The 115,343-nt window shown below is 64.1% G+C and carries 99 protein-coding genes and 4 tRNA genes (1 of these 103 running past the window's edge); 42 read left to right on the top strand and 61 right to left on the bottom strand.

The features are described 5' to 3' along the window. From ABDW57_RS23555 to ABDW57_RS23540, 4 genes are all read left to right on the top strand, one after another. Positions 1-66, top strand: partial view of a chemotaxis protein CheD gene (locus ABDW57_RS23555; protein ID WP_343732576.1) — the end only. The gene continues 504 nt to the left of window position 1, outside the view; the window shows 66 of its 570 coding nt (coding positions 505-570); its start codon lies beyond the left edge, outside the window; the stop codon is at positions 64-66. Beyond that, the gene (locus tag ABDW57_RS23550) at positions 59-1,570 is read left to right on the top strand and encodes a chemotaxis protein CheW (RefSeq protein WP_343732575.1); all 1,512 of its coding nucleotides are present in this window, start codon (positions 59-61) and stop codon (positions 1,568-1,570) included. The genes ABDW57_RS23555 and ABDW57_RS23550 overlap by 8 nt, the downstream gene beginning before the upstream one ends. A gap of 46 nt (positions 1,571-1,616) precedes the next feature. After that, positions 1,617-2,309, top strand: a complete 693-nt coding sequence (locus tag ABDW57_RS23545) for a DUF4197 domain-containing protein (protein ID WP_343732574.1) — start codon at positions 1,617-1,619, stop codon at positions 2,307-2,309. A 186-nt stretch (positions 2,310-2,495) separates the two neighbouring features. Further along, positions 2,496-2,837, top strand: a complete 342-nt coding sequence (locus tag ABDW57_RS23540) for a MarR family winged helix-turn-helix transcriptional regulator (protein ID WP_343732573.1) — start codon at positions 2,496-2,498, stop codon at positions 2,835-2,837. Here ABDW57_RS23540 and ABDW57_RS23535 read toward each other — a convergent pair whose 3' ends face one another. Continuing rightward, complete coding sequence (locus tag ABDW57_RS23535; RefSeq protein WP_343732572.1) at positions 2,838-4,481, bottom strand: 3-(methylthio)propionyl-CoA ligase; 1,644 nt, start codon at positions 4,479-4,481, stop codon at positions 2,838-2,840. It lies immediately after the preceding gene. 144 nt (positions 4,482-4,625) lie between these two features. Here ABDW57_RS23535 and ABDW57_RS23530 point away from each other — a divergent pair, with 144 nt between their 5' ends. The 7 genes from ABDW57_RS23530 to ABDW57_RS23500 all read left to right on the top strand — a co-directional run bounded on the left by ABDW57_RS23530 (position 4,626) and on the right by ABDW57_RS23500 (position 9,885). Then, a complete protein-coding gene (locus tag ABDW57_RS23530; RefSeq protein WP_343732586.1) occupies positions 4,626-6,068 on the top strand; it encodes a YdiU family protein in 1,443 nt (480 codons plus the stop codon). 14 nt (positions 6,069-6,082) lie between these two features. Beyond that, the gene (gene msrB, locus ABDW57_RS23525; RefSeq protein ID WP_343732571.1) at positions 6,083-6,481 is read left to right on the top strand and encodes a peptide-methionine (R)-S-oxide reductase MsrB; all 399 of its coding nucleotides are present in this window, start codon (positions 6,083-6,085) and stop codon (positions 6,479-6,481) included. A gap of 9 nt (positions 6,482-6,490) precedes the next feature. Beyond that, positions 6,491-7,120 (top strand): septation protein A, encoded by a 630-nt coding sequence (locus ABDW57_RS23520; RefSeq protein WP_343732570.1) that lies wholly within the window; start codon positions 6,491-6,493, stop codon positions 7,118-7,120. Further along, positions 7,117-7,398, top strand: a complete 282-nt coding sequence (locus ABDW57_RS23515) for a BolA family protein (RefSeq protein ID WP_343732569.1) — start codon at positions 7,117-7,119, stop codon at positions 7,396-7,398. Before ABDW57_RS23520 ends, ABDW57_RS23515 begins: the two co-directional genes overlap by 4 nt. An 87-nt stretch (positions 7,399-7,485) precedes the next feature. Next, complete coding sequence (locus ABDW57_RS23510) at positions 7,486-8,262, top strand: peptidyl-prolyl cis-trans isomerase (RefSeq protein ID WP_343732568.1); 777 nt, start codon at positions 7,486-7,488, stop codon at positions 8,260-8,262. Between the two features lie 92 nt (positions 8,263-8,354). Beyond that, positions 8,355-9,134, top strand: a complete 780-nt coding sequence (locus ABDW57_RS23505) for a peptidylprolyl isomerase (RefSeq protein ID WP_343732567.1) — start codon at positions 8,355-8,357, stop codon at positions 9,132-9,134. Positions 9,135-9,228: 94 nt separating this feature from the next. Next, positions 9,229-9,885: a DNA alkylation repair protein gene (locus ABDW57_RS23500; RefSeq protein ID WP_343732566.1), complete on the top strand. Its 657-nt coding sequence runs from the start codon at positions 9,229-9,231 to the stop codon at positions 9,883-9,885. Here the strand turns inward: ABDW57_RS23500 and purL are convergent, their stop codons facing one another. After that, positions 9,886-13,935, bottom strand: coding sequence for a phosphoribosylformylglycinamidine synthase (gene purL, locus ABDW57_RS23495; RefSeq protein ID WP_343732565.1), 4,050 nt, complete (start codon positions 13,933-13,935; stop codon positions 9,886-9,888). It abuts the gene before it with no gap. A gap of 216 nt (positions 13,936-14,151) precedes the next feature. Between purL and ABDW57_RS23490 the strand changes: the two genes are divergently transcribed. Next, positions 14,152-15,807, top strand: a complete 1,656-nt coding sequence (locus ABDW57_RS23490) for a tetratricopeptide repeat protein (protein ID WP_343732564.1) — start codon at positions 14,152-14,154, stop codon at positions 15,805-15,807. Beyond that, positions 15,807-17,444 (top strand): response regulator, encoded by a 1,638-nt coding sequence (locus ABDW57_RS23485; protein ID WP_343732563.1) that lies wholly within the window; start codon positions 15,807-15,809, stop codon positions 17,442-17,444. Before ABDW57_RS23490 ends, ABDW57_RS23485 begins: the two co-directional genes overlap by 1 nt. Positions 17,445-17,447: 3 nt before the next feature. Here ABDW57_RS23485 and ABDW57_RS23480 read toward each other — a convergent pair whose 3' ends face one another. The 5 genes from ABDW57_RS23480 to ABDW57_RS23460 all read right to left on the bottom strand — a co-directional run bounded on the left by ABDW57_RS23480 (position 17,448) and on the right by ABDW57_RS23460 (position 23,210). Beyond that, a complete protein-coding gene (locus tag ABDW57_RS23480; RefSeq protein WP_343732562.1) occupies positions 17,448-18,437 on the bottom strand; it encodes a TraB/GumN family protein in 990 nt (329 codons plus the stop codon). A 3-nt stretch (positions 18,438-18,440) separates the two neighbouring features. Then, positions 18,441-18,581: a hypothetical protein gene (locus ABDW57_RS23475; protein WP_343732561.1), complete on the bottom strand. Its 141-nt coding sequence runs from the start codon at positions 18,579-18,581 to the stop codon at positions 18,441-18,443. 113 nt (positions 18,582-18,694) lie between these two features. Beyond that, complete coding sequence (locus tag ABDW57_RS23470) at positions 18,695-19,351, bottom strand: Clp protease N-terminal domain-containing protein (RefSeq protein WP_343732560.1); 657 nt, start codon at positions 19,349-19,351, stop codon at positions 18,695-18,697. Positions 19,352-19,364: 13 nt separating this feature from the next. Continuing rightward, complete coding sequence (locus ABDW57_RS23465; RefSeq protein ID WP_343732559.1) at positions 19,365-19,577, bottom strand: helix-turn-helix domain-containing protein; 213 nt, start codon at positions 19,575-19,577, stop codon at positions 19,365-19,367. A gap of 36 nt (positions 19,578-19,613) precedes the next feature. After that, positions 19,614-23,210, bottom strand: a complete 3,597-nt coding sequence (locus ABDW57_RS23460) for a hydantoinase B/oxoprolinase family protein (protein WP_343732558.1) — start codon at positions 23,208-23,210, stop codon at positions 19,614-19,616. A 95-nt stretch (positions 23,211-23,305) separates the two neighbouring features. On the opposite strand from ABDW57_RS23460, the gene ABDW57_RS23455 reads away from it, so the two are divergent. Beyond that, complete coding sequence (locus tag ABDW57_RS23455; RefSeq protein WP_343732557.1) at positions 23,306-24,811, top strand: NAD(P)H-hydrate dehydratase; 1,506 nt, start codon at positions 23,306-23,308, stop codon at positions 24,809-24,811. Between the two features lie 86 nt (positions 24,812-24,897). Here the strand turns inward: ABDW57_RS23455 and ABDW57_RS23450 are convergent, their stop codons facing one another. Then, a complete protein-coding gene (locus ABDW57_RS23450) occupies positions 24,898-25,614 on the bottom strand; it encodes an ABC transporter ATP-binding protein (protein WP_343732585.1) in 717 nt (238 codons plus the stop codon). A 31-nt stretch (positions 25,615-25,645) separates the two neighbouring features. On the opposite strand from ABDW57_RS23450, the gene ABDW57_RS23445 reads away from it, so the two are divergent. Both ABDW57_RS23445 and mnmH read left to right on the top strand, forming a co-directional pair. After that, positions 25,646-26,284: an arylesterase gene (locus tag ABDW57_RS23445; protein WP_343732556.1), complete on the top strand. Its 639-nt coding sequence runs from the start codon at positions 25,646-25,648 to the stop codon at positions 26,282-26,284. After that, positions 26,281-27,336, top strand: a complete 1,056-nt coding sequence (gene mnmH / locus ABDW57_RS23440) for a tRNA 2-selenouridine(34) synthase MnmH (protein ID WP_343732555.1) — start codon at positions 26,281-26,283, stop codon at positions 27,334-27,336. The genes ABDW57_RS23445 and mnmH overlap by 4 nt, the downstream gene beginning before the upstream one ends. Positions 27,337-27,427: 91 nt before the next feature. Here mnmH and ABDW57_RS23435 read toward each other — a convergent pair whose 3' ends face one another. From ABDW57_RS23435 to ABDW57_RS23375, 13 genes are all read right to left on the bottom strand, one after another. Beyond that, the gene (locus ABDW57_RS23435; RefSeq protein ID WP_343732554.1) at positions 27,428-29,338 is read right to left on the bottom strand and encodes a SurA N-terminal domain-containing protein; all 1,911 of its coding nucleotides are present in this window, start codon (positions 29,336-29,338) and stop codon (positions 27,428-27,430) included. Positions 29,339-29,475: 137 nt separating this feature from the next. Continuing rightward, positions 29,476-30,063 (bottom strand): PEP-CTERM sorting domain-containing protein, encoded by a 588-nt coding sequence (locus ABDW57_RS23430; protein ID WP_343732553.1) that lies wholly within the window; start codon positions 30,061-30,063, stop codon positions 29,476-29,478. Between the two features lie 192 nt (positions 30,064-30,255). Next, positions 30,256-30,332: transfer RNA gene (locus ABDW57_RS23425), tRNA-Asp, on the bottom strand. A 29-nt stretch (positions 30,333-30,361) separates the two neighbouring features. Continuing rightward, positions 30,362-30,438: transfer RNA gene (locus ABDW57_RS23420), tRNA-Asp, on the bottom strand. Between the two features lie 58 nt (positions 30,439-30,496). Further along, a tRNA-Val gene (locus ABDW57_RS23415) sits at positions 30,497-30,572 on the bottom strand. A 49-nt stretch (positions 30,573-30,621) separates the two neighbouring features. Then, positions 30,622-30,894 (bottom strand): HU family DNA-binding protein, encoded by a 273-nt coding sequence (locus tag ABDW57_RS23410; RefSeq protein WP_155461497.1) that lies wholly within the window; start codon positions 30,892-30,894, stop codon positions 30,622-30,624. A gap of 184 nt (positions 30,895-31,078) precedes the next feature. Beyond that, a complete protein-coding gene (gene lon / locus ABDW57_RS23405; protein ID WP_343732552.1) occupies positions 31,079-33,490 on the bottom strand; it encodes an endopeptidase La in 2,412 nt (803 codons plus the stop codon). Positions 33,491-33,765: 275 nt separating this feature from the next. Further along, on the bottom strand, positions 33,766-35,034 hold the full coding sequence (clpX, locus tag ABDW57_RS23400; protein WP_155461495.1) for an ATP-dependent Clp protease ATP-binding subunit ClpX: 1,269 nt from the start codon (positions 35,032-35,034) through the stop codon (positions 33,766-33,768). Positions 35,035-35,185: 151 nt separating this feature from the next. Further along, positions 35,186-35,812 (bottom strand): ATP-dependent Clp endopeptidase proteolytic subunit ClpP, encoded by a 627-nt coding sequence (gene clpP / locus ABDW57_RS23395; RefSeq protein WP_092270628.1) that lies wholly within the window; start codon positions 35,810-35,812, stop codon positions 35,186-35,188. 67 nt (positions 35,813-35,879) lie between these two features. Beyond that, a complete protein-coding gene (tig, locus tag ABDW57_RS23390; protein WP_343732551.1) occupies positions 35,880-37,220 on the bottom strand; it encodes a trigger factor in 1,341 nt (446 codons plus the stop codon). A gap of 34 nt (positions 37,221-37,254) precedes the next feature. Further along, positions 37,255-37,341 (bottom strand) — tRNA-Leu (locus ABDW57_RS23385). A 478-nt stretch (positions 37,342-37,819) separates the two neighbouring features. Next, the gene (locus ABDW57_RS23380; RefSeq protein ID WP_343732550.1) at positions 37,820-40,906 is read right to left on the bottom strand and encodes an efflux RND transporter permease subunit; all 3,087 of its coding nucleotides are present in this window, start codon (positions 40,904-40,906) and stop codon (positions 37,820-37,822) included. Further along, positions 40,903-41,991, bottom strand: a complete 1,089-nt coding sequence (locus tag ABDW57_RS23375; protein WP_343732549.1) for an efflux RND transporter periplasmic adaptor subunit — start codon at positions 41,989-41,991, stop codon at positions 40,903-40,905. Before ABDW57_RS23375 ends, ABDW57_RS23380 begins: the two co-directional genes overlap by 4 nt. A gap of 180 nt (positions 41,992-42,171) precedes the next feature. On the opposite strand from ABDW57_RS23375, the gene hpnC reads away from it, so the two are divergent. Together hpnC and ABDW57_RS23365 are read left to right on the top strand one after the other, a co-directional pair. Then, on the top strand, positions 42,172-43,014 hold the full coding sequence (hpnC, locus tag ABDW57_RS23370; RefSeq protein ID WP_343732548.1) for a squalene synthase HpnC: 843 nt from the start codon (positions 42,172-42,174) through the stop codon (positions 43,012-43,014). Positions 43,015-43,067: 53 nt separating this feature from the next. Further along, the gene (locus ABDW57_RS23365) at positions 43,068-43,523 is read left to right on the top strand and encodes a hypothetical protein (protein WP_343732547.1); all 456 of its coding nucleotides are present in this window, start codon (positions 43,068-43,070) and stop codon (positions 43,521-43,523) included. Here the strand turns inward: ABDW57_RS23365 and ABDW57_RS23360 are convergent. Both ABDW57_RS23360 and ABDW57_RS23355 read right to left on the bottom strand, forming a co-directional pair. Further along, positions 43,492-43,812, bottom strand: coding sequence for a hypothetical protein (locus tag ABDW57_RS23360; protein ID WP_343732546.1), 321 nt, complete (start codon positions 43,810-43,812; stop codon positions 43,492-43,494). The two genes, ABDW57_RS23365 and ABDW57_RS23360, sit on opposite strands and share 32 nt — an antisense overlap. Positions 43,813-43,939: 127 nt before the next feature. After that, complete coding sequence (locus ABDW57_RS23355; RefSeq protein ID WP_343732545.1) at positions 43,940-44,356, bottom strand: VOC family protein; 417 nt, start codon at positions 44,354-44,356, stop codon at positions 43,940-43,942. An 83-nt stretch (positions 44,357-44,439) separates the two neighbouring features. Between ABDW57_RS23355 and hpnD the strand changes: the two genes are divergently transcribed. From hpnD to ABDW57_RS23335, 4 genes are all read left to right on the top strand, one after another. Further along, a complete protein-coding gene (hpnD, locus tag ABDW57_RS23350) occupies positions 44,440-45,273 on the top strand; it encodes a presqualene diphosphate synthase HpnD (RefSeq protein ID WP_343732544.1) in 834 nt (277 codons plus the stop codon). 7 nt (positions 45,274-45,280) lie between these two features. Continuing rightward, positions 45,281-46,690, top strand: coding sequence for a hydroxysqualene dehydroxylase HpnE (hpnE, locus tag ABDW57_RS23345; protein ID WP_343732584.1), 1,410 nt, complete (start codon positions 45,281-45,283; stop codon positions 46,688-46,690). A gap of 124 nt (positions 46,691-46,814) precedes the next feature. Continuing rightward, the gene (locus ABDW57_RS23340) at positions 46,815-47,609 is read left to right on the top strand and encodes a DUF1700 domain-containing protein (protein WP_343732543.1); all 795 of its coding nucleotides are present in this window, start codon (positions 46,815-46,817) and stop codon (positions 47,607-47,609) included. Between the two features lie 7 nt (positions 47,610-47,616). Then, entirely contained in the window at positions 47,617-48,426 is an 810-nt protein-coding gene (locus ABDW57_RS23335) for a head GIN domain-containing protein (protein ID WP_343732542.1), read from the top strand. Here the strand turns inward: ABDW57_RS23335 and ABDW57_RS23330 are convergent. After that, on the bottom strand, positions 48,413-49,663 hold the full coding sequence (locus ABDW57_RS23330; protein ID WP_343732541.1) for a TIGR03862 family flavoprotein: 1,251 nt from the start codon (positions 49,661-49,663) through the stop codon (positions 48,413-48,415). The genes ABDW57_RS23335 and ABDW57_RS23330 overlap by 14 nt on opposite strands. Before the next feature lie 32 nt (positions 49,664-49,695). Here ABDW57_RS23330 and ABDW57_RS23325 point away from each other — a divergent pair, with 32 nt between their 5' ends. Further along, positions 49,696-49,941, top strand: coding sequence for a hypothetical protein (locus ABDW57_RS23325; RefSeq protein WP_343732540.1), 246 nt, complete (start codon positions 49,696-49,698; stop codon positions 49,939-49,941). On the opposite strand, the gene moaD is transcribed toward ABDW57_RS23325, so the two are convergent. The 9 genes from moaD to ABDW57_RS23280 form a co-directional block, all read right to left on the bottom strand. Next, complete coding sequence (gene moaD / locus ABDW57_RS23320) at positions 49,942-50,196, bottom strand: molybdopterin converting factor subunit 1 (protein ID WP_343732539.1); 255 nt, start codon at positions 50,194-50,196, stop codon at positions 49,942-49,944. Next, positions 50,196-51,413: a gephyrin-like molybdotransferase Glp gene (gene glp / locus ABDW57_RS23315; RefSeq protein WP_343732538.1), complete on the bottom strand. Its 1,218-nt coding sequence runs from the start codon at positions 51,411-51,413 to the stop codon at positions 50,196-50,198. The genes moaD and glp overlap by 1 nt, the downstream gene beginning before the upstream one ends. Beyond that, entirely contained in the window at positions 51,413-52,891 is a 1,479-nt protein-coding gene (gene thrC, locus ABDW57_RS23310; RefSeq protein ID WP_343732537.1) for a threonine synthase, read from the bottom strand. The genes glp and thrC overlap by 1 nt, the downstream gene beginning before the upstream one ends. A 125-nt stretch (positions 52,892-53,016) precedes the next feature. Next, on the bottom strand, positions 53,017-53,619 hold the full coding sequence (locus ABDW57_RS23305; RefSeq protein ID WP_343732536.1) for a hypothetical protein: 603 nt from the start codon (positions 53,617-53,619) through the stop codon (positions 53,017-53,019). A 69-nt stretch (positions 53,620-53,688) separates the two neighbouring features. Then, positions 53,689-54,849, bottom strand: coding sequence for a hypothetical protein (locus ABDW57_RS23300; protein WP_343732535.1), 1,161 nt, complete (start codon positions 54,847-54,849; stop codon positions 53,689-53,691). A gap of 207 nt (positions 54,850-55,056) precedes the next feature. After that, positions 55,057-55,500 (bottom strand): lytic transglycosylase domain-containing protein, encoded by a 444-nt coding sequence (locus tag ABDW57_RS23295; RefSeq protein WP_343732534.1) that lies wholly within the window; start codon positions 55,498-55,500, stop codon positions 55,057-55,059. Continuing rightward, on the bottom strand, positions 55,500-59,186 hold the full coding sequence (locus ABDW57_RS23290; protein WP_343732533.1) for a hypothetical protein: 3,687 nt from the start codon (positions 59,184-59,186) through the stop codon (positions 55,500-55,502). The genes ABDW57_RS23295 and ABDW57_RS23290 overlap by 1 nt, the downstream gene beginning before the upstream one ends. A gap of 141 nt (positions 59,187-59,327) precedes the next feature. Continuing rightward, positions 59,328-61,085: a type III secretion system outer membrane ring subunit SctC gene (sctC, locus tag ABDW57_RS23285; RefSeq protein WP_343732532.1), complete on the bottom strand. Its 1,758-nt coding sequence runs from the start codon at positions 61,083-61,085 to the stop codon at positions 59,328-59,330. A gap of 21 nt (positions 61,086-61,106) precedes the next feature. Further along, the gene (locus ABDW57_RS23280; RefSeq protein WP_343732531.1) at positions 61,107-62,537 is read right to left on the bottom strand and encodes a helix-turn-helix domain-containing protein; all 1,431 of its coding nucleotides are present in this window, start codon (positions 62,535-62,537) and stop codon (positions 61,107-61,109) included. A gap of 248 nt (positions 62,538-62,785) precedes the next feature. On the opposite strand from ABDW57_RS23280, the gene ABDW57_RS23275 reads away from it, so the two are divergent. Next, on the top strand, positions 62,786-63,493 hold the full coding sequence (locus ABDW57_RS23275; protein WP_343732530.1) for a response regulator transcription factor: 708 nt from the start codon (positions 62,786-62,788) through the stop codon (positions 63,491-63,493). Here the strand turns inward: ABDW57_RS23275 and ABDW57_RS23270 are convergent. The 9 genes from ABDW57_RS23270 to ABDW57_RS23230 are packed head-to-tail and all read right to left on the bottom strand — an operon-like array spanning position 63,490 to position 71,749. Continuing rightward, on the bottom strand, positions 63,490-65,988 hold the full coding sequence (locus ABDW57_RS23270) for an ATP-binding protein (RefSeq protein WP_343732529.1): 2,499 nt from the start codon (positions 65,986-65,988) through the stop codon (positions 63,490-63,492). The two genes, ABDW57_RS23275 and ABDW57_RS23270, sit on opposite strands and share 4 nt — an antisense overlap. After that, a complete protein-coding gene (sctT, locus tag ABDW57_RS23265; RefSeq protein ID WP_343732528.1) occupies positions 65,985-66,806 on the bottom strand; it encodes a type III secretion system export apparatus subunit SctT in 822 nt (273 codons plus the stop codon). The genes ABDW57_RS23270 and sctT overlap by 4 nt, the downstream gene beginning before the upstream one ends. Next, positions 66,803-67,318 (bottom strand): hypothetical protein, encoded by a 516-nt coding sequence (locus ABDW57_RS23260; RefSeq protein ID WP_343732527.1) that lies wholly within the window; start codon positions 67,316-67,318, stop codon positions 66,803-66,805. The genes sctT and ABDW57_RS23260 overlap by 4 nt, the downstream gene beginning before the upstream one ends. Continuing rightward, complete coding sequence (gene sctN / locus ABDW57_RS23255) at positions 67,315-68,685, bottom strand: type III secretion system ATPase SctN (protein ID WP_343732526.1); 1,371 nt, start codon at positions 68,683-68,685, stop codon at positions 67,315-67,317. The genes ABDW57_RS23260 and sctN overlap by 4 nt, the downstream gene beginning before the upstream one ends. Next, a complete protein-coding gene (gene sctL / locus ABDW57_RS23250; protein ID WP_343732525.1) occupies positions 68,682-69,422 on the bottom strand; it encodes a type III secretion system stator protein SctL in 741 nt (246 codons plus the stop codon). Before sctL ends, sctN begins: the two co-directional genes overlap by 4 nt. Continuing rightward, complete coding sequence (locus tag ABDW57_RS23245; RefSeq protein WP_343732524.1) at positions 69,407-70,063, bottom strand: type III secretion protein HrpB4; 657 nt, start codon at positions 70,061-70,063, stop codon at positions 69,407-69,409. The genes sctL and ABDW57_RS23245 overlap by 16 nt, the downstream gene beginning before the upstream one ends. Beyond that, entirely contained in the window at positions 70,063-70,821 is a 759-nt protein-coding gene (gene sctJ / locus ABDW57_RS23240; protein WP_343732583.1) for a type III secretion inner membrane ring lipoprotein SctJ, read from the bottom strand. Before sctJ ends, ABDW57_RS23245 begins: the two co-directional genes overlap by 1 nt. Positions 70,822-70,851: 30 nt before the next feature. Next, positions 70,852-71,265, bottom strand: coding sequence for a hypothetical protein (locus ABDW57_RS23235; RefSeq protein ID WP_343732523.1), 414 nt, complete (start codon positions 71,263-71,265; stop codon positions 70,852-70,854). A gap of 10 nt (positions 71,266-71,275) precedes the next feature. Then, complete coding sequence (locus ABDW57_RS23230; protein ID WP_343732522.1) at positions 71,276-71,749, bottom strand: HrpB1 family type III secretion system apparatus protein; 474 nt, start codon at positions 71,747-71,749, stop codon at positions 71,276-71,278. Between the two features lie 223 nt (positions 71,750-71,972). On the opposite strand from ABDW57_RS23230, the gene sctU reads away from it, so the two are divergent. Genes sctU through ABDW57_RS23195 form a run of 7 tightly spaced genes read left to right on the top strand, consistent with a single transcriptional unit; the run spans position 71,973 to position 78,630 of the window. Further along, complete coding sequence (gene sctU, locus ABDW57_RS23225) at positions 71,973-73,073, top strand: type III secretion system export apparatus subunit SctU (RefSeq protein ID WP_343732521.1); 1,101 nt, start codon at positions 71,973-71,975, stop codon at positions 73,071-73,073. Beyond that, positions 73,070-75,007, top strand: coding sequence for an FHIPEP family type III secretion protein (locus ABDW57_RS23220; RefSeq protein WP_343732520.1), 1,938 nt, complete (start codon positions 73,070-73,072; stop codon positions 75,005-75,007). Before sctU ends, ABDW57_RS23220 begins: the two co-directional genes overlap by 4 nt. 18 nt (positions 75,008-75,025) lie before the next feature. After that, positions 75,026-75,658 (top strand): type III secretion system protein SctP, encoded by a 633-nt coding sequence (gene sctP / locus ABDW57_RS23215; protein WP_343732519.1) that lies wholly within the window; start codon positions 75,026-75,028, stop codon positions 75,656-75,658. Between the two features lie 28 nt (positions 75,659-75,686). Then, a complete protein-coding gene (sctQ, locus tag ABDW57_RS23210; protein WP_343732518.1) occupies positions 75,687-76,904 on the top strand; it encodes a type III secretion system cytoplasmic ring protein SctQ in 1,218 nt (405 codons plus the stop codon). Beyond that, a complete protein-coding gene (gene sctR / locus ABDW57_RS23205) occupies positions 76,888-77,535 on the top strand; it encodes a type III secretion system export apparatus subunit SctR (protein ID WP_343732517.1) in 648 nt (215 codons plus the stop codon). The genes sctQ and sctR overlap by 17 nt, the downstream gene beginning before the upstream one ends. 4 nt (positions 77,536-77,539) lie before the next feature. Beyond that, positions 77,540-77,800, top strand: a complete 261-nt coding sequence (gene sctS / locus ABDW57_RS23200) for a type III secretion system export apparatus subunit SctS (protein ID WP_343732516.1) — start codon at positions 77,540-77,542, stop codon at positions 77,798-77,800. After that, on the top strand, positions 77,797-78,630 hold the full coding sequence (locus tag ABDW57_RS23195) for a hypothetical protein (RefSeq protein WP_343732515.1): 834 nt from the start codon (positions 77,797-77,799) through the stop codon (positions 78,628-78,630). The genes sctS and ABDW57_RS23195 overlap by 4 nt, the downstream gene beginning before the upstream one ends. A gap of 244 nt (positions 78,631-78,874) precedes the next feature. On the opposite strand, the gene ABDW57_RS23190 is transcribed toward ABDW57_RS23195, so the two are convergent. The 8 genes from ABDW57_RS23190 to kbl form a co-directional block, all read right to left on the bottom strand. Further along, positions 78,875-79,330 carry a CesT family type III secretion system chaperone gene (locus tag ABDW57_RS23190; RefSeq protein ID WP_343732514.1) on the bottom strand — a complete coding sequence of 152 codons (456 nt, stop codon included), beginning with the start codon at positions 79,328-79,330 and terminating at the stop codon, positions 78,875-78,877. 123 nt (positions 79,331-79,453) lie between these two features. Next, positions 79,454-79,666 (bottom strand): hypothetical protein, encoded by a 213-nt coding sequence (locus ABDW57_RS23185; RefSeq protein WP_343732513.1) that lies wholly within the window; start codon positions 79,664-79,666, stop codon positions 79,454-79,456. A 104-nt stretch (positions 79,667-79,770) separates the two neighbouring features. Then, on the bottom strand, positions 79,771-79,983 hold the full coding sequence (locus tag ABDW57_RS23180; protein ID WP_343732512.1) for a hypothetical protein: 213 nt from the start codon (positions 79,981-79,983) through the stop codon (positions 79,771-79,773). Positions 79,984-80,064: 81 nt separating this feature from the next. Beyond that, positions 80,065-80,307 (bottom strand): hypothetical protein, encoded by a 243-nt coding sequence (locus ABDW57_RS23175; protein WP_343732511.1) that lies wholly within the window; start codon positions 80,305-80,307, stop codon positions 80,065-80,067. 14 nt (positions 80,308-80,321) lie between these two features. Continuing rightward, positions 80,322-81,260 (bottom strand): hypothetical protein, encoded by a 939-nt coding sequence (locus ABDW57_RS23170; protein WP_343732510.1) that lies wholly within the window; start codon positions 81,258-81,260, stop codon positions 80,322-80,324. Between the two features lie 120 nt (positions 81,261-81,380). Next, the gene (locus ABDW57_RS23165) at positions 81,381-82,754 is read right to left on the bottom strand and encodes an L-serine ammonia-lyase (RefSeq protein WP_343732509.1); all 1,374 of its coding nucleotides are present in this window, start codon (positions 82,752-82,754) and stop codon (positions 81,381-81,383) included. Then, a complete protein-coding gene (locus ABDW57_RS23160; RefSeq protein ID WP_343732508.1) occupies positions 82,754-83,722 on the bottom strand; it encodes an NAD-dependent epimerase/dehydratase family protein in 969 nt (322 codons plus the stop codon). Before ABDW57_RS23160 ends, ABDW57_RS23165 begins: the two co-directional genes overlap by 1 nt. Before the next feature lie 22 nt (positions 83,723-83,744). Beyond that, entirely contained in the window at positions 83,745-84,944 is a 1,200-nt protein-coding gene (gene kbl, locus ABDW57_RS23155; RefSeq protein ID WP_343732507.1) for a glycine C-acetyltransferase, read from the bottom strand. 113 nt (positions 84,945-85,057) lie between these two features. On the opposite strand from kbl, the gene ABDW57_RS23150 reads away from it, so the two are divergent. Then, positions 85,058-85,633, top strand: a complete 576-nt coding sequence (locus ABDW57_RS23150; RefSeq protein WP_343732506.1) for an XRE family transcriptional regulator — start codon at positions 85,058-85,060, stop codon at positions 85,631-85,633. A gap of 45 nt (positions 85,634-85,678) precedes the next feature. Here the strand turns inward: ABDW57_RS23150 and ABDW57_RS23145 are convergent, their stop codons facing one another. From ABDW57_RS23145 to ABDW57_RS23120, 6 genes are all read right to left on the bottom strand, one after another. After that, positions 85,679-87,109, bottom strand: a complete 1,431-nt coding sequence (locus tag ABDW57_RS23145) for a PEP-CTERM sorting domain-containing protein (RefSeq protein ID WP_343732505.1) — start codon at positions 87,107-87,109, stop codon at positions 85,679-85,681. A gap of 143 nt (positions 87,110-87,252) precedes the next feature. Next, a complete protein-coding gene (locus ABDW57_RS23140; protein ID WP_343732504.1) occupies positions 87,253-88,455 on the bottom strand; it encodes an ammonium transporter in 1,203 nt (400 codons plus the stop codon). A gap of 157 nt (positions 88,456-88,612) precedes the next feature. Beyond that, entirely contained in the window at positions 88,613-91,081 is a 2,469-nt protein-coding gene (locus tag ABDW57_RS23135; protein ID WP_343732503.1) for a zinc-dependent metalloprotease, read from the bottom strand. Further along, complete coding sequence (locus ABDW57_RS23130; protein ID WP_343732502.1) at positions 91,078-93,246, bottom strand: prolyl oligopeptidase family serine peptidase; 2,169 nt, start codon at positions 93,244-93,246, stop codon at positions 91,078-91,080. Before ABDW57_RS23130 ends, ABDW57_RS23135 begins: the two co-directional genes overlap by 4 nt. Positions 93,247-93,341: 95 nt before the next feature. After that, the gene (locus ABDW57_RS23125; RefSeq protein WP_343732501.1) at positions 93,342-95,759 is read right to left on the bottom strand and encodes an EAL domain-containing protein; all 2,418 of its coding nucleotides are present in this window, start codon (positions 95,757-95,759) and stop codon (positions 93,342-93,344) included. 22 nt (positions 95,760-95,781) lie between these two features. Continuing rightward, positions 95,782-96,414, bottom strand: a complete 633-nt coding sequence (locus ABDW57_RS23120; protein ID WP_343732500.1) for a methylamine utilization protein — start codon at positions 96,412-96,414, stop codon at positions 95,782-95,784. A gap of 180 nt (positions 96,415-96,594) precedes the next feature. On the opposite strand from ABDW57_RS23120, the gene ABDW57_RS23115 reads away from it, so the two are divergent. Beyond that, on the top strand, positions 96,595-98,349 hold the full coding sequence (locus ABDW57_RS23115; RefSeq protein ID WP_343732582.1) for a GGDEF domain-containing protein: 1,755 nt from the start codon (positions 96,595-96,597) through the stop codon (positions 98,347-98,349). Here the strand turns inward: ABDW57_RS23115 and ABDW57_RS23110 are convergent, their stop codons facing one another. The 3 genes from ABDW57_RS23110 to ABDW57_RS23100 form a co-directional block, all read right to left on the bottom strand. Beyond that, the gene (locus tag ABDW57_RS23110) at positions 98,350-99,750 is read right to left on the bottom strand and encodes a tetratricopeptide repeat protein (RefSeq protein ID WP_343732499.1); all 1,401 of its coding nucleotides are present in this window, start codon (positions 99,748-99,750) and stop codon (positions 98,350-98,352) included. It abuts the gene before it with no gap. Between the two features lie 104 nt (positions 99,751-99,854). Further along, positions 99,855-100,475, bottom strand: a complete 621-nt coding sequence (locus ABDW57_RS23105) for a 3'-5' exonuclease (protein WP_343732498.1) — start codon at positions 100,473-100,475, stop codon at positions 99,855-99,857. An 8-nt stretch (positions 100,476-100,483) separates the two neighbouring features. Then, a complete protein-coding gene (locus tag ABDW57_RS23100) occupies positions 100,484-101,734 on the bottom strand; it encodes an Hsp70 family protein (RefSeq protein ID WP_343732497.1) in 1,251 nt (416 codons plus the stop codon). Between the two features lie 190 nt (positions 101,735-101,924). Between ABDW57_RS23100 and ABDW57_RS23095 the strand changes: the two genes are divergently transcribed. The 7 genes from ABDW57_RS23095 (at position 101,925) to ABDW57_RS23065 (ending at position 111,867) form a co-directional block, all read left to right on the top strand. Further along, on the top strand, positions 101,925-103,049 hold the full coding sequence (locus tag ABDW57_RS23095) for a LacI family DNA-binding transcriptional regulator (protein ID WP_343732496.1): 1,125 nt from the start codon (positions 101,925-101,927) through the stop codon (positions 103,047-103,049). A 3-nt stretch (positions 103,050-103,052) separates the two neighbouring features. Next, entirely contained in the window at positions 103,053-105,230 is a 2,178-nt protein-coding gene (locus ABDW57_RS23090) for an ATP-dependent helicase (RefSeq protein ID WP_343732495.1), read from the top strand. Between the two features lie 120 nt (positions 105,231-105,350). Beyond that, complete coding sequence (locus ABDW57_RS23085; protein WP_343732494.1) at positions 105,351-105,878, top strand: OmpA family protein; 528 nt, start codon at positions 105,351-105,353, stop codon at positions 105,876-105,878. 73 nt (positions 105,879-105,951) lie between these two features. Further along, the gene (locus ABDW57_RS23080; protein ID WP_343732493.1) at positions 105,952-107,280 is read left to right on the top strand and encodes a chloride channel protein; all 1,329 of its coding nucleotides are present in this window, start codon (positions 105,952-105,954) and stop codon (positions 107,278-107,280) included. A gap of 74 nt (positions 107,281-107,354) precedes the next feature. Continuing rightward, a complete protein-coding gene (locus ABDW57_RS23075) occupies positions 107,355-108,794 on the top strand; it encodes a catalase (RefSeq protein ID WP_343732492.1) in 1,440 nt (479 codons plus the stop codon). A 47-nt stretch (positions 108,795-108,841) separates the two neighbouring features. Next, positions 108,842-109,534, top strand: coding sequence for a hypothetical protein (locus ABDW57_RS23070; protein ID WP_343732491.1), 693 nt, complete (start codon positions 108,842-108,844; stop codon positions 109,532-109,534). Then, positions 109,531-111,867 (top strand): hypothetical protein, encoded by a 2,337-nt coding sequence (locus tag ABDW57_RS23065; RefSeq protein WP_343732490.1) that lies wholly within the window; start codon positions 109,531-109,533, stop codon positions 111,865-111,867. Before ABDW57_RS23070 ends, ABDW57_RS23065 begins: the two co-directional genes overlap by 4 nt. Positions 111,868-112,148: 281 nt before the next feature. On the opposite strand, the gene ABDW57_RS23060 is transcribed toward ABDW57_RS23065, so the two are convergent. Then, a complete protein-coding gene (locus ABDW57_RS23060) occupies positions 112,149-113,594 on the bottom strand; it encodes a SulP family inorganic anion transporter (protein WP_343732489.1) in 1,446 nt (481 codons plus the stop codon). 168 nt (positions 113,595-113,762) lie between these two features. Between ABDW57_RS23060 and ABDW57_RS23055 the strand changes: the two genes are divergently transcribed. Beyond that, on the top strand, positions 113,763-113,990 hold the full coding sequence (locus ABDW57_RS23055; RefSeq protein WP_343732488.1) for a hypothetical protein: 228 nt from the start codon (positions 113,763-113,765) through the stop codon (positions 113,988-113,990). A 4-nt stretch (positions 113,991-113,994) separates the two neighbouring features. Here the strand turns inward: ABDW57_RS23055 and ABDW57_RS23050 are convergent, their stop codons facing one another. Further along, entirely contained in the window at positions 113,995-114,750 is a 756-nt protein-coding gene (locus ABDW57_RS23050; RefSeq protein WP_343732487.1) for a Crp/Fnr family transcriptional regulator, read from the bottom strand. Positions 114,751-114,984: 234 nt separating this feature from the next. On the opposite strand from ABDW57_RS23050, the gene ABDW57_RS23045 reads away from it, so the two are divergent. Further along, positions 114,985-115,296: a transposase gene (locus ABDW57_RS23045; protein ID WP_343732486.1), complete on the top strand. Its 312-nt coding sequence runs from the start codon at positions 114,985-114,987 to the stop codon at positions 115,294-115,296. Positions 115,297-115,343: the final 47 nt, after the last annotated feature.

Raw genomic sequence — 115,343 nt, 5'->3', positions numbered from 1 at the left:
GCCACCTGTGAATATACCGTGCAGGAAATCTCCCCTTCCTCGCGTACTGGAGTTGCCCATGCCTGATGCGTCCGCCGTCTCGTGCACCGAGTTGTTTGGTTCCTTCGTGTTGGGCAGCGACGAGTTCGCCCTGCCCGCCAGCTGCTTCCGCGAGGTGGTGAATTATCCGGACAAGGTGTCGGCCCTGCCGCTGTCGCCGCGCTTCCTGGAAGGCGTGTTCACCTTGCGCGGCAGCGTGATCCCGGTGGTCAACCTGGGCCGGGTGTTCAATCCCGCGGCGCGCGCCGCGCAGCCAACCGACAAGATCGCCATCCTGGATTACCAGGGCGTGCTGGTCGGCATCCTGTTTGATGCCACCGGCGAGATCCTGCGCGTGCGCCCGGAACAGCGCAGCACGCTGACCTACGCCGATGGCGAAAAGCGCGGTGTCGTGGCCGGCACCATCCTGCTCGATCATGGCACGCGGCTGGTGCAGGTGCTGGATGCCGATGCGCTGGTGCGGATCGAAAACGTGCCGCAGGTGCTGGCGCTGCAAGCCCATGACCGGCGCGCGCGCCGCCAGCATGGCGAACGGCGCCAGTGCGTCAGCTTCCGCGTCGGCGCGTCCTCGTTTGCGTTCGAGATGGCGGCGATCCAGGAAATCATCCGCGTGCCGGAGTTGCAGCCTTCCATACTGAACAGCGCACTGTGCCTGGGCCGCATTAACTTCCGCGGCAGCCCGGTGGCGGTGGTGGATTTTGCCACCCTGCTCAACGCCGGTGGCGGCGAGCGCGTGGCAACACCCGACCAGCGCATCATCGTGGCCCGCATCGATGACGCCACCATCGGTTTCCTGGTTGATTCAGTCGATAACATCGTCAATTTTTACAGCGAAGAGATCATGCCGATTCCCATGCTGAGCAAGGCGCGCGCCGGCATGTTTGGCGGCTGCCTGTCCAAGCCTGAGCTGGGCGACATTTTCTTCCTCGACCACAGGCAGATTTTCTCCAGCAACGAAATCAGGGAAATGCGCAGCGGCCACGCCAACCTGTATCCCAAGGACCAGGCGCAAGTGGCAAAGAACGAGCAACGCGACGCCCGCCGCGGCCAGCGCAAGGTCTACATCACCTTCGCGCTGGAAAACAGCTACGCGGTGGAAATCAAGCAGGTGCGCGAGATCATCGACCTGAGCGTGGGCGAGATCACCCGTCCGCCCGGCCTGCCGGCCTTCATGCGCGGCATGCTCAACCTGCGCAAGCAGATGGTGACCGTGATCGACCTGCGCGGCCTGTACCAGATGCCGCCGCTGGCGGACAACTCGCAATCGAAGATCCTGGTGGTCGAGCGCGGCGAGGAATGCTACGGCCTGCTGGTGGACGCGGTGGAAAACATCATGACCATCAACGACAACCGCCGCTTTGCGGCGCCCAAGATGATGCGCAATCCGGACGCCCACGGCGATCCGCGCGCCGAGATGGACGAGGTGATCGACATCGAGGTCGACGGCGACGCCCACCGCACGCTCAGCGTCTTCCAGTGCGAACGCCTGCTGGAACGGCTGGCCAGGGAGATCCCGGCGCTGGCGGCATAGGCCGTGGTGGAGTACAGTATGGCATTACTCATCTGGAGGTTTATCCATGCCTGTCTCGCGCCGCGCCATCGCCCTGTTGATTCCCTTGAGCCTGTTTGCCGCCAGCGCCTATGCGCTATCGCTGGCCGACCTCAGTAACAAGGACGCGTCCGGCGGCCTGAAGGCGGCGCTGGAAACCGGCTCGAACGCGGCGGTGGCCAAGCTGGGCGCCGACGGCGGCTTCCTCAACAACGACAAGGTGCGCATTCCGCTGCCCAAGATCCTGGAGCAGGCGCGGCCGATCCTGAAGATGACCGGCAAGGGCCAGCAGCTGGACGATCTGGTGGTACAGATGAACCACGCGGCCGAAGCGGCGGTGCCGATGGCCAAGCCGCTGTTGCTGGACGCCGTCAAGTCCATGAGCATCACTGATGCCAAGAACATCCTCACCGGCGGCGATACCTCGGTCACCGATTTCTTCCGCGGCAAAACCCAGGACAAGCTGGCCGTGCAATTCCTGCCGGTGGTGAAGAAAGTCACCGACAAATCCGGTCTGGCCACCAAATACAACACCGCCATGAGCCTGGCGCCGCAACTGGGTGTGCTGACCAAGGACCAGGCCACGGTGGAAGGCTATGTTACTCAGCGCGCGCTGGATGGCCTGTACACCATGATCGCGGAAGAGGAAAAAGCCATCCGCGCCGACCCGATCGGCACCGGCAGCAAGCTGATCGGCAAGGTATTCGGCGCCATCAAATAGCGCTTGTCAGGCGAGCCACTGCGGCTTAAGATGGGCTGCACCACGTTTTCCGCCGCCTGCGGCGGGAAAGCGATGACGACGCATCCGGCCTGACCTTGCAGCAGAAGATGCTGCGCTCCACCATCAGCCTGCAACCGGGCATCGGCGTGGCCGAGCTGGCCCGGCAGGAAACTGCGCGGACCGACCATGAGCGGCCACATCAAGGCGCTGGAAGCGCTCGACCTGGTCAAGCGCGATGCCCCAGATCCCGACGACCGCCGCCGCAGCGGCCTGCTGCTGAGTGCGCATGGAGCGGCGGTGCTGGCGGACATCCGTGAACGCCGGCGCGACTGGCTGGCGCGCCGCCTGACCGGATCGGGCGCGATCCTGGCGCAGCAGGTGCACGGCCGCGCCGCCAACGCCATGCTGTACCGCCACGCCATCGGCAACATCTTCAGCGCCGGCACCGTGCTGGTCGGCTTCGGCCTGCTGATGCATTATTTCCGGCCCGAACAACCGCTGGCGGCCAGCAGCCCGTCAGCACGTTAATCACGCGGGAAGCTGGTAGTCCCGGTATTGTTCGCGCAGCTTGTTTTTCTGGATCTTGCCGGTGCCGCCGACCGGCAAGGCGTCGGCAAACACCACATCGTCCGGCAACCACCACCTGGCCACCTTGCCGTCGAAATGCGCCAGCAGTTCCTCGCGCGTGACCGCACTGCCGGGACGGCGCACCACCACCAGCAGCGGCCGCTCGTCCCATTTCGGATGGGGCACACCGATGCAGGCCGCCTGCATCACACCTGGATGCGACATGGCGATGTTTTCCAGGTCGATGGTGCCGATCCACTCGCCGCCGGACTTGATGACATCCTTGGCGCGATCGGTAATCTGCATGAAGCCGTCCGGGTCGATGGTGGCCACGTCGCCGGTCGGGAACCAGCCGTTTTCCAGCACATCGCCGCCCTCGTTCTTGAAATAACTGGAAATAATCCACGGCCCTTTGACCAGCAGGCTGCCGGAGGTCTTGCCATCCCACGCCAGCTCCGCGCCCAGCTCGTCGACGATTTTCATGTCCACGCCGTAGATGGCGTGGCCCTGCTTCTGCAGGATTTTGCGCTGTTCTTCCTTCGGCAACTCCATGTGCCTGGACAGCAGACCGCCAGTGGTGCCCAGCGGCGACATTTCCGTCATGCCCCAGCCGTGGATGACCTCGACGCCAAAGTCATCGATCAGAGTGTTCATCATGGCCGGCGGGCAGGCCGAACCGCCAATCACGGTGCGGCGGAAGGTCGAGAACTTCAGCTGGTTCTGCAGGCAGTAATTGATCAGGCCCAGCCAGACGGTCGGCACACCGGCCGAGAAGGTCACGCGCTCCTTCTCCATCAGTTCGTAGACCGACTTGCCATCCAGCGCGGCGCCGGGAAACACCATCTTGGCGCCGGACAGCGGCACCGAATACGGCAAGCCCCAGGCGTTGACGTGGAACATCGGCACCACCGGCATCACCGAATCGCGCGACGACACGTTCAGCACGTTGGGCAAGGCCGAGGCGTACGCGTGCAACACCGTCGAACGATGCGAGTACAGCGCGCCTTTCGGGTTGCCGGTGGTGCCGGATGTGTAACAGAGTGTAGCGGCGGCATTCTCGTCAAACACCGGCCAGGCATAGTCGGCCGGCTGCGCGGCCAGCAAATCTTCGTAGCACAACAGCTTCGGAATCCGGGTGTCAGCCGGCATGCGGTCGGCCGCGCCAAGCAGTATCCAGCCTTTGACCGTCTTGCAGTGCGGCGCAATGGCCTCAATTAAGGGCAGGAAGCAGAAATCGAACAGCAGATACTGGTCTTCCGCATGATTGCAGATATAGGCCAGCTGTTCCGGATGCAGGCGCGGATTGATGGTATGCAGCACCGCCCCGCTGCCGGACACGGCGTAATACGCTTCCAGATGACGATAGCCGTTCCATGCCAGCGTCGCCACGCGTTCGCCCATCTGCACGCCCAGCGTTTGCAGCGCATTGGCCAGTTGTCTGGCGCGTTGATGGCAGTCATGGAAGGTGTAGCGGTGCAGATCGCCTTCCACGCGCTGCGAGACGATTTCGCTGTTGGCATAATGGCGCGCCGCAAACGCCAGGATGCTGGAAATGAGCAGCGGCTGATTCATCATCTGGCCCATCAGGGGAACTGGGGATGGCATGGGTGTCTCCGGTTGTTTTATAGACAAAGTTTCCGGCCCGCGCCGGAGCAGCGTCAATGCTTTTCGATGCTGCACCGCCGCATCCACGCACTGCGGTAAAATCACCGCTTAGCTAACCTGGAGCACATCATTACTGCCGCTAAACTGCCGTTGGACAATTCCTTCGCGTCCCTGCCGCCCGCGTTCTACACCCGCCTGATGCCGACTCCGCTGCCTGCGCCCTACCTGGTTGCGACCAGCGCGCCGGCGGCGAAGCTGATCGGGCTGCCGCCGGATCTGTCGGACAGCCTTGATATCCTGATCGGCAACGCCGTGCCTGAGCGCGCGCAGCCGCTGGCCGCCGTGTATTCCGGCCACCAGTTCGGCGTCTGGGCCGGCCAGCTGGGCGACGGCCGCGCCATCCTGTTTGGCGACGTTGCCACCAGCGCAGGCCCGATGGAGCTGCAATGGAAAGGCGCCGGCCTGACGCCGTACTCGCGCATGGGCGACGGCCGCGCCGTGCTGCGCTCCTCGATCCGTGAATTCCTGTGCTCGGAAGCCATGCATGCGCTCGGCATCCCGACCTCACGCGCGTTGTCGGTGGCCGGTTCCGACCAGGGCGTGGTGCGCGAAACCATCGAAACCGCCGCCGTGGTGGTCCGCATGGCGCCCTCGTTCGTGCGCTTCGGCTCGTTCGAGCACTGGTATTACCGCAAGCATACCGACCAGCTGAAGCAACTGGCCGACTACGTCATCGACCGCTTTTATCCGGCCCTGCGTCAGGCGGAAAACCCGTACGCCGCGCTGCTGGAAGAGGTCACGCGCCGCACCGCGCACATGATCGCGCACTGGCAGGCGGTCGGCTTCATGCATGGTGTGATGAACACCGACAATATGTCCATCCTCGGCCTGACCCTGGATTATGGGCCCTACGGTTTCATGGAAGCCTTCGATGCCAGCCACATCTGCAACCACACTGACCAGCAAGGCCGCTATTCCTACGCCAACCAGCCGCAGATCGGCCACTGGAACTGCTACGCACTGGCGCAGGCGCTGCTGCCGCTGATCGGGGAAGTCGAGCCGACCCAGGCCGCCTTGGACGTCTACCAGCCCGAGTTTGCCGCCAAAATCGACGCACTGCTGCACGCCAAACTCGGTCTCAGCCTGCTGGAACAACACTTCGACACCGACCGCGCGCTGTTTGACGACCTGTTTGCCATCCTGCCGGGCGTGGATTTCACCCTGTTCTTCCGCCGCCTGAGCGGCGTGCGCGCGGCCGACGCCAGTGGCGACGAACCGCTGCGCGACCTGTTCATCGACCGGCCGGCCTTTGACGCCTGGGCCGAACGCTACCGTGCACGCCTGCGTGCCGAAGCCAGCGACGACGCGGCGCGCACGCTTGCGATGAATCAAATCAACCCCAAATATGTGCTGCGAAACTATCTGGCCCAAGTCGCCATTGAAAAGGCGCAAAGTAAGGACTTTTCCGAGTTGGAACGGCTGTTGGCAGTGTTGCAGCGTCCCTACGATGAACAGACCGAGCACGAGCAGTACGCCGCCTTGCCCCCTGACTGGGCATCCCATCTTGAAGTGAGTTGTTCTTCTTAAGCGAGAAATAAGCCATGAGCAATAAAGTTGTCAAATCTGACGCCGAATGGCGCGCCCAACTGGACCCGATGGAATACCAAGTCACCCGCCACGCTGCCACCGAACGCGCCTTCACCGGCAAGTTCTGGGACCACCACGAGGCCGGCGTCTATACTTGCGTGTGCTGCAACACGCCGCTGTTCCGCTCCGACACCAAATTCGACTCCGGCTGCGGCTGGCCGAGCTATTTCGAACCGATCGATCCGGCCAACGTGATCGAAAAAGTCGACCGTTCCCATGGTATGCTGCGCACGGAAACCATCTGCGCCGTGTGCGACGCGCACCTGGGCCATGTATTCCCGGACGGCCCGCCGCCGACCGGCCTGCGTTACTGCATCAACTCTGCGTCACTGCGCTTCGACCCACAAGACTAATAAGACACCATGAAATTCCTGTTCGACATGATCCCGGTGCTGCTGTTCTTCGCCTCCTACAAGGTGGCCGGCAGCAACGCCGAGGCATCCCAGCACTTCATCAACACCTACCTGAGCGGCATGATTTCCGGCGGCTCGGTCACGCCGGAGCAGTCGCCGATCGTGATCGCCACCCTGATCGGCATCCTGGCCACCATGGCGCAAATCGGCTGGATCAAGGCGCGCGGGCGCAAGGTGGATGGCGTGTTGTGGGTGTCGCTGGCCATGTTTGTGGTGTTTGGCGGCCTGACCATCTACCTGCACGACGAGGATTTCATCAAATGGAAGCTGAGCATCGTCTACTGGCTGTTTGCCGTGGTGCTGCTGCTCAGCGACCTGCTGTTCAAAAAGAACCTGATGCGCCAGTCGATGAAGGAAATCATCGACTTGCCGGAACAGACCTGGTCGCGCCTGAATATGGCCTGGATCGCCTTCTTTACCTTCATGGGCGCGCTGAACTGGTATCTGGCGTTTGTTCTGTTTAAAGGCAATACCGATGCCTGGGTCAACTTTAAAGCGTTTGGCGCCACCGCCATCATGTTTGTGTTTATTGTCGCGCAAACGATTTATTTGTCGCGTCATTTGAAAGACCAGGCATGAACCGGATTCAGGATACCCGCATCGAACGCATGCGCGCCGCCTTCGAAGCCAGGCTGGCGCCCGTCGAGCTCGTCATTGACGACGACTCGGCGGCCCATGCCGGCCATGCCGGCGCCGCCTCTGGTGGCGGCCACTACAACGTCAGAATTGTTTCGTTACAATTCGAAGGCCTTAAACTCGTCACAAGACATCGACTCGTGTATGATTCTGTGCACGATATGATGCATAAAGAAATTCATGCATTGGCCATTACTGCCTTGGCTCCGTCCGAACTGTGATGTCCTATCGGCTTTTAAAATAATTGAAGACAAACACCTAGCCGTCCAAGCTAATTCGCTATAACTTTCCCCTGACAGGAATTAATAATGACTTTCAAGCCAGCCAAGTTGCTGATTGCACTCCTCGTTGTTGCTGTACCAGCTTTCGCACAAAACGTTGCCGTGGTTAATGGTAAGGCTATCCCGACCTCGCGCGTTGACGCGGTCGTCAAGCAAGTCGTGGCCCAGGGCCAGCAGCCTGATTCGCCGCAACTGCGCGAACTGATCAAGAAAGACCTGATCGGCCGCGAAGTCATGATGCAGGAAGCTGAAAAGCAAGGTTTTGGCAAAAACGCCGACGTCAAGGCAGCGCTGGAAAATGCCCGCCAGGCCATCATCATCAACGCCCTGGTCGCGGACTACGTGAAGAAAAACCCGGTGTCGGACGCCGACATCAAGGCTGAGTACGACCGTTTCGTAGCCCAGGCCGGCGACAAGGAATACCACGTGCGCCACATCCTGCTGGGCACCGAAGCGGAAGCCAACGACGTGATCGCCAAGATCAAGGGCGGCGCCAAGTTCGAAGACCTGGCCAAGCAGTCGAAAGACACCGGCTCGGCAGCCAATGGCGGCGATCTGGACTGGGCCTCGCCGTCGTCCTTCCCGCCAGTGTTCGCACAGGCTTTCACCGCCCTGCAAAAAGGCCAGGTGACCGAGAAGCCAGTGCAAACCCCGAACGGTTTCCACGTGATCAAGGTCGACGACATCCGTCAGGCCAAGCTGCCTACCCTGGAAGAAGTGAAGCCACAAGTGGCCGAAGCCCTGACCCAGAAAAAACTGCAAGCCTACCAGGAAGAACTGGTAAAGAAAGCAAAAGTGCAGTAATGTTATGAAAGGCGGCGCCCTGCGGGGCGCCGTTTTTGATTCTGCGTTGGTATCATGCACCTTCAGAGTGTAATTTTTTAAGGATTTAAATAATGATGTTGAAGCCAGCCCGCCTGATGTTAGCCCTGATCGCTGTCGCGGCAGCACCAGCTTTCGCGCAGAACGTTGCGACCGTCAATGGCAAGGCCATTCCCGCCGCCAAGGTTGATCAAATGGTGAAACAAGTTGTGGCACAAGGCCAGCAGCCAGATTCGCCGCAATTGCGTGAAGCCGTTAAAAAAGAACTGATCGGCCGTGAAGTTCTGCTGCAGGAAGCGGATAAACAAGGCTACGGTAAAAAACCGGAAGTCAATGCCGCGATTGAAAATGCCCGTCAAAGCATTATCATCAACGCCATGCTGGCGGATTATGTGAAAAAGAATCCGGTAAAAGACGCCGAGATCCAAGCTGAATACGATAAATATAAAGCCGCTGTCGGCCCGACCGAATATCACTCGCGTCATATTCTGGTGGCCACCGAGCAGGAAGCCAAGGATATTATCGCCAAGCTGAAAGGCGGCGCCAAATTCGAAGATCTGGCCAAGGTATCGAAAGATCCAGGTTCGGGTGCGAATGGCGGCGATCTGGGCTGGATGACCCCAGGCAAACTGGTCAAACCATTCTCGGATGCGATGATCGCCCTGAAAAACGGTGAAATCACCCAGACCCCGGTGAAATCGGAATTCGGCTACCACGTCATCAAGCTGGAAGAATCCCGTCCAACCAAGTTCCCTTCGTTTGACGAGGTAAAAGGCCAGGTTGCTGAAGGCCTGCAACAGCGCAAGATCGTCGCCTACCGCGAAGAACTGCTGAAGAAAGCCAAGATCCAGTAAGCTGGTTCCCGCTCAGAGAGAAGCGCCTGCCTGCAGGCGCTTTTTTTACGCCCTCCTCAGACTTGAAATTGGCTTTTACGCGCCAAGAACTAGCATGAATCCTGACTTTCTGACCGATATCGCCATCGCCCTCGCCGCCGAAGCCGACGCCGGGCGCGCGCCGGCCATGCGCGCTTATATGCGCGACCAGTTCGACTTCATCGGCGTTGGCACGCCACAGCGCAGAGGCGCCTGCCGCGCATTGCTTAAAACCGTGCCAGCCGAATCACTGCTGGCATCCGCCCGCGCCTTGTGGCAGCTGCCGCAGCGCGAATATCAATATGTGGCGCTGGATATGCTGGCGATGCACTGGAAAACATTCAATACCGAAGATATTCCTGCCCTGCTGGAATTGGTGCAGAATAAATCCTGGTGGGATACGGTCGATGCGCTGGCCGGCATCATTGGTGATGTTTTACGCCATCGCCATGATTATATGGATGAGGCGCTACGCCATGATAATTTCTGGATGCGCCGCATCGCTTTATTGCACCAATTAGGCTGGCGGAATAAAACCGATGAGCGGCGCCTGTTTAATTACTGTCTGACGCTGGCCCATGAAAAAGAATTCTTTATTCAGAAAGCCATCGGCTGGGCATTAAGGGATTATGCCCGGCACGCACCGGAGGCCGTGCGCTTATTTACCTTAAAAGAAAAAGAGCGGCTTGCGCCGCTCTCCTTCCGTGAGGCGAATAAACACCTCTCCGATTAATTACCCGACGAATTTACGGGCATTACGGAACATACGCATCCACGGCGATTCCTCGCCCCACGATTCCGGCGCCCACGAATGCTGAACGGTACGGAATACGCGCTCGGCGTGCGGCATCATGACCGTGAAGCGGCCATCGGCCGTCGTTACCGAGGTCAGGCCTTGCGGCGAACCGTTCGGGTTGTACGGGTAGGCTTCGGTGGCCTCGCCACGGTTGTCGACAAAGCGCATGGCGGCCACGGCTTCGGTGATGTTGCCGGTCTGCGAGAAGTCGGCGTAGCCTTCGCCGTGGGCGATGGCGATCGGCGTCTGGGTGCCGGCCATGCCCTGGAAGAAGATCGACGGCGAATCCAGCACTTCCACCATGGCGAAGCGGGCTTCGAATTTCTCCGACTTGTTGGTCGTGAACTTCGGCCAGGCGTGCGCGCCCGGGATCAGCGGTTTCAGGTTGCTCATCATCTGGCAGCCGTTGCAGACGCCCAGGCCGAAAGTGTCCTTGCGGGCAAAGAACTTAGCAAACTGATCAGACAACGCATTGTTGAACAGAATGGTCTTGGCCCAGCCCTCGCCTGCGCCCAGCACGTCGCCGTAGGAGAAGCCGCCCACCGCGATGATGCCCTGGAAGTCGTCCAGCTTGGCGCGGCCCGAGATCAGGTCGCTCATGTGGACGTCAATGGCGGCAAAGCCGGCCTGGTGCATCACGTAAGCGGTCTCGATGTGCGAGTTGACGCCCTGCTCGCGCAGGATGGCAACGCGTGGACGCACGCCGGTGGCCAGGAATGGCGCGGCCACGTTCTCGCTCAGGTCAAACGTTACTTTCGGGGTGATGCCTGGGTCCTGCTCGTCCAGCAGACGATCATATTCCGCATCGGCGCAGGCCGGGTTGTCGCGCAGACGGGCGATGCGCCAGCTGGTTTCGCTCCACAGACGGTGCAGTTCGACACGCGGCTTGGCGTAGATGATCCTGGCGTCGCGGGTGAATTCGATCACGCCGCGGTCGTTCAGCTTACCGATGATGTGGCTGCAGGCGCCCAGGTTGAACGAACGCAGCACGTCCATCACCGCCGATTTCTCTTCGGCGCGCACCTGGATCACGGCGCCCAGCTCTTCCGAGAACAGCGCACGCAGGGTTTGCTCGTTGCGGCGCTCGGCCACCTGGGTGGCCCAGTTCTTGGCGTCGCCCTGGTCGGCGCCATGGCCCTCTTCCAGGGTCAGGATGTCGAGGTTGATCGACAGACCGGCGCGGCCGGCGAAGGCCATCTCGGTCAGCGTACCGTACAGGCCGCCGTCCGAACGGTCGTGGTAAGCCAGCAGCTTGCCGTCCGCATTCAGTTGCTGGATGGCGGCAAAGAAGGCTTTCACGTCTTCCGGATTGTCGACGTCCGGCACCGCGTTGCCCAGCTGCCCCATGACTTGCGCCAGCGCCGAGGCGCCCAGGCGATTCTTGCCGCGGCCCAGGTCGATCAGGATGATGGCGGTATCGCCCGCATCGGTGCGCAGTTGCGGCGTCAGCGATTTGCGCACGTCGTACACCGGCGCGAACGAGGACACGATCAGCGACACCGGCGAAATCACGGCCTTGGCCTGATCGCCATCTTTCCAGGTGGTGCGCATCGACAGCGAATCCTTGCCGACCGGGATGGAAATGCCCAGTGCCGGGCACAGTTCCATGCCGACTGCCTTGACGGTGTCGTACAGCGCGGCGTCCTGGCCTGGCTGGCCGCAAGCGGCCATCCAGTTGGCCGACAGCTTGATGTCTTCGATCGAACGGATCGGCGCGGCGGCAATGTTCAGCACCGCCTCGGCCACGGCCATGCGGCCGGAAGCGGCGGCGTCGATCACGGCCAGCGGCGTGCGTTCGCCCATGGCCATGGCTTCGCCCTGGTAGCCTTCAAAGCTCATGGCGGTCACGGCGCAGTCCGCTACCGGCACCTGCCATGGGCCGACCATCTGGTCGCGCACGGACATGCCGCCCACGGTACGGTCGCCAATGGTGATCAGGAACGACTTGTCGCCCACGGTCGGCAGCAGCAGCACGCGCTTGGCGGCCTCCTCCAGATCCATGCCGGTCAGGTCGATGGCTGGGAAATCGTTTTGCACGTGATGCACGTCGCGCTGCATTTTTGGCGGTTTGCCCAGCAGGACTTCCATCGGCATGTCGACCGGGTTGTTGCCCAGGTCCTGGTCGATCAGCTTCAGCTGACGCTCTTCGGTGGCGGTGCCCACCACGGCAAACGGGCTGCGCTCGCGCTCGCAGATGGCCTGGAAGACTGGCAGGTCGGCCGGCGCAATCGCCAGCACATAGCGTTCCTGCGATTCATTGGACCAGATTTCCTTCGGCGCCATGCCGCTCTCTTCCAGCGGGATCTTGCGCAGGTCAAAGATCGCGCCGCGCTTGGCGTCGTTGGTGATTTCCGGGAAGGCGTTCGACAGGCCGCCGGCACCGACGTCGTGGATCGAGATGATCGGGTTCTTCGGCCCCAGCTGCCAGCAGGAGTTAATCACTTCCTGCGCGCGGCGCTCCATTTCCGGGTTGCCGCGCTGGACCGAGTCGAAGTCCAGGTCGGCGGTGTTGGTGCCGGTTGCCATCGACGAGGCGGCCGAGCCGCCCATGCCGATGCGCATGCCAGGTCCGCCCAGCTGCACCAGCAGGCTGCCGACCGGAATATCGTTCTTGTGGGTGTGCTGCGACGAGATGTTGCCGATACCGCCGGCAATCATGATCGGCTTGTGGTAGCCGAACACGGTGTCATGCGCGCCGGCGAACTGCTTGCCGATGTTTTGTTCGTAGGTACGGAAGTAACCGCCCAGCACCGGACGGCCGAATTCGTTGCTGAAGGCGGCGCCGCCCAGCGGGCCGTCGATCATGATCTGCAGCGGCGAGGCGATGCGCTCCGGCTTGCCGTATGGCGTGCCGCTGTCGCGGTAATCGGCCACTGGCGCGGTGACGACCGCGTCGCTTTCCCACGGACGCACGGCGCCCGGCAGCAGCAGGTTGGACACGGTGAAGCCGGTCAGGCCGGCTTTCGGCTTGGCGCCGCGGCCGGTGGCGCCTTCGTCGCGGATTTCACCGCCGGCGCCGGTCGAGGCGCCCGGGAACGGCGAAATCGCGGTCGGGTGATTGTGCGTCTCCACTTTCATCAGCGTGTGGGTCAGCTCGGTGACCGGCGCGTATTCGTTGCTGCCGGTCTGCGGGAAGAAGCGCATCACTTCCGCGCCTTCCATGATCGACGAGTTGTCGCTGTAGGCCACCACCGTGCCTTTCGGCTGCAGCTGGTGGGTGTTCTTAATCATGCCAAACAGCGATTTCGGCTGCGCCACGCCATCGATGGTCCAGTCGGCGTTGAAGATCTTGTGGCGGCAATGTTCCGAGTTGGCCTGCGCGAACATCATCAGTTCCACGTCGGTCGGGTTGCGGCCGGCCTTGGTGAAGGCGGCGTCCAGGTACTCCACTTCATCTTCCGACATGGCCAGACCGAGGTCGGTGTTGGCCTTGTCCAGCGCGGCCTTGCCGCTGCCGATCACGTCCACGGTTTCCAGCGGACGCGCTTCCAGTTCGCGGAACAGGCCGGCCGCGTCGTCGGCCGAACGCAGCACCGATTCGGTCATGCGGTCGTGCAGCAGCGCCACCACGGCCTGCAATTCCTCGTCGCTCAGCTTCCTGGTTGCGCCCAGCGAGGTGCCCAGGATGCCGGTCTTCAGGTTGATGCGATACGCCACACCGCGCTCCACGCGCTTGATGTGCGCCATACCGCAGTTGTGGACGATGTCGGTGGCTTTGGAAGCCCATGGCGAAATCGTGCCGAAGCGCGGGATCACGAAGAATTCCTCGGCATGGCCTTCGGTATTGTCGGCGTGGGCCGGCTCGCCGTAGGTCAGCAGACCGGTCAGGCGGCTGGTGTCGTCGGCCGACAGCGGCGCGGCGGCGTCAACAAAGTGGACATAGCGCGCCTGGACGGCGGCAACGGACGGCAGCACAGCTTGCAATTGGTTCAACAGGCGTTGGCTACGGAATGCGGACAGGGCGTTGGAACCCGGAAGAATCAGCATGGTGGGAAGGGTAGTTGATGCAGCGAGGCTGCGGTTTAAAGGTTGCGCGCATTATACCCTTTCCGCTCCCTCTCTCGCCACCCTGGCTTGCGCGCCGGCAGGGAGAAAAACGTGCCACCGATGCAACATTTTCGGCCAAAAAAGTCAAAAAAACGGCTTTTCGGCTTGCCTTGGAGTATGCTCGTTCGAAAGTAGCCGGCCTCCAGAGAGCAAGCCATGCATGACTATCGCAACCTGTCGGTCCTGATCGTCGACCCGAACCAGAGCATGCGCGCCAGCGTGCACAATATGCTGACCCAGGTGAACATCACCAAGGTCGACCACGCGGTCAGCGCGGCCACCGCCATCCGCGCGCTGAGCAGCCGCGCCTACGACGTCATCCTGTGCGAATACGACCTCGGCACCAGCGGCGATGGCGCCGGCCAGGACGGCCAGCAACTGCTGGAAGACCTGCGCCACCACAAGGTGATCAGCCCGTGGGCCATTTTCGTGATGCTGACCTCGGAAGGCGTGTACGGCAAGGTGGTCAGCGCCGCCGAACTGCTGCCGACTGACTACATCCTCAAGCCGTTCACGGTGGATGTGCTGTCGCAGCGCATCGGCCGCGCGCTGGAACGGCGCGCCGTGTTCCAGCCGGTGTACCAGCTGATTGGCCAGGGCCGCGCACGCGAGGCCATCGATACCTGTGTCGCCAACCAGGCCACCCAGCCGCGCTACGCCACTGATTACGCCCGCCTGCGGGCCGAACTGCTGGCCAGCCTGGAGCGTCACGCCGAGGCCGAACAGGCTTATGCCGACATCCTCAGGATCAAGCCGCTGGGCTGGGCGCAACTGGGTCTGGCGCGCGCCCTCTACGGGCTGGGCAAGCTGGCCGACGCCGAGCAGCAGTTGCGCCAGCTGCTGGAAGACAATCCCAAATTCATGGCCGCCTACGACCTGCTGGCGCAATTGCTGCGCGAGCAGGACCAGGACGCCGACGCCCGCCAGGTACTGGAAGATGCGGTGGCCCTGTCGCCGCACATGGTGCGCCGCCTGCGCAACCTGGGCGACGTGGCGCTGGCCACCGGCGATGTCGCCGGCGCCGAAAAAGCCTACAAACAGGTGGTGGCCAAGGCCAAATACTCGGAATTCCGCGATCCGGCCGACCATGTCAACCTGGTGCGGGCGCTGGTCCACAAGGGTGACGCGGCGGGCGCGGCCAGCGTGGTGCGCGACCTCGAACGTTCGATGCGCAGCACGCCCAGCGTGGATGTGTGCCGCGGTTACGCTGCTTCCATGATCAAGCAGCTCAACGGCGATGCCGATGGCGCCGCCGCCGAGCTGGCCAAGGCCATGGACAAGCTGGCCGAAGCCACCGGCATGTCCAGCAACTTCAAGCTGGGCCTGGCGCACAGCTGCCTGACCAACCGCCTGGACGAACAGGCCGCCGCCCTGTTTGACCAGTTGATCGCCAGCCCGCACAGCGAGGTCGATGCCGCGCAGGTGATCTCGCTGTGCAAGCAGGCCGGCCGGCAGGACATCGTCAAACGCTACACCCTGAGCCAGGAACAGGCGGTGGACGCGGTGGTGCGCGAGGCGGCCGTGCTGGCCCGCACCGGCGATATCCGCGGCGCCGTGGCGGCCTTGCAGGATGCGTTGCAGCGCTACCCGGCCCACACCGGCCTGTGGTCAGTCAGCGTCACCACCATGCTGCGCCAGATTGCCGAACTGGGCTGGGACGCCGGACTGGCCGCCCAGTGCGCCGGCCTGATGCGCCACATGCGGGAGCACAATCCCCAGCACCCATTGCTGCCCGGTTTGCTGGCACAATACGCCTCGCTGCGCCAGAAGGCCGCCGCCAACCCAACGCCTACCTCGGCAGAAAGCTCCTGATGTCCGATTACGCCGCCCTCTCCGTCCTGCTGGTGGACCCGAACCAAAGCATGCGCGGCAACCTGCGCAATATGCTGGTCCAGGCCGGGATCACCAACATTGACGACGCCGTCAGCGCTGGCACCGCGATCCGCCAGATCAACAAGAAAAGCTACGACGTGGTGCTGTGCGAGTACGACCTGGGCAGCAGTGCCGGCGACAGCGGCCAGGACGGCCAGCAATTGCTGGAAGATCTGCGCCTCCATAAGCTGATCGCGCCGTGGACGATTTTCATCATGCTGACCTCGGAAGGCGTGTACAGCAAAGTGATCGGCGCCGCCGAGCTGACCCCGACCGATTACGTGCTCAAGCCCTTCACTGTCGATTCGCTGCTGCAGCGCATCCGCAAGGCGGTGGACCGGCGCCAGGTGTTCATGCCGGTGTATCAGCTGGTTGAACTGGGCAATCCGCGCAAGGCGATTGCCGAAGCCAAGGCCGCCGAGGAGAAAAACCAACGCTACGCCGTCGATTTCGCCCGTCTGCGCGCCGAATTGCTGGTATCGCTGGAAGAGCTGGCCGAGGCGGAAATGGTGTATCAGTGGATCCTGATGACCAAGCCGGTCGCCTGGGCCCATCTGGGACTGGCCCGCTGCCTGTTTGGACAGCAGAAGTATCTGGAAACCCAGGAGACGCTGGAGGCGCTGCTGGAGCAGAATCCGCGCTACATGGCGGCCTACGATCTGCTGGCGCGCACGCACGAGGCCATGGGGCAGCAGGAAGCGGCCAAGAAGATTCTGGAAGATGCGGTGTCGATCTCGCCGCACATGGTTGGCCGGCTGCGCCATCTGGGCGAGGTGGCGTTTGAAACCGGTGATGTCGGCGTGGCCGAAAAAGCCTTCAAGCAGGTGGTGGCCAAGGCCAAGTATTCGGAATTCCGCGATCCGGAGGATCACGTCAAGCTGGTGAAAACGCTGGTCAAGAAAGGCGATGCCAACCAGGCCAGCGGCGTGCTGCGCGACATGGAACGCTCGCTGCGCAGCGGCCCCAACGTCGACGTCTGCCGCGCGATTGCGGCCGGGCTGGTGCAGGAAATGGCCGGCAACCTGAGCGGCGCCGCCGCCGAGCTGACCAATGCGGTGAACGCGGTGGCCGGCAGCCGCGGCCTGTCGACCGGCTTGAAGATCGGGCTGGTGCACAGCTGCCTCAACATCAAGCTGGACCAGCAGGCGTCCGATCTGATGCTGAACCTGATGAACGATACCGAAAGCGGCGTCTCCATGGACGACGCGGTGCAGGTGTTCGAGAAAGCCGGGCGCCACGATCTGGCGCAAGGCATGGGCGAGCAGATCAAGATTCAGGTGGACGAGCTGATCGCGCACGCCAGCGAGCAGCGCGCGCACGGCGATCTGCGGGCGGCGGTCGATACCTTGAATGCGGGCTTGCGCAAGGCGCCTGGCAATCTGGCGCTGCTGCCGGCCGCGGCCTCGGCCATGCTCAAGCAGCTGGACGACCTGGGCTGGGAGGCGCCGCTGGCCGAGCAGTGCCTGTTCCTGCTGGAGCGCATGCGCCGGCTGGACCCCGATCATCCGTCGCTGGAAACCCTGCTGGCGCAATACCAGCACACCCAGCGCAAGTACGGTATCTCGGTGGTGGCTTAAGACTTATTCCGGGCTGTCGACCTGATAGCCCTTGGCCTTGAGCGCGGCCAGGTAGCCGTCCTGCGCCAGGATTTGCGACAGGCGCAGCGTGGCAAAGGTGACGGCGTTGTTGTTCAGCGCCCGCTCGGCGGCCACCAGCCAGCCGTCGCGGACGCGCTGCCTGACGTTCTGGAAGCCGGGCGCGTTCTTGACGAAATCCGCCTTCCCCACCGCATCCGCACATTCGGTTTCCTGATCCGGATAGCTGAGCTTCTGGATCGCTTCCAGATCGCCCTTGGCCCAGGCGTTGGCGCGCACGCGCATGGCGTCGATGTCAGTTTCCAGGCGCGCCAGCGTTTTGTCGAAACAGGCGGTATCGGCCATCTGCGATTTCTTGAAGTCTTTCAGGATGCGCGACGGGTCGTCCATTTCCAGCTCAATGACGGTGCTGGTGGATTTGATCTTGCGCTGCTTGACGATGCCGGCGATTTTCTTTTGCACTTCCTCGCCTTTGGTCAGGCCGGCTTGCTTCAGGCCGGCGCTGTACAGGGCTTCGGCCACGAACAGCGGGCGCTCTTCCTCGATCTCGTCGTTGTCACCGATGTATTTGGCTTTGAGCGGCTTCCAGCGTGCGTAGACGTCGGCCGGCAGCACGTCCTGCAGTTTGGCGCCGTCGGGATTCTTTTTCATGCTCATCAGGCTGGGCAGCATGGTCAGGCCACGGAAGAAACCGACGTGGGCCGAGGCGCCGGGCTGGCCGATGTATTCCTGGCTCTCGGCGAGGATGGATTCCACCTGCTGCGAACGCCATTCCATTTTCTTCGGCAGCGGCGAATAGGTGCCGAAGATCCACAGCACGTGGTCGCCCTTGCTGACTTTCCACAGCCCGGGGCCGGGCCGCTGACCGACCAGCAGGACAGTCTCCTGCGCCTGTTCGGGCTGGGCCGCTTCTTCGGTCTGGGCGAATGCGGTGGTGAGTGGAAGTATCAGGCAACAGGCGGCAAGCAGGCGCATGGTTCAGAAGCCGATCAGGCCGGCGGTCAGGTAGTGGCTGATGAGATACCAGGAGGCGAAATACAGGCCGCACAAGGCGAAGGCCGAGATGATGGCGGCGCGCGGCGAGCTGTGGGAGCGGAAGATCCTCAGTAACGTTCGCATGATGTGGTTCCCGGCCTGTGAAAAATTCAACTCTACGGTGCAGACGGGACACCGGCAAGGCGGGAATCCGGGGTAGCGGATTCCGGCACCTGGGGTATCGCGAGGTGAGCTGCTCAGGCGGGGATGGCGGCGCGCAGTTCGGCTTCGGCGGCGCGCCCCAGGGCTTGCAGGTCGATGCCGATGGCCTTGAAGGCGCGGCCGGCGGCGCTGTGCGCCATGCTGGCGGCGGCCAGCAGCACATGCGCGCCGCACAGCGGGGCCGGCAGGCGGCGCTGCAGCTCGGGCAGGCTTTGCATCAGCGCTTGCCCGGAAGGTTGGGCATCAAACAGCACCGTGGGCTCGGCCAGCGGGGCAGCGCCATCGGCGCGCCTGGACGGCGTGAACGGCACGCCGTCCACAGCGGCGGCACTGGCCGCGTCGGCTGAGGCATGCGCATCGTGGCCGGAGGCGGCACTGGCTTGGTCGGCTGCGGCACGTGTATGGTGGCCTGAGGCGGCACTGGCTGCATCCGCCCCCGGGGCGGCAACGCCAATCGCGTTGAGGGCGGCCGCGTGGCGGTTGGCCAGAGCCGCGCGGTAAGCCTCTGGGTCGGCGCCGATGCGCGCGAAGACGCGGCGCGCGCTGCCGTCGGGCAGGTCCAGCGCGGCCAGCGTGTAGTGCTCGGCGCCAGGGTGCTGCTGCCCTTCCTGCAAGGCACGCTGCTCCGCGTCCAGCGACAATTTCATGATGGTGCGTGTGTCCTGCCAGCGTTGCTTCAGTTTTGCAAACATCGTTGATCTCCGGTCAGCCGCGCGCCAGATTCGCTGCGTGCTTTTTATGGGCGGCTTGCTTGCTGACGCCAAGTGCTTCAGCGATCTGGGCCCAGGTCCAACCGTCTGCCAACGCCTGCCTGACGGCCTTGCGCTCGATCTGGTCGGCCAGCTCGCGCAAGGCCAGCGCCGCCGCCATGGCGTCGCCGGGTTCGTCGGGAATCTTCAGGTGATGGAGATCAGTCATGCGTCAACTTTAATTGACGAACCCGGAATTGTCAACTTAAGTTGACGAACCAAATCCACCGCCGCCCGGCGTCTCGATGATGAACACATCGCCCGGCTGCATATCGGTCTTGCCGATGTGGCCCAGCACCTCGACGCGGCCATCGGCGCGCTGCACGCTGTTGCGGCCCAGGGCGCCCGGCTCACCGCCGGCCATGCCAAATGGCGCATGAATGCGGTTGTTGGACAGGATGGCCGCCGTCATCGGCTCCAGGAAGCGCACCTTGCGCACGCCGCCGTTACCGCCATGCCAGCGCCCCGCCCCGCCGCTGCCCTGGCGGATTTCGTAGCTGTCCAGCCGCACCGGGAAGCGGAACTCCAGTATTTCCGGATCAGTCAGGCGCGAGTTGGTCATATTGGTCTGCACCACGCTGGTACCGTCGAAGCCATCGCCGGCGCCGGAGCCGCCGCTGATGGTTTCGTAGTACTGATACTTCTCGTTCCCGAAGGTGAAATTGTTCATCGTGCCCTGCGCCGCCGCCATCACGCCCAGCGCGCCGAACAGCGCGTTGGTGATGCAGGTGGATGTCTCCACATTGCCCGACACCACCGAGGCCGGATAGTGCGGATTCAGCATCGAGCCCTGCGGGATCAGCACCTTCAACGGCTTGAGGCAGCCGGCGTTCAGCGGAATCTCATCATCCACCAGCGTGCGGAACACATACAGCACCGCCGCCATGCACACCGCCGACGGCGCGTTGAAGTTGTTGTCCAGTTGCGCCGAGGTGCCGGTGAAATCAATCTCCGCGCTGCGCGCGGCCTGATCGACACGCACCGTCACCTGAATCTGCGCGCCGTTATCGAGCGGCAGCGTGAACGCGCCATCCTTCAAGGCGCTGATCACACGCCGCACCGCTTCCTCGGCGTTATCCTGCACGTGGCCCATGTAGGCCTGCACCACGTCCAGGCCGAAATGCGCCACCATCTTGTGCAGCTCATCGACGCCCTTCTGATTGGCGGCGATTTGCGCGCGCAGGTCGGCCATGTTCTGGTCCGGATTGCGCGCCGGGTACTGGGCGCCGGCCAGCAGCGCGCGCGTTTCAGCCTCCAGCAACTGGCCGCCATCGACCAGCTTGAAGTTATTGATTAACACGCCCTCTTCCTCGATCACGCGCGAATCCGGCGGCATCGAACCGGGCGTGGTGCCGCCGATGTCCGCATGGTGGCCGCGCGAGCCGACGTAGAACAGGATCTGCGCGCCAGCCTGGTCAAACACCGGCGTAATCACCGTCACGTCCGGCAGGTGCGTGCCGCCGTGGTAAGGATCGTTCAGCATGAACACGTCGCCGGCGCGCATGCGGCTAGCGTTCTCACGCATCACGGTCTTGATGCTCTCGCCCATCGAGCCAAGATGCACCGGCATGTGCGGCGCGTTGGCAATCAGGTTGCCAGCGGCGTCGAAGATGGCGCAGCTGAAGTCCAGCCGCTCCTTGATGTTGACCGAATAGGCGGTGTTCTGCAGGCGCAGCCCCATTTGCTCGGCGATCGACATGAACAGATTGTTGAAGATCTCCAGCATCACCGGATCGGCCGTGGTGCCGATGGCACGACGCTCCGGCAGCGCGGCCACGCGGCGCAGCACCAGATGATCGTGCAGCGTCACCTCGGCCTGCCAGCCCGCTTCCACGATGGTGGTGGCGTTGGCCTCCGCGATAATCGCCGGGCCTTTGACGATGTCGCCGATGCGCGTGGCGGAGCGCTGATACAAACTGGTCTGGCGCCATTTGCCGCCGGTGTACATCGGCACCACCGCATGCGGCATCAGGCCGGACAGACGGCGCGGTGCCGGCTCCACGGCTTCCGTCGGCGCATCCGACTTGCCGATGGCTTCCACCGACACCGCCTCCACGATCAACGCACGCGCCGGCATCAGGAAGGAATAGCGCTTGCGATACGCGGCCTCAAACTGCTGCTGCATGCTGTCCAGCGTATCGAACACCACAATCAGCGCGGTATCCGTGCCCTCGTAGCGCAGGTGCACGCGGCGGATCAGCGAGATGCGCGCGTCCTCCACCTGCTGGTGATGCAGATCGGCGCGCGCCTGCCGGCCCAGCGCATGCAGGCGCGCCTCCAGTTCGGGCAACGCCGCTTCGCTCAGGCGCAGCTCGACGGCGGCCTCGCGCATCGCCGTCTGGTCGGCCAGGCCCATGCCGTAGGCCGACATCACGCCCGCCAGCGAATGCACGAACACCGTTTTCATGCCCAGCGCATCGGCCACCAGGCAGGCGTGCTGGCCACCGGCGCCGCCAAAGCTGGTCAGCGCGTACTCGGTCACGTCATGGCCGCGCTGCACGGAAATCTGCTTGATGGCGTTGGCCATATTGCCGACCGCGATATCAAGAAAGCCTTCCGCCACCTGCTCCGGCGTGGTCTCCTTGCCGGTGGCGGCGGCGATCTGCGCGGCCATCTCGCTGAAGCGCTGGCGCACGGTGGCGGCGTCCAGCGCCTGCTTGCCGTCCGCGCCGAACAGCTGCGGGAAGTGCTGCGGCTGGATTTTGCCCAGCATGACGTTGCAGTCGGTGACCGCCAGCGGCCCGCCGCGGCGGTAACTGGCCGGGCCGGGATTGGCGCCCGCGCTGTCCGGTCCCACGCGATAACGGCTGCCGTCGAAGTGCAGGATGGAGCCGCCGCCGGCGGCCACGGTATGAATGCTCATCATCGGCGCGCGCATGCGCACGCCCGCCACCTGGGTCTCAAACACGCGTTCAAATTCGCCGGAGAAGTGCGACACGTCGGTCGAGGTGCCGCCCATGTCAAAGCCGATCACCTTGTCGAAACCGGCCAGCCGCGACGCGCGCACCATGCCGACAATACCGCCGGCGGGGCCGCTCAGAATCGAGTCCTTGCCCTGGAAGGCGCGCGCATCGGTCAGGCCGCCGTTGGATTGCATGAACTGCAGATTCACGCCCGGCAGCTCCTGCGCCACCTGATCGACGTAGCGGCGCAGGATCGGCGACAGGTAGGCATCGACCACAGTGGTATCGCCGCGCGCCACCAGCTTCATCATCGGGCTGATTTCGTGCGACACCGAGACCTGCGTAAAGCCCATCTCGCGCGCCAGGTCGGCCACCTTGGTCTCGTGCGCGTGGTAGCGATAGCCGTGCATGAAGACGATCGCCAGCGAGCGCAAACCCATGTCGTAAGCGTGCGCCAGGCCGGCGCGGGCCGCGGTCAAATCGAGCGCGGTCACGGTTTCGCCATGCGCGCCGACCCGTTCGTCGATTTCGATCACGTGGCTGTATAACAGCTCCGGCAGCAGGATGCGGCGGTCGAACAGGCGCGGACGGTTCTGGTAAGCGATGCGCAGCGCATCGCGGAAGCCACGCGTGATGGCCAGCGCGGTCGGTTCACCCTTGCGCTCCAGCAGCGCGTTGGTGGCTACCGTGGTGCCCATCTTCACCGCGCCGATCTGTGCCACCGGAATCGGCTTGCCCTTGGCCACGCCCATCAGCTGGCGGATGCCGGCGATCGCCGCATCGGCGTAATGTTCAGGATTCTCGGACAGCAGCTTGAGCGTGCGTAGCCGGCCATCGGGCGCGCGCGCCACGATGTCGGTGAACGTACCGCCCCGGTCTATCCAGAATTGCCAATCCATGCGTGCCTCGACTTGTGATGAAGCGTCTATTGTAGTGCCGCCGGTGGGCCTCGCACCAGCCGCCCGCGCAGAAATTTAGATGCTAGAATGACACCATGAATCCCCTCTATTCCGTTGCCGAGATCCGCGCCATCGAGCGCGCCGCAGCCGCCGTGCTGCCGCCGGGCGCGCTGATGCAGCGCGCCGGCCAGGCCAGCGCCAATGCCGCGCTGGATCTGATGCCCTTCGCCACCGCCAAGGCGCGCGTGCTGGTGCTGGCAGGTCCCGGCGACAATGGCGGCGACGCGCTGGAAGCGGCGGCGCATATCTCGTTCACCGGCGCCCAGGTCACGCTGATCCATTTCGCCCCCAGCGGCACGCCGTCGCCGGAGCGGGTGGAAGCGCTGCAGCGCGCCAAGGTGAGCGACGCCCGCTTCCGCGAGTGGGACGATGCCGACATCGCCGGCACGGACTGGAACCTGGTGCTGGACGGCCTGTTCGGCATCGGCCTGAAGCGCCCGCTGGACGGCCCCTACCGCACGCTGGCCGAGACCATCAACCAGTTGCGCTGCACGGTGCTGGCGCTGGACATTCCCAGCGGGCTGGACGCCGACACCGGCACCGTGGTGGGACCGAATGGCATTGCCATCCACGCCACCCACACCATCACCTTCATCGGCAACAAGCCGGGCCTGCACACCTGCGACGGCCGCGATTACGCCGGGCTGGTGGACGTGGCGCGGCTCGACATCGACGCCGCCCACTACGCGCCCAGCGCGCTGCACCTGAACGATGTGAAGTTCTTTGCGCGCCATCTGCGCGCACGGCGCCACAATTCGCACAAAGGCAGTTACGGCAACGTCGCGGTGATCGGCGGTGCGCGCGGCATGAGCGGCGCACCGATCCTGGCTGCGCGCGCGGCGCTCAACAGCGGCGCCGGCCGCGTCTACGCCTTGTTCGCGGAGGACGCCCTGGCCAGCGATCCGGGGCAGCCGGAGCTGATGTGCCGCCCGGCCGATGATTTTGATTTCAGCCAGGCCACGCTGGTGATTGGCCCCGGCCTGGGCGGCGCGCGCCACGCGCACGACTTGCTGGCGCGCGCGATCGGCTGCGGCAGCGCGCTGCTGGCCGATGCCGATGCGCTCAATCTGCTGGCCACCGATCCGGCTTTGCAAGGCGCGATGGCACAGCGCCCGGCTGCGGTGGTGCTGACGCCGCATCCACTGGAAGCGGCGCGCCTGTTGGGCGGCACCATCGCCGCCGTGCAGGCTGACCGGCTGGCAGCCGCGCGCACGCTGGCCGCACGCCTGCATGCGGTGGTGATTCTGAAAGGATCGGGAACGGTGATTGCGGCGCCCAACGGCAATGCCGTCATCAACACCACCGGCAACCCGGCGCTGGCGACCGCCGGCACCGGCGATGTGCTGGCGGGTCTGTGCGGCGCGCTACTGGCGCAAGGCTGGCCGCAGTGGGAAGCGGCATTGGCGGCGGTCTGGCTGCATGGGATGGCGGCGGACGTGCTGGTAACCGAGGGCAGCGGCCCGATCGGCCTCACCGCCAGCGAACTGATTCCCGCCATCCGCGTGGCGCTGAACCGCATGGTCCAGCACCACGGCCGCTAGCACGCCGCTCCGGCGCAGGCCGGCGCCCATGGAACGTGTGCAATCCCGCTCAGCATGGATCCCGGCCTGCGCCGGGATGACGGGCATCAGACCAGACGGCCGGCAGCGATGGTGATGGTGCGGCCGCAGCGCGCGGCCATGGCCTGATCGTGCGTAACCAGCACCAGCGTCGAACCGTGCTGGCGGTTGAGTTCAAACATCAGCTGAATCACGGCTTCGCCGGTGGCGGCATCCAGGCTGCCGGTCGGCTCGTCGGCAAACAGCAGCGGCGGCTCGGTCACAAAGGCACGCGCCAGCGCCACCCGCTGCTGCTCGCCGCCCGACAAATATTTCGGATAATGCTTCAGACGGCTCGACAGCCCCACACGCGCCAGCATGGCCTCGGCCCGCTCACGCGCCTGCGGCACGCCGGCCAGCTCCAGCGGCAGCATGACGTTTTCCAGCGCGGTCAAATGCGCCAGCAGCTGGAACGACTGGAACACAAAACCCAGCTTTGCCTTGCGCAGGGCGGCGCGGCCGTCTTCATCCAGTGCATAAATGTCTACACCGTCCAGCACCACTTTGCCGGCGCTGGGCGTATCCAGCCCGGCCAGCAGACCCAGCAAAGTGGACTTGCCCGAGCCGGAGGCGCCAACGATTGCCAGCGTCTCTGCCTTTTGCACGGTAAAATCCACCTCGTGCAAAATGGTCAGTTCGCCGCTGGCGTCGGCCACGCGCTTGGCCAGGCCGCTGACGGCAATGGCTGGCTGCACGGACGTTGTGGCCGCGGGCGACGACGCTGCCAGGGCCGGACCATCCGGCATGAAATGAGTGGACGCATTAGGAAAATCGGGCATGCTGAATATAGTTTATCGTTTATCTGTAAAAGTTCTGGCCACCCTGCTCTTGTTCTCGGCAGCGGCGAGCGCCTATTCTGCACCAAAAACCGTGCTTGTGCTCGGGGATAGTTTGTCAGCCGAGTACGGTCTGGCGCGCGGCACCGGCTGGGTGGCCCTGGCTGAGCAAAAACTCAAGCAGAATAACATCGACGCGGTGGTGGTCAACGCCAGCGTCAGCGGCGAGACCACCAGCGGCGGCCGCTCGCGCCTGCCGGCCCTGCTGACCAAATACAAGCCCGACCTGGTGGTGATCGAACTGGGCGCCAACGACGGCCTGCGCGGCCTGCCGGTGGCCGCCGCCCAGGCCAATCTGCGCGCCATGAGCGATGCCGCCGCCAGGGCCGACGCTAAAGTGATGCTGATCGGCATGCGCATGCCGCCCAACTACGGCCGCGACTACGCCGACAAATTCTTTGCCATGTATGGCACGCTGAGCAGGGAAATCAAGGCGCCGCTGGTGCCTTTCATGCTCGACGGCGTGGCCGAGAAGCCGCAACTGTTCCAGCCCGACCGCCTGCACCCGCTGGCCGAGGCCCATCCGATTATCCTGGCCAATATCTGGCCCACCCTGCAAAAAACCCTGAAGGCAAAATGAAGTACCCAGAAATACTGAGCATCGACCAGGTGCTGTCCCAACTTGACACCTTCGACGCCATCATCGATGCGCGCAGTCCCGGCGAGTTCGCGCTCGACCACCTGCCCGGCGCCATCAACGCACCGGTGCTGGATGACGAGCAGCGCATCCGCGTCGGCACCATGTACAAGCAGATCGGCGCGTTTGAGGCCAAGAAGGTAGGCGCGGCCCTGGTGGCCAAAAACATCGCGAAATATATTGAGGAACTGTGGCTGGAGCAGCCGCGCGAATGGCGGCCGCTGGTCTACTGCTGGCGCGGCGGCAACCGCAGCGGCTCGATGGCGCACATCCTGGCCAAGATCGGCTGGCCGGTGGTGCAGCTGGAAGGCGGCTACAAAGCGTTCCGGCAGGAAGTGAACGCCGCGCTGGAGCAGGCGCCGGCATTACAGTTCAAGGTGGTGTGCGGCACCACCGGCAGCGGCAAGAGCCGTCTGCTGGAGGTGCTGGCCGCGCACGGCGCGCAAGTGCTGGACCTGGAACAACTGGCCGCGCATCGCGGCTCGGTGCTGGGCCACCTGCCCAGCCAGCCGCAGCCCAGCCAGAAAGCCTTTGAAACGCTGATCTGGGATGCGCTGCGCCGCTTCGATCCGGCACGCCCGGTGTTTGTGGAAGCGGAAAGCAAGAAGGTTGGCAACCTGCGCGTGCCGGCCGCGCTGATGGACACCATGCGCGCTTCCGACTGCATCGCGTTGACGCTGTCGCGCCCGGATCGCGTGCGCTTGCTGATGGAAGATTACCAGCACTTCCTGGTCAGCCCGGACACCTTGAACGCACAGCTGGAGCATCTGGTGCAGCTGCATGGCCGCGAGAAGATCACGCACTGGCAAGCCATGTCGCAAGCCGGCCGGATGCCTGAGTTGGTGGATGAGTTGTTGGCGCAGCATTACGACCCTGCCTACCTGCGCTCGATCGATCGCAACTTCAGCAAATACGCGCAAGCCCTGCCGCTGCAATTGGACGATATCAGCGACGCGGCCTTCGCCGCCGCGGCGCGCACGCTGCACACCGCATAATGTCGTTCCGGCGCAGGCCGGAACCCATGGAACGCATGCATTAACACAGCATATGCGTTCTATAGGTTCCAGCCTGCGCCGGAACGATGGGTTACTTCACTTCGGTGACGGTGGTGCTCGTAATCGGCTTCAGAACTTTCACTTTGGCCTTTTGCTTCAGCAATTCGACGTACTGCGCCATTTCCTGCTGGGCAATGAGATTGCCGATCTGTTCCGCTTCCTGCTTGCGCTGCGCCTCATCGACCTGCGCAGGCTGCTGCACCTTGGCGATGCGGTACAGGCCGTAGCCCACACCCGGCACGTCCACGCCCACGTAAGCTGGCAGCTTGGTGGTGTCGGCCTTCATGATCGACTGCATGGCCAGGCCATTGATGCCTTCAGGCTTGGAGCGCGAAACCAGCTTGGCCGCGCCGAAACCGGTGGCATCGCCCGACTTCTTGAACGCAGCCAGCTTCTCTTCACCGGCCTTGACCGCCAGCTTGGCCGCTTCCTCGATAGTCACGCGCTGACGGATCTGCGCATCAACTTCCGCCAGCGGACGCTTGGTGGCAGGCTTGAACTCGACGATACGGCCGGCCACCAGGGTGCTAGGCGCGGTCTCCACCGCTTCGGTGTTGCGCTTGCTGGTCAGCGAGTCGTTCGAGAACAGCGCGGCCAGGAACTTGGCGTTGTTGTACGGCGCGGCGCCAGCGGCAGGCGACGGATTGCGCGATACATTGGCGGCGGTCTCGATCTTCAGACCCAGCTTGTCCGCCACTGGCTTCAGGCTGTCCGATTGCTCGTAGACGGTGTTGGTGAAGGTCTCGGCCATTTCCGAGTACTTTTTCGAGGCTTTCTGCTTTTTCAGCAGGTCGGCCACGTCGGCTTTCACCGCGTCCAGCGGCTTGACCACAGCTGGCTTCAGTTCCGTCACGGTCAGCACGTGGAAGCCGAATTCCGACTGCACGGCATCGCTGATCTCGCCTTGCTTCAGCTTGTTGATGGCATTTTCCACCGGCGCCACCAGCAGGCCTTTTTCGATCACGCCCAGATCGCCACCCTGCTCGGCCGAGCCTGGGTCTTCCGACTTGGCTTTGGCGACCTTGGCGAAGTCGCCCGGATTCTTGCGCAGTTCGGCCACGATGGCTTCCGCCTTGGCCTTGGCGGCCACGGTGTCAGCGGCGCTGGCGCCTTTCTTCAGGGCGATCAGGATGTGGCTGGCGCGGCGGGTTTCCGGCGTGGTGAATTGCGCGGTGTTCTTGGTGTAGTAGTCCGACACTTCGGCGTCCGTCACGTTCACCTGGCTCAGCACGGCGTCGTTGTTGAACACCACATACTCGATCCTGGCCTGCTCCGGCACTTCGAACTGCCTGGCGTTCTTGTCGTAGAAGGCCTTGACCATTTCGTCGGTCACTTTCACCTGCGGCACGAAGTCGGCCACCGGCAGCAGCAGTTCCTGCACTTCGCGCTCCTGGGCGGCGATGTCCGACAGCGACCTGGCCACCGAGCGCGGCGCGAAGCCAGTGCCTTCGATGGCGACGGCCAGCTGCTGCAGGGCCAGGTCGCGGCGCAGGCGGGCGTCGTAGTCGGTCGGCTTCATGCCTTGCGCGGCCAGCACCTGGATGTAGGTTTCCTTGTTGAAGTTGCCCGGACCGCCGAACTGGTCGATGATGGTTTTTTGCAGCTGGGCATCGGTCACGTTCAGGTTGGAATGGATCACTTCAGCGGCGATGGCGCGCTGGGCGATCAGCTGGTCCAGCACGTTTTGCTTGAACTCGGGGGTGTCAAACATCTTCTGGTCGAACTGTGCGCCCAGGCGCTGGCGATACTCGTCCAGGCGGGTGCGCACGGCGTTGTCGAATTCCAGCTGGGTCAGCGGCTTGCCATCGATTTTGGCGATGGTGCCGGCGTCATCGCCAAAGCTCTTGTAACTGCCGATACCGACAAATGCAAACGATGGCACGATGATGATGGCCAGGAAAATCTGCATCAAGCGTTGATGGGTACGAATAAATTCAAACATGGTCTGCCAATTCGGATTGATGGGGCTTGCACATACAAAAAAGGCGAACTCGCGTTCGCCAATTCCGGTTGCCGGATTTTACAGTGCACACCCCTCTATAGCAAGGGTAATCCTTGGCAAAACGGCCATGTTGCCGGTCAGCCGTTGCGGCGGCGGCGCGCCGCCACGCCCAGCAGGCCCAGGCCGCCCAGCAGCATGCCGTACGTGGCCGGTTCCGGCACCGAGGTGACCACCACGTTGTCCAGCAGCGCTCCGACGTTGTCGCCGCCGGCGTTGGCAAAGCTGAAGGTGGCGCTGCCGTTGGCGGCGGCAACGTAATTCAGGCTGTAGGTCTGGAATGGATCGGCTGCGTTCAGATTGACGACCTGGCTGCTGGTGCCAAAGTTGACGGTAACGCTGTCGCTGCCGCCGCGATGGTTGCCCGCCAGCGAGAAGCTCAGGGTGTAGCTTGTGCCAGCCATCACACTGACCGAATTCGAGAACACACCAGCGTCCCCGCTGGAACCATCCAGGTCGATGTAGTAGCCGTTGCCAGGAATCAAATCAAAGCCGCCGGTTGGGCCGATGATGTCGACCGTGCCGTTGGTGACGCTCCAACCGCCCATAAAGGTGAAGGCGTTCAGCGCGTCGGTGTCGGCGTTGAAATCATCGGAAAAGACGGTGGCCGCCTGGGCGGCGGTGGCGCCGAGCAATGCTGCGGCGATAGCGATTTTTTTGACGAACATGGCATCCCCTTTTTTGTATTTATATAAGAACAACTGAATTAACATAGTAACACTGAATTCAGCAGTAGATGATCGTATTTTTTTATCGCTGCGTGGAAAGGAATGAATGTTGCCGTAGACGATATATTTTGAATCGGCGACTTAAAAGCAAAAAAGCCTGTTGCTTTATTCAGGCAACAGGCTTCTATATTCTGGCGGAGCGGACGGGGCTCGAACCCGCGACCCCCGGCGTGACAGGCCGGTATTCTAACCAACTGAACTACCGCTCCTAAACGGTATTACGTCGCTTGATATTTGTTGGCGGAGCGGACGGGGCTCGAACCCGCGACCCCCGGCGTGACAGGCCGGTATTCTAACCAACTGAACTACCGCTCCAGCTGAATATCAAGGTGCTACATACTACTTTAAAACTTAATTTCTGGCAAATGTTTTTTGGTGGGCGGTGAGAGGCTCGAACTCCCGACCTAAGCCTTGTAAGGGCTCCGCTCTACCAACTGAGCTAACCGCCCATTTGCCGGGGTGAACAGCTTTGTTGCCGCTGCCGCTCACCGAAGTCCGTTAGTTTACAGCATCTTTCAAAGCTTTGCCAGCTTTAAATTTAGGAACTTTCGCTGCGTCGATAACGATCTCTTCTTTGGTGCGCGGATTGCGGCCGGTACGGGCGGCGCGTTCGCTCACGGAGAAGGTACCAAAGCCGACCAGGGTCACGCTGTCGTTTTTCTGCAGGCTGGTGGTGACGCCGTCAATGACAGCATCCAGCGCGCGAGCAGCAGCCGCTTTCGAAATATCAGCGGTGGTGGCGATATGGTCGATCAATTCAGTCTTATTCAAAGCAATTCCCCGTCACAAAGGTTATATCGTTGTTTCCGCTTAAAACACGGAAACAGAAAAATTTCAGGCCGTATTAAACAAGCCAGCCCACCTTGGTGTCAAGGCTGCACAATAGAAAAATAAGTAAAAATAACAAAACAGGCGCTATATAAGCGCCTGTTTTAAAGTTATTACCGCTGAAAACTTAGTGTTTTACTACGTCGCCCTGGCCATCGGCCTTGGTCGCGGCGGCGGCCACGGCTTCCACCGGGGCGGTTTCCACCAGCGGTTCCGGCTGGCGTTCCAGGGCGATTTCCAGCACTTTGTCGATCCAACGCACTGGCACGATTTCCAGCTTGTTTTTGACATTGTCCGGAATGTCGGCCAGATCCTTGACGTTCTGCTCAGGGATCAGCACGGTTTTGATGCCGCCGCGCTGGGCCGCCAACAGTTTTTCCTTCAAGCCGCCGATCGGCAGCACTTCGCCGCGCAGCGTGATCTCGCCGGTCATCGCCACATCGGCGCGCACCGGGATGCCGGTGAACACCGACACCATCGCCACCGTCATGGCAGCGCCGGCGGACGGACCGTCTTTCGGCGTCGCGCCTTCCGGCACGTGGATGTGGATGTCGCTCTTTTCAAACACTTCGTTCTTGATGCCAAGGCGATTGGCGCGACTGCGCACCACGGTGCGGGCGGCTTCGATCGACTCTTTCATCACGTCGCCCAGCGTGCCGGTGCGGATCACCCCGCCCTTGCCCGGCATCGACACGGCCTCGATGGTCAGCAGATCGCCGCCCACTTCGGTCCATGCCAGGCCGACCACCTGGCCGATCTGGTTTTCCTTCTCGGCCACGCCGAAGTCGTAGCGGCGCACGCCCAGGAACTTGTCCAGGTTTTTCGGCGTGACGGTCACTTTCTTTTCCGACTTCTTCAGCAGCAGCATCTTCACCACCTTGCGGCAGATCTTCGACACTTCGCGCTCCAGCGAACGCACGCCGGCTTCACGGGTGTAGTAGCGGATGATGTCGCGCAGCGCAGCTTCGCTGACCGAGATTTCATCTTCCTTCAGACCGTTGTTCTTGATCTGTTTTGGCAGCAGGTAGCGCTGCGAGATGCTGGTCTTCTCGTCCTCGGTGTAGCCCGACAGGCGGATCACTTCCATCCGGTCCAGCAGCGCCGGCGGGATGTTGAACGAGTTCGAGGTGGCCACGAACATCACATCCGACAGGTCGAAGTCGACCTCGATGTAGTGGTCGGAGAAGGTGTGGTTCTGCTCAGGATCCAGCACCTCCAGCAGGGCCGACGACGGATCGCCGCGGAAGTCCGCACCCATCTTGTCGATCTCGTCCAGCAGGAACAGCGGGTTGCGCACGCCGACCTTGGCCAGCGATTGCAGCACCTTGCCCGGCATCGAGCCGATGTAGGTACGGCGGTGACCGCGGATCTCGGCCTCGTCACGCACGCCGCCCAGTGCCATGCGCACGAACTTGCGGTTGGTCGCGCGGGCGATCGACTGGCCCAGCGAGGTCTTGCCCACGCCTGGAGGACCGACGAAGCACAGGATCGGGGCCTTCAGCTTGTCCACGCGCTGTTGCACCGCGAGGTACTCCAGAATGCGTTCCTTGACCTTCTCCAGACCATAGTGATCGCCTTCCAGCACTTTTTCAGCGTTGGACAGGTCGTTGTTGACCTTGGATTTTTTCTTCCATGGCAGGCTGACCAGGGTGTCGATGTAGTTGCGCACCACGGTGGCTTCGGCCGACATCGGCGACATCAGCTTCAGCTTTTTCAGCTCGGCGGTCGCCTTGTCCAGTGCCTCTTTCGGCATCTTGGCCATGGCCACCTTTTTCTCCAGTTCGTCCAGGTCGGCGCCGTCTTCGCCCTCGCCCAGTTCCTTCTGGATGGCCTTGACCTGTTCGTTCAGGTAGTACTCGCGCTGCGATTTTTCCATCTGGCGCTTGACGCGGCCACGGATGCGCTTTTCGACCTGCAGAATGTCCAGCTCGCCTTCCAGCTGGCCCAGCAGATGCTCCAGGCGCTTGGCGACACTGAAGATCTCCAGGATGACTTGCTTCTGCTCCAGCTTGAGCGGCAGGTGGGCGGCCACCGTGTCGGCCAGGCGGCCGGCATCGTCGATGCCCGACAGCGAAGCCAGGATCTCCGGCGGAATCTTTTTGTTCAGCTTGACGTACTGGTCGAACTGCTGAACGATGGCGCGGCGCATGGCTTCGATTTCCGAATCGTCGCCCAGCTCGGAATCGAGCGGCGTCAGATCGGCCATGAAGTGCGTCGGCGTGTCGGTGATTTTGTTGATGCGCGCGCGCTGAGCGCCTTCGACCAGCACCTTCACAGTACCGTCGGGCAGTTTCAGCATTTGCAGAATATTGGCCACGCAGCCAATCTCATAGATATCGGAAGCAGAAGGTTCGTCCTTGGCAGCGGCTTTTTGCGCGGCAAGCATGATGCTCTTGCCCTGCTCCATAGCGGCTTCCAGCGCCTTGATCGATTTTGGGCGCCCTACGAACAGCGGTATCACCATATGCGGAAATACGACGACGTCCCGCAGCGGCAATAACGGCAGTTGAGTTTGCTCAGTTAATTTGGAAGTTGTCATGGCGTACCTTATGTGAAAGCGTGATTATGATGTGGGCGCTGTTTTGCCAAATCACAAGACCGACCTGCAAGAAATAATTCCTTATATAAAAGAATGTTTTCCAAAGAAGCAGTCCACTCTAAAAGCCGGGCTAAATAAAAAAGCCACGCGTGACCGGGTCACGTGTGGCTTTCCGAATGAAGCCTGAATTCTTTTATTGGTTTTGATTGTACCGCCTTGCCCCACGGATGCGAAATGAATTTTGCTGTTGAGCGGGGCAAGTGTGCACAAGTTATTTAATTCTCACCAGAAGCTTTCGCCTGCTCCTGATAAATCAACAAAGGCTTAGCGCCACTGGTGATGGTATTCTCATCAATAACCACTTTGGTGACGTTGGTTTCATTTGGCAGTTCATACATGGTATCCAGCAGCGCGTGTTCCAGGATGGAACGCAGGCCGCGGGCGCCGGTCTTGCGCGCCAGCGCTTTCTTGGCGATCGCATGCAGGGCGGCCGGACGGATTTCCAGTTCCGCGCCTTCCATTTCCAGCAGTTTCGAATACTGCTTGATCAGGGCGTTCTTTGGTTCCACCAGGATCTGGATCAGCGCTTCCTCGGTCAGCTCGGACAGCGTGGCCACCACTGGCAGACGGCCCACCAGTTCAGGGATCAGGCCGAACTTGATCAGGTCTTCCGGTTCCGCTTCCATCAGCACTTCGCTGACGTTGCGCTCGGACTTGCTCTTGACCGAAGCGCCGAAGCCGATGCCGGATTTCTCCGAACGGTTTTCGATCACCTTGGCCAGGCCGTCAAACGCGCCGCCGCAAATGAACATGATGTTGGTGGTGTCGATCTGCACGAAGTCCTGGTTAGGATGCTTGCGGCCGCCCTGCGGCGGCACCGAGGCCATGGTGCCTTCGATCAGTTTCAGCAGCGCCTGCTGCACGCCCTCGCCTGAGACGTCGCGGGTGATGGACGGGTTGTCCGACTTGCGCGAAATCTTGTCGATCTCGTCGATGTAGACGATGCCGCGCTGCGCCTTGTCGACGTCGTAGTTGCAGCTTTGCAACAGCTTCTGGATGATGTTCTCGACGTCTTCGCCCACGTAGCCGGCTTCGGTCAGCGTGGTGGCGTCGGCGATCACGAACGGCACGTTCAGCATGCGCGCCAGGGTCTGGGCCAGCAGGGTCTTGCCGGAACCGGTCGGACCGACCAGCAGGATGTTGGACTTGGCCAGTTCGACGTCGTCCTTCTTGCCCAGGTGCTTGAGGCGCTTGTAATGGTTGTACACCGCCACCGACAGGATGCGCTTGGCGGTTTGCTGGCCGATCACGTACTGGTCCAGCAAGTCCTTGATTTCTTGCGGCGTCGGCAGGTCCGACTTGGCGCCCGTCACCGACTCGATGGCCGAGGTTTCGTCGCGGATGATGTCATTGCACAGGTCGATGCACTCATCGCAGATGAAGACCGATGGGCCGGCGATGAGTTTCTTCACCTCGTGCTGGCTTTTGCCGCAGAACGAGCAGTACAGAAGTTTTTCGCCGCTGGAGGATTTTTTGTCTGACATGGGCAGTTTTCTTTGGTTACAGGAAGCAAGTGATTCAATGCAATGCGAGCCGGAAACTCCGCCTACATGCACATGCTACCCGAAATAAAAACGAAACGCCCGAACGATTAATCGCCCGAGCGTTTTTTCTAGCAATGCTGCAAAGGATGCATCAAGCCCGGTTGGTCAACATTTTGTCGATCAAACCGTACTCTACCGCCTCTTCCGCCGACATGAAACGGTCACGATCGGTGTCTTTGGCGATCTGTTCAACGGTTTGACCGCTGCGCTCGGCCATGATCGAGTTCAGGCGATGGCGCAGGTACAGGATTTCCTTGGCCTGGATCTCGATGTCCGAAGCCATGCCCTGCGAGCCGCCCGACGGCTGGTGAATCATGATGCGCGAGTTCGGCAGCGAGAAGCGCTTGCCCTTGGCGCCGGCGGCCAGCAGGAACGCGCCCATCGAGGCGGCAATGCCGGTGCACAGGGTCGATACGTCAGGCTTGATGAACTGCATGGTATCGTAGATCGCCAGGCCGGCCGAGACCGAACCGCCGGGAGAATTGATGTACAGTGAGATGTCCTTGTCTGGATTTTCGCTTTCCAGGAACAGCAGCTGGGCGACCACCAGATTGGCCATCTGGTCGTTGACCGGACCGACCATGAAGATAATACGTTCCTTGAGCAGACGCGAGTAGATATCGTAAGAGCGCTCGCCGCGACCGCTTTGTTCCACCACCATCGGCACCAGGCCGAGCATTTCGGTGTCCAACGCCGGATTTCGGTTCATACCAGTCATTCTATTTCCTTGTGAAGCAGCTTTAGGGGCCGGAATGTTTATCTTACATCATCCGGCCCAAACTGAATTACGCTTGTGCGTTGCTTCCCATCAGCTCGTCAAAGGCGATAACCTTGGACGTAGTCTTCGACAGGCCCAGGACATAGTTGACGACGTTTTCTTCCAATACAAGGGCTTCCACTTCGGCCAGACGACGACGATCGCTGTAGTAGTACTTCAGCACTTCGCGCGGGTCTTCGTAGCTTTGGGCGAAGTCTTCGATCTGGGCTTTGACTTGCTCAGGCTGGGCTTGCAGATTGTTCTCGCCAACCAGTTGCGACAGGATCAGGCCCAGGCGTACGCGACGCTCGGCTTTTTCTGCGAACAGTTCTGGTGGGAATGGCACGTCCTTGACGTTCATGCCGCGCTGGGCCATGTCCTGACGGGTCATTTCGGCCAGACGCTCGGTGTCCTGAGCGATCAGCGATTTTGGCACGTCCAGGGTGGCGGTTTTCACCAGGGTTTCCATCACGGCTTCTTTGTTGCGCGCTTTCACGCGGCCGGCGACTTCACGCTCCAGGTTGACCTTGATGTCTTCGCGCATTTTCGCGACGTCGCCATCGGCCACGCCCAGCGACTTGGCGAATTCCGCGTCCACTTCCGGCAGGTGCGCCCATTCCAGCTTCTTCAGGGTGATGGTGAACGAAGCGGTTTTACCGGCCACGTCCTTGCCATGGTAGTCCTCTGGGAACGACAGCGGGAAGGTCTTCGACTCGCCCACTTTCAGGCCGACGGTGGCGGCTTCGAATTCTGGCAGCATGCGGCCTTCGCCCAGCACGAACGGGTAGTCTTCGGCTTTACCGCCTGGGAATTCCACGCCGTCGATCGAGCCGACGAAGTCCACGGTCACGCGATCGCCGTTGGCAGCCACTGGCTCGCCGCCGTCGCCGTGCTCACCGGCTTCGCCCTTGGTGTGAAAGTGCACGCGCTGTTTGCGCAGGATTTCGATGGTCTTGTCGATTTCAGCATCGCTGACTTCGGCTTTGACGGTTTCGATTTCGACGGTGGTCAGGTCGCCGATTTCGACTTCCGGATACACTTCGAAGGTCGCATCGAAGGTCAGCACGCCGGCTGGCGATTCCTGCTTCGGTTCGATGTTCGGGTAGCCAGCTACGCGCAGCTGGTTTTCGTTTGCGGCGTCGTTGAAAGCGCGGCCAACTTTATCATTCAGCACTTCGGTTTCGATTTGATAACCGTATTGTGCTGCGACCATTTTCAGAGGAACTTTGCCCGGACGGAAGCCTGGTGCCTTAGCCGTTTTGGCTTGCACTTTCAGGCGCTTCTCAACTTCAGCGCGGACTTCGGTCAGCGGGAAGGAGATCGTGATACGACGTTCGAGTTTGCCCAAGGTTTCGACTGCAGTTGCCATGTTAAAAAATCGTCCAAAAAATAAGAAATACAGTTGGTGCGAGGAGGGGGACTCGAACCCCCACACCATTGCTGGCGTCAGGACCTAAACCTGGTGCGTCTACCAATTTCGCCATCCTCGCGGCTTGTTTGCACAAAAGCAAAGGGCGACCTGTAAGTGAAAAAGGGTCGCCCTCTTCCTGCCTCATAGCAGGAGCTTTCAACTTCAACACGGCATTCTAACGGTTTTTTAGCGGAATGGTGACGATTTTTACTATGTCGCCAACATTCCGCGATTTTTTAACGCTTTCAGCGGTAAAAACGCCATTTTCTGAGGCATTGATCTCGCTCAGAACATCACGCTCCCCTCAGCCTACGATGATGTGGCCGTACTCAAGACGGACGTGGCTGTTATTCGCTCAAATTACGTCACAAAAGCAGACCTGCAGAGAGAATTGCACGCAGCGACGTGGACAATCATCGGCGCGATACTCTTCTGACTGCGGCCGTCTTTTTCTTGGCGCGCAGCCAAGGAACTTATTACTATCCGATCCCGCAACAGACCGCCGCTCCGGCTGCTCAAGCTGCAGAGCAGCCGAAGGCAGCGGTCCCTGCTTCGCGTTAGCCGGGCCGCTTCACCCTGAACCACGCAGCATACAACGCCGGCAGGAACAACAAAGTCAGCGCGGTCGCGAGGATCAGGCCGCCCATGATGGCCACCGCCATCGGCCCCCAGAATACCGAGCGCGACAAGGGAATCATCGCCAGCGCGGCGGCGGCGGCCGTCAGGATGATGGGACGGCAGCGGCGCACCGCGGATTCGACGATGGCAGTCCAGGCGTCGTGGCCGGCCTTGATGTCCTGCTCGATCTGGTCGACCAGAATCACCGAGTTACGGATGATCATGCCGAACAGCGCGATGATGCCGAGGTTGGCCACAAAGCCCAGCGGCCGGCCCAGCACCAGCAGCGCCATCGCCGCCCCCGCCACGCCCAGCGGCCCGGTCAGGAACACCAGCAGCGAACGCGAGAAGCTGTGCAGCTGCAGCATCAGCAGCGTGAAGATCAGGAAGATCGCCAGCGGCAGATTGGCGGCAATCGACGCTTCCGCCGCGCCGCTGTCCGAGGCCGCGCCTTTGACGGTGATGGCGTAGCCGGCCGGCAGCGCGTCACGCAAGGCCTTCAGTTGCGGCTCGATCTGGCCGGAGACGGTCGGTCCCTGGATATTGTCCGCCACGTCCGACTGCACGGTAATCGCCCAGTCGCGCCCTTCCCGCCACACCACACCCGGCTCCCACACGAAATGCGCCCGCGCCAACTGGCTGATCGGCACCGACTTGCCGCTGGCGGTCGGAATATTCGTGTCGTTCAGCACCGAGATGGTGTTGCGCTCTTCGATCGGCTGGCGGATCTGGATATCGATCAGCTTGATGCCTTCGCGGAACTGGCCGATGGCCGTGCCCGACAGGATGGTGTTGGCCGCGCGCATCACCGTTTGCGAGGTCACGCCCAGCGCGCGCATCTTGTCCTGATCCAGGTCGAGACGCAGCACCTTGATCGATTCATTCCAGTTATCGTTCACGCCGATCGTGTTCGGGTTGGCGCGCATGATGTCCTTCACCTGATCGGCAATCGCACGGACCTTGTCCACCTCGGCACCGGTGACGCGGAACTGCACCGGATACGGCACCGGCGGCCCGTTCGGCAGCAGCTTGACACGCCCCCGCACTTCCGGGAAATCATGTTTGAAGACATCGACAATCTTGTCGCGCAACGCGGCGCGGGCGTGCAGATCCTTTGGCAACACCACGATTTGCGACACGTTCGTCTGCGGGAAAATCTGATCCAGCGGCAAGTAGAAACGCGGCGAACCGGTGCCCACGTAGCTGGTCACGCTGACCACACCCTCCTGCTTGCGGATGAAGGCTTCAAACTTCTTCACCTGGGCCTCGTTGGCGGCAAAGGTGGTGCCTTCCGGCGTCCACATCTCCACCATCAGCTCGGGCCGGCTGGAATCCGGGAAGAACTGCTTCTCGATGAACTTGAAGCCGTACACACCGAGCGCGAACACTGCCAGCGTGGCGCCGATGGTGAGCCAGCGATATTCCACGCACCAGTTGACCAGCGCGCGGAAGCGGCGGAAGCCCGGCGTATCGAACAGGTCGTGCTCGCTGCCGCCATCGGCATGCGGTTTCACTTTCAACAGCACATAGCCAAGATATGGCGTGAAGGTCACCGCCACCACCCACGAAATCACCAGCGCCAGCGCGTTCACCGAAAACAGCGAGAAGGTGTATTCGCCGGCCGCCGACTTGGCCAGGCCGATCGGCAGGAAACCCGCCACCGTGATCAGCGTGCCGGTCAGCATCGGAATCGCCGTCGACTTGTAGGCGAAGGTGGCGGCGTCAAAGCGCGACATACCCTCTTCCATTTTGCGCACCATCATTTCCACCGCGATGATGGCATCATCCACCAGCAGGCCCAGCGCGATGATCAGCGCCCCCAGCGAGATCTTGTGCAGGTCGATGTCCAGCATGCGCATGAACAGGAAGGTCACCGACAGCACCAGCGGAATACTCAGCGCCACCACCAGGCCGGGACGCACATCGAGCCGCAGCTTGGGCTTGCTGTGCAGACCCAGCGCGACAAAGCTGACGCCCAGCACGATCAGCACCGCCTCGATCAGGGTGTGGACGAACTCGCCCACCGAGGCTTTCACCGCTTGCGGCTGGTCGGACACGCGCTCCAGCTCGATACCCACCGGCAGCTTGGCCTTCAGCTCGCTCACGGTTTTCTCCATGTGCTTGCCGAGCTGGATGATGTTGCCGCCCTTCTCCATCGACACGCCGAGGCCGATCACTTCCTTGCCATTGAAGCGCATCTTGTTGCCTGGCGGGTCCTGGTATTCGCGCTTGATGGTGGCGAAGTCGCCCAGGCGGAAGGTGGTGCCGTTGGCGCGCAGTTCCAGATCCTCAAGATCTTTCACCGTTTTCAGCGCACCGGTGACCCGCACTTGCAGGTTATCGGTCGGCGTGACCAGCACGCCAGTGGACTCCACCGAGTTCTGGGTGGCGATCTGGTTGACGATGGCCTCGAACGGGATGCCCAGCTGGGCAAACTTCTTGTGCGAGAACTCGATGTTGATCTTCTCGTCCTGCACGCCGAACAACTCGACCTTGGACACCAGCGGCACGCCCAGCAATTGCTGACGCACGAAGTCGGCGTAATCCTTCATCTCGGCATAAGTAAAGCCGTCGCCGGACAGCGCGAAGATGGAACCGTAGGTATCGCCAAACTCGTCGTTGAAGAACGGCCCCTGCACCCCGGATGGCAGCGTGCCGCGAATATCTCCGATCTTCTTGCGCACCTGATACCAGGACTGCGCCACCTCTTTTGGCGGCGCCGATTCGCGCAGCTTGAGGATGATGGTGGTCTCGCCCGGTTTGGAATAGCTGGAAATCTCGTCGATATCCGGCGTTTCCTGCAGCTTTTTCTCCAGCTTGTCGGTGACCTGCTCGGCCATCTGCAGCGAGGTTGCGCCCGGCCAGTTGGCGCGCACCACCATTGCGCGGAAGGTGAACGGCGGATCTTCATCCTGCCCGAGATTGGCATAGCTGAGCGCGCCGCCGATCAACAGCACCGCGATCAGGTAACGGGTCAGCGGGATATGCTCCAGCGCCCAACGTGAGAGGTTGAATCCTTCTTTCATTTGGCGGCCTTCGGCAAGTCGTTACCGAGAATCTTGACCTTCTGGCCCGGCTTCAGCAGGTTGACGCCTGCTGTCACCACAGTCTGGCCCGGCTTGACGCCGCTGGCCAGCACGATATCATTGCCGGCCACGCCACCGATGGTGACCGGCACCAGCTTGACTGCGCCGTTTTCCACCACCCACACCGAGGTCGCGGACTTCTCATAGAACAGCGCGGTCAGCGGCACCTTGATTTGCGGCGCCGGCGTCTTGGAGGCGAACTGCACCACCGCCGTCATGCCCAGCTTGGCTTCAGCCAGCGAGTCCGGAATCGACACCTTGACGGTGTAGGTACGGGTGGACGGATCGGCCACTGGCGAAATTTCGCGGATCTTGCCGGCCACCGTGTTTTTAGGATCAGCCCACAGCCGCACCTGCACATCCGGAATGCGGCGCAGGGTATCGACCTTGTCTTCCGGAATACCGATGACGATTTCCTTCTCGCCGGACTTGGCCACATTTACCACCGGCGTGCCGGCCGCCACCACCTGGCCGATTTCGGCGTTGACGGCGGTCACCACGCCATCCACGTCGGACAGCAAGGAGGCATAGCCAGCCTGGTTGGACTGGCCGCGATACGCCGCCTGGGAGGCATCAACATTGGCCTGGGCCGATTTATAAGTGGATTCCTTGGCGTCCAGCACCGCCTGGCTGACAAAGCTCTTGCTGCGCAATTCCTGATAGCGCTGCAACTCGGCCTTGGCCAGATCGCGGTTGGTCTCGGCGGCACGCAGATTGGCCAGCGCCTGCGCTTGCGAGAGCTGCAAGTCCTGCGGGTCTAGCTGCATCAGCACCTGCCCCTTCTTGACCAGCGTGCCGACGTCCACCTTGCGGCTGACGATCTTGCCGCCGACGCGGAAACCCAGGCGCGACTCCACCCGCGCCCGCACCTCGCCGGAAAACTCGGCATTCACATCAACGTCGCTGCTGACCAGCGAAATGGCCCGCACCGGGCGGATATCTTCCGTTTTCTCGGCCGGTTTGGAACAGGCGCCCAGCACGGCCAGTGCCGAAGCGGCAAGCAGCACATTCTTGAGAGTAGACACGACAGCTTCCTTTTAAATGACTGACAGGTTATTTATTGATTATAAGCTGAACAATGCTCTTTGCAAATGACTTTGGCGTCATTAATTTAGAGCTTGGATACTTGCTCTAATTTCAAGATGGCACTACCATTACGCGCTGGAAACCAATCTCACAACCGGCAACTGCCGCCCTTCCCGCCTATGCCGGTCGATCACTACGAAAATTTCCCTGTCGCCTCGATTTTGCTGCCCAAGCGCCTGCGTCCCGCGGTGGAAGCCATCTACACGTTCGCCCGCAGTGCCGACGACCTGGCCGATGAGGGCGACGCCCCCCCGGAAGAACGGCTGGCGGCACTGCATGCCTATGAGGCGGCGCTGGCGCGCATCGAGCAAGGCGCCACCGATCACCAGCCCATGTTTGAGCGGCTGGCGCAGGTGGTGCGGGACTATGAGATGCCGCTCAAGCCGCTGTATGAGTTGCTGTCGGCGTTCAAGCAGGACGTGGTCGTGTCGCGCTACCAGACCTTTGACATGCTGCTGGACTACTGCGCCCGTTCAGCCAACCCGGTCGGCTTCATGATGCTGCATTTGTACGGCGCGGCGGATGAGGAAAACGTGCGCGATTCGGATGCCATCTGCACCGCCCTGCAACTGATCAATTTCCTGCAGGACGTGGCCATCGATCTGCACAAGGAACGCATTTACATTCCGCTGGAAGACTTGAGCCGCTACGCCATCTCGCCGGCGGCGCTGGACCACCCCAGCGCGCGCCCGCGCTGGCGTTCGCTGATGCGGTTTGAAGTCGAACGCGCCCGCAAACTGATGCTGAGCGGCGCGCCGCTGGCGCTGCGCCTGCCTGGCCGCATCGGCTTCGAACTGCGCATGGTGGTGCAAGGCGGTCTGCGCATTCTGGATGCGATTGAAGCGGCCGAGTATGACGTCTTCCTGCACCGTCCCAAGCTGAGCAAGCGCGATTGGCTGGGCATTTTCTGGTCGGCGGTGCGCATGAAAAAGCGTCTGCAAACGGCGCTGCGCACGGCTTGACGCGCCTCAATTGACGCCGCCAACGCGAGGCCTATACTCGCAGGATGGCTGACATGACGAGAGAAGAAGTGGACGCAAAAATCGCTGCGAGCGACGCCCGCACCGACGCCAAATTTGCGGCCCTGATAGGCAGAATCGACGCACTGATCGTGCGCCTGGATGACTTCGAGCGCGAAATGCGCGAAGAAATACGCCAGATCAAGGCCGACATGGCTGATTTCAAAAAAACCATCATGATCACCGTGATCAGCACCGGCTTCGCGGTGGTGTTTGGCGTTGCCGGCTTCAATGCGACGCTGATCAACAATATGACTGCCTCATACGAATCCGGCAAGGATGCAGGGCAATGGCGAAGCGAAATCACCCAGAAGCTCAACGAGACTACGCGGAAGTTGAACGAAACCAACGAAAAACTCGACAGGATGCTCGCCGCCAATGAAGCGCGCCTGAATCAGATTGACGCCGACCTCAAGGCAATCAAACAGGAGCGAGAGTCGGGGCGGAAATGATTTTTTGTTCGCGCTCCTGCGGCGTCGGCACCGAGGACGACGGCGGTGCGGCTTTTGGCGCGGCCGCCGGCGTTTGCGGCTTGGATTGCTTCAGCACGAACTCACGCAGGGAAGCCGCCTCCGATACCGACAGCGCCGTCTGGCAATTCACGCCCTCGTTGGAAATCTGCCATTCCTGATACTCGCCGGCATTCAGCGTGCGCTGCTTCTGCTCGTCCAGCAGCTTGCAGCGGCTGGCGACCGACTTGGCTTCATCCAGATGCTGGGTGTAATACGTGGCCGTTTTCATGGGCGTCGTATCTTCCGCAGACGAGCCCTCGCATCCAGCGAGCACTGGAATAATGATCAAGGCTGCAACTATCTGCGATTTCATACGTATGCGTTCTCCCGAAAAGGTAACACATTGTATCCTTAAATCACGCTACGTTGCATGCGGGGGGGCCTTTTAGCTCCACCACATTGCCTTCCGGATCAGTCACATAGATCGACGGCCCCTCGCCTTCGGCGCCGTAGCGCGACTCCACCGCGCCGGGCTGCACGCCGTGCGCAGTCAGGTGCGCACGGATCGCCGCCGCGTCAAACGGCTCCACCCGCAGGCAGAAATGATCCATATTGCGCCCCTCCGGGCCCGGCGCCGCGCCGCCCATACGGCCCAGCTTGCCGTCCAGCGGCACCAGGTCGATCATCGAACTACCAGCGCGCAACTGCACCAGGCCGATCTCATCCTGCCGGCGCTCAAGCCGGCAACCGAGCGCGCCGCAGTAAAAGTCCAGCATGGCCTGCAAATCCACCACCCGCAGCACAATATGGTCAATTTCCCGGATAGTAATCATGTCAACTCCGCCAAATAATGATCCGAGACTGTAACTCATTCCTATAGAATAGCGGCTTCGAACCGTCCCTTGCTTTTTTATCCATGTCTCCCGACGACTACTGCCAGCAAAAGACCGCCCAAAGCGGCTCCAGTTTTTACTACAGCTTCCTGTTCCTGCCGCCGGAGCGTCGCCGCGCCATTACCGCCCTGTATGCCTTTTGCCGCGAAGTCGACGACACCGTCGACGAGTGCACCGACGAATCGATCGCACGCATCAAGCTGGCCTGGTGGCGCAAGGAAATCAGCAATATGTACGCCGGCCAGCAGACCCATCCGGTCACGCTGGCCCTGCAACCGCACCTCCAGCCCTATAAGCTGAAGGAAGAGCACCTGCAAGCCATCATCGATGGGATGGAGATGGACCTCAACCAGACCCGCTACCTCGACTACGCCGCCCTCAGCAAATACTGCTGGCACGTGGCCAGCGTGGTGGGCATCCTGTCGGCCAGCATCTTTGGCGTGACCAATCCGCAAACCCTGCAATTCGCGGAAAAGCTGGGCCATGCCTTCCAGCTGACCAACATCATCCGCGACGTTGGCGAAGACGCCCGCAAAGGCCGCATCTACCTGCCGATCAATGAGCTGCAGCAGTTCAACGTCACCGCCGCCGAAATCCTCAATGCCAAGCACAGCGATAAATTCGAAAAGCTGATGGCGTTCCAGATCGCGCGCGCCCAAAAAGCCTACGACGAAGCGTTTGCCCTGCTGCCGAAGGAAGACCGCCGCGCCCAGCGCCCAGGCCTGATGATGGCCGCCATCTACCGCACCCTGCTGACCGAAGTGCAAGCCGACGGTTACCACGTGCTGGAACACCGCATCTCGCTGACGCCGATCCGCAAGCTGTGGCTGGCGTGGAAGACCTACATCCGTGGTTGACGCCAGCATTGCCGACCCGCCGGCAGACAAGCGCGGCCACGCGGACACCGGCGTGCTGGCGCGCTCAGTTGCCGTCATCGGCGCCGGCTGGGCCGGCTGCGCCGCAGCAGTCGAGCTGGCGCGTGCCGGCTACAAGGTCACGCTGCTGGAAGCGGCCCGCACGCTGGGCGGGCGCGCCCGCCGCGTGGAAACTGACCGCAAGCATCTGGACAACGGCCAGCACATCCTGCTGGGCGCCTACAGCGAAACCCTGCGCCTGATGAAGCTGACCGGCGTCGATCACCAGCAAGCCATGCTGACGCTGCCGCTGCAAATGCGCTATCCGCCCGGCACCGGCGGCATGGATTTCGTCGCGCCGGCATGGCCGCTGCCGGCGCCGCTGCACCTGGCCGCCGCCCTGCTGCGCGCCCAAGGCCTGCAGCGCGAGGACAAGCTCAGCCTCGCCCGCTTTTCCACCACCGCGCGCTGGATGGGCTGGCAGCTCAACACCGACTGCAGCGTCAGCGAACTGCTGGCGCGCTTCGACCAGACCGCGCGCCTGATCCAGCTGATGTGGCGTCCGCTGTGTCTGGCCGCGCTGAATACGCCGCCGGAACGCGCCTCCGCCCAGATCTTTCTCAACGTCCTGCGCGACAGCCTGGGCGCCAGGCGCCGCGCCTCCGACATGCTGCTGCCGCGCACCGATCTGAGCGCCCTGTTCCCGGAAGCCGCGGCCCGCTACGTGACGGCACACGGCGGCGCCGTGCGCAGCGGTGCCAAGGTCAACGCGCTGCGCTGCATCGAAGGCCGCCTGTGGCAGCTGGACATCAGCGGCGCGGCGGTGGGCGGCACCTGGAGCACTTACTTCAGCGGCGTGGTGCTGGCCACCGGCGCCAGCCAGGCCGCCACGCTGCTGCACGACATTCCGGATGGCGACACTGCCGCCATCTGCAGCCAGCTGACCGCCTTCGAGCCGGAAGCCATCACCACGGTCTACCTGCAATACGATGCCGCCACCCGGCTGGCGCTGCCGTTCTACGCCCTGCTGGACGACCCGGACAGCCACCAGTACGGTCAGTTCGTGTTTGACCGCGGCCAGCTGGATGCGGCCCAGGCCGGCCTGCTGGCAGTGGTGATCAGCGCCTCCGGTCCGGTGGCGGCGCAGCCGCAGGAATTGCTGGCCGAGGCGGTTGCGGTGCAGCTGGCGGTGGTGTTCCAGCGCCCCGAGCTCGGCCGGCCCGCCTGGTTCAAGGTCATCACCGAGAAACGCGCCACTTACGCCAGTGCGCCCGGCCTCATGCGTCCAGACAACAATACCGGCCTGCCCGGCCTGGCGCTGGCCGGTGACTATACTGCCGGCGACTATCCCGCCACGCTGGAATCGGCGGTACGCAGTGGTGTTGCTGCCGCGCAATTACTCCAGAGGAGTGCCGTCTAGTCGTGCATTTCGGTCGCCTGTTCCGCATTTTGTGCATCCTGTCACATCCCGGTGGCGTCTCGATGGCTACCTGCGTACAGTTGCACCATCGGCAAAAGGCACGCAACATTGTGGATTTAATATCATGACCAAGCAGCAATACCTCGACGCGCTCAAGCAGGCCATGCAGGGACTGCCGCCGGAAACAGTGGCCAAGACCCTGGCCTATTACGAGCAGCGCTACATCGACGGCCTGGTGGCCGGCCAGAGCGAGGACGAGGTTTACAAGCAGCTGGACGAACCGCGCAAGATCGCCATGACCCTGCGCGCCAACGCCCACCTGAACGCCTTCGAGCAAAAGAAAACCCCGCTCAACCTGGCGCGCGTGCTGGTGTCCTTCATCGGCCTGGCCATCTTCAACCTGTTCATGGTGATTCCGGCCATGGTCTATGCCAGTCTGCTGGGCGCGATCTACATCTCGGCCTTCGCCTTCTACATTGGCGGCGTGGCGCTGACGGCCAGCGGCCTGTCGGGCCAGAACGAGCTGGCGCTGGAAGGCCCGCTGCGCCACCTGATGGAATTCACCAACACCCACTTTGAATCCCGCGAGGATGAGGAAGATGCCCAGGGCTGGCGGGTTTCGATCAACAGCATGGGCGTGCAGGTCAACAAGGACGATGCCGACACCCCGCCGCCCGACGACGAAGGCCTGAGCCGCAGCGGCAAGCTGCTCAACCGCGCCGAAGCGGTGGCCGCCGGCGATGTCCACATCACCACTGACTTCGACAGCGGCGCCCGCACCACGCAGTCGCTGATCGGCCTGGGGCTGATCCTGGGCGGCATTGGCCTGTGCCTGATCAGCATTGTGCTGACCCGCTACACCGTCATAGGCTTGAAGCGTTACGCGGCGATGAATGCCTCGCTGCTGCGCGGACGTTGAGGAAAACATGATGCGCGCATTGATGAAAATTGGAGCCGGCCTGCTGGTACTGGCGTTTGTGCTGATCGGCGTCACCTACAGCATGCTCAAGGCCTACGGCAGCAGCAGCCCGACCAGCATGGCCGGCCGCTCGCTGGGCACGGAAAGCCGCAAGATCGACGCCATGGCCACGGTGGTGGAACTGAATGGTCCGATCGACCTGATGCTGGTGCAGGGCCAGACCGCCTCGCTCAAGGTGCGCGGCGAACAGCGCTCGCTGGGCAATATCGAAACCATTCAGGATGGCCGCGACCTGCACATCGGCACCAAGGGCATGCTGCTGAATCCGCGCCATCGCCTGCAGGTGGAACTGGTGCTGCCGTCGCTGGAGGAACTGACGGTGCACAGCAGCGGCGACACCAAAGTATCCGGCTTTAACGGCGAGCGGCTGGAGTTGCAGCTGCACGGTTCGGGCAATGTGAATTTTGTCGGCCGCTATCGCGAACTGACCGCCGGCGCCCATGGCAGCGGCAATATGAACATCAACGCCGGCAGCAGCGAGAATGTGGAGCTGGAGATGGTAGGCTCGGGCCAGATCAGCGCTTCCGGCAGCTGCAAGACGCTCACCGCGGAGCTGACCGGCTCCGGCGACCTGAATGCGCGCCACCTGGCCTCGGACAAGGTGACCGTCAATCTGAAAGGCTCCGGCACTACCCACGTCTTCGCCAAGCAGTCAGCGGACCTGAGCCTGCGCGGCAGCGGCGACATCCGCGTGCTGGGCAATCCGGACCACCGCAACGTCAGCCGCACCGGCTCCGGCGAAGTTACCTGGGAGTGAGCCAGGCCAACACATCGCGGGCAGCGGCCACGCCGCCCGCAAAGCAGGCCGTCAGCAGATAGCCGCCGGTCGGCGCTTCCCAGTCGATCATCTCGCCGGCCACGAACACGCCCGGCGCGGCCTTCAACATCGTGCCTTGCAGGGCTTCCCACTTCACGCCGCCGGCGCTGCTGATCGCTTCATCGATGGGCCGCGCGCGCTCCAGCCGCAGCGGCAGGCGCTTGACGGCCTGCGCCAGTTGCGCCTCGTCGCTGAATTGGTCCTTGCTCAGGCATTCGCGCAGCAGGCCGGCTTTCACGCCCTTGATGCCTAACCGGCTTTGCAGATGGCTGGACAGCGAGCGCGCGCCGCGCGGCCGCGCCAGTTCTTCCGCCACGCGCTGCGCGCTCCAGTCCGGCATCAGATCCAGCCAGATGGTGGTATGGCCCGCGGCCGCGATCTGGTCGCGCAGCGCCGCCGACAAGGCGTAAATCAGGCTGCCCTCGACGCCGCCCTGCGTCACCACGAACTGGCCCTGCCTGCGCATCTCCTCGCCGTGCGCATTGCGCGCGATGACGGCGACCGTCATCAAGGGCTCGCCGGCATAACGGCTGCTGAAATGCCCACTCCAGTTGACATCAAAGCCGCAATTGGCGGGCGCCAGCGACGCCACCGCGACGCCGCGTTGTGCCAGCACCGGCAGCCAGGCGCCGTCCGAACCGAGCCGCGCCCAACTGCCGCCGCCCAGCGCCAGGATGACCGCATCGGCGCGCACCAGCCGTTCGCCGTGTGCGCCATCGTCACCGGGCGCGCTGAATCGCAGCGCCCCGTCCTGCCAGCCCAGCCAACGGTGGCGCAGGTGGAACTGCACACCGCTTTCGCGCAGACGATGCACCCAGGCGCGCAGCAGCGGCGCGGCCTTCATATCGGTCGGGAACACCCGGCCCGAGGTGCCGACGAAGGTCTCCAGCCCCAGTCCATGCACCCAGTCGCGCACGGCCCGCGGGCCAAAGCTGTCCAGCGCCGGGCGCAGCGCCTGCGCGCTGACGCCGTAGCGGTCAACGAAATCCTCATACGCTTCGGCGTGCGTGATATTCATCCCGCTGCGGCCGGCCAGCAGGAATTTGCGGCCGACCGAGGGCATGGCGTCATACAGGTCCACCTGAACGCCGGCTTGTGCCAGCGTTTCGGCCGCCATCAGGCCGGCCGGCCCGCCACCGATGACGGCAACGCGAAAAGGTGTCAAACTAGACTGCATGAGAGGTCCATATACAAAACAAGGGAGATACGATGGGTGCAACGTTCTGGATCAAGCGCTACCTGCTGGCAGCGGTGCCGCTGTTCGCCATTCTAGCCGCCGTTGAGTGGTTCAAGGGCTCGACCACGAAAGAAGATTATCTGAGCGCCGGCTTGTGGGCGCTGATCGCCGCCGGCATCTTCAATTACGTCGCGTGGCGGCGCTTCCGCAACGCCATGGCTTGCGCGGCCTGCGAGGACGTCGCCAAGGCCTACAAGGGCAAGCACGCGAAGAAATAGTCAGCCGCCGGTCACCGGCGGGAAGAACGCCACTTCGGCGCCGTCAGCCAGCGCGGTATCGGCGCCGCACATCACCTGGTTGTAGGCCATGCGCAGCGCCGGATGGCCCAGCGCCTGCTGCCAGTTCCCGCCGCGCGCGGCCAGGTGATCGCGCAGCGCGCCCACGGTCGCCACGCCGGCCGGCACGGCCAGCGATTCCGACGAAGCGCCAACGGCTTCACGCACGCTGGCGAAAAATTTTACGGTAATAGCCATTAATACAGTAATTCGTTAAACGGTATGAAGCGGACCATGTCGCCGGCGGCGATGGTCGTACCCGGCGGATTGTCGATCACGCCGTCGCCCCACACGGTGGAGGTCAGCACGCCGGAACTCTGGTTGCGGAACAGTTCCAGGCCGCCGTTGTCGTTGATGCGCACGCGCAGGAATTCGTTGCGCCTGTCGGCCTTGGGCCAGCTGAAGTCGGCGCGCATGCTGTAGGCGCGCGGCGCGATCGGCCCTTCCACGCCCTGCAGGCGCAGGATGAATGGCCGCACGAACAACAGGAAGGTTACAAAGCTCGACACCGGATTGCCCGGCAGGCCAATGAAGAAGGCCTGCTGCACTTCGCCAAACGCCAGCGGCTTGCCCGGCTTGACGGCGATCTGCCACATATTCAGCTTGCCTTCCGCTTCCACCGCGGGCTTGATGTGGTCTTCCTCGCCCACCGACACGCCGCCGGAGGTGATGATGAGATCATGCCCCTGCGCCGATTCGCGCAGCACCGAGCGCGTGGCTTCCAGCGTATCCGGCACGATGCCGAAATCGCTGATCTCGCAACCCAGGTTTTCCAGCAGCGCGCGCAGCGTGAAGCGGTTGGAATTGTAGATGGCGCCCGGCGCCAGCGGCTCGCCCGGCATGGTCAGCTCGTCGCCGGTGAAGAACACCGCCACGCGCAGCTTGCGCCTGACCGGCAGTTCGGCCAGCCCGACTGATGCCGCCAGGCCCAGCTCCTGGCTGCGCAGGCGCGTACCGGCCGGCAGCATCACACTGCCGCTGGTGATGTCCTCGCCGGCGCGGCGTATCCATTCGCCGGATTTCGGTGCATGTCTGATGGTGACCACGTCGCCATTCAACTCGCACTGCTCCTGCATCACCACCGCATCCGCGCCTTGCGGGATCATGGCGCCGGTGAAGATGCGGGCCGCGGTCCCCGGCTGCAAAGGCTGGCCGACATGGCCGGCCGGGATGCGCTGCGATACCTTGAGCGCCGCGTTGCCACTGGCGCAATCGACGGCGCGCACCGCATAGCCATCCATCTGCGTGTTATCGGCGCCCGGCACATTCATGCCGGACAGCTGCGCCGCGGCCAGCACGCGGCCATTGGCCGCCAGCGTTGGAATAACTTCGCTGTCCGCCACCGGACGCACCGCGTCCAGCATCAAGGCCAGCGCCTCGCTGACCGACAACATCGGCTTGCGCGGCTCGCTCATTACAGGCCCGTGTTGGCGGCGATGTACGCCTTCATGGCCTCGACTTCCGGCTTCATGACGACGAACTTCTGCGGCAGCGCTTCGATGTTCTCGAAGCCTTCCGGACGCTCGGCGTCCTCGCCCAGCGCTTCCAGGATGGTTTCGTTGAACTTGGCCGCCAGCGCGGTTTCCAGCACGATCATGGTCACGCCGGGTTCCAGGTTTTCCTTGGCCACCTTGATGCCGTCGGCGGTGTGGGTATCGATCACGATGCCGTAATCGTCGGCCACGTCGCGGATGGTGTTGACGCGGTCATCATGGGTCGACTTGCCGGACTTGAAGCCGTAATTGGCCACCAGTTTGAACTCGTCGCCATCGCTGCCTGGCTTGCCGGACAGGTCGAAGCCGCCGTGGGTTTCCACTTTCTGGAACAGGGCGCGGGTACGGTCGCCGTCGCGGCCCACCAGTTCGTAGACGAAGCGCTCGAAGTTGGACGCCTTGGAGATGTCCATCGACGGGCTGCTGGTGTGATAGGTTTCGGACGACTTGCGCACGCGGTACACGCCGGTGCGGAAGAATTCATCCAGCACGTCGTTTTCATTGGTGGCGGCCACCAGCTTGTCGATCGGCAGGCCCATCATGCGGGCGATGTGGCCGGCGCAGATATTGCCGAAGTTCCCCGATGGCACGGTGAACGAGACCTTCTGGTCATTGGAGGTGGTCGCTGCCAGATAGCCGCGGAAGTAATACACCACCTGCGCCACCACGCGCGCCCAGTTGATCGAGTTGACGGTGCCGATCTTGTGCCTGGCCTTGAATTCCAGGTCGTTCGACACCGCTTTGACCATGTCCTGCGCGTCATCGAACACGCCTTCGATGGCGATGTTGAAGATATTCGGGTCCTGCAGCGAGAACATCTGCGCGGTCTGGAAGGCGCTCATTTTCTGGTGCGGCGACAGCATGAAGACACGGATGCCCTGCTTGCCGCGCATGGCGTATTCGGCGGCGCTGCCGGTGTCGCCAGAGGTGGCGCCAAAGATGTTCAGTTCCGCGTTTTGCTTGGCCAGCGCGTATTCGAACAGGTTACCCAGCAGCTGCATGGCCATGTCCTTGAATGCCAGGGTCGGGCCGTTGGACAGCGCTTGCAATACCAGTCTGGTGCCGTTTTCGCCCTCTTCCAGCACGCGCAATGGCGTGATGTCGGCCGCGTTTTCGTCCTTGCGGGCGTTTTTGTACACCTCTTTAGTGTAGGTCTTGGCGGTCAGCGCACGCAGGTCGGCTTCCGGAATGTCGGTCGCGAACTTCTTCAGGATCTCGAACGCCAGCTCGGCGTAGGACAGCTTGCGCCAGGCGTCCAGCTCGGCGCCGGTCACTTGCGGGTAAGCGGTCGGCAGGAACAGGCCGCCGTCAGCGGCCAGGCCGCCCAGCAGGATGTTCGAAAATGGTTGGGAAGACGAAGCGGCGGCCGACGACGCGGCGCGGGTAGACACGTATTGCATAAAGTAGAAAGTCCGGTTGGGCTGGCAGCAAAAGAGCAGAACGGTGCAAACAAGCGAATATTATAGTGCGAGCGGGGCTTTTGCGTGAATTCCGCGTTGTTTTATGGCTATTTTGCTGTGCCGGCCTACTGCGCCAGGGCTTTCAGGCCTTTGCCCAACTCTTCCTTGACCGAGTTTTTGGCCTGGTTGACGGCAATCTGGTTCTGAATCAGCGCCAGCGCATTTTGTGCCGCAATCGTCTCCATGGCCGAGGCCCGCATGGCAGCGATGCCGCCGTCGTGCTCGGCGGGCGCTGCCGGTGCGGGCCCAGACGCCGGTGCCGCCGGCGCGGCCGATACCGGCGCAGACGCCGGCGAGGCCGATATTGGCGCAGACGCCGGCGAGGCCGATATTGGCGCAGACGCCGGCGAGGCCGATATTGGCGCAGACGCCGGCGAGGCCGATATTGGCGCGGACGCCGGCGGGCTTGCCGGGCGCGTGGCCCCGGCCTTGCCGCCGCTTGGCAGTCCGGCAATTTTCAAGCGCTGCGGCGGCATCCCAAGCAGCCGCGGGCCGGCACCGGAGGCGGCAGGCCGGGCGGCCCGCCCGGTGGGCGCCAATTGCGCCAGCGGACCGCTGATGGCCGGACGCGCACCGGGCTTTGCCGCACCCGCCGGTCCCGATGGCGGGGCGTGAGCCGCCAGGTCGGGACTGACGGGAGAGGAATGGCTGAGACGATTAACAGTCATGATGGAACTCCTGTAAAGACATGCCAGGCCGGCACCGCGCCGGCCCGCATGACATGGCAAACCAACCGCTTACTGCGCCAGCGCCTTGACGCCCTTGCCCAGCTCGTCCTCGACCTGATTCTTGGCCTGGTTCAGCGCAATCGCGTTCTGGATCGCCGCGATCGCGTCCTGGGCCGCGATGGTGGCCGCAGCCGACGCCCGCGCCGCAGCGATCGTCGAGGCCGCATCGCCAGTGGCCGCCAGGCTCGACATCAGATCAGTCCCCGCCTGCGCGCGGTCGCCGCGCTTGTCTTTACTGTCGTGCGCCTCATCCTTGCGGTTCGTGGCGGGCCTGCCCTCAGTGCCGTCCGGCTGCTGCGCCAGCGATGTGCCGGCAGCCGGATGGCTCATCCCCTGCTCGCCCGGCGGCGTGACATCGCGCGTGGTGGTGTGCGGCGCCTCGCCGCCACGCTGACGTCCGCGACGGCTCTCAAAGGCGTCAGCTGCCAGCGGCGCGGCCATGCCGGCCACCAGCAGCGTGTTGCTGTTCGCGCCCGGCACACTGCCCAGCGCCTCGCCAGCCTTGGTGGCCGCCTCGTTGACTGCCAGCCCGGCGCCGCTCTCGGCCGCACGCTTGAGCAGTCCCTTGGGACCGCCAACCACATCACCGACAAAATTCTGCAGCTTGTCGCTGCCGATATGCCCGACCTGCATGGTGCCCACCACTGCCGCCGCCGCCAGGCCCTCCGGCGTCAGTGCCGCCGCCACCGTCAAGGCGCCGCCGACCGCGCCCATGCCATCCTGCAAAGCCTTGCCGAAATCGCCATGCGCCACATCCTTGGCCATGTTGATGGTGCCGCTGACGGTGCTGTCGATGCCGTTCGCCACGCCGGTCAGCACCTTGTCCGCCACCTGGCGCTCGGCGTCGACCACCTGGTCGCCGATGTGCTTGACCTTCTGCGCCATCTTGTCCAGCGACTTGCTGAAATGCATCTCGGTGGTGGCATCGCACGCCGCCTCCATTTCCGCCTTGGGCATCTCGGTCATCGCCTTGACGCCGTAATTGGCGCAGCTCACGGCGTCATTCAGCGCCGCCTTGAACTTCAGGTGCGCCAAATCGTCCACCATATGCAGGGCCGACTCGCCCATATGCACCAGATCCTTGCCGACGTTCTCGACGCCGTGAACCACATCCTTGGCCGCATGTTCTATCGCGTGACCCAGATGCTTGAAAAAACTCTTGAAACTCATAATGATTCCTTTCAGCGAAAATGAAAAAGGCGGGCCGGCCACGCCGAAACGGCGGCCAGCCGGCGTTGCGCGCGGCAGGAGGGTCACGCTCCGCACCACTACCAACGGCCATGGCCGGGGTATGTTTTCAGCTTAACAAGGGCGGGCGCGCTGGGCGGCGCGAAAACGAAGCGCCGCGCTGCCTGACGAAGCCGCCCCCGGGCCGCCTTACGGCTGGCCGCCGTGGGCGGCGACAATGCGCTGGATCGCCGCCTTGTAACTGTCGCGCAGGGCTGGCGTCTCCGAGTGGTAGGCGCCCACCGCATCCCAGGTGTTGCCGTACTTGAGCATCATCTTGCGCAAGTGCCAGGCCGCCACGTAGACGCCCACGCACGGCTCCATCAACTGCTCGGGCGCAATGCCCCAGCGCCGCAACTCCGCCTGGTGCGCGGAATTAATCTGCATCAGGCCATAATCCAGCGAGCCGTTGGCGTTGTGATGCAGCGCGTCGGCGCGCCCGCGCGACTCCTGCCAGGCAATGGCGCGCAGCACCTCCGCATTGACGTGCTGGTAGGCAGCCGCCTCGTCGAAGCAATCGGCACGCACCGGCGCCGCCAGGCACGCGGCCGCGGCGCCCAGCGCCAGCGGCCAGGCCCGAAGCGGACCGCGCATCACGCCCCCTCCGCACCGTGCTCGGGCACCGGCGGCAGCGGCTCGGCGGCCCAGGCCCGCACCATATTGGGCGGAGCGGCGGTAGCGTACAGCTCGCGGTCGCTGCTGACGGTGTGATTGGCGGTCAGCACGGCGCCGAAATTCAGTCCGCCCACGTCGCTGGCGGTCTGTGCCTCGAAAGCCTGGATCTGCATCGGCACCCACGAGTTCTCGTCACTCAGCCTGGACATCATGTGGGCCGACAATTGCTGCAAGGCCGGGTCCTGCGGATTGCGGCGATGGATGGTTGACGCCAGCGCGGCACTCTCGTCCAGACCCTTGCGCACATCGGCCCGCAGGCGCGAGCGCAGCGTGTAGTGCTGGCCCGGTCCGGCCCAGTTGTCCAGCTTGGCGACGAACTTGGCCAGTTCATGCCTGGCCTCGGCCGGTCCGTGGACCGCCTCGAACACTTTCTCGAACTGGACCTGACGGCTCGGCTCGGTCAGCAAGGCCTTGAAGTGCTGGGCGTCGCGGTGTTCCACCTCGCGCAGGGTGTAGGTCTCGGACAGGCGGCCGGCATCGATCACGCTGCGGAAGGTCACGTTCATGCCCTGATCCACCAGGCTGTAGTTGGCCTGGCGCGCCGCCAGCGGCGTGATCAGGTTGAGCGCTTCCGAGGTCGGATCGGCGCCCACCTCCTGCGGTTTGCCGCCGTCCGGCGGCGTGACCATTGTCCCTTTGCCATCCTCGACTGGAATGGTGGGCGCGGTGGTGGTCATGCCCAGCGTGCCGTTGACCTGCAGACGCGACAGGTGGTTGTTGCGCACCATGCGCACCGCGCCGGTGCTTTCGGTGCGCTTGTTGTTGGCGGCCGAGGCCCAGTCGGCGCTGATGCCGGCGCTGACGCCGATGCCGATCGCCTCATACGGTTCGTCATGGGCGACGATGCTGGCGCGGGCGTTGACGGATGCCGCAGCGCTATGGCGCAGCGTCTCGGCCGACTGGTTCTGCCAGCCGATCGACAGCGTGTCGCTGTCCAGGTATTCGCTGGCGATCTTCTCCCACGTGGCGGCCGGCGACAGGTTGGCGCCGCCCTCGCCCTTGGCCAGGGTGAACATGGTATCGACAAACTGGGTCAGCTCATCGCGTGCGCCGGCGCTGTTGAAGGTCTGGCCGTCCGGATTTTCAGGCCGCGCGGTGCGCACCATCACGCCGCGGGTATAGCCCTTGTCGCCGGCCAGCGGCGTGACCGTACCCTGGCCGCCGCCCTGCACGCTGAACAGCTTGCCGAGGCCCTTGCGCACCGAGGCCGTGATGCCGCCGCCAAAGCCGCCCGCATGCTGCTTCTGGGTACCAACGAACAACTCGCCGCCATGGTGGCTGGTGCCCACGCTGAGCACGGCGGTACGGGTTTGGGTATAGCGCACGTCAGCCACCGGCGCCACCGAGGCCTTGACCCCGGTCAGGGCCTTGGTCACCGCACCGGACAGCTTCTTGATCGGCACCGACAGCGGCGCCAGGTTGACGCCCACCGTGCCGCCGCTGCCGGCTGTGACCACCCCGCCCCAGGTATGTTCCTGCACAAAGGTGCGCACATACTGATGGGCGCCCTCCGGCGTCATGTCGCGCGGACGATCGGTGGCCGGATCGTGCAGGGTGTTGGCCTGGCGTAGTGCCTTGCCAAACGTGGTTTCCTGCTGCGCGGTGCGGCTGGCGCCGGCCGGCGCTGGCTGCAGCTCCGCCAGGCCGCTGTCCTGCGCCCATTGTTTCAGGTGCGGCAGCGTCACGCTCTTGCCCTCCCAAGGCGCCAGCTTGGCCGCGATGGCCGCCGTGGCGCCCGGCGTGCCGTGGTGGTCGGCGATATCGATCGCCACCTGCATCAGGGCCTCCTTGCCCAGCGCGTGTCCGAGCGGGCGCACCTGGTCCATGCTGCGCTGCACGTAATTCATCAGCGCCACCTTTTCAAGCTGCGGCGGCAGCGGCTGGCGCGGATCGGCCAGATGGCGCACCATGTCCGCGTGCGCGGGCGAGCCTGGCGCCGGCAATTGCGCTTCCAGATGCCCGCTCAGCTCGTGCATGGCGGTTTGCACCGTGCTGTCGAGCTTGGTGATGTTGTCGTCCGGGTGGCCCTGGCCGGCGTTGTTGACGCCCATCGCGCGGAACGGCGTCAGCGGCGACTTCTTGCGGCCAAACACCTGGTTGACGCTGGCCGCCACCATTTTCGCACGCGCCTTGACGAACTTGCCGTTCTTGAGCGGGTTTTTGGCATTGAAGGCGACCGCGCTGTTCTTCTCGTGCTTGGCCGCGCGCGCCACGTACTTGCCGATCTTGGCCAGCCGGCCCTGCACCTTGGACAACTCGGTGCCAGGACCGCTCTCGCGGAAGCCATTCTTCCAGGCGAACACCGCGCCCTTGTCGGCCGGCGCCAGCGCCGCATATGGGCTGGCGGCGCCAGCCACGTGCGGCGTGGTGTGGATGCCCATTTCAATGGTCAGCACGGTCTCGGCCAGCGTGGTGTGGGCATGGCCGACGTTCACCTTGAGCGCGGCGCGGCTGGCGGCGCCGGACAAGGCGTTGACGCCGTGGGCGGCGGCCCCCTCCTCGGCCACCTTGCCGGCGGCGGTCAGCAGGCGCTGGAAGCCAGCCTGGCGTTCGGACGCCAGCGGCGGTTGCATCATGGTCATCAGGGCGCGGAAGCCTGGCGCCGTCTGCGCCAGGCCGGTGGCCGTGCGCAAGGCGTCCAGTGGCGCCTCGTCCAGCTGGCCGCTGGCCAGGCCCTGCAGCATCTGCTCCATCTGCGGGGCGGAACGCAGCACCTCCAGCGCCGCCGCGGCGCGATAGGCGTGGCCGTCACAGGCCTGGGCCAGGTGCTCTCCCACCATCAGGTGCTGGCTGTACGGGAAAGACAGGGCCGGATGGTCCACCGGTCCGGCGCCCCGGTGCGGGGCCGGCGTTTGCAGGGCCGCGTCCAGCGCTGCCGTCAGCGAGTCGCCGGCGATATGCACGCCCAGGGCGGTGCGCTGGGCGCCGAACAGGCCGGCAATATGCTGGCGCATGGCGCCGGCGTCATGCAGGGCGGCCAGACTGTCGGCCGGCTGGCCGGTCTTGGGCGGCTTGGGCAGCTCCGGGGCGATTTGCGTCACGGCGTTGCGCATGGTTTTCAGCATCTTGTTGTGATCGCTGTTCAGCAGACCCTTGTCCAGCGCTTTGCCAGCCGGCGGCGCGCTGGGCGTGCCGCGCTGGGCGGCCGGGGCCGGCGCCAGCGTCGCTCCCGCGCTGGGCAAATGCATGCCGCGCCCCGGCTTGACCTGCACCCGGGTGAAGAAACTGGCTATCTGGGTCGACTCGCGCCGGGGCGTCGGATGCGGCATGGTGTGGGCCACGTCGGCCACCGTGGCACGGCGTGCCGCGCCCGTCATCGGCGGCGCGGCGGGCGGGGTCTCCGCGACGATTTCGCTGGTGTCCGGCGTGAAGTGGTCGGCGGCGTCAAAGAACTCCTGCTCATCATCGGAACCGGCGTCGGCGGTTGGCAGCGGCGTGCGTTGCAGGCGCGGCGTCAGCCCGGCCAGCTGCGGCGGCACGCTGGCGCTGGCGCGCGGCGAGACCACCGGCGACGACGGACCGCTGCGCGCGCCGGAAGTCGATGGCGTGTCGTGCGGCGCGACGGGACGCTGCATGCTGCGGAAGATATTGCCGATATTGCTCATGGGAGTGCTCCTCAAAAGAAGGGATGGCGCCGGACCGCGCCCGATGCCGCTGTCGACACAGGCTAGCGGACCGGAACACGGCGGCTGTGGCGCCGGCCGAAGCCGGCGCCGCGCAGGCGAAGTGCTGGTGGGTCCAGCTCGCTACGGCGCGCTGATGATGCGCGGCGTCAACAGAAACAGCCGCTGGAATTTCTGCTGCTGGTCCTGCTTGTTCCGGAACAGCGCGCCCAGCACGGGCAGGCGCGACAGCAGCGGCACGTCGGTGTTTTGCTTGCTGTTTTGCTCCACCGCGTAGCCGGCGATCAGCAGGCTTTCGCCGTTGCGGATCAGCGCTTCGGTATCGATCTCGCTATTGCTGACCACCGGCAGCTGCCCCACCAGCTGCCCGGTCAGCTGGCCATCCTCGATGTGGATGGTCAGGCGGATCTGGCCGTCCTCCCCGGCTTCCGCCTGCGGCACCACCATCGGCAGCACCCGCAGCGAGGTGCCGGCCGACACGCTGTACAGGTCGGACGACTGGTAGCCGGCCACCGGCACATAGAAGGTGGTCTTGTTGTCCATCACGGCCTCGACGTTATTCAGCGTGGCCACCTTGGGGCTGGCCGTAATGCGCGCCTCGCTGCCCTGCTCCAGCGCGCTGACGCGGCTCAGCAGGTAGCGGCCGGCGCCGCCCAGCACGGCGGTCAGGGTGCCGCCGGTTGGCGTCGTCGCGCCGCTGTCGGGATTGAGCGAGCCCGGGTAGCTGGCCAGCGGCAGGCTGCCGTTGCCGGTCTGCGCATCCAGGTGGCTGCTGTGCAGGCGCCAGTCCACGCCCAGCTGCTGCAGCGCGTTTTCGCTGATGTCGATGATGCTGGCGCTGATTTCCAGCACCTTGGGACGGGTATCGAGCTCGGCTATCAGGCGCTGGTAGTCGGCCATTCTTTCCGGCAGGTCGCGCACCAGGATGGCGTTGCCGCGCGGGTCGGGTTGAATGGTGGGGCCGTCGTCATCGGCGCCCGCGGTCGATGCCGCCGGGGCGGCCGATGGCAGGGGCTGCGCGCCGTCGGTGGCGCCGGCCTGCCCGGCGGGCGGCAGCGGCGGCTTGCGGGCGGCGTTGTCGCCGCCGCCCAGGCCCGGCAGCGCGGCGCTCCAGAAACTGCTGGCCGCAGCCGGCTCGTTCTTTTGCGCCAGGCTGCCGACGCGCGCCACGCCGGGCGCCGCCAGCGGCGGCAACTGCGGCTGCGACGCGTTTTTCTGGTACATGCTGCGCAGGATGTTGGCCACGCCGACGATGGTGACCTGCTGCCCGCCCACGCGCAACGGACGGTCGGTGGCCCAGGCATATTTGAGGGGAAACACGCGCACTTCCAGCGCCCGCTTCTGCTGGTGGTCGACGTCGATCTTGCGCGCCAGCTCGCTGATCACTTCCACGTAGCGCGGCGGTCCGGACACCAGCGCGGTATTGGTCTGGTCGTCATACACGATGGCAAAACGCGGATCGGCAATGCGCAGGCGGGCGATGGCGCTGCGCAAGTTGGCCGTGCTGGCGTGGTTCAGGCCGATCGAGGCGCTGCGCACCTCGTTGGCGCCGGCGATGTACAGCACGGCGCCATCGTAGTACCAGACGAAGCCAAACGAGGCGCCCAGGTGTTCGAGCAGGCGCTGCGGCGGCTCGGCAAAGCTGCCGGTGACGTTGCCCTCGACCTGGGGCGAAATCGCGGCCATCACGTTCTGGCTGGCAGCCAGCTGGCGCAGCACTTCTTTCACGTCCTGGTGGTCGGCCACGTACTTGATGCTGGCGCTTTGCCAGGGGATGCGGCGCGCGGCGGCGGACGGCGTCTCGGTCGCGGCGGCCTGGAGCGGCGCGCAGGCCAGCCAGGCCGCCAGCAGCAGGCCGCCGGCGGGGAGATAACGGTTCATGGAATTCCTGGGATGGGGGAGTTAGCGGCAGGCGCTGGCCGACGGCGCCTCGTTGAATTGCTTGCGGTAGCCGCGGATCAGCGACGAGCGGCTTTTCAGGCCGACGCGGTTGGCGGTGCGCAGGATGCCATCGGCCGCGCCGCTCTCGGTCAGCAGCTCGGCCCGCACCGCGTCCAGCCGCACGCGGCGCAGCACGGCGCTGGGCGACATGCCAAGGCGCTCGCGGAACGCCATTTGCAGCGCCCGCTCGGTGACGCCGATGTGGGCCGCCACCTCGGCAGTATTGAGGTCGTCATTGCGGTAATGGTCAACGATGTAGCGGTAGGCGCGGCGGTACTTGGCCGGCAGGCGCGCACTGATGTCGTCGCTGGCCGGCCCCTCGGCCGCGCGCAACACCCCGTCCAGCGCCTTGATGACCTGGGTTTCCATGCGCAGGCATTGCAGCGCCTCGCCGGTGTAGCCGGCATAAAAGCGCAAGGCCTCGGCGCTGTTGCCCTTCAACATGGCGATCTTGGCCTGGCAATAGCGCTGATCCAGGCTCCAGCGGTGGGCGCGCGGATCAGCCTGCTGGCCGCGCTGCAGGGCCTGTTCGGCCAGGTCGACCTGCTCGCCGGCCAGCGCGGCCAGCGCGATCTCGACCTGCAGCCAGCCGGCGTACGCGGCGCAGTGCCCACGCGGTGCCCGTCCCATCATGCTGGTCAGTGCCATGGCGGCGTCGCGCTCGCCGTCGGCCAGACGCAGCAGCAGCGCCAGGCCGGCATGGCGCTGTGCCACCAGTTCCGGCGCCGGATGGCGGGCGTCGCCGGCGGCCATGCAGTCGGCCAGCCGCTGCCACTGGGCGTGGTGATCGCCGCGCGCGGCCGCCGATTGCCAGAACACGTGATCGCGCAGCCCGGCCGAGCAGCGGATGCGCAGCTGCACCGCGCAATCGAGCGCCAGCAAGTCAGCCAGCAGCGCCCAGCGGCCATCGTCCTGTTCGGCGGCCAGCTGGCGCGCGTGGCGCAAGGCCTCGTCGCAGGCGGCTTGTTGCCCCAGCCGGTGGTGCACCAGCGCCACCCCCAGCACCGCCTCGATCTGATCGGTGGCACCGGCCGCGCTGTCGCGGGCATTGCGCGAAAAGCACTGCATGGCAGCGCTGTAGCGGTGCAGGCTGAGCGCCTGCCAGCCGGCGTTGCGGCAGGACAGCACGCGCAAGCCGTCGTTTGACAGGCGCAGCTGCTTCTGGGCGCGGCGGTAGTGTTCCTCGGCATCTTCATCGTGGCCCAGCACCAGCGCGGCGTCGGCCAGCGCCTGCAGCGCCGCGGCCTCGGCCGCGCCATCGTCGGCGCCGGCCAGGCGCTCGGCGTGGCGGCGTGCGGCGGCAAAGTCGCCGTCCCGCATGGCGCGGGCGTAGGACGGCATGCCATCGCCATGGGCCTGGGCGGATATCAACGCAAAGTAAATCTGAAACATGGGCGTCACCTCATCGTGGTAGGGTCGGTGCCGCGACTAGCGGGTGTCGCGGGCATGCAGGCATGGTGGCAGAGCGCCCCGGCGCTGACGATCCCGCAGATGTCGGGCGAACGCGGGCCAGATGTCGGGTTGGCTATCCGACAATTGACGGATCGGCAAGTGCGCACCCCAAATTAAATAGTGCGCCGCAGAAACTTTTCTAATGCTATATTCACGCGCGCCGTATGCACGGGCTACATGGAGAACAAATGACTGACGCAGCACAATTGACGATCCTGGTGCTGGAAGACCAGGGCCTGGTGCGTGCCGGGATGCGCGAGCTGATCCGCATTGCGCAGCCACAGGCACACATCCGGGAAGCAGCCTCCTATGAGGAAGCGGTGGAACAACTGGCGGCCGGCAGGGTGGACCTGGCGTTCATCGATTTCGACCTGAAATCCGAGAAAACCGGGCTGGACCTGCTGCACTACCTGCGCCAGCAGCAGATCGAGACGCGTGCCATCATGCTGTCCGGCTCGGAGGAGCGCACGCTGGTGCTGGACAGCCTGAATGCCGGCGCCTGCGGCTACATCCCCAAGGACATGCGCAGCGATGGTCTGTTCCAGCGCGCGCTGGACACCGTGTTCCAGGGCGGGATTTTCGTGCCGGTGACGGCCATGGCGCGCGATGGCGTCAGTGCGCCGGCGGTGCCGCCGCGTCCCAGCGTGTCGGCGCAATCGCTGGGGGTGTCGGGCCGCTGCCTGGAAGTGCTGTACTACCTGTGCCAGGGTCTGCCCAACAAGGCCATCGCCAGCAAGATGGGGGTGGAGGAAGGCACCATCCGCAAGGATTACGTGCCCAAGCTGTTCCGCCTGTTCCAGGTAACGCGGCGCACCGAGCTGCTGGTCGAGGTGTCGCGCCGCGGCGTCATCATCCCGCCGTTGCCGGACGCTGCCGACAGCGGCGCCGGCCGCTAGCCGCACAGCGCGCGGATCTGCGCCAGCAAGGCGGCCGCTTCCAGCGGCTTGCGCAGCAGGGTGGCGCCGGCCAGTTCGCCGTCCAGGGTCAGGCTGCCGCTCTCGCCGGTCAGCACGATCACCGGCAGGCTGGCGTCAAACTCCTGCCGCACCGCGCGCACCACGTCGCGCGCGGTACGTCCGCCCGGCAGCATGTAGTCGGTCAGCACCAGGTCCGGCATGCGCTCCAGCCCCGGCAGCAAGGCTTCCAGCTCGGCCAGCGAGGCCGCCGATTCGCACAGCACGCGGTATTCGCGCAACAGCGCTTCGGTCGAGCGCCGCACCAGGCGGTCGTCCTCGATGTACAACAGATACAGGCCGGCCACCTCGTCGGGCGAGGTCGGCGGCACGGCCAGCGGCGGCGGCGTCACCGGTTCATGCGCGCCGGCCACCGGCACCCGCACCAGGAAGCGGCTGCCGATGCCTGCCTCCGAGCGCAGGCTCAGGGTGTGGCGCGCCAGCAGGCCGAGGATGGAATCGACGATGGTCAGGCCCAGGCCAATGCCGCGCTCGCGGTCGCGGCCCGGATTGTCGGCCTGGAAGAACGGCCGGAAAATTTTCTCCTGCAGCTCGGGCGCGATGCCGACGCCGTTGTCGATGATATCAACCCGGCAATGGCAGCCGAGCGACACCACGCCGACCACCACCACCGCCCCGCCCGGCCGCGACGGCTCGCTGTACTTGATGGCGTTGGTCAGCAGGTTGCTCAGCACCCGGCCCAGCAGCTGGCGGTCGCTGCGCACGATCAGGGTGCGGCCGGCGCGCAGCCGCAGCCGGATCGCCACGCCGCGCGCCTCGCTCAGCGGACGCAGCGCAAACACGGTCTCGCTGACCAGCTCGGCCAGGTCAAAGCTGCTGTACTCGGCCGTAATCGCTCCGCTCTCCAGCCGCGACAATTCCAGCACGGCGTTGAACGAGGAGCGCATGACATTGGTGGCTTTCTGCGCCGTGCCGATCAGCTCGCTGCCCTTGCCGACATCGCCGCGCCCGAGCGCGTGGGCAGCCGCGCCCAGCAGGTTGCCGATGGCCTGCATCGGCTGGCGCAAGTCGTGCGCGGCCTCGGCCACAAAACGCGACTTCTTGCGGTTTTCCAGCTGGGCCTGGCGGCGCGAACGTTCCTTCTCGCGCAGCTTGAAGAAGGCGATCACCGCCACCAGCAAGGCCGCCAGCACCCCCACCGCCAGTTCCAGCTTTTCATTGGTCAGTTCGGTCTCTTGCAGGCGGGTCTTCTCGCGCAGGGCGACGATCTCCTGCTGGCGCGCGGTAAATTCGAAGTCGGAGCGCACCTTCAGTGTGGCGCGGTCCAGATTGCGCTGCGCCAGCGCCGCTTCCTTGCTGCTGAGCTCGCGCAGCGTGGTGTAAGCCTCGCGGAACCGGCCGTTGCGTGCATAGGCCGTGACCAGTTCTCCCAGCGTTTCCAGCAGGGCCTGGTCATCGTTGCCGCTGCGGTACACCGCCAGCGCCGCAAGGATCTCGCCCTCGCCCTGCTGCACCGCGCCGGTGCCGATATGACACAGGCCGAGATCCACGCGCGCGTTGGCGGTGTCGGCCGGCTGATCCTGACGCAGCGCCAGCGCGGCCTTGGCATAGCGCAGGCAATCCGGATAATTGCCCTGCTCCCAGGCCTGGTTGCCCAGCAAGCTCAGCACCGACGCCTCCAGTTGCCGGTCGCCGACCCGGCGTGCCATGGCCAGGCTTTGCTGGCAGGTGGTGGCGGCCTGTTCCGGCTGCTTCAATTTGCGGTACAGATCGCAGCGGCCAAAGGCCAGCGACGCCAGCATGCCTTCCGCGTGCTGGGCGCGCGCCAGGGCCTCGGCCTGACGGTTGTAATCCAGCGCCTGGCGCGGTTCGCCCATCTGGTTGTACAGCGCGCTGATATTGTTGAGTGCAACCGCGCGGTGGAACACGTCGCCGGCGCTGCGCCCTTCCAGCAGGGCCAGCGCGGCCTGCTGGTGGCGCAGCGCGCTGCTGAAATCGCTTTGCTCCTGGTAGCACATGGCGGCGCTGTCGTGCAGCGCGCCGGCCAGCCGATGGCTGACGCCGCTGGCCCGCTCCAGCGCCTGCTCAACCAGGCGCGCGCCCTCGGCCGGTTTGGCGTCGAATAGCGTCAGCACGCGGGCGCGGTAATTCTGCGCCCACAGTATACTTTCCAGGTCATGCCCGCGCTCGCCCAGCGCCGCCAGCTCATCAATGTAGCGGCGCGCGCGCGCATCGCCGCTGTCGACGTAGAAATTGATCAGGGTGTTGAGCGTCTTGCTGCGGTCGTCGAAGGTGGCGTTGGCCGGCAAGTGGTCCTGCAGCGCCTGCAGTCGCTGGATCGCGGCCGGGCGGTCTTCCTGGTACTGGGCGTTAATCTGCATCAGCTCGGCGTGGACCGGCGTCTCCGGCGGGGCCGCCGCCCGCGCCGCGCCGCACAGGCACAGCGCCATCAGCCAGCTGCGCATCAGCATGCTCATCGGGACGCCCCCGCCACCCCGTGCCGCAGCAGCGACTGGAATTGCTGGAAGGTGAATTCCGGCTTGACCTGGGCCACGAAGGCGCCGGTCAGCAGCACCAGCATCAGCAGGGCCAGCGCGCCGCGCACCGGCTGGCTGAGCGACATCGGCTCCAGCTTGTCGGCGGCCTTGGCCACCAGGCCGAAGCCCAGATCGACCAGCACCAGCACCAGCATGACCGGCGCCGCCAGCTTGACGGTGGCGGCGCCGATGCTGTCCACCCGGCTGATCAGGAAGGTTTGCGCCAGCCCGTCCAGCGAGGGCAGCGTGGCGGTCAGCGGCCACCAGCGGAACGATGCAAACACCGTCGCCAGCAGGAACAACATGCCGCCGGACACATAGAACAGCACGATCGCCAGCTGGATCAGCACGTTGGAAATGGGCGTGCTCTGCTCGCCCCGCAGCGGATTGCTGGTCTGGATATTGTTAAAACCTGCCATATTATCGATCACTACCCCTACACTTTGCGCCACCCAGAACACCGCCGAGGCGGCATAGCCAATCACCAGGCCGATGAACATTTCCTTGCCGACGATGATCATCGAGCTGATGGCATCCAGCCGGCTCAGGGTGTCGGCCGGCTGGCCGGCCGCAATGAACAGGCTGATCACGTACACCACGCCGTTGCGGGTGCCGCCGGACAGCACCTGGTCCGACGCCGCCGGCAGCACCACAAACACCACCAGCAGGCGGATGCTGCACAAGGCCAGCAACATCAGCAGCGTGTGCCAGCCCTGCTCGGCGCGCCACAGCGCGGCCACGGTCGCGAAGTCGTTCATGCCGCCTCCGCCCGGGCCGCCGCGCGGCCAGCCAGCAGCCGCGCCACACTGGTTTCGCCAGCTTCCTCGTCCTGATCATCCTGCTGCGCCAGATCGGCGGCCAGGGCGCCGGCCGCCAGCCGCGCGCCGATCTGATCGCGCTGCGCGCTCAGGCCGGCAATTTCCCGCAGAGTTTGCCCAATCGCGTGCTGTTTGTCCAAAACTATTTGCCGGGCCGCCTGCAGCGCCGCGCCGGCCGCCGCCTGCTGCTCGCTCAGGCGGCCGCGCCAGGCCTCGTACTCCAGGTACAGCAGCGGCGACAGGCCGGCGCCGGCCAGCAGGCGCGCCTGCTGCGCCGCGTGCTGCCGCAGCGCCTGATCGCAGCGCGCCAGCTGGTCGGCGCGCTGCCTGACGCCCTCCTCGGCCGCAGCCAGCGCCGCGCGCTGGCCGGACAGGGTGCGCTGCGCGCGCGCAATGGCGCGCTGTTTGACGTCGCCCAGGGCGCGCCAGGCGCGCAATCCGGCCGGCGTCATCGGGCGATGGCGGCCAGTTGCCGCAAGGTGTCGTCGGGCGCGACGCAGTGGTCGGTGCCCTGGTTGAGAAAGGCGGCGATCTCGTCGCGGCGGGCAATCGCCTCGTCGGCCAGGGCGTCGGCGCCGGCCTGGTATTCGCCGATCTGCAGCAGCGTCTCGACCTCGTCATACTTGGCCATCAGGGCGCGCACCCGGCCGGCCTGTTGCTGATGTTCGGCCGCCACCACCTGGCTCATCACCCGGCTCAGGCTGCCCAGCACATCGATGGCCGGATACTGGTTGCGGGCCGCGATCTTGCGCGACAGCAGCAAGTGGCCGTCCAGGATGCCGCGCACTTCCTCGCTGACCGGGTCGCTGCCGCTGTCGTCTTCGGCCAGCACGGTGTACAGCGCGGTGATCGAGCCCTGCTCGCCCATGCCAGCCCGCTCCAGCAGGCGCGGCAGTTCGGCAAACACCGAGGGCGGGAAGCCGCGTCTGGCCGGCGGCTCACCGGCAGCCAGTCCGATCTCGCGCTGGGCGCGGGCGAAGCGGGTCAGCGAATCCAGCATCAGCAACACGCGCAGGCCGCGGTCGCGGAAGTATTCCGCAATGGCGGTGCCCACGTGGGCGGCCTTGGCGCGCTCGATCGACGAACGGTCCGAGGTGGCGCAGACCACCACGCTGCGCGCCATCCCGGCCGGCCCCAGCACCAGCTCGATGAACTCGCGCACCTCACGCCCGCGCTCGCCAATCAGGACGATGACATTGAGGTCGCTGGCGGTGCCGCGCGCCAGCATGCCCAGCAGGGTGCTCTTGCCGACGCCGGCCGGCGCGAACACGCCCATGCGCTGGCCCTCGGCCAGCGTGGCCAGGCCGTCGATCAGGCGCACGCCGGTCGGCAGGGGACGCTCGATCAGGCGCCGCGTCATGGGATTGGGGGCGGCCGCCTGAATGCTGATCTGATCGTCGCACAGCAGCGGCCCGGCGCCGTCGATCGGGCGGCCCAGGCCATCCACAACGCGGCCCAGCAGGCCGGGGCCGACATTAACCGCCAGCGGGCGGCCCTGGCCGGTCACGCGGGTCTGGCGGCACAGGCCCTCGACGCTGCCGAACGGGGCCAGCACGGCCTGGTTGCGGGTGAACCCGACCACTTCAGCCTGCTGCAGCAGCGTGCCATCGGGCTGGCGCAGATCGCACAGTTCGCCCAGCTGGACGGCCAGGCCGCCGACCCGCAGCAGCGTGCCGGTCACTTCCACCACCTTGCCGACCCGCACCGCGGCCGGCTGACGCGCCAAGCCTGCAGCGATGGCATCCGCCAGCGCATGCAGCGCGGCCGGCGTGCTGCCGGGGCCGGCGGGATAGGCCGGCTGGAGCCCGATCGCCGTCATGCTGGTGCTCCCGCACCCGCATCGGCTGCCGCGACCCGCTGCGACTGCGCCGGCTGCGGCGGCTGATCCAGCGCTTCGTCCAGCGCCTGCCGCAGCGTTTTGCGCAGGGCCGCCAATTGCGTCGGCAATCCGGCGTCCAGCACGCCATAGTCCCACTCGCACAGGCAAGCGCCCGCGCCGGCCGCCGCGTCCTCGACGATGGTTGGCCGCAGCGGCAAGCCGGCAGCGGCAAACAGCTTGCGCACCTGGCTGGCCGCACCGGGGTGCACAGTCACGGTCAGGAACGAAGCCTGATCCAGTTCGGCGCCCACCAGTTCGGCTGCGCGCTGGTACAGGCCGTGGTGCGGCGCCCGCGCCAGCAATAGCTGCGCGGCCTGGTACACGATGGCGACCAGCCGTTCGCGCATCGCCAGCAAAACGGCCCGGTCGTCGCGGGCGCGGGCCTGCATCTGCGCGTGCACCGCGTCGAGACCCTGCTGGCGGCCGGCCGCATACCCCAGCCGGGTGCTGCCAGCGACACGCCGCTCGGCGTCGGCCACGATGGCGGCTGCGCGCGCCTCGGCCTGTGCCACCAGCGCATCTGCCTGCGCGCGCGCCTGCTCCAGCAGGACAGCACCGCGCTGCTCCATCGCCTGCCAGCCCGCGGCCAGTTCCAGCACTTGCGCCAACTCCTCGCGGCGCACCACGTCCTGGCCAAGCCCGAGCGGACCATGATCGCCTCTTAACCAAATAACCATGCCAACTCCGGGAACAAGGTAGGTAACAACGCGATCAACGCGTCGCTGTCGCCGCTGGCGCCGACAACGGGCGCCCCAGTGGCGGCAGCAGGCAACGCCAGCTGGATCAGACGTTGCAGGCTGGGCTCCCGCCATGCACCATCGCGCGTAAAATGCAGATAACCTTCGGCCGCCCAGTCGGCCAGCGTACCATGCGCCGGCATCGGCGCGGCCAAGGATTCCGGCCCGGCGGCGGCGCGCAGGGCCGACAAAGCGTGCGGCCCGACCATGGCGCGGAATTGCGCCAGCACCGCTCCGTCCACACAGCGGCACAAGGCCACACGGTGCGCGTACAGGGCGCGCGCCGCCAACACGGCCATTAATTGCGGCTTTTCCAGCAGAGCCAGCCGGTGCGCCGGCAAGGTGAAGGCGTCTGGCCGCACCGGCGCCAGGCCCAGTTGCGTACGCAGGCGCGCCGCACGTTCTTGCGTCCCGGCCGTCACGCCGCCATCGGGCAGGTTGCCGAGCCAGGCCGGATCAGTGTGGTACGCCAGGCGCGCCAGTTGATCCTGATAGGCTTGCAACAACACCGCCAGCTGCGCCACCGGCAGCAGCGCGGCCTCAGCCGAAGCGTGTTCGTCCAGACAGAGGGCTGCGGTCATCAGGCGCTCCCCTGCTTGCCGGGCCCGACGCGAGCCGGCCAGCGCCGTCTGGCCGCCGCCAACCAGGCGGCAGGACCAAGACCACGCCGCTGCAGCAGCAGGACCGCACCGGCCGCCAGCAATGCCAGCAGCGCGGCCAGACCGCCCCACACCAGGCCGCGCGGCAGACGCGCGGCGGCCGCCGGCAGCGGCGCGGCGGCGGCACCCGGCACCATCACCACACTGACGTTGTCGTAGCTCAGTCCCTCCACGCTGTGCACCACCAGGTTCTTAATGCCCGGCACCAGCGAGGCCACGTCGGTGTTGGGGCGGTACTTGATGAAGACCGAGGCGCTCGGCGGTTTGACCACGCTCGACAGCGGATCATTAGTGGGCAGCGCGATCTCCACATGCGCCAGCGCCACACCATCGATATCGTTGAGGGTGCGCGACAACTGTTGCGACACGCCAAAGATAAACCGCACCCGCTCCTCGGTGGGGGTCGAGATCAGGCCATCTTTTTTGAACATTTCGCCCAGGTTGGTGTACTTGGCGTGCGGCAGGCCATGCGCGTGCAACGCTTGCATGGCACGCGCGAAATCTTCATCGGCCACGCTGATGAGCCAGCTCTTGCCATCGTCGGGCGAGCTCTTGGTCGCGTCAACATTGGCCTCCAGCAGCACGGCCAGCATATCGTTGGCATCGGCCTCGCTCAGTTGAGCAAACAATTGCTTGCTGCAACCGGTCAGCGCCGCCGCCAGGCACAGCGCCAGCGCCATGGACTTGAATACAGGTTTCACGCCGACTCCCTATTGGTTCTTCATCAGGGTCTGGACCGAGGTCTTGCCGGACTCGGCCAGCGTGTTGACCACGTTCAGCTTGAACGACAACACTGCCATCTCGGTCTGCATCTGCATCACGGCGGCGGCCGCTTCGGTGGTATTGTGCAGGTCGCCAATCGACAACGCGCGCACCCCATCCAGGGTGGCCCTGGCCGACTGGTCTTCGGCAGCGATCATGCGCGACAGTTGCGACGGTCCGTGCGGGTGCCGCTGCGCCGCCGGACTGTGGCCCACTTCCTGCATCAGCGCGGCAAAGCGGTCAACCAGCCCTGGCTCGGGAGGCGGCGGCATGGCGGCGCCGGGCTGCACGGCCGCGCCAGCATCTGCGGCCGCCACAGGGGCCGGCGGGACCGGACTCACGGGAGGAATCGGTGCGACCATCACAGTCTCCTCAAGCGCGCAGATAATAGGTGTGGGCCATGGCGTCCATGGCGGCCGGCTGTTCCGGCGCGGCCGGCGGCGCGTCGCCGGTAGTTGCCGGGCCTTTGCCGTACAACATATTGACCAGCGCGACCGCGTCCTCGTCGTCGTTGCGGGTCAAGACTTCGTTGGCGCTGATGCGCCAGCCCTCGTCGCCCGAGGCATACAGGCACATCGCGTGCAAGGCGGTGCAGATGGGCAGGTTCTGCATTTCGTCGCTGCTGCCGTGCAGATTGCGCAGCACCTGGGTGGCCTCAAGATAGCGCTTGCGCTTGATCAGCAGCCAGACATCGAAAGTGTCGAGCTCGCGGAACTGCGGGCGCAGCACGCGCAGCGCAGCCAGCAGGGCATCGGCCTCGGCCAGTTTGCCGTGCTTGATGCCGGCCATCAAAACCTCGATCAGGCCGGTGACCACCGGCTTGTCGCACTTGCTGTAATCGTTCATGGTCGCTCCTGGCGTTGCTTGGGTCTGAGTACTGTACCGCCGCCGCCGTGGCGCCCGGCGGGACAAAACGAACCGGCGATGCGGCAAACGAACTTGCCCCGAAGCCGGTCGCAGGCGGCACGGGCGCTTCGGTGCAGGCATCCACACTTCGTTTGCCAGCGCGCTGTCGCCGCAAGCGCGGTAGACAATCTGTGCGAACAACTTCCCCCAAAAGCCACCGCCCATGTCAGACGAGAAAACCGAAGAACCCAGTGCCAAGAAGATGGAGGACGCCAAGCGCGACGGCAAATCGCCGAAGAGCACCGACATCACCGCTGCCGCTGTATTGCTGGGCAACGCGGCGCTGATGATCATGGCCGGGCCGATGCTGGCCGACGGCCTGCGCTCGCTGCTATCGTCGGTGTCTGACCTGGGCGCCATCAGCCGTCCGGACGCCGACCTGCTGCTGTACGCCCGGCGCATCGGCCTGCAAGGCTTGCTGCTGCTGGCGCCATTTCTGCTGGTGAGCGTGCTGGCAGCCGTGATCGGCACACTGATGCAAACCGGTTTCAACCTGTCGATGAAGCCGGTCGAGCCCAAGTTCGATGCTGTCAACCCCGGCGCCGGCCTGACCCGCATTTTCTCAGCCCGCTCCATGGTGGATCTGGCCAAGATGGCGATCAAGGCAGTGCTGATCTTCGCGGTGATGTGGAAAACCCTGACCCTGCTCACGCCGATGATTGTCGGCGCGGTCTACCAGCCGGCGCTGGACATCGTGCAACTGGCCTGGCAGGTGCTGACCCGTTTCCTGCTGGTCGGCGCCGTGCTGTTCCTGCTGATCGGCGTGCCCGACTATGCGGTGCAGCGCTGGCTGTTCATCCGCGACCAGCGCATGAGCAAGGACGAGGTCAAGCGCGAGCACAAGGAATCCGACGGCGACCCGCACCTGAAGGGCCAGCGCAAAGCCATCGCCAAGGAAATCGCCCACGGTCCGCCGCCGCCCGGCCGCGAGCAGCTGCGCCGCGCCCAGGCGGTGATCGTCAATCCGACCCACTACGCGGTGGCGCTGTGCTACGACCCGCACGGCTACGGCCTGCCGCAAGTGGTGGCCAAGGGGCTGGACGAGCAGGCGCTGGAAATCCGCCGCCTGGCGCAGGAACTGGCGATCCCGGTGATCGGCAATCCGCCGCTGGCGCGCGCGCTGTACACGGTGCCGCTCGGCGGCGCCATCCCTGAAACCTTGTTCGAGACCGTTGCCGTCATCCTGAAATGGGTGCGCGACATCGGTACGCCCGAGGCCGGCGCACTGCCGCCCTCTTCCTCTCACCTGGTGGACCCACTATGAATGTGTTGAAGAAAATGGACCTGGGCGGCGAAATCGCCATTGCCGCCGTGGTGGTGGCGGTCATCGCGCTGATGATCCTGCCGCTGCCGACGCTGGTGATCGACACCCTGCTGGCGGTGAATATCTCGCTCAGCGTGATCCTGCTGATGATGACCATGTACATCCCCAACGCGGTGTCGTTCTCGTCGTTTCCCTCGCTGCTGCTGTTCACCACCATGTTCCGGCTGTCGCTGAACATCGCCTCGACCAAGTCCATCCTGCTGCATGCCGACGCCGGCCACATCATCGAGAGCTTCGGCCAGCTGGTGGTGGGCGGCAACCTGGTGGTCGGGCTGGTGGTGTTCCTGATTATTGCCACGGTGCAGTTCATCGTGATCGCCAAGGGCTCGGAGCGGGTGGCCGAGGTCGGCGCACGCTTCACGCTGGACGCCATGCCGGGCAAGCAGATGAGCATTGATGCCGACCTGCGCGCCGGCAACCTGAGCGCGGACGCCGCCCGCCGCAAGCGTGCCTTGCTGGCCACCGAGAGCCAGCTGCACGGCGGCATGGATGGCGCCATGAAGTTCGTCAAGGGCGACGCCATCGCCGGCCTGATCATCACCCTGGTCAACATCCTGGCCGGGGTAGTGGTCGGCGTCAGCTACCACGGCATGACCGCTGGCGAGGCGGCCAACCGCTTCGCGGTGCTGTCGATCGGTGACGCCATGGTGTCGCAGATTCCATCGCTGCTGATCTCGGTCGCTGCCGGCATCATGATTACCCGGGTGGCCGATGAACACCGCGAGGGCGAGCAGTCGCTGGGCGCCGAGATTGCCCGCCAGCTGAGCGGCAACGCGCGTGCGCTGTTCACCGCCAGCGCCCTGCTGAGCGCCTTCGCCTTCGTGCCCGGTTTTCCATCGACCATGTTCCTGCTGCTGGCGGCGCTGATCTGCGCGGCCGGCGTGGTGCTGCGCAAACAGGAAAAGGCAGTGGCGCCGGACGGTGTGGAACTGCCTGCGCTCAAGCGTTTGGCCGGTTTGGAGGACAAGCAGGGCGTGCCCACCATCAGCGCCAGCGCGCCGGCGTTCTCGCCGCAGATCGCGCTGCGGTTGTCGTTGCCGCTGGCTGCGCTGCTGGATGCGGCGCGGCTGGATGCGGCCTTCGAGGCGGCGCGCCAGGGTCTGGTCGAGGAACTGGGCCTGCCCTTTCCCGGCGCGGCGGTATGGACCAGCGCCGCGCTGGAGGGCCTGCGCTACGAGCTGGCGCTGCAGGATGTGCCGGTGGGCGGCCAGGAATTGCCGGCACCGTCCGCCGCCGGCGAACTGGAAGCCGCCATCGTCGCCGCCACCGTAGACACGCTGCGCGCCCACGCCCAGCTGTTTGTCGGCCTGCAGGAAACCCAGTGGCTGCTGGACCGGGTGGCCGCGGATTATCCGGGCCTGGTGGATGAAGTCAAGAAGGCGCTGCCGGTGCAGCGCATCGCGGACGTGCTGCGCCGCCTGCTTGAAGAACATATCCCGATCCGGAATATGCGCGCCATCCTGGAAAGCCTGGTGGCGTGGGGCCCGAAAGAAAAAGACATGCTGACGCTGAGTGAGTATGTGCGCGGCGATCTGGGCCGCTTCATCGCCCACCGCGCCACGGCCGGGGCGCGCCAGCTGCCAGCCATCCTGCTCGACAACTCGGTCGAACAACTGATACGCCAGGCCATCAAGACCACACCGGCCGGCAATTACCTGACCTTGCCGCCGGACCAGGTGCAAGCCATCATCACGCGGCTGGAACACATCGCCGGGCCGGCACCGGCACCATTGCTGGCCGTGGTGACCTCGATGGACATTCGTCGCTACGTGCGCCGCATGATAGAACAGCGGCTCGCGTGGCTGAACGTGTATTCGTACCAGGAGCTGGGCGGCAATGTCGAATTGCAGCCGCTCGGCAAGCTGGTGCTGTAAGCGCGGGCCGCAGCGGACATGGCCATCAAGCCACCCGATACCCAGCCCGTGCGGCTGCTGGGGCGCAGCATGGCGCCCGCCATCGGCAGCGGGCGCCAGCGCGCATTGCGGCTGCAGTTCCGCGCCAGCATGGAAACCGTGCAGCCCGCTGGCGACCACGGTGAGGTGCCCGGCAGCGGCGAAGACGTCACGGCCACGGCAGCGGTCGAGGACGCGGGCACGCTGCAGCAACGCCTGACGATGCGCATGGCGGCCGATCTGGCCGCACAGCTGCCCCCTGCTGTGGCGCCGGTCCTCCCGCCAGCGCCTGAGTGCAATGAACCGGCTCTATCGCCTCGCATTGCCCGCGCCTGCGCGCTTGATGAGCAGGAGGCGATGCGCACGGCCCGCCTGGCCAGCGTCATCGCCCAATTCTGCAACGCGCCATCCATCATGGACAGCGGCAACTGGGAACTCCAGATCGCCATCGACCCGGCCCTGCTGCCGGCCACCCGACTGTATCTGCATCTTTCGTCCTGTCGGCTATTGCTTCGGTTTGAGAGCGCGGACCACCAGGCCCGCAGCGTAATCTGGGACCACAGCAAGGAACTGCAGCAACGCCTGAGCGCCCTGCTGCCGGCCCGGATCGAAGTGGACATTGTTTGCTGGTGACGCCGGCGCCCCAAAACAGGAAATCGTCATGCCCCGAGAGAGCAACACCATTTACCCCTTGCATACGCGCCTGCCCGCGCTCGCGCCCGCGCTGGCGCGCCTCACGCGCCTGCTGTTCGACCGCCGCAGCGCACTGCTGGCCGAACACCTGGGCTGGACTGCGCTGCCAACGCCGCCCAGTCAGGCCGCGTCCGCACACCTGGCGCGGCTGAGGCTAAACAGCGAACACGGCGCGATCGACTGCCTGTTCGCGCTGCCGCCCTACCCGGCACTGGAGAGCGCGGCGCTGGCGCCATCGGCCCCATGGCGCGCGGCGCTGGCCGACATCCTGCTGCAGCCCTGGCTGCAACGCTGGCAGCAACTGGGCTTGCCCGCGCTGTCGGTGACGGCACTGACGCCGCTGGACGACCACGCGCGGCATACCCCGCCGCCGGGCCTCGGCCTGCCCGCGCTCCCGGTGGCGGCACCGCCGCCGCTGGACGACGATGCGCAGCATGCCACGCCGCCGTGCCTTGGCCTGCGCCCGCGGTCAGTGGCGGCGCTGTCGCCGCTGGGCCAAGAGGTGCAGCATGCCTTGCCGCCGGGCCTGGGCGTGCAGCTGCGCGCGGCCGGCGCGCCTTCGCCGGATGGCGCCATCCTGATCATCACCGGCATCGACTCCCCCCTGCTCGACGCGCTGGAAGCCGTACCGCGTCCGCAGCTCGACTTGCCGGCCTGGCTGGGGACGCTGCCGCTGGCCGGCGCCGCCGTGCTGGGCGCGCGCCGCTGCACGCCGGCCCTGCTGGCCTCGCTGCGCCGCGGCGACGTGCTGCTGGGATGGCGCGGCGGCGTCCGCGACAGCACCACGCTGTCCGGCATCACGCTGCGCTGGGGCGCGCCGCAAGGCCTGCACTACCGTGCCGCCGCAGCGATCGCCGGCAACACAATCACCCTGGATTCTTTCCCCACCCTCAGCCTGGAACCCGACACCATGGAACCCGACACCGCCCGTCATGACAACGCCACCGATGTGGCCGCACTGGAACTGCCCATCACCCTGGAAATTGCCACCATGGCGATGCCGCTGCAGCAACTGGGTGCTTTGCAGCCTGGCCAGGTGCTGGCGCTGCCGCTGGCGCTGGCCGATGCGCGCGTGCGCATGGTCGCCTGCGGCCAGGTGATCGGCCACGGCCAGCTCATCGTGGTCGGTGAACAACTGGGTTTTCAGCTGGACATGATGGTGCATGGCGATGACGCAGACGCCTGATTTCGCCTCCCTCATCCTGGCCATCTTCGCCCTGGCGCTGCTGCCGTTTGCCGCCATGGTGGTCACCTCCTATACCAAGATCGTGGTCGTGCTGGGGCTGCTGCGCAACGCCATCGGCGTGCAGCAGGTGCCGCCCAACACCGTCCTGAACGGCATCGCCATCATCGTCTCTTGCTATGTGATGGCGCCGGTCGGCATGGAGGCGATGAAGCAGGCACAGACGCATGGCAGCGCCGAGGGCGGCAACGCCGTGGTGCAATTGCTTGATAGCGCGCGTGACCCGTTCCGCCAGTTCCTGCTCAAGCATACCAATGAGCGCGAGAAAGCCTTCTTCCTGCGGTCCGCCGCCCAGGTGTGGCCGGCCGAGAAGGCGGCCCAACTCAAGCCCAACGACCTGGTGGTGCTGGCGCCGGCCTTCGCGCTGACCGAGCTGACCGCCGCCTTCAAGATCGGCTTCCTGCTGTACCTGGTGTTTGTGGTGATCGACCTGGTGGTGGCCAATATCCTGATGGCGCTGGGGCTGTCGCAAGTCACGCCCAGCAATGTCGCCATTCCCTTCAAACTGCTGCTGTTCGTGGTGATGGACGGCTGGTCCACCCTGATCCACGGCCTCGTGCTGACTTACCGGTGAGCTTATGGATTTTGACAATATCGGACGCATGACGTCCACCGCAATGATGCTGTGCCTGCTCGTATCGCTGCCGGCGGTGCTGGTGGCGGCGCTGGTCGGACTGCTGGTCTCGTTCCTGCAGGCCGTGACATCGCTGCAGGATTCCAGCATCTCGCACAGCATCAAGCTGGTGGCGGTGGCCGTGACCATCATGCTGGCCGCGCCCTGGGGCGCTTCGGCGGTGCTGCAATTTGCCCGCAGCGTGATGGCGTCGATCTTCGCATGAGGGTCGATGCCGGCGGGCCAAGCGCACTCCAACTGCTGCAGGCGCAAGCCGAGATCGAAGCCAGCAATCAACCCATACTCAGCGCGGCGGCGGCCGCGCAACGCAGTCTGGCCGGCCGTCGCGCCGGCCACGCGCATTGGTCGGCCGCCGCCGACGCGGCCCAGCAGCCCGATCTGGTCCTGACGCCCTTGCATCACGGACGCCTGGCTGGCCTGCAAGCCAGGCTGCGCATGCGCCAGAAACGCGGTGCCAGCAATGCCGAGGCCAACGACAACGCCAGCGAATTTGAAGAGCTGTTATTGATGCTGGAAACGCAGGCGCAGTCGCCATGGCGGCCGATGATCCGCGCCAGCGCCAGGAAACAGGATGGCGATCCGGGCCAGCAACCCGGGGAATCGCCGCGCGACCCGTGGCAACGCCAGCACACCAGCGCGCCGGCGCCGCAGGCGCCAACCGTCCTGGATGGCCTGGTGCGTGATTTTATCCAGCGCGGCGTGGCCGCCGCCGGCGCGCTGGAAGGCGCACTGGTCGACCTGCGTGCGTTGAAAAGCGATCCCGCGCACAGCCTGCCGCTGGTCACTGCGGTGATGCGCATCATGCGCGAATACCTGGCGCAGCCGACCACCACCGCGCCGGACAAGCTGGCCGCCGTCAAGCAGCGCCTAATCTCGCTGCTGCCGCCGCCATCGGCGCAAGCGGCGCCGGCGCTGCGCCAGCTGCATCTGCTGCTGCCGGTACTGCTGCTCAATGCCGCGCGTCCACGCACCTCGCGCCAGCGCGCGCTGGCCATCGCCAGACTCGACGTTCTGCTGAAGACCGCGCACCGCTAAGGCGGCGCCCCCCGCTGAAAGCCACCGTCGCTCTGAACTCCGGGGTCAGGTCCGTCATTTCTACACGAGCTCATGTTGAATTTCCGGACCTGACCCCGGATTTATTTCATGGTGTAGTTTGCTGGGCGGTGTCGACGGCGGCGGTGTAGCTGTTGATGCCGCTCGCCTGCGTCCTCCGCACGTTGAGCTGGTTTGGGTGGCGGTGGGCGCTGGTGTCGGCGTTGGCGGCGCCGCCCTTCCCGGCTCAGACTTTCATCCAGAGGTAGGAGCCATTGGCCACCTGTTCAAACATCTCGTCATCGACCTGGAAAATATTGTCGCGCCAGTAGCGCCCGTGTTCGGCGTAATGCGCTAGCAGCGAGGTCAACCAGTCTGCGCCGACTTCATTGCAAAACTCCACCCGCACAATCATGACGATGCCGCCCGTATCCGCGTCCATGCCCAGTTGCGCCTGATCCTGCGCGTACACCAGCAGATTGGCTTCCAGCAGCAGGCGGAACACCTTGAGCGTGCGGCCGCTGCTGACGATGCCGTAGTTAAAGTTGAGATACAGCGCATTGGGATCGGCCTCGACATGATCGATCAGGACATCGAACCCCTCAACCTCCAGCACGCGCTGCTCCAGCACGGCGGCAACGTCCGGAATCCCCATGCTGGCGCACAATTCCTTGACTACGGCGGTATAGCGTTCTGCACTCACGGTGGACCAATCAACGGTAGATGGCAAAAAACCGGCTTGCGCCGGTTATCGGGAGCAAGCGTGCACGCAACCGCGTACACGCCCGACTGCGCCACACCTTCCGGCGCGGCGGCATGGCCGGCATTACTGCGCCAGCGCTTTCACGCCCTTGCCCAACTCCTCGATCACCGAGTTCTTGGCCTGATTCAGGGCGATCTCGTTCTGGATACGTGCGATCTCGTCCTGCGCGGCCATGGTGGCGATCGACGATGCGCGGGCGGCGGCGATGGTGCTGGCGGCGTCGCCAAAGTTGGACAGGGTGCTGGTAACGTTCGATACGGTGCTTGGACCTGGCATGATAAAGTTCCTTTAAAAGATAAAAAACATACAGAAGTGACACCAACAAGCTTGTCTGCCGGGCGGGCGCGACGTGACCTCGCGCCGCCCGGCATGACGAGGAATTACTGCGCCAGCGCTTTTACGCCTTTGCCCAGTTCTTCGATAACCGAGTTCTTCGCCTGGTTCAGGGCGATCTCGTTCTGGATGCGTGCGATTTCGTCCTGCGCGGCCATGGTGGCAATCGACGAAGCGCGCGCTGCGGCGATGGTTTCGGCGGCGTCGCCGAAGTTGGACACGGTGCTGGTGACGTTCGATACGGTGCTTGGACCTGGCATGATAAAGTTCCTTTAAAAAGTGAAATATCCCAACATGGGTGGTACAACAGGGTGCGACACGGGTACAACGGGTACGACAATTCAAATGGGGGCTTGCTGCAAGCTCTGGCAAATCTGCACGGCGGCCTGCAAGCCTGCGTGCAGGGTCTGACTCTCCTTGCGCAGCGCCGGATCAGCGATGCCGGCCCAGCCTTCAAAGGCGGCGGCGCTTTGCTGCAAGGCCTGCACCACCGCCAGACCGCGCGGATCGTCAGGCTGGGCTTCGACCAGGGCCTGGAAACGGTCCAGGTCGGCAAGAATTTCATTCGTCAATGCGGGAAACATGGTGCGCTCCTCGGTCAGTGCGGGGTGGCCACGGCCACCGGGGCGGCGGCGGCCATTGGCGCGCCGGGGAAATGCTTGCTGCCGTCCAGCGACTGCACATAGCGCACGCCGTCCGTATCCAGTGCGGAATCGCTGTCGGCCACGCTCCAGCCAGGCCGCACCTCGGTGACCTGGGCGTCGAGCCGGGTCACGGCAGGACCGAGATCGGCCGCCAGTTGCGCCAGGCGGCGCCGCACCACAGCGCTGTCACGGGTAGTGCCGCTGACAACAAAAATGCCCTTGCCTTCGTAATGTGGGGTAAGTGTGGGTTCGCGCAGCGATTCGGTGATGCTGGCCAACACCTCGTTGACGATGGCCAGATGCGCCACCGAGCGCTCCGGTGCGACTTCGTGCAGCAGCGAGCGCACCGCGCCTGCCTCGGCGCCGTCGCGGACCACGCCCTGCACCACGATCAGGCCATCTTGCTGATGGACTTGCAGCGCCCCCTGGCCGATGCCGGCCAGCAGCGCTGGCAAGCGGCGGCGCAGTCCGTCCAGCGGCGTGCCGGGATCGGCATGCGGCGGCTGCATTGCCAGCAAGGCGCTGCTCAGCAAGGCTGCCGGCACGGCCAGCGCGCTCAGCGCCAGCCAGCGCCGCTTGTGGCGCTCCGGCGTTGCGGCAGCCGCAACCGGCAGCGCTGGTTCAGCGGCGTCGCCGCCGACCGCGCCGATGCACAGCGCGATAGCGTCAAAATGAATGATTTGGTGTTCGGTGACTGCCACCGCGTCGGTGGCGCCGTCGGCCTGCCAGCAGATGCGGCCGTCTTCGGCAATGGTCAGGTTGACTGCAGCATGCTGCCAGTCGCTGATGTGGACGGCGGCCGCATCGTCACAGCCGATGCGCCAGCTGCCCGCCGTCAGCGGTAGCGTGGCGCCGCGATGGCGCCCGCTCAGAATACGGATTTCCTTGATCATGTAGCACTCCCTCATCGGTTTGAAGCATCCATTGCTTCAGTCCATGGGGAGTACTTTATCGTTCAGTTCATCGGCGACGCAGGCGCAAACCGAACTTGTATCGCGTATTCCGAACCCGCGTCAGCAGGCCGCGTGATTGACGGTGATGACGTGGATTGCCAGCCCGCCGAGGGAGGTTTCCTTGTACTTGGCCTGCATGTCGGCGCCGGTCTGGCGCATGGTTTCGATCACGTCATCCAGGCTGACGAAGTGGGTGCCGTCGCCCTTCAGAGCCAGCGAGCCGGCCGTGATGGCCTTGACCGCGCCCATGCCATTGCGTTCGATGCACGGAATCTGCACCAGGCCGCCGATCGGATCGCAGGTCATGCCCAGATGGTGCTCGATGCCGATTTCCGCCGCGTTCTCGATCTGGCCATTGCTGCCGCCCAGCGCCGCCACCAGGCCGGCAGCGGCCATGGCGCAGGCCACGCCGACTTCGCCCTGGCAGCCGATTTCCGCGCCGGAGATGGAGGCGTTACGCTTGCACAGCATGCCGATGGCCGCCGCCGTCAGCAGGAAGTTGCGCACGCCGGCCACCGGGTCGGCCGGTTTGCAGTCTTCCGCGTAGTAGCGCAGCACGGCCGGGATGATGCCGGCCGCGCCATTGGTTGGCGCGGTGACCACGCGGCCGCCGGCGGCATTCTCCTCGTTGACCGCCATCGCGTACAAACTCACCTGATGCATGGCATCGTGCGGCAAGCTGTTGACGGCGGCACTGCTGGCCTGCTTCCACAGGGCGGCGGCGCGGCGCTTGACGTTCAAGCCGCCGGGCAGCTGGCCGGCGGTATCGAGGCCGTGCGCTATGCAATCGCGCATGACGTGCCAGATCTTGTCAAGGCCGGCGTCCAGCACTTCTTCGCTGATGCGCGCGCACTCGTTCGCGCGCAGCATCTGCGGGATGGTCAGGCCGCTGCGCACGCCGTGCGCCAGCAGTTCGGCCATGGTGCCAAACGGGTAAGGCACGGCCACGCTGGCGGCAGCTGCCGCAGGCGCCTCGCCCTCCTCGCGGATAAAACCGCCGCCGACCGAGTAATACACTTTGCCGACGCTGCGGCCATCCTTGCGGGTCAGCGTGAAGCGCATGCCGTTCGGATGCTCGGGCAGCGATTCAGCCATGTGGAATACCAGATGGGTGCCGCGCTTGAACGGCACCGGATGGGCGCCAAGCAGCTTGAGGTGGCCGGCTGCTTCCGCTTCCGCCAGTTGCGCGTCCACGCTGGTGGGCACCACGTCCTGCGGCGTTTCGCCCATCAGGCCAAGCAGCACTGCCTTGTCGGTGGCATGGCCGACGCCGGTCAGGGCCAGCGAGCCATACAGCTCGGCCTTGACTTCGGCTACGTCATCCAGCGGCGCGTTGTCCAGCAAAAAGCGGCGTGCCGCCACCATCGGTCCCACGGTGTGGGAGCTGGAGGGTCCAATGCCGATCTTGAACAGATCGAATACGCTCATGTCCATCAGGCGGCCTTACCCAGGTTGACGTCGATATTGGCCAGCATGTCTTCCACCATTTCATCCACGCCGATGCGTGCTTTCCAGCCCCAGTCGGCGCTGGCGGTGGCATCGTCCAGGCTTTGCGGCCAGGTGTCGGCAATGGCCTGGCGGCTGTCCGGCTTGTAGGCGATTTTAAAGTCCGGCAGCTTGCGCGTGATGGCCGCGGCCAGCTGTTCCGGATTGAACGAGACGCCGGCCACGTTGTACGAGGAACGCACTTTGACCTGCTCCGCCGGCGCGTCCATCAACTCGATGGTGGCGCGGATGGCATCCGGCATATAGATCATCGGCAGCGTGGTGTGCGGGCCGAGGAAGCATTCATAACGCTCGCCGCGCAGCGCCGCGTGGAAGATGGCGATGGCGTAGTCGGTGGTGCCGCCGCCAGGAGGCGATTTGTAGCTGATGATGCCCGGATAGCGGATCGAGCGCACATCCACGCCATACTTCAGGAAGTAGTATTCGCACAGCCGCTCGCCGGCCAGCTTGCTGATGCCGTAGATGGTGGTAGGATCCATCACCGTTAGCTGGGGAGTATCGGTGGCCGGGGTGTTGGGGCCGAAGGCGGCGATCGACGATGGCCAGAACACCTTCAGCGGCTTGCCGACGGCGCCGCGTTCGCGCGCCACTTCCAGGATGTTCAGCAGGCCGTCCATGTTCAGCGTCCACGCCTTCAGCGGCGCCGCCTCGCCGGTGGCCGACAGCATGGCCGCCAGCTGGTACACCTGGGTGATGCCCTCCTCCGTGATCAGCGCGGACAAGGCCTGCTTATCCAGCACGTTCAGGGTGGTGTAGCGCGCGGCGTGGTACAGATTGGTGGGGCTGACATCGCTGGCGATGACGTTCTGCGCACCGTGCTGCCGCGCCAGCGCTTCCACCAGCTCGCTGCCGATCTGGCCATTGGCGCCGATGACGAGGATTTTTTGCTGTGTCATTTGATTGTGTCCCGACGGTGTTTTACTTGAGCAGGCCCAGCTCGTGACCGGCCTGTTCGAATGCTTTCAATACGGTGTCCAGCTGCTCGCGGGTATGGGCGGCGGACAATTGGACGCGCACGCGCGCCTGGCCCATCGGCACCACTGGGTAGAAGAAGCCGCTCAGCAGCACGCCCAGTTCATACATGCGGGCGGCGAATTTCTGCGCCACCGGCGCGTCAAACAGCATCACCGGCACCACCGGGTGCGTGCCCGGCTTGATGGTAAAGCCGATACGCTCGATCTCCTTGCGGAAGTATGCGGTGTTCTCGTGCAGGCGGTCGCGCAGCTCGGTCGACGACGACAGGCGCTCCAGCACCGCCAGCGAGGCGCCGGCAATCGACGGCGCCAGCGTGTTCGAGAACAGGTAAGGACGCGATTTCTGGCGCAGCATCTCGATCACTTCCTTGCGGCCGGAGGTGAAACCGCCCATGGCGCCGCCCAGCGCCTTGCCCAGCGTGCCGGTGATGATGTCGATCTTGCCGACCACATTGTGGTGCTCGTGCGTGCCGCGGCCGGTCTTGCCCATGAAGCCGGAGGCATGGCATTCATCGATCATCACCAGCGCGCCGTATTTGTCGGCCAGTTCGACGATCTTGTCCAGTTGCGCGATGGTGCCGTCCATCGAGAACACGCCATCGGTGACGATGATCTTGTGGCGCTTGCCGGCGGCGTCCTGCAGCTGCTTCTCCAGGTCGGCCATGTCGTTGTGGGCGTAGCGGAAGCGCGCCGCCTTGCACAGGCGGATACCGTCGATGATGGACGCGTGGTTCAGCGCATCCGAGATGATGGCGTCGTTTTCGTCGAACAGCGGCTCGAACACGCCGCCGTTGGCGTCGAAAGCGGCCGCGTACAGAATGGTGTCCTCGGTGCCGAGGAATCTGGAAATGGCCTGCTCCAGCTGCTTGTGCACGGTCTGGGTGCCGCAGATGAAGCGCACCGACGACAGGCCGTAGCCGTATTTTTCCGTGGCGTCGATCGAGGCCTGCGCCACCCACTCCTGGCCGGACAGGCCGAGGTAGTTGTTGGCACACATATTAATCAGCGTGCGACCATCATCGCTGATCACTTCCGAGCCCTGGCGCGAAGCCAGCACGCGCTCCGGCTTGTACAGGCCCTGCTCGCGCAGTTGATCCAGATTTTGCTGGAGGCCGCTGTAGAAGGTGTCTTTCTGATTGCTCATGATGGTCCTTGTATGTGATACGATTTCACTATCTTATGCGAAATTCGTTATGTCGAATTAAAATTCGATATATTGAATTTTATAGCGAGCCAGTGAACTCCGCAACCCAAACAATGAAAACACCAGTACCAAATAACGCGCCACCGGAAGTTGGTGCCGCCCTGCAGCGCCTGCGCCTGGCCCGTGGCCTGACCCTGGAAGACCTGTCGCGCATTGCCGGCGTTTCCAAATCCATGTTATCCCAGATCGAGCGCGAGAAAGCCAATCCGACCATCGCCATCACCTGGCGCCTGGCCAATGCCCTGGGGGTGCAGATTGGCGAATTGCTGGCGACCGCCGAGCGGGCACAGGAAACCATCCGGGTGATCGACGCCCACGAAACGCCGACCCTGCCCGGCCTGCACGCCGGCTATGTGCTGCGCATCCTTGGTCCGCTGGAGCTGGCCAGCCGCTATGAATGGTATGAACTGACGCTGTCGCCGGGCGGCGAACTGGCCTCGCAGGGCCACGACCCGGGCGCGCAGGAGCATCTGACGCTGCTGCACGGCTCGGTCGAGGTGGAAGTGGGCACGGACAAGAAGAAGGTCAAGCTGGGCAGCACGGCGCGCTACCCGGGGGACCAGCAGCACATCATCCGCAATGTTGGCAAGACCGAAGCCAAGGCGCTGCTGGTGGTGATCCACCGCTAAAAAACAAAAGGCCCCGCAGGGCCTCATGTATTGACCGAACCGCGCTCAGGCGGCTTGCTTGCGGCGGCGGGCAGCAACACCGAGCAGGCCCAGGCCGGCCAGCAGCATGCCGTAGGTGGCTGGCTCCGGCACTGCGGTGGTGATGCCGAAATCGTAGGAATACGCCACCGCCGACTTGGTCGTGCCAATGCCGGTCTGCACCGAAGTCAGGTACAGCGAATTGTCGAGGGCCAGGGTGTCAAAGCGGGATGGACCGTTGTACAGGATACCGTTGAGCGTCAATTCGTTGGTCACGCCCGAGTGCGCCACGCCGGTGGAATTCACCTGGGTGCTGTACGCGAAGTAACCCACCGCGCTGCTCTGAGCGAAGTTAGCGCCATCAAACGCGCCATACGACAGCGCTTCGCCACCAGCCAGTTCGATCTGGCTGCCGCTGGCCGACAGCGAATAAGTGACGGTCGGCCGGAAGCCGACCACGCCGGTCAGCGCATAGCCATTGCGCGCCACCGCCACCAGCGAGGCCGAAGCGTTATCGACAAAGGTGCGCTGGTTCTTTTCCGATGGCGAATTGCCAATGGCGGTGCGGTCGACATAGGTCGGGGTGCTCAGGGTGATCTTGTCGCCCACCACGGTGGCGGCGTTGTCGCCCCAGTAGTCGGCGTCGTAGAAGAAGCTGACATGGGTGCCGATCACTTCCACATAATTGGCAGCGTGCGCCGTGCCCGCCAGGCTGGCCGCGGCCAGCAGCGAGCCGCCCATCAGCTTGCGGCGACGGCGGCCAGCCAGCGCAAGCACGGCCACGCCACCCAGCAGCATGCCGTAAGTCGCCGGTTCCGGCACGGCAGAAACACCAAACTGGTAGCTGGCGGTGCTGAGACCGGCTTCCGAATAGCCGATACCGCGTTGCGAAGTGCTCAGGAACAGGTAGCTGTCCAGCCCCACTACCGAATACGTGCCGGCGCCGCTGATGGTGCCGGTGGTGTCGGTGCTGCCGGAACCAATGCCGTCCGCACTGCTGCTGCGGCTGAGGAACAGCGAGAACTGTCCCAGTTGCTCATTGGAGACAAAGGTCTTGCCGTTCCAGCTGCCGGTGCTGATGTTGCTGTTGTTGACTTGCGACGCAAACGCGCCAGCCACCGGTTGCGCATAAGTGGTGGTGACATCGTAGCGGATGCCGCCAGTCAACTGATAGCCCGTCTTGGCTACCGCAACCACTGCCGACGCGGTCTGGTTGGTATAGCGGTCGGTATCCTCCCCGATCTTGCCATAGCCCTCGGCGCGCTGATTGAAGTAGGACGGCGTGCTGAAGCTGATCTTGTCGCCCAGGACGCTGGCAGTGCCAAGGCCCCAGAAATCAGCATCATAAAAGAAGCTTGCGTGGGCGCCGTCGATTTGCACCATGTTTACCGCGTGCGCCGATTGCGCGCAGGCGGCGGCAACCACGGTGGCGATCATCAGCTTAGGAAAGGATTTCATAATTGACCCACTCATTCAAATTTGACATGTTTATATAGTTACTATTCTTATGAGTGTCGATTCTGGATTAAGATTATCGGCGAGTCAATTAGAATAAATGAATGATCTAAAATAAATACTTTCCGGCATATCATGTTGCGTTTTTACCAATTCGATTCGCGCTCCGGCGTGGACGTGATGCGGTGGATCGAGAGGTCGGCCCCCTGGAATTCCTCCTCCGGATCCAGACGCAAGCCTACGGTTTTCTTCAACAGACCGTAGACCAGAGTGCCGCCAGTGCCTGCGATTGCCACTCCCAGCAACGTACCGGCCAATTGTGAACCTAAAGCCACACCGCCGGCGCCACCCAGCGCTTTCAAACCGAAAATACCGGCCGCGATGCCGCCCCAGACGCCGCACAGGCCGTGCAGCGGCCATACGCCCAGCACATCGTCGATCTTCCATTTGTTCTGCGCCAGCGTGAACATCCAGACGAAGATGGCGCCGGCCATGCCGCCGGTGACCAGCGCGCCAAGCGGATGCATCAGGTCGGAACCGGCGCAGACCGCTACCAGGCCAGCCAAGGGGCCGTTATGCACGAAACCGGGGTCGTTCTTGCCGAGCGAAGTGGCAACCAGCGTGCCGCCGACCATGGCCATCAGCGAATTGACCGCTACCAGGCCGTTCATCTTGTCCAGCGCTTGCGCGCTCATGACGTTGAAGCCGAACCAGCCCACCATCAATATCCAGGCGCCCAGCGCCAGGAAGGGAATCGACGAAGGCGGATGGGCGGCGATGCCGCCGTTTTTCATGTAGCGGCCACGGCGTGCCCCCAGCAGCAGCACCGCCGGCAGCGCGATCCAGCCGCCGACCGCGTGCACCACCACCGAGCCGGCAAAGTCATGGAACTCGGCGCCAAAGCTCTGCAGCAGCCAGTCCTGCACGCCAAACCGGTGGTTCCAGGCGATGCCCTCGAACAGAGGATAGACCAGGCCGACCAGCAGCGCCGTGGCGGCCGTCTGCGGATGAAAGCGCGCGCGCTCGGCAATGCCGCCCGAAATAATCGCCGGGATGGCGGCGGCAAAGGTCAGCAGGAAGAAGAATTTGACCAGTTCAAAACCGTTTTTGGCGGCCAGCACGTCGGCCGATGAGAAGAAATTGACGCCGTAAGCAATGCTGTAGCCGACAAAGAAATAGACGATGGTCGATACGCAGAAGTCGACCAGGATCTTGACCAAGGCGTTGACCTGGTTCTTTTTACGCACGGTGCCCAATTCCAGGAAGGCAAAACCGGCATGCATCGCCAAAATCATGATGGCGCCGAGCAAGATAAACAGTGCGTCTGCACCGTCTTTGAATCCAGACATCAAAATTACTCCCCAAAATAAAGCACATAAAATAAAGACTGAACATGGGAAGCAATTTCTGTACCACTTTGGTGCAAAATCTTAAGTGGCTGATTTTAATGTGGTTTCATGTTGGTGCATCAAATGGCGGCAGCCGACGATGCACCAACATGAGGCGCTAAATTGGTGCGCCGGGCGGCACCGTTGGTGCAGCGCGCAACTTGACGCTGCGCGGATCAGTCAGATAGGTAGTGATGTAGTCGGCCGCCTGCTTGCGGCTGTCGGCGGTGACGCCCTTGCCGGGGTTCTTTTGCAGCCACTGGACCAGCTCACGTGCCGATTGCCGCACCTCGGCCGCCACCTGCGGGTGCAGCTGCCCGCCGTCCAGCAGCCGCAGCAGGCTGTCGGAGACCACCCAGTTGGCCGCCAGTTGCACCGCCTCGCCGCCGATCACGCTGGCCGGCACCGGGTCGCGCTTCCAGGTCTTTTGCAGCAGCTGCGTCAGCACTTCCTGCACGCCCGGCTGCTTGCTGTCGCGCGCATGCTGCCACGCCAGCCGGTTGAAGCGCTCGGCGTTCAGCAGAAATCCGGTGGTGTGGGCGGCGGCCGATTCGGCGATCGAGAAGGCGTCGAACACCGATTCCATGCGGGTGTCAAAGTATTCGCGGTTGCGGCCGTAGCCGGCTGCCGGCGGGGTCAGGATATCCAGCACATTGGCCGGCAGCGCCAGGTACTCGGCGCGCAGGCTGTCAGTCAGGCGGCTGATGGCCTGGCGCTGCACGTCCGGCGGCGTGAGCTTGATGCCGGCCCTGGCGGTGCCTGCCCTGACGTCGCCGGCGCTGGTGTAATCAAAGTCGCCGCCGCCGATCAGGCGCGCCACGGCCTCGCCCTGGTAGCGCTGCAGCAGGTAGACCGGCACCAGCCGCGCTTCCAGCTCGCCGATCTGGCGCGCATCGGGCAGCACATCGACCGAGAAGGTTTGCAGCGCGCGCTGGCGCACCGCGCCCAGCTGGTCCCAGGTCTTCAGCGTATCCGGGCCGAAGTCCCACAACAGGCCGTCCGGATGGCTGGCGCCGGGCACGCGGTCATCCTGGTCGCTGGAGTACAGCATGCCGGCGGCACGCGCATCGGCGCGCAGCCTGGCCAGCGCCGCTTCTTCTTGTGCGCCACTGCCAAAATCGCCGTAGATGTATTTGACGATGTAGTCGTCCCAGGGGCCGACGCCTACGCCGTATGCATTGGACAGATCAACCTCGCCTTGCGTAGTCAGCTTGAGGATGGGATGCGGATAATCCATCACCGAGCCATTGCCCATACGGCTGGCGGCAAAGTTGTGCGCGAAGCCCAGCGTGTGGCCCACTTCGTGCGCAGCCAGCTGGCGCAGCCGCGCCAGCGCCATTTGCTCGGCCAGTTTCTGCTTGTCGGCGGCGCTGCTTTTACCGTATGGCGCCAGCAGCGCTTCCGCGATCAGGATGTCCTGGCGCACGCGCTGCGATCCAAGCGTGACAGCGCCGCGCAGGATCTGGCCGGTGCGCGGATCGGTCAGCGCATTCCCGTACGACCAGCCGCGCGTGGCGCGGTGCACCCAGCTGATGACGTTGTAGCGGATGTCCTGCGCATCCACGCCTTCCGGCAGCAGCTCGACGCGGTAGGCATCCTTGAAGCCCGCTTTCTCAAAAGCGCTGGCCCACCACGAGGCGCCCTGAATCAGCGCCGAACGCACCGGTTCGGGCGCGCCACGGTCGACGTAGTAGACGATCGGCTTCTTCACCGTGCTGACGGCCGCCGACGGATCGGTCTTTTCCAGTTTGTGGCGCACCTGCCAGTGAACGTCGATGCTGCTGGCCAGTGGCGTGGCGAAGTCAAAGTAGCTGGCGTCGAAACCGCCGGAATACGGATGGTAAGCGCGCGGGCGCCACGCATCGGCGGCCGGCAGGCGCACCATGCTGATACGCTGACGCATCGACAGGCTGGCGGCATCGGCACCCACCTGCCTGACGAATTCCGCCTGACCCGGACCGGCAAAGGTCAGCAAGGCTTCCAGTTCCACGTTGTCCGGGAAGGCTTTGGCTTCCGCCGCCAGCACCGCGCTGCGCGCCGGGTCGATGGCGTACGCGCCCTGTTTGGCGCCGGCCAGCCGCGCGGCGATGCCGTGACGGTCGGTCAGCAGGAAGCTGGAGAAGTCGACCAGATGCCGCTCCTTGTCGCTGGCGATGATCTCGCCGGACCACAGCACGGAATTGGAGAAGGACTCGCGCACGGCGGCGCGTTCGTCACGGTCCGCCGAGTTGGCGACATAGTTGGTGTTCTCCTGCACCAGGAACAGTTTCGCGCCGTGCTTTTCAAAGTGCACCATGCGCATTTCACCCGACTGCGCGCGGTCCAGTCCCACATCGTTGGAACCCAGCGCGTAAGGCAAGGAGCTCACCAGCAGGAAGGGCTGCTCCAGCATGGCGACCGAAAGCAGCACCCTGCCCTTGTCGGTATCGCGCCAGACGTCGATAAAGCCCGGTTGCGATTGCAGGTTGCGCGTGACGTCGGCAATCGGCTTCACCGCCGGCGCGGCGTCGGCGGCCACAGCCACCGGCACGGCGCCGGACATCAGCAAGGCAAGCAGCAGCGATGCGGCAGTCGGCGCGCGCATCATTGCTGGCCCGCCGCCTTGGTGACGGCAGTGCCGCCATCCATTTGCAGGGCGCGGGTCAGGAAGCCCCAGCGGTCGGCCACTTCCTCGATCTGCTTGTTGGTCGGCTTGCCGGCGCCGTGGCCGGCCTTGCTGTCGATGCGGATCAGGATCGGCGCGCCGCCCGGTGCCTGGTCGGCCTGGGCGGTGGCGGCAAACTTGAAGCTGTGGGCCGGCACCACGCGGTCATCGTGATCGGCGGTGGTGATCATGGTGGCCGGGTAGCAGGTGCCCTTCTTCAGGTTGTGCAGCGGCGAGTATTTGACCAGCGCCTTGAATTCGTCCGCATTGTCGGACGAGCCATAGTCCGACGTCCACGCCCAGCCAATGGTGAATTTATGGAAGCGCAGCATGTCCATCACGCCCACTTGCGGAATCGCCGCCGCAAACAGGTCCGGGCGCTGCGTCATGGCGGCGCCGACCAGCAGGCCGCCGTTGCTGCCGCCGCCGATCGACAGCTTGGCCGGCGAGGTCACCTTGTGCGCCACCAGCCATTCGGCCGCGCCGATAAAGTCGTCAAACACGTTCTGCTTCTGCAGCTTGGTGCCGGCCGCGTGCCACGATTCGCCGTATTCGCCACCGCCACGCAGATTGGCCATGACGTACACGCCGCCCATCTCCAGCCACGCCAGGTTGGCCACCGAGAAGGTCGGCGTCAGCGAGACGTTGAAACCGCCATAGCCATACAGGTAGGTCGGATTGCTGCCATCCAGCTTCAGCCCTTTTTTCGAGACGATGAACATCGGCACCTTGGTGCCGTCGCGCGAGGTGAAGAATTCCTGGCGGGTTTCAAACGCATTCGGGTCGAAGTCCACTTTGGGCTGGCGATACACGCTGCTCTTGTTGGTCTTCAGATCGTAGCGGTAGATGGTGGTCGGGTTGGTGAAACCGGTGAAGGCGTAGAAGGTTTCAGTGTCCGCGCGCTTGCCGCTGAAGCCGGCGGCGGTGCCGAGGCCAGGCAGTTCGATATCGTGCAGCGCCTTGCCTTTCAGGTCGTAGACCTTGACCAGGCTGTGCGCGTCGCTCAGATAGTCGACGATCAGCTGGTTGTTGATCAGCGCGGCGGAGATCATGGTGTTGCTGCTTTCGGGGACGATCTGCTTCCAGTTCAGCACACCCGGCTTGCGCGTATCGATGCTGACGATGCGGCCGCGCGGCGCATTGCGCTCGGTGCGGAACAGGAATACCGGGCCGTCGTTGCCAATGAAGTCATAAGCGGCATCAAAGTCTTCCAGCAGGCCGACCACCTTGGCGTCCTTCTTGCCCAAGTCCTTGTAGAACACGCGGTTCTTGTTCTCGGTGCCTTGCGAGGCATTGATGATCAGGAAGCGGCCGTCCTGCGTCACCTCGGCGCTGAAGCCCCAGTCCTTGTGGTCAGGACGGTCGTACACCAGCACGTCCGCGCTTTGCGGCGTGCCCAGCTTGTGGAAGTACAGCTTCTGGAAGTAGTTCACGTCGGCCAGCTTGGTGGCTTCCTTCGGTTCGTCGTAGCGGCTGTAGAAGAAGCCGGAACCGTCCTGCAGCCAGGCGGTGCGCGAGAATTTGACCCACTTGATGTGGTCTTCCACGTCCTTGCCGCTGTCGATGTCGCGCACCTTGATCTCGTTCCAGTCCGAGCCCGAGGCGGCGGTGCTGTAGGCCAGATACTTGCCGTTCGGGCTGACCGCCAGGCCGGCCAGCGCCACCGTGCCGTCGGCGGCCAGCGTGTTCGGATCGAGCAGCAGGCGCGGGACATCGGCCAGCGTCTTCATGGTGTACAGCACCGATTGATTTTGCAGGCCATCGTTGCGGCTATAGAAATAGCGGCCGCCTTCCTTGAACGGCACGCTGAAGCGCTCAAAGTTCCACAGCCTGGTCAGGCGCGCCTTGATCGCTTCGCGGCTGGGGATCTGCGCCAGATAGCTTTGGGTCAGCTGGTTCTGCGCCGTGACCCAGTCCTTGGTCTCGGCGCTGTTGGCGTCTTCCAGCCAGCGGTAAGGATCGGCGATGACAGTGCCGTGGTAGTTGTCCTGCTGGTCGACGGTGCGGGTGACAGGGTAAGTCAGATTGACACCGGGGGCCGGGCAGCTTTGGGCCATGGCCGAAGCCTGGGCGATCATCAGGGAGGCTAACAGTGCGCGTCGTTGCATGTGTGATCCGTATCCATGTAGGGTTCATCAGGAATACAGATCATAACGTGAAGCATGACAAATATGACACGTTAGCTGAAAAACAAAGGCGATTTTTATTTGGCGCAGCTGACGTCCACCGCCGCTGCCGCCGCTGCATCCAGTGCGATCGGCGCGCGCCAGGTCTCCAGCCACGGGATCAGCTGATCGCCCGGGATCGGACGGCTCATGAAGTAGCCCTGCCCCTGATCGCAACCCAGTTCCGCCAGCAGACGCCATACGGCTTCGCTCTCGATCCCCTCCGCCACTACGCGCAGGCCCATGTTGTGCCCCAGATCGATGGTGGAGCGCACAATCTTGGTGTCGCCTTCATCCTTCTCCATATTCAGCACGAAGGATTTGTCGATCTTCAGCTCATTCACCGGCAGGCGCTTGAGGTAGGCCAGCGAGGAATAGCCGGTGCCAAAATCGTCGATCGACAGGTCGAGCCCCATGGCGCTGAGGCGCTCCAGCGTGTTCTGGGCGCGCACCGGATCGTCCATGATGGCGCTCTCGGTGATCTCCAGGCAGAACGAACCGGGCGTCAGCTTATGGCGCGCCAGCAGGTCGGCAAACTTGGCCGGCAAGTCCTGATCCAGCAGGTCGCGCGTGGACAGGTTGACCGATACTTTCAGATGATGGCCCTTGCTGGCCAGCTCGCGGCACAACTCGGCCGACTTTTCCATCACCCAGCGCGTCAGCACGCGGATAAAGCCGGTCTGCTCGGCAAACGGAATGAATTCGTCCGGGAAGACATTGCCGCGCTCCGGATGCACCCAGCGCACCAGCGCTTCCATGCCGACCACGCGCCCGGTCTGCAGTGAGATCTTGGGCTGTACGTGCAGACGGAACTCGTTGCGCTCGATCGCGCTGCGCAATTCGGTGAGCAGCGACAGGCTCTTGGCGCTGCCCTTGTCCATCGCCGCGTCGTACACCACGGCGCCATCGTTGCGCTGCTTGGCGGTGTACATTGCCACTTCGGCCATGCTCAATAAGGTCTCGCCATCGTCGGCGTGCTCGGGGAAGCCGGCGATGCCTAGGCCGGCGCCGATGTCCACCGTCTGGTCTTCCAGCGACAGCGGGGTTTCCAGCGCCTGCAGGATTTCGGCCGCCATCAGCTGCGCCGCATCGATGTTCGCGGCCGGCAGCAGCACGGCAAATTCGTCGCCGCCCAGGCGCGCCACCTGCGCCGAGGACTGGCGGCGATTGGCCAGCAGCAGCTGCAGGCGGCCCGCCACCTGGCGCAGCAAGGCGTCGCCAAAGCTGTGGCCCATGACGTCGTTGACGTGCTTGAAGCGGTCCAGGTCCATCATCAGCACGAACAGCGCTTCCTCGCGGCGGCGCGCTTCCAGCAAAGCGTCATTCAGCAGCAGCACGAATTGCGCGCGGTTGGGCAGATTGGTCAGCGTGTCCCAGTACGCCAGGCGGCGAATCTCCTGTTCGCGCTTGGAGATCCCCTCGCGCATGGCGTCAAAGGCATGCGCCAGCTGGCCGATTTCATCTTCGCGCGTGCTGTCGATGGCGACCTTGTAATCGCCCTCCTCCAGCCGCTTGGCGGTCACCGCCAGTTGGCTGATCGGCTGGGCGATGCGCTTGGCGGTGAACACAATGGCCAGCGCCGAGGCGAAAATGCCGCCCAGCGTCAGGCCGATCAGCCAGCTCTCCAGGCGGCGGTAATCGGCGGTGGCCTCGTCGATCGAACGGGCCAGCAGCACGCTGGCGGTCTGGCCGTTGTCTTCACCGATCGACATCAGGCGCGCGCTGTAGCGGGCGGTTTCCACCGTGATGTCGAACGGGCCGGTGGGCGCGGCCGGCAAGGCTTGCAGTTGATCGACCACCACTTGCGCCGACGGGCCGACAAAGGTCGAGCCCACCGGCAGCCACTTGCCGCGGGCGTCGCGCGTCAGCACCGAGGTGTGCAGGGAGCTGACCTCGCGCATTTCGCCGGCCAGCTGGCGGTCGATCGGGAAGGTCATGACGATCCAGCCGATGGTGATCGGCGCCTTGATCGGCATGGCGACGATCTGGAACGGCCGGTGGTCGACGATGGCAAGGCCGGTCGCGCCGTCAGCCGCTTCGGCGGCGTCCAGCATGGACAGCGCCATGTTTTCCAGGCCGGCCGATTGCTTGGGGTTGGTGGTGGCGCTGATCTTGCGGTCGTCGCCGATCAGCATGGTGAGCGAGGCCTTGATACGGCGGCCGCTGTTGGCCAGCGCCGATTCGATGGTGGCGCGGTCGCCCTCTTCGTTGTTGCCGATGGCCGCCACAAAGGCGGTATCGCGCGCCAGCAGGCGCGCGCCGAAGCGCAGGCTTTGCGCGTTCTGCTCCAGCAGCCGGCGGAATACCTTGGTGCCGTTATTCAGTTCGGAACTGATGGCCGCGCGCGCGTTGCTGTCGATGCCCTGCTGGATGACGAACAGGCCGATCACCTGCACCGCCACGATCAGCACCAGGAACAGCGTGACGATGCGGCTTTCCAGGCTGCGAAAGCGCATTCGCTTGCCCAGGCTGCTCCTCTTAAAGACTGGTTCCGGCATCGTCCACCACCACTGGCTTCATCGGCAACTTGAAGATGGCGGTGGTCGGTTCCGCCCCCGCTTTCACCGTCAGCGTCTGTTCCGGCGTGGCGCCGCCCACCGTGTTGTAGTGCCACGCCTTGACCACGTACTTCCCGGCCGGCAGCTCGATGCGGGCCGCGCCGGCGCCATCGGTCTTGGCGAAATACGGGGTATCGACCACTTTGACGTAGGCGATCATCTTGTCATGGATATTGCAGCCCAGGACAACCGTCCCGGCCTTGTCGAACACCTGGGGCGCGGCGGCCTGGCCGGAGTATAGCTTCTGATCGAACTTGTGGGCCGGGGAGAACGAATAAATATGGTGCCGGACTTTGTCGTTATTCGGGAAATTGATGGTGGCGCCGACCTGCACCACCGTGACCAGCGGCATGAATTTCAGACCTTTCTGCTCGATCTGCACGCTGGCCGGCTTGCCGCCCGCGGCCGCGCCCTCCGCTTCCACATACACCACCGTATCCGGCAGTACCTTGCCGTTGGCGTCCTGCACCTGCACGGCGATGCCGGAAGCGCTGGCGCTGGCGCCGCCCAGCAGGCTGACGCAAAAGACGGCACGGCGGGTTGTACGATGCATAAGTTTCCTGTCTAGAACAAAACAATTTCCATAATTCATCATGTCGTCATAAATGTCCACTAAGATCGTACAGTTAAACCGATATTTGGCAAACGACCAATCGTGAATACCGCACTCAAGCCGGCCGCCGGCGCCACAGTCACTTATCTGAAACCCCGGGAAGCTGATGAGGAGGCCGTGTTGCGCGCCCATCTCTACGATATTCTGGCGCGGCGCCAGCTCAGTGCGCTGTTTCAGCCGATTGTACACATGCAGAGCGGCGAAATCATCGCCTATGAGGGCTTGATACGCGGCCCCTCCGATAGCCCGCTGCATTCGCCGCTGAATTTGTTCAAGGCGGCGCGCGCCAACGGCCTGACGGTCGAGGTCGAGCACCTGTGCCGCAAGGTGGTGCTGGAACGCTTTGCCGAGCTCGGTCTGCCCGGCAAGCTGTTCCTCAACGTCAGCCCGGAATGCCTGCTGCAGCGCGACGCCCGCCACGGCGAAACGCTGGAAGTGATCCACCAGATCGGCATCAACCCGGAACGCGTGATCATCGAGCTGACCGAAAACCAGCCCACCTACGACTACGACCTGATGCGCGATGCGGTGCTGCATTACCGCAAAATGGGCTTCCAGATCGCCATCGATGACCTGGGCGAAGGCTTTTCCAGCCTGCGTTTGTGGTCCGAGTTGCGGCCGGAATATGTCAAGATCGACATGCACTTCATCCAGGGCATCAACCACGACCCGGTCAAGCTGCAATTTGTGCGCTCGATCCAGGAAATCGCGGAAAAATCCAACACCCGCGTGATTGCGGAAGGCATCGAAACCCAGGCCGAACTGCTGGTGCTGCGCGACGTCGGCGTGGCTTACGGCCAAGGGTATCACCTGGGCCGCCCGCACCCGACCCCGGCCCGGGCGGCGCCGGCGGAGGTGGTCAAGGCGCTGTCGCGCAATGGCGTGGCGGTGTATCCGCAGCGCGCCATCGACAAGCAGGCCACCATCTGCAAGCTGCTGCATGAAGTGCAAGCGGTATCGACCAGCATGAACAACAACGAGGTGTACGGGATTTTCCAGCGCGCGCCGGACCTGCTGATTATTCCCGTGGTGGACGATGGCGTGCCGCTGGGCCTGATCAGCCGCTTTGTCATGATCGAGCATTTCGCCCGCCCCTACGAGCGCGAGCTGTACGGCAAGAAGTCCTGCCGCCAGTTCATGGACCACAATCCGCTGATTGCCGACAAATCCACCAGCCTGCAGGAACTGAGCTTCCGCATGGCCCAGGCCGACGCCCACCACCTGTTCAACGGCTTCATCATCACCGACCAGGGCCGTTACCTGGGCATGGGCACCGGCCACGACCTGATGCGCGAAATCACCCAGATGCAGATCCACGCCGCCCGTTACGCCAATCCGCTGACCCAGTTGCCGGGCAATGTGCCGATCACCGAGCATATCGACCGCCTGCTGGAGAGCGGCACCCGCTTCTGGGTGTGCTATTTCGACCTGGACCACTTCAAGCCGTTCAACGACGTGTATGGCTACCGCCGCGGCGACGACGTGATCCAGCTGACCGGCAATCTGCTCAGCAGTTATTGCGATCCCGACCGCGATTTTGTCGGCCACATCGGCGGCGACGACTTTATGGTGTTGTTCCAGAGCGAGGATTGGGAGCAGCGCTGCCAGACCGTGCTGGACGAATTCGGCCGCAACGTGCTGGACTTCTACAGCACCGAGGACCGCGAGCGCGGCGGCTACATCAGCGAGGACCGCCAGGGCAAGAAGGTGTTTTATTCCTTGATGAGTTTGTCCATCGGCGCGATCCGGGTGGAGCCGCACCAGTATTACACCCACCACCAGATCGCCACCGCCGCCGCGGAATCGAAGAAACAGGCCAAGAAGGTACACGGCAACAGCCTGTTCCTCGACCGCCGCCAGGCCCTGAACGGCTGATCACGCCACCGGCCGGCCCAGCCGCGCCGCCGCCTGCGGGTGGCGGCGGCGCCAGCGGCGCGCCAGTTCCTGCGCCGTCTTGACCGCCTGCGGCGTCATCACCAGCGTCATGCGGCGGCTGTTGCTGAGCGCGGCGATATCGCCACCCTGCGCCGACAGGGTCAGCCACATGAAGGACTGCAAGGGATCGCGCGGCACGCCGCGGCCGCTGCTGTACATGCCGCCCAGATTGAACTGGGCCAGCGCATGGCCCTGCTCGGCGGCCTTGGCGTACCAGTCCACCGCCTGCAGGTCGTCCTGCTCGACGCCGATGCCGTTGGCGTACATCACGCCGAGATTGTTCTGGGCGCTGGCATCGCCCTGCTCGGCGGCGCTGCGATACCAGGCGGCCGCCAGCGTATCGTCGCGGCTGACGCCGCAGCCGTTGGCGTACATCACCGCCACATTGAATTGCGCGCTGGCTGTGCCCTGCTCGGCAGCCAGCCGGTACCATTCCAGCGCGCGACGGTCGTCCCGTTCGACGCCGCAGCCGCGCGCGTACATGCCGCCAAGGTTGTACTGCGCCAGCGCATGACCGGCCTGCGCCGCGCGCTGATACCAGGTCAGCGCCAGATCGTGGTCATGCTCCACGCCTTTGCCATGCGACAGCAGCACCGCCAGATTGAACTGGGCATCGACGTCATCCTGTTCGGCCGCGCGCAGCAGCCATGACACGGCGCGCGGCGGATCGCACGGCACCCCCAGCCCTTCGGCATAGGCCACGCCGACCAGACGCTGGGCCGCCGGAATATCCTGCATGGCAGCCTGACGGAACCACGCCATCGCCTGCACCTCGTTGCGCCCGACGCCAAAGCCGTGCTTGTACATCAGTCCTAGGCGCAGCTGCGCATGCGGGTCGTTTTGCAGCGCGGCCTTGCGATACCACGCCAGCGCCATCGGATAATTGCGCGGCACGCCGCGGCCGTCCGCGTAGCATTCGCCCAGCAGGGTTTGCGCGCTGGCCAATCCCTGATCGGCAGCGCGGCAAAACCAGCTGTAGGCCATTTCATCGCTGCGCACCAGCCCGCGTCCCTTGCGGTACATCTGCCCAAGGTTTTGCTGGGCCGAGGCTTCGCCCTGACGGGCCGCGCTGCGGAACCAGTGCACCGCCAGATCATCGTCCGGCTCGACGCCGCGGCCGTAGTAATACATGGCGCCTAGCTGATTCTGGGCATAGGCCAGGCCTTGCCGGGCCGCCTTGCTCATCCAGTAACAGGCCTTGGCTTCGTCGCGCGCGACACCATCGCCGGCCTTGTACATGCGGCCGAGATTGAACTGCGCGTAAGCGTTGCCGCGCTCGGCGGCATCGAGAAACCAGCGGTAGCTGTCATACCCCTGTTGGGCCGTGCACGTTTTTTTCATGGCGCACCTCTGATCAAATTTGTAACAATGTTGACCAAAGTGTAAAACGCACTTTTCAGCGGGGTTTGCGCGCGCTCAATCGCGCCGCGATCAAGAACGATCGATTATTGTCCCGCGCGCTTCTGCAGAAACTGCGGCACCTTGGCGGCCGCCAGCTTGTTGACGGCCACCAGCAGGTCGGTATCGACCTGGGCAATGCCATAGCTGGCGCGCAGGTGGCGGCCGATGTGGATCAGCACTTGTGCCGCCACTTCGGCATCGGCCTCGGCGCGGTGGGCGGCGCTGCGAAACGGGATGCCCAGCGCACTGGACAGCTGGCCCAGCTTGTAGCTGCCCAGCTGCGGGAACACGCGGCGCGACAGCTTGAGCGAACACACCAGCGAGGCGTGGCGCGGCGCCAGGTCAAGCTGGGTCGCCTCGGCGCGCAGGAACTTCTCGTCGAAGCTGGCGTTGTGGGCTGACAGCGCATCGCTGCCGATAAAGTCCAGCAACTGCGGCACCACCTCCTCCACTGGCGGCGCGCCGTCCACCATGGCCTGGGTGATGCCGGTCAGGCCGGTGATGAAGGCCGGGATGCGCACGCCGCAATTGACCAGCGAAACGTAGCGCGCCACCACTTCACCGCCGACAATGCGCAGCGCCGCCACTTCGGTGATGCGGTCGCCCATGGCCGGCGACAGCCCGGTGGTTTCAAAGTCCAGCATGACGATCGGTTGGTCGAGCATGCCTGTCCTCAGCCGAATTTACGCACCGCATCCAGCGCCAGGCCGGCGCCGATGCTGCCAAATAAATCGCCTTCCACCTTGCGGGCGGACGGCACCAGCGCGCCGATGCGCTCGCGCAGCTTGAGGACGCCGCTGGAGCCGCCGGTGAAAAATACCGTGTCCACCTGTTCCGGCTTGACACCGGCGTCCGCCAGCAGCTGCTTGACCGTGGCTTCCACCGAGCCGACCAGATGGTCGATGGCGCCGTCAAACTGTTCACGGCGCAGCGACAGCGTCACGGGCGGCGCCAGGCGGTCCAGATCGAGCTGCACCTGCGCTTCGGCGGACAGGGCGATCTTGCCTTCCTCCGCCTTCATGGCCAGCCAGTGGCCGGCGCGCTCGTCGATCAGGCGCTGCAGGCGGCCCAGCTTTTCCTGCTCGTCCGAATCGCGCAGCAGGTCGGACAGCTGGGTCCACATTTTCTTGGTGTAGACCTGGTTGATGGTGTGCCAGGTGGCCAGGTTGAAGTAATAGCTGGACGGCACTTCGCTGTTGTTGCGCAGGCGGCTGCCATAGCCCAGCAGCGGCATGATGGACGACAGGCTCAGGTATTTATCGAAGTCGGTGCCGCCGATGTGGACGCCGCCGTTGGCCAGGATATCGTCGCGGCGCTCGGTTTTTTTGGCGCGCCCGGGCGACAGGCGCACCAGCGAAAAGTCCGAGGTGCCGCCGCCGATGTCGGCAATCAGCACCAGTTCCTCGCGGTCGATCTGCGACTCGTAGTCAAAGGCCGCGGCAATCGGCTCGAACTGGAAGGCGATGTCCCTGAAGCCCACCGAGCGCGCCACTTCGGCCAGCGTGTCTTGCGCCAGCCGGTCGTTTTCCTGGTTGTCGTCGATGAAGTGGACCGGGCGGCCAAACACCGCCGAGCTGAATTCGCGGCCGGCCGCACGCTCGGCGCGGCGCTTCAGTTCGCCAATGAACTGGGACAGCAGCATGCGGAACGGCAGCGCGCGCCCGCCGACCTCGGTCTGGCCGTCGATCAGGCTGGTGCCAAGCAGGCTTTTCATGGAGCGCATCAGGCGGCCTTCGTAGCCGGCCAGATATTCACCCAGCGCGGCGCGGCCATAGGTGACCTGGTCGTCATCCGCGTTAAAGAAGACAACCGAGGGCAAGGTGGTCTTGCCATCCTCCAGTCCCAGCATCACCGGGTGGCCGGGACGCACCCAGCCGACGGTGGAATTGGACGTGCCGAAATCGACGCCGCAAGCTATGGCCATCTTGCCCCTTCCTGTAAATTAAGGGGCGATATGCTATCAGAAAAAGCGCCATCGCAGGGAAAATTGCAGCATAGCCACATGGGAGAAGATATTTCTTTCCAGAAATGCGATATTTATTGCCAGCGGGTAATTTTTTAATTATTCTAGATTACCTGATAAAAATACAATCCTAGCCCTGTGCCCCGAGACGATGAGCAAATCCAAGCTGACAGTAGAGCACTGCGCGACCGAGCTGAAAGCCGTGATCGCCAGTGAAAACCGCCGTGTCACCTCGTATGACGTGGCGCTGGTGGCGGGCGTCTCGCAATCGGCGGTGTCGCGCTGCTTCAAGCCGGGCGCCAGCGTTTCCAAGAGTACCTACGCGCGGGTGATGCAGGCCGCCGCCCTGCTTGATTACATTCCCAATGCCGCCGCGCGCAGCCTGATCACGCGCCGCTCGAACATGATCGCGCTGATCATCACCAATCAGGCCAATCTGTACTATCCGGAGCTGCTGGCCGAGGTCAGCCGGCAATTCACCATGCGCGGCAAGCGCTTGCTGATGTTCACCCTGCAGCGCGAGTCCGACGTCGACCGCGTGCTGGCCGATGTCTGGCAATACCAGGTGGACGGCGTGCTGGCCGCTGCCCGCCTGACCGACGCCCATATTGCCGAATTCGACCGCCGCCGCATGCCGCTGGTGCTGTTCAACCGCATGCTGCGCGACCGCTGCGTCAACACGGTGACCTGCGACAACCTGGAAGCCGGCCGCCTGCTGGTCACGCGCCTGGCCGCCGCCGGCCACCGCCAGTTCGGCATCATCGCCGGCGACGAAGACTTGAGCGTGGCCTACGAGCGCCGCCGTGGCGCCTGCGAGCGCATTGCCGAACTGGGCCTGCCGGCGCCCGTCATCGTGCCCGGCCAGTACGATTACCGCAGTGGCGCGCAGGGCCTGAAAACCATCATCGCCCAATTGGGCGGCGTGCCGGACGCCATCATTTGCGGCGGCGACGTGATGGCCATCGGCTGCCTCGATTGTGCCCGCCACGAGCTGGGCATCGACGTGCCGGGCCAGTTATCGGTGGCCGGCTTTGACGCCGTGGAACCGTCCAACTGGATCAGCTACAACCTGACCACGCTGCGCCAGCCGATGCCCAGGATGGCGGCCGCCGCGGCCGATCTGCTGTGCGCGCGCATCGCCCAGCACGACACTGAAATTGAAAAGCGCGTGTTCAGCGCCCAGTTCATCGAGGGCGCCACCGCGCGCCTGACGCCCGCCGCCGCCGCGCCGGCCCGCGCCGCTACCGGCTTGGCGCTGCCGGTGGCTATAATGTAGCGGATGAACCAGTCGAATAATTCTCCCCGCTTTACTCCGCAAGGCCTGATCCCGACCGCTGAACAGACCGCCATCCAGCTGGCGCAGAACAAGGTCGTGCTGATCGACGCCAACGCCGGCGCCGCCAAGACCACCACGCTGGCGCTGCGCATCGGCGAGGCGCTGGCGCGCAACCTGGCGCCGGAACAGATCCTGGCGCTGACCTTTACCCCGGAAGCGCGCGAAGTACTGCGCCGGCGCCTGCTGGAAGTGGGCGTGGCGCCAGCCATGGTGGAACGCATCGCGGTACTCAGTTTTGAAGATTTTTCCGCCTGGATGATGGATCTGGTCGACAGCGACGGCGTGCGCCAGTGCGGCGAGGTGCGCGCGCTGAAAAACTACGCGCTGCAAGCCATGGACCGCACCGCCGAGCGCTACGCCGGCCGCGTCGACGGCCTGGAGCTGCACACCCACAGCCTGGCGCTGAGCCAGTTCCTCGATGTGCAACTGGGCCTGAAAGCCACCATGGCGCTGGATGCCGACGTCGAATTCATGGCGCCGGAGGAAGCCGCAGAAGTGCTCGGGGTGCCGCTGACCGACTACCTGACCGCACTGGAATATGAAAAGCTGCGTCTGGACAGCGGCGCCGGCGCGGTATTCCGCGGCCCGTTTGACGCCACCTATGACCTGGCCTGCAATCTGCATGGCGGCGCCCGCCTGGCCGAGCAGTTCCCGGATTACCGGCTGGTGCTATGCGACGAGCTGCACGACCTGAACGAAGCCGCCTTCCGCATCCTGGACGCGCTGATTGACCGGCCGCACAGCTATTTCGTCGGCGCCGGCGACAAGGATCAGGTGATCTACGCCAGGCTCGGCGCCAGCGACGAATACCTGAACCGCCGCTTTGCCGAGCGCTACCCCAAGCTGCAGCGCTATCCGCTGACGCAAACCTATCGCCACGGCCCGCACCTGGCCTGCGCCATGGCCGAGTTCAAGCAAAAGCCGGTGGAATCGCAACTGCCGCTGCGCACTGAAATCCAGCAAGCCCACTATGGCAGCGCCGCCGAATGTGCGCAGCGTGTGGTGGCGGCGGTGCGCCAGTGGAAGACCGACGGCTACAGCCTGGACGGCTGCGCCATCCTGCTGCGCGACCGTCACCAGTCGATGGTCATCGAAAATGCGCTGATCGAGGCCGACATCGACTACCGCACGCCCCCCATGGCCGGCTATCTGCAGCGCGATGAGATCCTGTTCCTGCGCGGCCTGCTGGCGATTGCGCTCAAGGACTTTGGCGCCGTCAAGTCCGAGCAGGTGCGCACCGCCATCGTCGATGCGCTGGTGGCTTTCAGCGAAATGAAGTTTTCGGCCTATAGCATGGACAACTTCAAGCAGCAGATCCTGAAAAGCCCGGACCTGCTGGGCGAACTGTTCCTGATCGAGGATGAGCGCCGCAACGGCGTCGAACCCGGCTACCGCGACGTCGCCAGCGAGGGCACCAAGCGCGCCGTGATCGCGGCGCTGGCGTGGCTGGCCGAGGTTGACAAGGACGCGCCGGCCGCCGCCGTGCTGAGCGAGCTGTGCGAGCGGGTGCAACTGGCGGCCACCGCGCGCCGCATCTTTGTGCGCGCCTATGATGCCGGCGTCATCAATAAGTCCATCCACAGCCTGCTGGAGGCGGCCGCCGCTTCCGGTCAGAGCCTGCGCGCGTTCTGGAGCGCGGTCAACGCGCGTGAAGCCTTCATCCGCCGCAAGCGCGACCGCAAGTCGGTGCTGATCGAATGCGCCGGCAATGCCAAGGGCAAGGAATTCGACCATGTGATCTTGCCATTTCTGCAAGACGGCGAATTCCCCCATCCGCAGCAGCCGCGGCGCGAGGAGGAAAATCTGTTCTACGTCGCCGCCACCCGCGCCCGCGCCCGTCTGACCCTGCTGTCGCCGACCGAACCGGCCCAGCGCAGCAGCTTCATCGCGCAGTTGCGGCTGCCTAAATCTTCAGCAGCGGCCGAGGCCGCACTGGAGCGTAACGAACGGGCCGCCGCTGCGCCGCCAACTGTGGCACCATCGCGCCACTACCTGACGGCGGGCTTCCATGAAAAGGATGCAGTCAAGGCACTCGGGGCCAAATTCGACATTGCCCGCCGCGCCTGGTATGTCGAAAGCGATGTCGATTTACAGCCATTTGGCCCTTGGCTGAAAAAATAATGCATGAAACCAATATTTCCAAGGGAAACCCTTATATAATACCGGTCGCGGCTGGAGGTACAGCCTCACACCCTTGTGTGTCCCTTGTCCCACAAACAAAACCAATTCGGGAGTATTACGATGAAAGCTAAAACCAATCTTCTGCTGGCAGCCTGCACCATCGCTCTGCTGAGCGCTTGCTCGACCCCAGCACCAGCCCCTGCGCCAGCACCGGCCCCGGCACCAGCGCCAGCCCCTGCGCCAGCACCAGTCGCCGCGCCAGTGCCAGCCCCGGTGGCTGCCCCACTGCCAGCCTACCTGGACCCGAACAGCTCGATCTACAAAAACCGTAGCGTATACTTCGACTTCGACAAGTACACCGTCAAGCCGGAATTCGACGCCCTGGTTGCTGATCACGCCAAGTTCCTGGCTGCCAACCCGAACGTAGCGATCAAAGTCGAAGGCAACACCGACGACCGCGGCGGCGCCGAATACAACCTGGCCCTGGGCCAGAAGCGCGCGCAAGCCCTGATCACCGCCCTGAAAGTACAAGGCGTGAAAGAAGGTCAGATGGAAGCCGTGTCGTACGGTAAAGAGAAAGTCACCGGCACCGACGACGCCGCCCGCGCGCACGACCGTCGCGACGACATCGTCTACCCAAGCAAGTAATTCGCTTGATAAAGTGATGTAAGATCAAACGCCCGGCCCCAAAGCCGGGCGTTTTTCATTTCCGGACCCGACCATGAAGAGTAATCCCCACGACATCCGCCACGCCTTCCGCCGCGAGTTCAGTGACTGGCGGCTGTGGCGCGCGCGCTGCGTGGTGGTGGCTTTTGCCGCGCTTGCCGGTCTGGCCGTGGTGGGTTTCACCGCGGTCTCGGAATTCGCGTTTGCCCAATTTTTCGGCCTGTACCAGAGCTGGCGCTGGTCGCCGCTGATCTGGACGCCGCTGTGCACCGCCGCCATCGTCTGGCTGACGCGGCGCCATGCCGCCGGCGCGGGCGGCTCCGGCATCCCGCAAGTGATGGCCGCGCTGGAGCCGGTGACGGCACCGGACAAACAGGGCCTGTTCGTTTCGCTCAAACTCAGTATCGTCAAAGTATTGCTCACCACCTGGGGGCTGCTGGCCGGCTTGTCGCTGGGGCGTGAAGGGCCGTCGGTGCAGGTGGCGGCCGGCGTCATGCTGAGCGCGCGCCGCTGGCTGCCGGAACGCAGCGGCGTCAGCGCCCATGGCCTGTTGGTGGCTGGCGGCGCGGCCGGCATTGCCGCCGCCTTCAACACGCCGCTGGGCGGCGTCATGTTCGCCATCGAAGAATTATCGCGCACGCCGGAGCAGCGCAGCAGCGGCCTGCTGATGGCAGCGATCGTGCTGGCCGGCCTGATGGCCGTCTCCATCAACGGCAACGCCACCTATTTTGGCTTGATCCATGCGACCGGCATCGATACATCCCTGATCGTGCCCGGCCTGCTGGTGGCGCTGGCCAGCGGTCTGGCCGGCGGCCTGTTTTCACGCCTGCTGATCGCCTCGCTGAGCGGTCCGGCGCGCGACAGCTTCAGCCGGCTGCGGGCGCGCAGGCCGGTGCTGTTCGCGGCCGCCTGCGGCCTGGGTGTCGCGGCAATTGGCATCTACTCGGGCGGCGCCGTGTTTGGCAGCAGCTCCGACCATACGCGCGACATGCTGGCCGGCGGCGAACACGCGCCGGGCATTTTCTTCTTCCTCAAATTTATCGCCACCTGGCTGACCGCGTGGTCCGGCGTGCCGGCCGGGATCTTCGCGCCCTCGCTGGCCATTGGCGCGGCGCTGGGCAACGACATCGCCCTGCTGCTGCAGTATCCGCATGCCAGTGCGCTGATCGCGCTGGGCATGGTGGGCTTCCTGGCGGCGGCCACCCAAGCGCCGCTCACTTCCTTTATCATCGTGATGGAAATGGTCGACGGCCATGCCATGGTGCTGAGCCTGATGGCGTGCGCGATGGTGGCGCGCACCGTGTCCCATGTGCTCAGTCCCCCGTTGTACGCGAATCTGGCGCAGGCGCAGTTACTGCGACTGCCACAGACGTCCTCTCCCTAAAGAGAGCGGCGAAAACAAGCTGTAGTCGTTATGCTCGAAGTTTCCGTTCATCCCATTCAGGCGAAGGAAGTTTCATGAAAAATCTCACTACTGCCGCCGGCGCTCCCGTCGTCGACAACCAGAACACCCAGACCGCCGGCCCGCGCGGCCCGGTACTCCTTCAGGACGTATGGCACCTGGAAAAGCTGGCGCACTTTGCGCGCGAAGTGATTCCGGAGCGCCGCATGCACGCCAAGGGCTCCGGCGCCTACGGCACCTTCACCGTTACCCACGACATCAGCAAGTACACGCGCGCGGCGCTGTTCTCGGAGGTCGGCAAGAAGACTGACGTGTTTATGCGCTTCTCCACCGTGGCCGGCGAGCGCGGCGCGGCCGATGCCGAGCGCGATATTCGCGGCTTCGCCGTCAAGTTCTACACCGAGCAAGGCAACTGGGACATCGTCGGCAATAACACGCCGGTGTTCTTCTTCCGCGATCCGCTCAAATTCCCGGACCTGAACCACGTGGTCAAGCGCGATCCGAAGACCAATCTGCGCAACGCCGAAAACAACTGGGACTTCTGGACCCTGCTGCCGGAAGCGCTGCACCAGGTCACCATCGTCATGAGCGACCGCGGCATCCCGAAAGGCTACCGCCACATGCACGGCTTCGGCAGCCACACCTTCAGCTTCATCAACGCCGCCAATGAGCGCTTCTGGGTCAAGTTCCACTTCGTGTCGCAGCAGGGAATCGAGAACCTGAGCGATGCCGAAGCGGCGGCCCTGATCGGCGTTGACCGTGAAAGCTCGCAGCGCGATCTGTTCGACGCCATCGAGCGCAAGGAATTCCCGCGCTGGAAACTGGCGGTGCAGATCATGCCGGAAGCCGATGCCTCCAAAGTGCCGTATCACCCGTTCGACCTGACCAAGGTATGGCCGCACAAGGATTACCCGCTGATCGACGTCGGCATCCTGGAGCTGAACCGCAATCCGGAAAACTACCACGCGGAAGTGGAGCAGTCGGCCTTTTCGCCGGCCAACGTGGTGCCGGGGGTCGGCTTCTCGCCGGACAAGATGCTGCAATCGCGCCTGTTCTCGTATGGCGATGCGGCACGCTATCGCCTGGGCGTGAACCATCACCAGATCCCGGTGAACGCGCCGAAGTGCCCGTTCCACAACTACCACCGCGACGGCGCCATGCGCATCCTGCCGAACGAAGGCGGCGGCACGCCGTATGAGCCGAACAGCCGCGGCGAATGGGTCGAAAGCCCGCAGTTCAAGGAACCGCCGCTGTCGCTGGAAGGCGCGGCCGATCACTGGAACCACCGCGTCGACACCGACTACTACTCGCAGCCAGGCAATCTGTTCCGCCTGCTGACGGCCGAGAAGAAGCAACTGCTGTTTGAAAACACGGCGCGCGCGATTCACGGTGTGTCCAAGGCGGTGCAGGAGCGTCACATCTACAACTGCACCCAGGCCGACCCGGCCTACGGTGCCGGCGTCGCCGCTGCCATCGCTGCGCTGGAAGGCAAGTAAAAGCGGTACAATGAGGCGGCCCTGACTTTGTCGCCGCCTCATTGACGATGCCCTTTAAATCCCTGCTTGTCGCGCTATTCCTCCCAGCTGCCGCCAGTGCGCAGCAAATCGCATGGCTGTGGGATGGCGCGGCGCTTCCCGCGTGGTCGCAGCGCGAAGCGGCAGTGCTGCAACGTCATATCCTCCTGAGCGGCGACACCGCCCTCACCCGGCCCCGCGCCGGCTGGCCGCCCGCGTCGCGCATCACGCCGGTGGTGCATGTGGAAGTCAGCACCGTCAAGCCTCCCATCGATATCGAAAGCCGCCGCGCCATGATCGTGCGGGCGATGCACGAAGCCGCGGATGTCAGCACTTCCGGCTGGGTCCAACTGGACATGGAAGCGAAGCCGTCGCAACGCCTGTTCTACCGTTCATTGGTGCGGCAGCTACGCAGCGAGCTGTCGCCGCAAATGAAGCTGAGCGTCACCGCACTGGCCTGGTGGTGCCGATCGCCGGCATGGCTGGACGACCTGGGCGCCGATGAAGTGGTTCCCATGTTCTTCCGCATGGGGAAAGACAGCGCGCGCCTGCGCGACATCATCGTACATTCGCCCGCCACACTGCACGCCAGCTGTCGCGACGTCGCCGGATTCTCGCCGCAGGAAGCGTTTGCACCGCAAGTGACAGCACGCTATCACAAGACATATTGGTTCGACCGCTACGCCTGGAAGCGTGGCACAGACATTGGGAGTACTCCATGATTCGCAGTTATAAAACAGGCGTATTCGCTGCCGCGCTGCTGGCCGCCGCCAACGCCGGCGCCAGCGGCGACCTCCCCTACGACCGCTACGTCAGCCGCTATGCGCCGGACATCCCGCTGGAGCGCTATCAGGGCGGAGAGCTGGGCGTAGTGCTGCCGACCTATGCCCGCGCCTATCTGTATGCTGCCTGGCGCGGCGTGATGCTGGGCGCGCGCGAGGTGAAGACATCGCCGGGCATGCAACATGGTTTGACCGTCTCGGTGGAAGGCCGTCCGGGCGGCTATGGCGACTGGCGCCAGAACGCGCCGGACGATGTGTATGCGGCCTGGCGCGACGCGGTCAGCGCAGCCTTGAAACGCGAGGTGCTGCCCGCACGCGAGAACGACAATGTCGCCAACACCTATCGCAGCTGCCCGGACAGCAGCTACTTCTTTGCCGCGCAAACGCTGAATGATCTGGCCAGGCGCAGCGATGCCACACCGGCGCGCCTTCAGGCGTGGGTGGCCACGCAACGGCAGGTGTTCCTGGTATGCGGCGACAATCCTGAGGCGCGCCGTCCGGGCTATGGTCAGCCGAAAGTGGTTGCCGCTCAGCCGACGGCGCTGCCGCCGACGGAGGCGCTTTACTGGCGGCAGATGCAGGAGTATCAGCTGGCGTCAGCCGCTTTCTATGCCGAGGACTACACCCGCAGCGGCAAGCTGTTTGCCCACATCGGCGCCACCGACAAGCATCCGTTGCGCCACTGGGGCAAGTACCTGGCCTTGCGGTCGCAGGCGCGCGCGGCCACTTACATTTCACCGTCGGTATCGCAGGAAGAGCGCTGGAAGCAGCAGCAGGCCATCGCCGCCGAAGGCCCGGAAGCCGCCGCCGCGCGCCAGGCGGCGCAGCAGCAGAAAGTCGACGCGATTCAGGCCGGTATCGATGACATCGTTGCCGATCCGGCGCTGAAGGACCTGCACGAAGACGCGCGCGCCATCGGCCGCGCCATGCGTGCCACGCTGACGCCGAAGGTACGCTTCGCTGAATTGAGCAAAGCGCTGGACAATCCGCGCATCGATCCCTACGCCGACGACCAGTTGGGTGACTGGCGTCTGTTGGCCGACCAGCTGATGCCAGTGGCAGCGCTGCGCAAATCGGTGGGTTTCATCGACTGGATACAAAGCATTCAGCAGTGCCACGGCGATAAGCCGGAGGCCAGCTGCGAACAGGAACGCGATCACGCCCTGGAGCAATGGCGCCGCCACGTCAAGGACGGCAACAAGGCGCAAGCCCGCGTGTGGCTGATGGCTGCCGCGATGCGCGGCGACGCAATGCCGGCAGACCTGGAGAAAGCCTGCCTGCAGGTCATGGCCGAAGCACCGGAATACCTGACCGTGCGTTATGCGCTGGCGCGTCACTATCGCGTCAGCAAGCAGGCGGACAAAGCACGTGCGCTGGAAGACGCCATGCTGGCGCAACTGGGCGCCGCATCGTCGGCCAGCGCACGTAATCTGTTCCGGCAGGAGCGTTTGGCGATGGCGACGTCACCCGCTGAAGCCGTGCCGTATTTGCTGCGCGCCCCGCTAGAAAGCCGCGATGGCGACACCGGCGAGAAGGCGGATGCCACGCCGGCCGACCTGGAACTGGCGTCTGACGGCCAGCGCTGGCTTAACAGCGGACTGGCCACGGCTGATCTGTACGCGCTGAGCGCCGACCCGCGCCTTCCGCTGTCGCTGCGCGGCCGGATCGCGATCGCGGCGTGGATGCGCTTCGATCTACTGGGCAAGCAGTCCGACGCCATTGCCGCCGCCAGGCGCATCGAACAAGCCGCGCCGGCGCTGGCTGCGGACGTGCGCAAATATCAGACGCAGGCCAGCGATCTGGAACGGCGTCACACCATGCTGCTTGCCGCCTTGAAGTGGCAACTGACGCCGACACTGAACTGGTACAACGCGACGCGCGGCGAATTCACGCAACTGCCGCCAGATGACGTCACCGCCAGCATGTGGTGCAAGCTGCCGGCCAAAGCGGGCGTCACCATCAATGAGGAAACCGCCATCGAAATGGCGCCGCCCGCGCCTGACACGGGCAACGCCGCTGTGCGTGACAAGGAACTGGAACAACTGGGCAGCCTGAAGACCGCTACCGGTTTTGTTGGCGACCATGTCCTCAGCCGCGCGACCAACGTGCCGAAAGATCCGGATCTGCCGTGGCTGCTGTATGTCGTGGTGCAATCCACACGCGGCGGGTGCCTCGACGCTGATGCCAAGACGCTGTCAAAACGGGCTTACGTCCTGCTCGGCAAGCGCTACGGCAACACAGAATGGTCGCGCAAGACCCCCTATTACTATTGATCCAGCTCAAACGCGGGGCACGGCGCCGGAATAAGCTGAGGCTTTTGGAGGCGCTTCATGCAGACACTGGCCCAGCCCCGCACCACTTCATGCCACGACGAAGATTGGGTCCTGTGGATAGACACGCAGGTACGCCTACTGTCGCAAAAGCGATTCTCCGAGCTGGACGTCGAGAATCTGGTCGAGGAGCTCGACGGCATGAAGAAAAAAGAAATGCGCACGCTAAAGAACAGGCTGCGAATCCTCATCATACACGGTCGTCCAGACACTGGATCACGGCTTCACACCGTAGCCATCACGCCTGAGCGTTGCAGCAGCGTGGCGCAACGTTTGGAGAGGTGCTGGACCTGCAGCGTCTTGCCAGCACGGGCGTAGCGCTCGCTCAGCGTGGCGACCGCCACCACGGCAGAATGATCGGCCAGGCGCAGGTGGCGGCAATCCAGCACGGTCTGCTCGGGATCACCCTGTGGGTCGAACAGATCGTTGAAGCGGGCCACCGAGGCGAAGAACAGCGTGCCGTGCAGCGTATAGGTTTTGACGTCGTTGGCCATGGCCGCATCGGCACGAATCTCGCGTGCGTGGCGCCAGGCGAAGCCCAGGGCCGCAATCACGATCCCGCACAGCACGGCAATTGCCAGGTCGGTGGCAACCGTAATCGCGGTGACGACGATAATCAGCAAGGCGTCATGGCGCGGCACTTTACCCAGCACTTGCAGCGAGCTCCAGGCAAAAGTCTGCTGCGCCACCACGAACATCACGCCCACCAGCGCCGCCAGTGGAATGCGTTCGATCAGCGGCGACAAAAACAGGATAAACAGTAAAATCATAATCCCGCTGACCGCGCCCGAGATGCGGGTGCGGCCGCCGGAACTCAGATTGATCATGGTCTGGCCGATCATGGCACAGCCGCCCATGCCGCCGAACAAGCCAGAGGTCACATTGGCCACGCCCAACGCCACGCATTCGCGGTTCGGCAAGCCGCGCGTTTCGGTGATTTCATCGGTGAGATTAAAGGTCAGCAGTGTTTCCAGCAGGCCCACCACCGCCATCAGCGCCGCGTAGGGCAACACGATGTGCAGCGTCTCCATGTTCATCGGCACCGACGGCAAGGCGAATTGCGGCAAGCCGCCGGCGATGCCGGCCATGTCGCCCAGCGTGCGCACCGGCAGATTCAATACGTGCGACAGCACGCCGACGCCAAGAATCGCCACCAGCGCCGGCGGCAAGGCCTTGGTCAGGCGCGGCAACAGATAAACGATCACCATAGTCAGCGCCACCAGCCCGCACATCCAGGCCAGTGAAACGCCATGCATCCAGGCGCCGTCGACTTTGAAATGCTGCAGTTGCGACCAGGCGATCACAATCGCCAGACCGTTGACGAAGCCCAGCATCACGGGATGCGGCACCATGCTGACCAGCTTGCCGAGCCGGAGCACGCCAAACAGCAGCATGAGCAAGCCGCTCAAGACCACAGTCGCGAGGAAATACTGCAGGCCATGTTGGGCCACCAGCGCCACGATCACCACCGCCATGGAACCGGCCGCGCCGGAAATCATGCCGGGGCGGCCGCCAAAAATGGCGGTAATAGTGCAAATAAAGAAAGCACCATACAAACCGGTGAGCGGATTCAGGTGCGCCACCAGCGCAAAAGCGATGCATTCGGGAACCAGTGCAAACGACGTGGTCAAGCCCGCCAATGCGTTTTTAGAAAATTGGGAAGACCACATTCAGGAAAAATCCGACAAGAATCGATGCAAAAATGCAACAGCTCATCTATTTTACACGGCTGAGTTCGAATTCTCATCGTTATGGGTGAACTGGCGCACATTCAGGACGGGGGTGAGGCGGGCACAATGGCACTGCCTCATCGATCAACCAGCCAGTCAAACTACGCCATGACTACCTTGCTCTCCGCCAGCTACGCCCTGCAAAGACAGAAAATTGCCGTGGAACGCACGCTTTACGCGCGTTCGGCCGAAGAATCCCTGCTGGCGGCCCGCTGGGCCAGCGCCTGGCACAAGCTGGTGCAGCGCAAGCTGGACCAGGACCTGGCGTCGCGCCTGCCGGCGCGGCGGGAGTTTGACGGCTTCCTGATCGACCGGCCTTCCCGCGTCCTGCACTAAACCCTCACGCTGCGTAACGTTGTTGCGCCGGGCTGGCCGCTGCTGCGGCGCGGCCCTGGTAGCAATTGCCGGCGCGGCGTTCCATGCCATCGCGGTCCAGCACGGTCACGCAGCCGCGGCGGTAGGAGATCAGGCCTTCCTGGGCCAGCTTGCCGGCGGCGCCGGTGATGCTTTCGCGGCGCACGCCCAGCATATTGGCGATCATTTCCTGGGTGACTTTCAATTCATTGCTCAGCGAGCGGTCCAGACGTTCCAGCAGCCAGCGGCACAGCTTTTGCTCGATGCTGGTATGACGGCTGCCGGCCACGCTCTGGGCCAGTTGGGCAAACATCATGCTGGTGTAGCGCATCAGTTGCTGGGCCAGCGGACCGCCGGTATAGAACACTTCGCGCAGGACCGAGGTTTTCAGGCGATAACCATAGCCGGCGGTCTGCACCACGGCAGCATAGCTGGCGCGTTCGGTTGGATGCAGGGCCACGCCGACCACGCCTTCGCGGCCGACCACGGCGATCTCGGTGGTGGCGCCGTCCTCCATCACATACTGGAGGGAAACAATGGCATTGGTGGGGAAGTAGGTGTAATCGATGGCCTCACCGAAATCAAACAGATGCTTCCCTTCCGGCAACGTCACCAATTCCAGATCGTTGAACAGGGCCAGCAAATCATCGCGCGACAGTGCGCGCAGCAAATCATTCTGTTGCGCGCCGATCAGGCTGATGGATTGCTGTGGCGCGGCGGAGGAAGTGTGGATCGCATTCATGTTGAGCCCCTGATAGTGTGTGTCCAGTTGATGGAGACACTATACCCAGCGGCCTAAACCGCCGGTATAGGAGCACTTTGTAGTCCTATGTAGGCTACGAACATTGCAAAATGTCATCTTAGTCCTACGCAAACTCCGGGGTCAGGTCCGCCATTTCTACACGGTCTCGTCTGTGAAGTACGCTTTTCTGATGTAGCGCAAGTCGCGGTCGGCAATGCGGCCTACCCTGTGCGCATGACACGACCTCTCAGACTTGAATTTCCTGGCGCGCTTTACCATGTCACCAGCCGCGGTGATCACAAAGCGCTGATTTTTTACGACGATACCGATAGGGCTATGTGGCTACAGACTCTCGGTGAAGTCTGCGCGCGCTTTCACTTTTCCATCCACGCTTTCTGCCAGATGAATAATCACTACCATTTATTGCTTGAGACGACGGAAGGCAAGCTGTCCAAGGGCATGCGCCGATTGTGTCCCACGACGTGGTGTATGAAGAATTTGCCTGAAACGGCGAAGGAAGGCGGTCTGAAGAGGCGGCCATTGTGATTCTTGAGGTAATGTTGGGTTTGCGAAGACCTTAACGTAACCAGTAG

The sequence above is a fragment of the Duganella sp. genome, from assembly GCF_039595735.1.
GTDB lineage: Bacteria > Pseudomonadota > Gammaproteobacteria > Burkholderiales > Burkholderiaceae_D > Rugamonas.
Note: the sequence above shows the minus strand (reverse complement) of the source record. Positions and strands in the feature narration are given on the sequence as shown.

Coding starts and splice junctions, on each gene's coding strand:
- ABDW57_RS23550 (WP_343732575.1), top strand. CDS start 59: ATGCCTGATGCGTCCGCCGTCTCGTGCACCGAGTTGTTTGGTTCCTTC.
- ABDW57_RS23545 (WP_343732574.1), top strand. CDS start 1,617: ATGCCTGTCTCGCGCCGCGCCATCGCCCTGTTGATTCCCTTGAGCCTG.
- ABDW57_RS23540 (WP_343732573.1), top strand. CDS start 2,496: ATGAGCGGCCACATCAAGGCGCTGGAAGCGCTCGACCTGGTCAAGCGC.
- ABDW57_RS23535 (WP_343732572.1), bottom strand. CDS start 4,481: ATGCCATCCCCAGTTCCCCTGATGGGCCAGATGATGAATCAGCCGCTG.
- msrB (WP_343732571.1), top strand. CDS start 6,083: ATGAGCAATAAAGTTGTCAAATCTGACGCCGAATGGCGCGCCCAACTG.
- ABDW57_RS23520 (WP_343732570.1), top strand. CDS start 6,491: ATGAAATTCCTGTTCGACATGATCCCGGTGCTGCTGTTCTTCGCCTCC.
- ABDW57_RS23515 (WP_343732569.1), top strand. CDS start 7,117: ATGAACCGGATTCAGGATACCCGCATCGAACGCATGCGCGCCGCCTTC.
- ABDW57_RS23510 (WP_343732568.1), top strand. CDS start 7,486: ATGACTTTCAAGCCAGCCAAGTTGCTGATTGCACTCCTCGTTGTTGCT.
- ABDW57_RS23505 (WP_343732567.1), top strand. CDS start 8,355: ATGATGTTGAAGCCAGCCCGCCTGATGTTAGCCCTGATCGCTGTCGCG.
- ABDW57_RS23500 (WP_343732566.1), top strand. CDS start 9,229: ATGAATCCTGACTTTCTGACCGATATCGCCATCGCCCTCGCCGCCGAA.
- purL (WP_343732565.1), bottom strand. CDS start 13,935: ATGCTGATTCTTCCGGGTTCCAACGCCCTGTCCGCATTCCGTAGCCAA.
- ABDW57_RS23490 (WP_343732564.1), top strand. CDS start 14,152: ATGCATGACTATCGCAACCTGTCGGTCCTGATCGTCGACCCGAACCAG.
- ABDW57_RS23485 (WP_343732563.1), top strand. CDS start 15,807: ATGTCCGATTACGCCGCCCTCTCCGTCCTGCTGGTGGACCCGAACCAA.
- ABDW57_RS23480 (WP_343732562.1), bottom strand. CDS start 18,437: ATGCGCCTGCTTGCCGCCTGTTGCCTGATACTTCCACTCACCACCGCA.
- ABDW57_RS23475 (WP_343732561.1), bottom strand. CDS start 18,581: ATGCGAACGTTACTGAGGATCTTCCGCTCCCACAGCTCGCCGCGCGCC.
- ABDW57_RS23470 (WP_343732560.1), bottom strand. CDS start 19,351: ATGTTTGCAAAACTGAAGCAACGCTGGCAGGACACACGCACCATCATG.
- ABDW57_RS23465 (WP_343732559.1), bottom strand. CDS start 19,577: ATGACTGATCTCCATCACCTGAAGATTCCCGACGAACCCGGCGACGCC.
- ABDW57_RS23460 (WP_343732558.1), bottom strand. CDS start 23,210: ATGGATTGGCAATTCTGGATAGACCGGGGCGGTACGTTCACCGACATC.
- ABDW57_RS23455 (WP_343732557.1), top strand. CDS start 23,306: ATGAATCCCCTCTATTCCGTTGCCGAGATCCGCGCCATCGAGCGCGCC.
- ABDW57_RS23450 (WP_343732585.1), bottom strand. CDS start 25,614: ATGCCGGATGGTCCGGCCCTGGCAGCGTCGTCGCCCGCGGCCACAACG.
- ABDW57_RS23445 (WP_343732556.1), top strand. CDS start 25,646: ATGCTGAATATAGTTTATCGTTTATCTGTAAAAGTTCTGGCCACCCTG.
- mnmH (WP_343732555.1), top strand. CDS start 26,281: ATGAAGTACCCAGAAATACTGAGCATCGACCAGGTGCTGTCCCAACTT.
- ABDW57_RS23435 (WP_343732554.1), bottom strand. CDS start 29,338: ATGTTTGAATTTATTCGTACCCATCAACGCTTGATGCAGATTTTCCTG.
- ABDW57_RS23430 (WP_343732553.1), bottom strand. CDS start 30,063: ATGTTCGTCAAAAAAATCGCTATCGCCGCAGCATTGCTCGGCGCCACC.
- lon (WP_343732552.1), bottom strand. CDS start 33,490: ATGACAACTTCCAAATTAACTGAGCAAACTCAACTGCCGTTATTGCCG.
- clpX (WP_155461495.1), bottom strand. CDS start 35,034: ATGTCAGACAAAAAATCCTCCAGCGGCGAAAAACTTCTGTACTGCTCG.
- clpP (WP_092270628.1), bottom strand. CDS start 35,812: ATGACTGGTATGAACCGAAATCCGGCGTTGGACACCGAAATGCTCGGC.
- tig (WP_343732551.1), bottom strand. CDS start 37,220: ATGGCAACTGCAGTCGAAACCTTGGGCAAACTCGAACGTCGTATCACG.
- ABDW57_RS23380 (WP_343732550.1), bottom strand. CDS start 40,906: ATGAAAGAAGGATTCAACCTCTCACGTTGGGCGCTGGAGCATATCCCG.
- hpnC (WP_343732548.1), top strand. CDS start 42,172: ATGCCGGTCGATCACTACGAAAATTTCCCTGTCGCCTCGATTTTGCTG.
- ABDW57_RS23365 (WP_343732547.1), top strand. CDS start 43,068: ATGACGAGAGAAGAAGTGGACGCAAAAATCGCTGCGAGCGACGCCCGC.
- ABDW57_RS23360 (WP_343732546.1), bottom strand. CDS start 43,812: ATGAAAACGGCCACGTATTACACCCAGCATCTGGATGAAGCCAAGTCG.
- ABDW57_RS23355 (WP_343732545.1), bottom strand. CDS start 44,356: ATGATTACTATCCGGGAAATTGACCATATTGTGCTGCGGGTGGTGGAT.
- hpnD (WP_343732544.1), top strand. CDS start 44,440: ATGTCTCCCGACGACTACTGCCAGCAAAAGACCGCCCAAAGCGGCTCC.
- ABDW57_RS23340 (WP_343732543.1), top strand. CDS start 46,815: ATGACCAAGCAGCAATACCTCGACGCGCTCAAGCAGGCCATGCAGGGA.
- ABDW57_RS23335 (WP_343732542.1), top strand. CDS start 47,617: ATGATGCGCGCATTGATGAAAATTGGAGCCGGCCTGCTGGTACTGGCG.
- ABDW57_RS23330 (WP_343732541.1), bottom strand. CDS start 49,663: ATGCAGTCTAGTTTGACACCTTTTCGCGTTGCCGTCATCGGTGGCGGG.
- ABDW57_RS23325 (WP_343732540.1), top strand. CDS start 49,696: ATGGGTGCAACGTTCTGGATCAAGCGCTACCTGCTGGCAGCGGTGCCG.
- moaD (WP_343732539.1), bottom strand. CDS start 50,196: ATGGCTATTACCGTAAAATTTTTCGCCAGCGTGCGTGAAGCCGTTGGC.
- glp (WP_343732538.1), bottom strand. CDS start 51,413: ATGAGCGAGCCGCGCAAGCCGATGTTGTCGGTCAGCGAGGCGCTGGCC.
- thrC (WP_343732537.1), bottom strand. CDS start 52,891: ATGCAATACGTGTCTACCCGCGCCGCGTCGTCGGCCGCCGCTTCGTCT.
- ABDW57_RS23305 (WP_343732536.1), bottom strand. CDS start 53,619: ATGACTGTTAATCGTCTCAGCCATTCCTCTCCCGTCAGTCCCGACCTG.
- ABDW57_RS23300 (WP_343732535.1), bottom strand. CDS start 54,849: ATGAGTTTCAAGAGTTTTTTCAAGCATCTGGGTCACGCGATAGAACAT.
- ABDW57_RS23295 (WP_343732534.1), bottom strand. CDS start 55,500: ATGCGCGGTCCGCTTCGGGCCTGGCCGCTGGCGCTGGGCGCCGCGGCC.
- ABDW57_RS23290 (WP_343732533.1), bottom strand. CDS start 59,186: ATGAGCAATATCGGCAATATCTTCCGCAGCATGCAGCGTCCCGTCGCG.
- sctC (WP_343732532.1), bottom strand. CDS start 61,085: ATGAACCGTTATCTCCCCGCCGGCGGCCTGCTGCTGGCGGCCTGGCTG.
- ABDW57_RS23280 (WP_343732531.1), bottom strand. CDS start 62,537: ATGTTTCAGATTTACTTTGCGTTGATATCCGCCCAGGCCCATGGCGAT.
- ABDW57_RS23275 (WP_343732530.1), top strand. CDS start 62,786: ATGACTGACGCAGCACAATTGACGATCCTGGTGCTGGAAGACCAGGGC.
- ABDW57_RS23270 (WP_343732529.1), bottom strand. CDS start 65,988: ATGAGCATGCTGATGCGCAGCTGGCTGATGGCGCTGTGCCTGTGCGGC.
- sctT (WP_343732528.1), bottom strand. CDS start 66,806: ATGAACGACTTCGCGACCGTGGCCGCGCTGTGGCGCGCCGAGCAGGGC.
- ABDW57_RS23260 (WP_343732527.1), bottom strand. CDS start 67,318: ATGACGCCGGCCGGATTGCGCGCCTGGCGCGCCCTGGGCGACGTCAAA.
- sctN (WP_343732526.1), bottom strand. CDS start 68,685: ATGACGGCGATCGGGCTCCAGCCGGCCTATCCCGCCGGCCCCGGCAGC.
- sctL (WP_343732525.1), bottom strand. CDS start 69,422: ATGGTTATTTGGTTAAGAGGCGATCATGGTCCGCTCGGGCTTGGCCAG.
- ABDW57_RS23245 (WP_343732524.1), bottom strand. CDS start 70,063: ATGACCGCAGCCCTCTGTCTGGACGAACACGCTTCGGCTGAGGCCGCG.
- sctJ (WP_343732583.1), bottom strand. CDS start 70,821: ATGGCGCTGGCGCTGTGCCTGGCGGCGGCGCTGACCGGTTGCAGCAAG.
- ABDW57_RS23235 (WP_343732523.1), bottom strand. CDS start 71,265: ATGGTCGCACCGATTCCTCCCGTGAGTCCGGTCCCGCCGGCCCCTGTG.
- ABDW57_RS23230 (WP_343732522.1), bottom strand. CDS start 71,749: ATGAACGATTACAGCAAGTGCGACAAGCCGGTGGTCACCGGCCTGATC.
- sctU (WP_343732521.1), top strand. CDS start 71,973: ATGTCAGACGAGAAAACCGAAGAACCCAGTGCCAAGAAGATGGAGGAC.
- ABDW57_RS23220 (WP_343732520.1), top strand. CDS start 73,070: ATGAATGTGTTGAAGAAAATGGACCTGGGCGGCGAAATCGCCATTGCC.
- sctP (WP_343732519.1), top strand. CDS start 75,026: ATGGCCATCAAGCCACCCGATACCCAGCCCGTGCGGCTGCTGGGGCGC.
- sctQ (WP_343732518.1), top strand. CDS start 75,687: ATGCCCCGAGAGAGCAACACCATTTACCCCTTGCATACGCGCCTGCCC.
- sctR (WP_343732517.1), top strand. CDS start 76,888: ATGACGCAGACGCCTGATTTCGCCTCCCTCATCCTGGCCATCTTCGCC.
- sctS (WP_343732516.1), top strand. CDS start 77,540: ATGGATTTTGACAATATCGGACGCATGACGTCCACCGCAATGATGCTG.
- ABDW57_RS23195 (WP_343732515.1), top strand. CDS start 77,797: ATGAGGGTCGATGCCGGCGGGCCAAGCGCACTCCAACTGCTGCAGGCG.
- ABDW57_RS23185 (WP_343732513.1), bottom strand. CDS start 79,666: ATGCCAGGTCCAAGCACCGTATCGAACGTTACCAGCACCCTGTCCAAC.
- ABDW57_RS23180 (WP_343732512.1), bottom strand. CDS start 79,983: ATGCCAGGTCCAAGCACCGTATCGAACGTCACCAGCACCGTGTCCAAC.
- ABDW57_RS23175 (WP_343732511.1), bottom strand. CDS start 80,307: ATGTTTCCCGCATTGACGAATGAAATTCTTGCCGACCTGGACCGTTTC.
- ABDW57_RS23170 (WP_343732510.1), bottom strand. CDS start 81,260: ATGATCAAGGAAATCCGTATTCTGAGCGGGCGCCATCGCGGCGCCACG.
- ABDW57_RS23165 (WP_343732509.1), bottom strand. CDS start 82,754: ATGGACATGAGCGTATTCGATCTGTTCAAGATCGGCATTGGACCCTCC.
- ABDW57_RS23160 (WP_343732508.1), bottom strand. CDS start 83,722: ATGACACAGCAAAAAATCCTCGTCATCGGCGCCAATGGCCAGATCGGC.
- kbl (WP_343732507.1), bottom strand. CDS start 84,944: ATGAGCAATCAGAAAGACACCTTCTACAGCGGCCTCCAGCAAAATCTG.
- ABDW57_RS23150 (WP_343732506.1), top strand. CDS start 85,058: ATGAAAACACCAGTACCAAATAACGCGCCACCGGAAGTTGGTGCCGCC.
- ABDW57_RS23145 (WP_343732505.1), bottom strand. CDS start 87,109: ATGAAATCCTTTCCTAAGCTGATGATCGCCACCGTGGTTGCCGCCGCC.
- ABDW57_RS23140 (WP_343732504.1), bottom strand. CDS start 88,455: ATGTCTGGATTCAAAGACGGTGCAGACGCACTGTTTATCTTGCTCGGC.
- ABDW57_RS23135 (WP_343732503.1), bottom strand. CDS start 91,081: ATGATGCGCGCGCCGACTGCCGCATCGCTGCTGCTTGCCTTGCTGATG.
- ABDW57_RS23130 (WP_343732502.1), bottom strand. CDS start 93,246: ATGCAACGACGCGCACTGTTAGCCTCCCTGATGATCGCCCAGGCTTCG.
- ABDW57_RS23125 (WP_343732501.1), bottom strand. CDS start 95,759: ATGCGCTTTCGCAGCCTGGAAAGCCGCATCGTCACGCTGTTCCTGGTG.
- ABDW57_RS23120 (WP_343732500.1), bottom strand. CDS start 96,414: ATGCATCGTACAACCCGCCGTGCCGTCTTTTGCGTCAGCCTGCTGGGC.
- ABDW57_RS23110 (WP_343732499.1), bottom strand. CDS start 99,750: ATGAAAAAAACGTGCACGGCCCAACAGGGGTATGACAGCTACCGCTGG.
- ABDW57_RS23105 (WP_343732498.1), bottom strand. CDS start 100,475: ATGCTCGACCAACCGATCGTCATGCTGGACTTTGAAACCACCGGGCTG.
- ABDW57_RS23100 (WP_343732497.1), bottom strand. CDS start 101,734: ATGGCCATAGCTTGCGGCGTCGATTTCGGCACGTCCAATTCCACCGTC.
- ABDW57_RS23095 (WP_343732496.1), top strand. CDS start 101,925: ATGAGCAAATCCAAGCTGACAGTAGAGCACTGCGCGACCGAGCTGAAA.
- ABDW57_RS23090 (WP_343732495.1), top strand. CDS start 103,053: ATGAACCAGTCGAATAATTCTCCCCGCTTTACTCCGCAAGGCCTGATC.
- ABDW57_RS23085 (WP_343732494.1), top strand. CDS start 105,351: ATGAAAGCTAAAACCAATCTTCTGCTGGCAGCCTGCACCATCGCTCTG.
- ABDW57_RS23080 (WP_343732493.1), top strand. CDS start 105,952: ATGAAGAGTAATCCCCACGACATCCGCCACGCCTTCCGCCGCGAGTTC.
- ABDW57_RS23075 (WP_343732492.1), top strand. CDS start 107,355: ATGAAAAATCTCACTACTGCCGCCGGCGCTCCCGTCGTCGACAACCAG.
- ABDW57_RS23070 (WP_343732491.1), top strand. CDS start 108,842: ATGCCCTTTAAATCCCTGCTTGTCGCGCTATTCCTCCCAGCTGCCGCC.
- ABDW57_RS23065 (WP_343732490.1), top strand. CDS start 109,531: ATGATTCGCAGTTATAAAACAGGCGTATTCGCTGCCGCGCTGCTGGCC.
- ABDW57_RS23060 (WP_343732489.1), bottom strand. CDS start 113,594: ATGTGGTCTTCCCAATTTTCTAAAAACGCATTGGCGGGCTTGACCACG.
- ABDW57_RS23055 (WP_343732488.1), top strand. CDS start 113,763: ATGACTACCTTGCTCTCCGCCAGCTACGCCCTGCAAAGACAGAAAATT.
- ABDW57_RS23050 (WP_343732487.1), bottom strand. CDS start 114,750: ATGAATGCGATCCACACTTCCTCCGCCGCGCCACAGCAATCCATCAGC.
- ABDW57_RS23045 (WP_343732486.1), top strand. CDS start 114,985: ATGACACGACCTCTCAGACTTGAATTTCCTGGCGCGCTTTACCATGTC.